The 109263-nt window shown below is 69.9% G+C and carries 87 protein-coding genes, 1 tRNA gene, 1 pseudogene and 3 riboswitches; of the genes and pseudogenes, 37 read left to right on the forward strand and 52 right to left on the reverse strand.

The genetic code is table 11. The annotated features are described in order from the left end of the window. The first annotated feature begins 26 nt into the window (after positions 1–26). Positions 27–710 carry a TetR/AcrR family transcriptional regulator gene (locus tag ACFO0C_RS12150; protein ID WP_378066668.1) on the forward strand — a complete coding sequence of 228 codons (684 nt, stop codon included), beginning with the start codon at positions 27–29 and terminating at the stop codon, positions 708–710. Here the strand turns inward: ACFO0C_RS12150 and ACFO0C_RS12155 are convergent. Then, entirely contained in the window at positions 700–1008 is a 309-nt protein-coding gene (locus ACFO0C_RS12155; RefSeq protein WP_378066669.1) for an MGMT family protein, read from the reverse strand. The genes ACFO0C_RS12150 and ACFO0C_RS12155 overlap by 11 nt on opposite strands. A gap of 62 nt (positions 1009–1070) precedes the next feature. Here ACFO0C_RS12155 and proB point away from each other — a divergent pair, with 62 nt between their 5' ends. Then, on the forward strand, positions 1071–2183 hold the full coding sequence (gene proB / locus ACFO0C_RS12160; protein ID WP_378066670.1) for a glutamate 5-kinase: 1113 nt from the start codon (positions 1071–1073) through the stop codon (positions 2181–2183). A 12-nt stretch (positions 2184–2195) separates the two neighbouring features. Then, positions 2196–3437, forward strand: coding sequence for a glutamate-5-semialdehyde dehydrogenase (locus ACFO0C_RS12165; protein WP_378066671.1), 1242 nt, complete (start codon positions 2196–2198; stop codon positions 3435–3437). Between the two features lie 6 nt (positions 3438–3443). Here the strand turns inward: ACFO0C_RS12165 and ACFO0C_RS12170 are convergent, their stop codons facing one another. From ACFO0C_RS12170 to ACFO0C_RS12195, 6 genes are all read right to left on the reverse strand, one after another. Further along, positions 3444–4250: a prenyltransferase/squalene oxidase repeat-containing protein gene (locus tag ACFO0C_RS12170; protein ID WP_378066672.1), complete on the reverse strand. Its 807-nt coding sequence runs from the start codon at positions 4248–4250 to the stop codon at positions 3444–3446. A gap of 88 nt (positions 4251–4338) precedes the next feature. Next, positions 4339–5520: an adenylyltransferase/sulfurtransferase MoeZ gene (moeZ, locus tag ACFO0C_RS12175; RefSeq protein ID WP_378066673.1), complete on the reverse strand. Its 1182-nt coding sequence runs from the start codon at positions 5518–5520 to the stop codon at positions 4339–4341. A 109-nt stretch (positions 5521–5629) separates the two neighbouring features. Then, positions 5630–7543: a DUF3152 domain-containing protein gene (locus ACFO0C_RS12180; RefSeq protein WP_378066674.1), complete on the reverse strand. Its 1914-nt coding sequence runs from the start codon at positions 7541–7543 to the stop codon at positions 5630–5632. A 69-nt stretch (positions 7544–7612) separates the two neighbouring features. Beyond that, positions 7613–8494 carry a DUF3152 domain-containing protein gene (locus tag ACFO0C_RS12185; protein ID WP_378066675.1) on the reverse strand — a complete coding sequence of 294 codons (882 nt, stop codon included), beginning with the start codon at positions 8492–8494 and terminating at the stop codon, positions 7613–7615. 99 nt (positions 8495–8593) lie between these two features. After that, positions 8594–9559 carry an alpha/beta hydrolase gene (locus ACFO0C_RS12190; RefSeq protein ID WP_378066676.1) on the reverse strand — a complete coding sequence of 322 codons (966 nt, stop codon included), beginning with the start codon at positions 9557–9559 and terminating at the stop codon, positions 8594–8596. After that, positions 9559–11217 carry a Daple gene (locus ACFO0C_RS12195; protein ID WP_378066677.1) on the reverse strand — a complete coding sequence of 553 codons (1659 nt, stop codon included), beginning with the start codon at positions 11215–11217 and terminating at the stop codon, positions 9559–9561. Before ACFO0C_RS12195 ends, ACFO0C_RS12190 begins: the two co-directional genes overlap by 1 nt. Positions 11218–11454: 237 nt before the next feature. On the opposite strand from ACFO0C_RS12195, the gene ACFO0C_RS12200 reads away from it, so the two are divergent. The 3 genes from ACFO0C_RS12200 to ACFO0C_RS12210 all read left to right on the forward strand — a co-directional run bounded on the left by ACFO0C_RS12200 (position 11455) and on the right by ACFO0C_RS12210 (position 14400). Further along, on the forward strand, positions 11455–12114 hold the full coding sequence (locus ACFO0C_RS12200; RefSeq protein ID WP_109598501.1) for a TetR/AcrR family transcriptional regulator: 660 nt from the start codon (positions 11455–11457) through the stop codon (positions 12112–12114). Between the two features lie 40 nt (positions 12115–12154). Beyond that, positions 12155–12379 carry a DUF3107 domain-containing protein gene (locus ACFO0C_RS12205; RefSeq protein WP_106315613.1) on the forward strand — a complete coding sequence of 75 codons (225 nt, stop codon included), beginning with the start codon at positions 12155–12157 and terminating at the stop codon, positions 12377–12379. Between the two features lie 236 nt (positions 12380–12615). Beyond that, positions 12616–14400 carry a DEAD/DEAH box helicase gene (locus tag ACFO0C_RS12210; RefSeq protein ID WP_378066678.1) on the forward strand — a complete coding sequence of 595 codons (1785 nt, stop codon included), beginning with the start codon at positions 12616–12618 and terminating at the stop codon, positions 14398–14400. A gap of 45 nt (positions 14401–14445) precedes the next feature. Here the strand turns inward: ACFO0C_RS12210 and ACFO0C_RS12215 are convergent, their stop codons facing one another. Beyond that, positions 14446–15114 carry a biliverdin-producing heme oxygenase gene (locus ACFO0C_RS12215; RefSeq protein WP_378066679.1) on the reverse strand — a complete coding sequence of 223 codons (669 nt, stop codon included), beginning with the start codon at positions 15112–15114 and terminating at the stop codon, positions 14446–14448. A 94-nt stretch (positions 15115–15208) separates the two neighbouring features. On the opposite strand from ACFO0C_RS12215, the gene ACFO0C_RS12220 reads away from it, so the two are divergent. After that, complete coding sequence (locus ACFO0C_RS12220; RefSeq protein WP_378066680.1) at positions 15209–16345, forward strand: class I SAM-dependent methyltransferase; 1137 nt, start codon at positions 15209–15211, stop codon at positions 16343–16345. Between the two features lies 1 nt (position 16346). Here ACFO0C_RS12220 and ACFO0C_RS12225 read toward each other — a convergent pair whose 3' ends face one another. Further along, positions 16347–17315 carry a hypothetical protein gene (locus ACFO0C_RS12225; RefSeq protein WP_378066681.1) on the reverse strand — a complete coding sequence of 323 codons (969 nt, stop codon included), beginning with the start codon at positions 17313–17315 and terminating at the stop codon, positions 16347–16349. Between the two features lie 86 nt (positions 17316–17401). Between ACFO0C_RS12225 and ACFO0C_RS12230 the strand changes: the two genes are divergently transcribed. From ACFO0C_RS12230 to ACFO0C_RS12240, 3 genes are all read left to right on the forward strand, one after another. Next, entirely contained in the window at positions 17402–17980 is a 579-nt protein-coding gene (locus ACFO0C_RS12230; RefSeq protein WP_378066682.1) for a hypothetical protein, read from the forward strand. Continuing rightward, positions 17977–19062 carry a nucleotidyl transferase AbiEii/AbiGii toxin family protein gene (locus ACFO0C_RS12235; protein WP_378066683.1) on the forward strand — a complete coding sequence of 362 codons (1086 nt, stop codon included), beginning with the start codon at positions 17977–17979 and terminating at the stop codon, positions 19060–19062. Before ACFO0C_RS12230 ends, ACFO0C_RS12235 begins: the two co-directional genes overlap by 4 nt. 242 nt (positions 19063–19304) lie before the next feature. Beyond that, on the forward strand, positions 19305–19766 hold the full coding sequence (locus ACFO0C_RS12240; protein WP_378066684.1) for a GNAT family N-acetyltransferase: 462 nt from the start codon (positions 19305–19307) through the stop codon (positions 19764–19766). 108 nt (positions 19767–19874) lie between these two features. Here the strand turns inward: ACFO0C_RS12240 and ACFO0C_RS12245 are convergent, their stop codons facing one another. After that, the gene (locus tag ACFO0C_RS12245; RefSeq protein ID WP_378066685.1) at positions 19875–22046 is read right to left on the reverse strand and encodes a RecQ family ATP-dependent DNA helicase; all 2172 of its coding nucleotides are present in this window, start codon (positions 22044–22046) and stop codon (positions 19875–19877) included. 555 nt (positions 22047–22601) lie between these two features. Here ACFO0C_RS12245 and ACFO0C_RS12250 point away from each other — a divergent pair. Next, positions 22602–23000 carry a hypothetical protein gene (locus ACFO0C_RS12250; RefSeq protein ID WP_378066686.1) on the forward strand — a complete coding sequence of 133 codons (399 nt, stop codon included), beginning with the start codon at positions 22602–22604 and terminating at the stop codon, positions 22998–23000. 111 nt (positions 23001–23111) lie between these two features. Here ACFO0C_RS12250 and ACFO0C_RS12255 read toward each other — a convergent pair whose 3' ends face one another. The 10 genes from ACFO0C_RS12255 to ACFO0C_RS12300 all read right to left on the reverse strand — a co-directional run bounded on the left by ACFO0C_RS12255 (position 23112) and on the right by ACFO0C_RS12300 (position 33650). Next, positions 23112–23837 carry an SDR family NAD(P)-dependent oxidoreductase gene (locus ACFO0C_RS12255; protein WP_378066687.1) on the reverse strand — a complete coding sequence of 242 codons (726 nt, stop codon included), beginning with the start codon at positions 23835–23837 and terminating at the stop codon, positions 23112–23114. 24 nt (positions 23838–23861) lie between these two features. Beyond that, a complete protein-coding gene (locus ACFO0C_RS12260; protein ID WP_378066688.1) occupies positions 23862–25664 on the reverse strand; it encodes a serine/threonine-protein kinase in 1803 nt (600 codons plus the stop codon). A 75-nt stretch (positions 25665–25739) separates the two neighbouring features. Beyond that, positions 25740–27233 carry a fused MFS/spermidine synthase gene (locus ACFO0C_RS12265; RefSeq protein WP_378066689.1) on the reverse strand — a complete coding sequence of 498 codons (1494 nt, stop codon included), beginning with the start codon at positions 27231–27233 and terminating at the stop codon, positions 25740–25742. Positions 27234–27275: 42 nt separating this feature from the next. Next, the gene (locus ACFO0C_RS12270) at positions 27276–28283 is read right to left on the reverse strand and encodes a coiled-coil domain-containing protein (protein WP_378066690.1); all 1008 of its coding nucleotides are present in this window, start codon (positions 28281–28283) and stop codon (positions 27276–27278) included. A 63-nt stretch (positions 28284–28346) separates the two neighbouring features. Next, a complete protein-coding gene (locus ACFO0C_RS12275) occupies positions 28347–29120 on the reverse strand; it encodes an SDR family NAD(P)-dependent oxidoreductase (RefSeq protein ID WP_378066691.1) in 774 nt (257 codons plus the stop codon). Positions 29121–29180: 60 nt separating this feature from the next. Then, complete coding sequence (locus ACFO0C_RS12280) at positions 29181–29993, reverse strand: inositol monophosphatase family protein (RefSeq protein ID WP_378066692.1); 813 nt, start codon at positions 29991–29993, stop codon at positions 29181–29183. Further along, positions 29986–30438 (reverse strand): response regulator, encoded by a 453-nt coding sequence (locus ACFO0C_RS12285; RefSeq protein ID WP_378066693.1) that lies wholly within the window; start codon positions 30436–30438, stop codon positions 29986–29988. Before ACFO0C_RS12285 ends, ACFO0C_RS12280 begins: the two co-directional genes overlap by 8 nt. Next, on the reverse strand, positions 30435–32039 hold the full coding sequence (locus ACFO0C_RS12290; protein WP_378066694.1) for a sensor histidine kinase: 1605 nt from the start codon (positions 32037–32039) through the stop codon (positions 30435–30437). The genes ACFO0C_RS12285 and ACFO0C_RS12290 overlap by 4 nt, the downstream gene beginning before the upstream one ends. Further along, positions 32036–33235 carry a PP2C family protein-serine/threonine phosphatase gene (locus tag ACFO0C_RS12295; protein WP_378066695.1) on the reverse strand — a complete coding sequence of 400 codons (1200 nt, stop codon included), beginning with the start codon at positions 33233–33235 and terminating at the stop codon, positions 32036–32038. Before ACFO0C_RS12295 ends, ACFO0C_RS12290 begins: the two co-directional genes overlap by 4 nt. A gap of 73 nt (positions 33236–33308) precedes the next feature. Next, positions 33309–33650, reverse strand: coding sequence for a hypothetical protein (locus tag ACFO0C_RS12300; RefSeq protein WP_378066696.1), 342 nt, complete (start codon positions 33648–33650; stop codon positions 33309–33311). Positions 33651–33725: 75 nt separating this feature from the next. Here ACFO0C_RS12300 and ACFO0C_RS12305 point away from each other — a divergent pair, with 75 nt between their 5' ends. Beyond that, complete coding sequence (locus tag ACFO0C_RS12305; RefSeq protein WP_378066697.1) at positions 33726–36038, forward strand: M28 family peptidase; 2313 nt, start codon at positions 33726–33728, stop codon at positions 36036–36038. A gap of 44 nt (positions 36039–36082) precedes the next feature. Further along, positions 36083–36634, forward strand: a complete 552-nt coding sequence (locus ACFO0C_RS12310) for a dihydrofolate reductase family protein (protein WP_378066698.1) — start codon at positions 36083–36085, stop codon at positions 36632–36634. Here ACFO0C_RS12310 and ACFO0C_RS12315 read toward each other — a convergent pair. Continuing rightward, entirely contained in the window at positions 36606–36890 is a 285-nt protein-coding gene (locus tag ACFO0C_RS12315; protein WP_317788834.1) for a Smr/MutS family protein, read from the reverse strand. The genes ACFO0C_RS12310 and ACFO0C_RS12315 overlap by 29 nt on opposite strands. Positions 36891–36900: 10 nt before the next feature. Further along, on the reverse strand, positions 36901–37272 hold the full coding sequence (locus ACFO0C_RS12320; protein WP_378066699.1) for a tetratricopeptide repeat protein: 372 nt from the start codon (positions 37270–37272) through the stop codon (positions 36901–36903). A gap of 271 nt (positions 37273–37543) precedes the next feature. On the opposite strand from ACFO0C_RS12320, the gene ACFO0C_RS12325 reads away from it, so the two are divergent. The 5 genes from ACFO0C_RS12325 to fxsT (ACFO0C_RS12345) all read left to right on the forward strand — a co-directional run bounded on the left by ACFO0C_RS12325 (position 37544) and on the right by fxsT (ACFO0C_RS12345) (position 46821). Continuing rightward, a complete protein-coding gene (locus tag ACFO0C_RS12325; RefSeq protein WP_378066700.1) occupies positions 37544–38281 on the forward strand; it encodes a response regulator transcription factor in 738 nt (245 codons plus the stop codon). Between the two features lie 92 nt (positions 38282–38373). Continuing rightward, on the forward strand, positions 38374–39873 hold the full coding sequence (locus ACFO0C_RS12330) for a HAMP domain-containing sensor histidine kinase (RefSeq protein ID WP_378066701.1): 1500 nt from the start codon (positions 38374–38376) through the stop codon (positions 39871–39873). Between the two features lie 201 nt (positions 39874–40074). After that, entirely contained in the window at positions 40075–41139 is a 1065-nt protein-coding gene (locus ACFO0C_RS12335) for a 3-deoxy-7-phosphoheptulonate synthase (protein WP_378066702.1), read from the forward strand. Positions 41140–41382: 243 nt separating this feature from the next. Next, positions 41383–43458: an ArnT family glycosyltransferase gene (locus tag ACFO0C_RS12340; RefSeq protein WP_378066703.1), complete on the forward strand. Its 2076-nt coding sequence runs from the start codon at positions 41383–41385 to the stop codon at positions 43456–43458. Between the two features lie 21 nt (positions 43459–43479). Beyond that, a complete protein-coding gene (gene fxsT / locus ACFO0C_RS12345) occupies positions 43480–46821 on the forward strand; it encodes an FxSxx-COOH system tetratricopeptide repeat protein (RefSeq protein WP_378066704.1) in 3342 nt (1113 codons plus the stop codon). Here the strand turns inward: fxsT (ACFO0C_RS12345) and ACFO0C_RS12350 are convergent. From ACFO0C_RS12350 to ACFO0C_RS12370, 5 genes are all read right to left on the reverse strand, one after another. After that, a complete protein-coding gene (locus tag ACFO0C_RS12350) occupies positions 46810–48093 on the reverse strand; it encodes an HEXXH motif domain-containing protein (protein WP_378066705.1) in 1284 nt (427 codons plus the stop codon). The genes fxsT (ACFO0C_RS12345) and ACFO0C_RS12350 overlap by 12 nt on opposite strands. Further along, positions 48090–49250: an FxsB family cyclophane-forming radical SAM/SPASM peptide maturase gene (locus ACFO0C_RS12355; RefSeq protein WP_378066706.1), complete on the reverse strand. Its 1161-nt coding sequence runs from the start codon at positions 49248–49250 to the stop codon at positions 48090–48092. The genes ACFO0C_RS12350 and ACFO0C_RS12355 overlap by 4 nt, the downstream gene beginning before the upstream one ends. Before the next feature lie 64 nt (positions 49251–49314). Beyond that, positions 49315–49524, reverse strand: coding sequence for a hypothetical protein (locus ACFO0C_RS12360; protein WP_378066707.1), 210 nt, complete (start codon positions 49522–49524; stop codon positions 49315–49317). 28 nt (positions 49525–49552) lie between these two features. Then, on the reverse strand, positions 49553–52273 hold the full coding sequence (gene fxsT / locus ACFO0C_RS12365) for an FxSxx-COOH system tetratricopeptide repeat protein (protein ID WP_378066708.1): 2721 nt from the start codon (positions 52271–52273) through the stop codon (positions 49553–49555). Positions 52274–52804: 531 nt separating this feature from the next. Further along, on the reverse strand, positions 52805–53032 hold the full coding sequence (locus ACFO0C_RS12370) for a hypothetical protein (RefSeq protein WP_378066709.1): 228 nt from the start codon (positions 53030–53032) through the stop codon (positions 52805–52807). 211 nt (positions 53033–53243) lie between these two features. Between ACFO0C_RS12370 and ACFO0C_RS12375 the strand changes: the two are divergent. After that, positions 53244–54041: pseudogene (locus ACFO0C_RS12375) on the forward strand (dolichyl-phosphate beta-glucosyltransferase); the annotation flags it as partial. A 198-nt stretch (positions 54042–54239) separates the two neighbouring features. Further along, on the forward strand, positions 54240–54536 hold the full coding sequence (locus ACFO0C_RS12380; RefSeq protein WP_378066710.1) for a DUF3040 domain-containing protein: 297 nt from the start codon (positions 54240–54242) through the stop codon (positions 54534–54536). Between the two features lie 17 nt (positions 54537–54553). Here the strand turns inward: ACFO0C_RS12380 and ACFO0C_RS12385 are convergent, their stop codons facing one another. Together ACFO0C_RS12385 and ACFO0C_RS12390 are read right to left on the reverse strand one after the other, a co-directional pair. After that, positions 54554–55246: a hypothetical protein gene (locus ACFO0C_RS12385; protein WP_378066711.1), complete on the reverse strand. Its 693-nt coding sequence runs from the start codon at positions 55244–55246 to the stop codon at positions 54554–54556. A 205-nt stretch (positions 55247–55451) separates the two neighbouring features. Then, positions 55452–60224, reverse strand: coding sequence for an ExeM/NucH family extracellular endonuclease (locus ACFO0C_RS12390; protein WP_378066712.1), 4773 nt, complete (start codon positions 60222–60224; stop codon positions 55452–55454). A gap of 566 nt (positions 60225–60790) precedes the next feature. Between ACFO0C_RS12390 and ACFO0C_RS12395 the strand changes: the two genes are divergently transcribed. Both ACFO0C_RS12395 and alr read left to right on the forward strand, forming a co-directional pair. After that, on the forward strand, positions 60791–61858 hold the full coding sequence (locus ACFO0C_RS12395; protein ID WP_378066713.1) for a D-alanine--D-alanine ligase family protein: 1068 nt from the start codon (positions 60791–60793) through the stop codon (positions 61856–61858). A gap of 11 nt (positions 61859–61869) precedes the next feature. After that, positions 61870–63045, forward strand: coding sequence for an alanine racemase (alr, locus tag ACFO0C_RS12400; RefSeq protein WP_378066714.1), 1176 nt, complete (start codon positions 61870–61872; stop codon positions 63043–63045). Here alr and ACFO0C_RS12405 read toward each other — a convergent pair. Both ACFO0C_RS12405 and ACFO0C_RS12410 read right to left on the reverse strand, forming a co-directional pair. Further along, positions 62964–64034, reverse strand: coding sequence for an ATP-binding protein (locus tag ACFO0C_RS12405; protein ID WP_378066715.1), 1071 nt, complete (start codon positions 64032–64034; stop codon positions 62964–62966). The genes alr and ACFO0C_RS12405 overlap by 82 nt on opposite strands. Then, positions 64031–64690, reverse strand: coding sequence for a response regulator transcription factor (locus ACFO0C_RS12410; RefSeq protein WP_378066716.1), 660 nt, complete (start codon positions 64688–64690; stop codon positions 64031–64033). Before ACFO0C_RS12410 ends, ACFO0C_RS12405 begins: the two co-directional genes overlap by 4 nt. Positions 64691–64892: 202 nt before the next feature. Between ACFO0C_RS12410 and katG the strand changes: the two genes are divergently transcribed. Together katG and ACFO0C_RS12420 are read left to right on the forward strand one after the other, a co-directional pair. Then, positions 64893–67088: a catalase/peroxidase HPI gene (katG, locus tag ACFO0C_RS12415; protein WP_378066717.1), complete on the forward strand. Its 2196-nt coding sequence runs from the start codon at positions 64893–64895 to the stop codon at positions 67086–67088. Between the two features lie 76 nt (positions 67089–67164). Further along, positions 67165–67237: transfer RNA gene (locus ACFO0C_RS12420), tRNA-Arg, on the forward strand. Positions 67238–67240: 3 nt separating this feature from the next. On the opposite strand, the gene ACFO0C_RS12425 is transcribed toward ACFO0C_RS12420, so the two are convergent. Beyond that, on the reverse strand, positions 67241–67768 hold the full coding sequence (locus tag ACFO0C_RS12425; RefSeq protein ID WP_378066718.1) for a transglycosylase family protein: 528 nt from the start codon (positions 67766–67768) through the stop codon (positions 67241–67243). Beyond that, positions 67768–67914, reverse strand: a riboswitch (cyclic di-AMP (ydaO/yuaA leader). Its footprint overlaps the gene before it by 1 nt. A gap of 207 nt (positions 67915–68121) precedes the next feature. Between ACFO0C_RS12425 and ACFO0C_RS12430 the strand changes: the two genes are divergently transcribed. Further along, positions 68122–69336 (forward strand): saccharopine dehydrogenase family protein, encoded by a 1215-nt coding sequence (locus tag ACFO0C_RS12430; protein WP_378066719.1) that lies wholly within the window; start codon positions 68122–68124, stop codon positions 69334–69336. A gap of 2 nt (positions 69337–69338) precedes the next feature. On the opposite strand, the gene ACFO0C_RS12435 is transcribed toward ACFO0C_RS12430, so the two are convergent. Then, positions 69339–69941, reverse strand: coding sequence for a class I SAM-dependent methyltransferase (locus ACFO0C_RS12435; RefSeq protein ID WP_378066720.1), 603 nt, complete (start codon positions 69939–69941; stop codon positions 69339–69341). Between the two features lie 123 nt (positions 69942–70064). Here ACFO0C_RS12435 and ACFO0C_RS12440 point away from each other — a divergent pair, with 123 nt between their 5' ends. Genes ACFO0C_RS12440 through ACFO0C_RS12450 form a run of 3 tightly spaced genes read left to right on the forward strand, consistent with a single transcriptional unit; the run spans position 70065 to position 72410 of the window. Next, on the forward strand, positions 70065–70670 hold the full coding sequence (locus ACFO0C_RS12440; RefSeq protein ID WP_378066721.1) for a GNAT family N-acetyltransferase: 606 nt from the start codon (positions 70065–70067) through the stop codon (positions 70668–70670). A gap of 10 nt (positions 70671–70680) precedes the next feature. Further along, complete coding sequence (locus ACFO0C_RS12445; protein ID WP_378066722.1) at positions 70681–71778, forward strand: DNA glycosylase AlkZ-like family protein; 1098 nt, start codon at positions 70681–70683, stop codon at positions 71776–71778. Next, a complete protein-coding gene (locus tag ACFO0C_RS12450; RefSeq protein WP_378066723.1) occupies positions 71775–72410 on the forward strand; it encodes an aspartate/glutamate racemase family protein in 636 nt (211 codons plus the stop codon). The genes ACFO0C_RS12445 and ACFO0C_RS12450 overlap by 4 nt, the downstream gene beginning before the upstream one ends. A 40-nt stretch (positions 72411–72450) precedes the next feature. On the opposite strand, the gene ACFO0C_RS12455 is transcribed toward ACFO0C_RS12450, so the two are convergent. Then, positions 72451–73659 (reverse strand): DUF3500 domain-containing protein, encoded by a 1209-nt coding sequence (locus tag ACFO0C_RS12455; RefSeq protein WP_378066724.1) that lies wholly within the window; start codon positions 73657–73659, stop codon positions 72451–72453. 329 nt (positions 73660–73988) lie between these two features. Between ACFO0C_RS12455 and ACFO0C_RS12460 the strand changes: the two genes are divergently transcribed. Continuing rightward, positions 73989–75629 carry a rhamnogalacturonan lyase B N-terminal domain-containing protein gene (locus ACFO0C_RS12460; protein ID WP_378066725.1) on the forward strand — a complete coding sequence of 547 codons (1641 nt, stop codon included), beginning with the start codon at positions 73989–73991 and terminating at the stop codon, positions 75627–75629. A gap of 68 nt (positions 75630–75697) precedes the next feature. Here ACFO0C_RS12460 and ACFO0C_RS12465 read toward each other — a convergent pair whose 3' ends face one another. After that, complete coding sequence (locus ACFO0C_RS12465) at positions 75698–77686, reverse strand: hypothetical protein (RefSeq protein WP_378066726.1); 1989 nt, start codon at positions 77684–77686, stop codon at positions 75698–75700. Between the two features lie 196 nt (positions 77687–77882). Here ACFO0C_RS12465 and ACFO0C_RS12470 point away from each other — a divergent pair, with 196 nt between their 5' ends. Further along, positions 77883–79373 (forward strand): glycosyltransferase family 39 protein, encoded by a 1491-nt coding sequence (locus ACFO0C_RS12470; protein ID WP_378066727.1) that lies wholly within the window; start codon positions 77883–77885, stop codon positions 79371–79373. Between the two features lie 7 nt (positions 79374–79380). Here the strand turns inward: ACFO0C_RS12470 and ACFO0C_RS12475 are convergent, their stop codons facing one another. Next, a complete protein-coding gene (locus ACFO0C_RS12475) occupies positions 79381–79593 on the reverse strand; it encodes a DUF397 domain-containing protein (protein ID WP_378066728.1) in 213 nt (70 codons plus the stop codon). A gap of 156 nt (positions 79594–79749) precedes the next feature. Beyond that, entirely contained in the window at positions 79750–81756 is a 2007-nt protein-coding gene (locus ACFO0C_RS12480) for a hypothetical protein (protein WP_378066729.1), read from the reverse strand. A gap of 167 nt (positions 81757–81923) precedes the next feature. Between ACFO0C_RS12480 and ACFO0C_RS12485 the strand changes: the two genes are divergently transcribed. After that, entirely contained in the window at positions 81924–83408 is a 1485-nt protein-coding gene (locus tag ACFO0C_RS12485; protein WP_378066730.1) for an MFS transporter, read from the forward strand. Positions 83409–83419: 11 nt separating this feature from the next. On the opposite strand, the gene ACFO0C_RS12490 is transcribed toward ACFO0C_RS12485, so the two are convergent. The 5 genes from ACFO0C_RS12490 to ACFO0C_RS12510 all read right to left on the reverse strand — a co-directional run bounded on the left by ACFO0C_RS12490 (position 83420) and on the right by ACFO0C_RS12510 (position 89817). After that, positions 83420–84046 (reverse strand): response regulator transcription factor, encoded by a 627-nt coding sequence (locus ACFO0C_RS12490; protein WP_378066731.1) that lies wholly within the window; start codon positions 84044–84046, stop codon positions 83420–83422. Positions 84047–84100: 54 nt separating this feature from the next. Continuing rightward, positions 84101–84988: an NAD-dependent epimerase/dehydratase family protein gene (locus ACFO0C_RS12495; protein WP_378066732.1), complete on the reverse strand. Its 888-nt coding sequence runs from the start codon at positions 84986–84988 to the stop codon at positions 84101–84103. A 134-nt stretch (positions 84989–85122) separates the two neighbouring features. After that, entirely contained in the window at positions 85123–87081 is a 1959-nt protein-coding gene (locus ACFO0C_RS12500; protein ID WP_378066733.1) for a glycosyl hydrolase family 28-related protein, read from the reverse strand. A gap of 116 nt (positions 87082–87197) precedes the next feature. Further along, positions 87198–88781, reverse strand: a complete 1584-nt coding sequence (locus tag ACFO0C_RS12505; RefSeq protein ID WP_378066734.1) for a methyl-accepting chemotaxis protein — start codon at positions 88779–88781, stop codon at positions 87198–87200. Between the two features lie 82 nt (positions 88782–88863). Further along, the gene (locus ACFO0C_RS12510; protein ID WP_378066735.1) at positions 88864–89817 is read right to left on the reverse strand and encodes a LacI family DNA-binding transcriptional regulator; all 954 of its coding nucleotides are present in this window, start codon (positions 89815–89817) and stop codon (positions 88864–88866) included. A gap of 97 nt (positions 89818–89914) precedes the next feature. Between ACFO0C_RS12510 and ACFO0C_RS12515 the strand changes: the two genes are divergently transcribed. The 5 genes from ACFO0C_RS12515 (at position 89915) to ACFO0C_RS12535 (ending at position 95714) form a co-directional block, all read left to right on the forward strand. Beyond that, positions 89915–90823, forward strand: coding sequence for a hypothetical protein (locus ACFO0C_RS12515; protein ID WP_378066736.1), 909 nt, complete (start codon positions 89915–89917; stop codon positions 90821–90823). 33 nt (positions 90824–90856) lie between these two features. Further along, positions 90857–90936: riboswitch (S-adenosyl-L-homocysteine riboswitch) on the forward strand. A gap of 18 nt (positions 90937–90954) precedes the next feature. Beyond that, positions 90955–92415: an adenosylhomocysteinase gene (ahcY, locus tag ACFO0C_RS12520; protein ID WP_378066737.1), complete on the forward strand. Its 1461-nt coding sequence runs from the start codon at positions 90955–90957 to the stop codon at positions 92413–92415. Positions 92416–92537: 122 nt separating this feature from the next. Then, positions 92538–93068 carry a DUF4142 domain-containing protein gene (locus tag ACFO0C_RS12525; protein ID WP_378066760.1) on the forward strand — a complete coding sequence of 177 codons (531 nt, stop codon included), beginning with the start codon at positions 92538–92540 and terminating at the stop codon, positions 93066–93068. 4 nt (positions 93069–93072) lie between these two features. Beyond that, on the forward strand, positions 93073–94716 hold the full coding sequence (locus ACFO0C_RS12530; protein ID WP_378066738.1) for a Na+/H+ antiporter: 1644 nt from the start codon (positions 93073–93075) through the stop codon (positions 94714–94716). Between the two features lie 23 nt (positions 94717–94739). Next, the gene (locus tag ACFO0C_RS12535; protein WP_378066739.1) at positions 94740–95714 is read left to right on the forward strand and encodes an ABC transporter substrate-binding protein; all 975 of its coding nucleotides are present in this window, start codon (positions 94740–94742) and stop codon (positions 95712–95714) included. On the opposite strand, the gene ACFO0C_RS12540 is transcribed toward ACFO0C_RS12535, so the two are convergent. The 10 genes from ACFO0C_RS12540 to ACFO0C_RS12585 all read right to left on the reverse strand — a co-directional run bounded on the left by ACFO0C_RS12540 (position 95711) and on the right by ACFO0C_RS12585 (position 108356). Beyond that, positions 95711–97717: a putative bifunctional diguanylate cyclase/phosphodiesterase gene (locus ACFO0C_RS12540; protein WP_378066740.1), complete on the reverse strand. Its 2007-nt coding sequence runs from the start codon at positions 97715–97717 to the stop codon at positions 95711–95713. The genes ACFO0C_RS12535 and ACFO0C_RS12540 overlap by 4 nt on opposite strands. Before the next feature lie 61 nt (positions 97718–97778). Next, positions 97779–99350, reverse strand: a complete 1572-nt coding sequence (locus ACFO0C_RS12545) for an ABC transporter permease (protein WP_378066741.1) — start codon at positions 99348–99350, stop codon at positions 97779–97781. Beyond that, the gene (locus ACFO0C_RS12550) at positions 99347–100249 is read right to left on the reverse strand and encodes an ABC transporter ATP-binding protein (RefSeq protein ID WP_378066742.1); all 903 of its coding nucleotides are present in this window, start codon (positions 100247–100249) and stop codon (positions 99347–99349) included. Before ACFO0C_RS12550 ends, ACFO0C_RS12545 begins: the two co-directional genes overlap by 4 nt. After that, positions 100219–100869, reverse strand: a complete 651-nt coding sequence (locus ACFO0C_RS12555; RefSeq protein ID WP_378066743.1) for a TetR family transcriptional regulator — start codon at positions 100867–100869, stop codon at positions 100219–100221. The genes ACFO0C_RS12550 and ACFO0C_RS12555 overlap by 31 nt, the downstream gene beginning before the upstream one ends. Before the next feature lie 42 nt (positions 100870–100911). Further along, positions 100912–101811 (reverse strand): ABC transporter substrate-binding protein, encoded by a 900-nt coding sequence (locus ACFO0C_RS12560; RefSeq protein WP_378066744.1) that lies wholly within the window; start codon positions 101809–101811, stop codon positions 100912–100914. Then, positions 101808–103790 (reverse strand): putative bifunctional diguanylate cyclase/phosphodiesterase, encoded by a 1983-nt coding sequence (locus ACFO0C_RS12565; RefSeq protein WP_378066745.1) that lies wholly within the window; start codon positions 103788–103790, stop codon positions 101808–101810. Before ACFO0C_RS12565 ends, ACFO0C_RS12560 begins: the two co-directional genes overlap by 4 nt. Before the next feature lie 67 nt (positions 103791–103857). Then, positions 103858–104628, reverse strand: a complete 771-nt coding sequence (locus ACFO0C_RS12570) for an ATP-binding cassette domain-containing protein (RefSeq protein ID WP_378066746.1) — start codon at positions 104626–104628, stop codon at positions 103858–103860. Further along, on the reverse strand, positions 104625–105635 hold the full coding sequence (locus ACFO0C_RS12575) for an ABC transporter permease (RefSeq protein ID WP_378066747.1): 1011 nt from the start codon (positions 105633–105635) through the stop codon (positions 104625–104627). The genes ACFO0C_RS12570 and ACFO0C_RS12575 overlap by 4 nt, the downstream gene beginning before the upstream one ends. Position 105636: 1 nt before the next feature. After that, positions 105637–106659 carry a substrate-binding domain-containing protein gene (locus tag ACFO0C_RS12580; protein ID WP_378066748.1) on the reverse strand — a complete coding sequence of 341 codons (1023 nt, stop codon included), beginning with the start codon at positions 106657–106659 and terminating at the stop codon, positions 105637–105639. Between the two features lie 272 nt (positions 106660–106931). Beyond that, on the reverse strand, positions 106932–108356 hold the full coding sequence (locus tag ACFO0C_RS12585) for a glycine hydroxymethyltransferase (RefSeq protein ID WP_378066749.1): 1425 nt from the start codon (positions 108354–108356) through the stop codon (positions 106932–106934). A 20-nt stretch (positions 108357–108376) separates the two neighbouring features. Continuing rightward, a riboswitch (ZMP/ZTP riboswitch) is annotated at positions 108377–108466 on the reverse strand. Positions 108467–108638: 172 nt separating this feature from the next. On the opposite strand from ACFO0C_RS12585, the gene ACFO0C_RS12590 reads away from it, so the two are divergent. Next, positions 108639–109085 (forward strand): hypothetical protein, encoded by a 447-nt coding sequence (locus tag ACFO0C_RS12590; RefSeq protein WP_378066750.1) that lies wholly within the window; start codon positions 108639–108641, stop codon positions 109083–109085. The last annotated feature ends 178 nt before the right edge of the window (positions 109086–109263 follow it).

A 109263-nucleotide genomic window follows, 5' to 3' on the forward strand; every position in this document is an offset into this window, starting at 1 on the left:
TGCTCTCTTTGTGGCACACTGGCCTCATGAGCGCCGCAAACCTGCGAGCCCGGGTCCGGGCCGAGATGACCGAAGAGATCAAGACGGTGGCGAAACGGCACCTGGCCACCGACGGGGCGAACCTGTCGCTGCGGGCCGTCGCCCGGGACCTCGGGATGGCCTCGTCCGCGGTGTACCGCTACTTCGCCAGCCGGGACGACCTGCTCACGGCGCTGATCATCGACGCCTACAACGCCGTCGGCGAGGCTGCCGAGCAGGCCGCGGCCTCGGCCGGCACACCGCTGGAGAAGTGGCTTGCGGCCGGGCACGCGGCACGGGAGTGGGCGCTGTCCGGCCCGCACGAGTGGGCGCTGATCTACGGGAGCCCGGTCCCGGGCTACCAGGCGCCGCAGGACACCGTCGTTCCGGCCACCCGTGTCCTGCTCCTGCTGGGTGCGACGCTGACGGAGGCGTACACCTCAGGGGTCCTGGTCTCTCGCGAACCGCTCGCCGGGCGTTTCGCGGAAGAACTCGCCCCGATCGCCGCCTCCGTGCTGCCGGACCTGCCGACCCGCCTGGTGGCCGACGCCATCGCCGCGTATTTCCAGATCTGCGGCGCGATCAGCGCGGAACTCTTCGGGCAGCTCAACAAGTCGGTCGAGGAGGACCGGCGGGGGTTCTTCGAGTATCAGCTGCGGGGTGCGGCCCGGCAGGCCGGGCTCACTGCGTAGGCATCCAGCCCGCCGACGCCATCAGCACCCGGTCGCCGCGCATCGGTACGCCCTCGGCCAGGAGCAGCGCCTTCGCCCGCGCCTCGTGACCGGGAGGGAGCCGGCCGCCACCGCTGCACACCCGGTGCCAGGGCACGCCGCCGCCGTGCAACGCCATGATCCGGCCGACCTGCCGGGGTGAGTTCCGGCCGGAGCGGTCGGCCAGGGCGTCGGCGATCGAACCGTACGACATCACCCGCCCCTCGGGGATGCTCTCCACCAGGGCCAGGACCTCTTCGACGTACTCCTGCGGTGTCACAACCCGCCACGATATGGGATCGGACGACGGTCGACAGCGCCCGGCCGAGCACAATGGGCCTGGTGCGGGAAGTGGTGACCGGTGCGCGCCGGATCGTGGTCAAAGTGGGCTCGTCCTCGCTGACCACCGCGACGGGCGGCATCGACGAGCAACGTGTCGACGCCCTGGTCGACGTGCTGGGCTCGCTGGCGACCGGCGGGCGTGAGGTGGTCCTGGTGTCCAGCGGCGCGATCGCCGCCGGGCTGGCCCCGCTCCAGCTACGCCGGCGGCCACGTGACCTGGCCACCCAGCAGGCCGCCGCCTCGGTCGGTCAGGGCCTGCTGATCGCGCGTTACACCGCCGGGTTCGCGCGGCACGGGCTCACCGTCGGGCAGGTGCTGCTCACCGTGGACGACGTGACGCGCCGGGCCCACTACCGGAACGCGTACCGGACCCTCCGCAAGCTGCTCGACCTGGGCGCCCTGCCGATCGTCAACGAGAACGACACGGTCGCCACCGAGGAGATCCGGTTCGGCGACAACGACCGGCTCGCCGCGCTGGTCGCCGCGCTCGCCGACGCCGACCTGCTGGTGCTGCTCTCCGACGTGGACGCGCTCTACACCGGCAACCCGGCCGACCCCGCGTCCCGGCGGATCCCGCTGGTGCGGGACGACAGCGACATCGAGGGCATCGCGATCGGCTCGGCCGGCAAGTCCGGCGTCGGCACCGGCGGCATGGTGACCAAGGTGGAGGCGGCCCGGATAGCGACCGGATTCGGCATCCCGGTCATCCTCACCGCGGCCCCGCTGGCCGGCCCCGCGCTCGCCGGCGACGAGGTCGGCACCCTCTTCGAGGCGGCCGCTCAACGGCCGGCCGCCCGCCTCTTCTGGCTGGCCCACGCGACGGCGCCGCGGGGGCGGCTGCACCTCGACGAGGGCGCGGTCGCGGCGGTCGTGGCACGGCGCAAATCGCTGCTGCCGGCCGGCATCACCGCGGTCGACGGTTCGTTCGCCGCCGGCGATCCGGTGGATCTGGTCGACGCCGGATCGGGTACGCCGGTAGCCCGCGGCCTGGTCAACTACGACGCGGTCGAGCTGCCGGCCCTGCTCGGGCGGTCCACCCCCGAGTTGGCCGCCGCACTCGGGCCGGGATATGAACGAGAGGTCGTCCACCGCGACGACCTGGTGCTGCTGTAGAGAGGCTTCCTGATGAGTGTGCTGGAGCAGGCCGCGGCCGCCCGCGTCGCGTCGTTCGACCTGGCCGCGGCCACCCGTGCGGAGAAGGACGCGGCCCTGCTGCTGATGGCCGACCGTCTGGTCGAGCGGACCGACGACATCGTGCACGCCAACGGCGTCGACGTGGCGAACGCGCGGGCGGCCGGCACGTCCGAGGCGATGATCGACCGGCTGCTCCTGACGCCGGAGCGGGTCGCCGCGATGGCCGACGGCCTGCGCCAGCTCGCCGCCCTGCCCGACCCGATCGGTGACGTGGTGCGCGGCTCGACCCTGGCCAACGGGCTGGAGCTGCGGCAGGTCCGGGTGCCGTTCGGGGTGGTCGGCATGATCTACGAGGGCCGGCCCAACGTGACGGCCGACGCCGCCGGCATCTGCCTCAAGTCGGGCAACGCGGCGCTGCTGCGCGGCTCCGGTTCGGCCTTCTCGTCGAACGCGGCGATCGTCTCGGTGCTGCGCAAGGCGGTCGCCGACGCCGGCCTGCCGGCCAACACGGTCCAGCTGCTCGACGCGACCACCCGTGACTCGGTGAAGGAGTTGATGCGGGCCCGCGGCCTGGTCGACGTCCTGATCCCGCGCGGCGGCGCCGACCTGATCAGGACGGTGGTCGAGCAGTCGACGGTGCCGGTGATCGAGACCGGGGTCGGCAACTGTCACGTCTACGTCGACGCGGCCGCCGATCTGGAGAAGGCGCTGGCCATCACGATCAACTCGAAGGCGCAGCGGCCGTCGGTGTGCAACGCGGCGGAGTCGCTGCTGGTGCACGCCGAGATCGCCGATACGTTCCTGCCGCTGGTGCTGTCGGCGCTGGCCGACGCCGGTGTCACCGTGCACGGCGACGCCCGGGTGGCCGGTTACAGCGACGCCGTGGTCCTGGCCACCGAGGAGGACTTCGGCACCGAGTTCCTGTCGCTGGACATCTCGGTCGCGGTCGTCGACGGGCTCGACGACGCTCTCGACCACATCCGGCGTTACGGGACGGGCCACACCGAGGCGATCGTCAGCGAGTCGGTCGCGGCGACCCGCCGGTTCGTCGCCGGGGTGGACTCGGCCGCGGTGATGGTGAACGCGTCGACCCGCTTCACGGACGGCGGCGAGTTCGGTTTCGGCGCGGAGATCGGCATCAGCACACAGAAACTGCACGCCCGCGGCCCGATGGGTCTGCCCGAGCTGACCTCCACCAAGTATGTGGTGACCGGCAACGGGCACACCCGCTGAGAGATCTCAGCCTCGGAAGGCCCGCAGCGCCGTCAGTGTCGTGTTGACGTCGAAGAGCGGGCCTTCGTTGCTGTCCCAGCCGCCGTCGGGGCGCTGGGTCTGCGTCAGACGCTTGCGGGCACTCTGCAACAACCAGTCGTCGGCGAGGTTGACCCGACGCAGGATGGTCGCCATCGACGCCACGTCAGCCGGCGACATGTCCGGCAGGCGGTCGCCGAGGACCTGCTGCACCCGAGCCGACTCGTAGTAGAACTGCTGCTGGTGCAGGAGCCCGGCGGCATGCCAGCCGGCGGCCAGGAACGACGGCCACGTGCCGTCCGGCCGGATCTGGGTGATCACCCAGCTCGCGGCCGACCTGAGCACCTCGTTCCACGGCGCCCGGGTCTGGTAGGGGTCGATGTCGGCGGCGGCCGCGGTGAGCCAGAAACCGGCCACCGAGGTCTGGTAGAGGGTCGCCTCCGGGTCGCCTGGCAGTGCCCAGGCCGGCGCCACATCGGCCAGCGCCTCGTGCTCCTGCCAGGTGCCGTCACCGCGCTGCGCGGCGGCCAGCCATTGCAGGGCCTGCACCCCGACCGGACTGTCCACCGCACCGATGCCGTCCAGCTCGGCCAGGCGGTAACAGGTGGCGTCGATCGAGGGGATGCCGCCCTCGGCCGAGGCGGGCCAGCCGCCCTCCGGCATCTGGCCGGCGGCGATCAGCTCCACGGCCTCGGGAGGTGCCGGATGCCCGGTCCTGAGGTGGGACAACCGCGCCCGCTCCACCGGATCACCATGGGCGACCACGTAGCCGATCGCGGCGTCTATATCGATCACAGTGACGACGGTACGCGCCGGATCTGTGAATCGCAGGCCTGTCCCATCCGGGGAGTCACCCGATGGTGACTCCCCTGACAGAGATCCGTCAGTACGACGGCAGTGACGGGTCGATCAGGTTGACCCACGACACGATGCCGCCCTGCACGTGCACGGCGTCCTTGAACCCGGCCGTCTTGAGCGCGGCGAGGGCCTCGGCCGAGCGCACGCCCGACTTGCAGTGCAGGACGATCTGCTTGTCCTGCGGGAACTTCGCGAGCGCCTCGCCGGAGAGGATCTCGCCCTTGGGGATCAGGGTCGCGCCCGGGATACGGTTGATCTCCCACTCGGCCGGCTCGCGGACGTCGACGAGGAAGATGTCCTTGCCGCTGTCCTGCCAGTCCTTCAGCTCACGGACCGAGATCGTGGAGCCGGTGATCGCCTCCTGCGCCTCCTCGGAGACCGCGCCGCAGAAGTCCTCGTAGTCCTCGAGCAGGTCGGTGACGGTCGGGTTGTCACCGCAGAGCGCGCAGTTCGGGTCCTTACGGACCTTGATCTTGCGGTACTCCATCTCCAGGGCGTCGTAGACCATCAGGCGCCCGACCAGCGGCTCACCGATACCGGTGATCAGCTTGATCGCCTCGTTGACCTGGATCGAGCCGATCGACGCGCAGAGCACACCGAGGACACCGCCCTCGGCGCAGCTCGGGACCATCCCGGGCGGCGGGGGCTCCGGGTAGAGGCAGCGGTAGCAGGGACCGTGCTCCTCCCAGAAGACCGACGCCTGGCCGTCGAAGCGGTAGATCGAGCCCCAGACGTACGGCTTGCCGAGCAGCACCGCGGCGTCGTTCACCATGTAGCGGGTGGCGAAGTTGTCGGTGCCGTCGACGATCAGGTCGTACTGGCTGAAGATCTCCTTGACGTTGTCACGGTCCAGCGCGGTGTTGTGAACGACCACGTTGACCAGCGGGTTGACCTCGGCGATGCTCCGGGCCGCGGACTCCGCCTTGGGCGTGCCGACGTCGGAGACACCGTGGATGATCTGGCGCTGGAGGTTGGACTCGTCGACCGTGTCGAAGTCGATGATGCCGAGCGTGCCCACACCGGCCGCGGCCAGGTAGAGCAACGTCGGCGAGCCGAGACCGCCCGCGCCGACCGCGAGGACCTTGGCGTTCTTCAGCCGCTTCTGCCCGTCCATCCCGACGTCGGGGATGATCAGGTGACGCGAATAGCGGCGGATCTCGTCGACGCTCAGCTCGGCGGCCGGCTCGACGAGCGGGGGCAGAGCCACATTCACTCCCCGGGTTCGGTGGTAAGGATCGCCGCCCATTGTTGCTCGATTCGCAGGCGCGGATCCATGACGTTGGCCACGGGCCCGACATGCGGGATCGCGGAATAATTCAGGCTATCGGCTTACCCGCGTAACGCTCGCCGTCCAGATAGGGCCACGGGTTCGGCGTGCAGCCCTTCAGGCCGAACGTCTGCTGCTGCATCACCGGGGCCTTCTCACCCTCACCGGGGCAGGCCTCGTGACCGTGCCCGAGCTCGTGACCGACCTCGTGGTTGATCGTGTAACGGCGGTAGGTGTCCAGCTTGCCGTCGTACTCGGGGACGGCGTCGGCCCACCGCTCGGCGTTGATGATGACCTGGCCGGGGACCCGGCACGAGGTGTATCCCTCGGTGTCCAGCCCGCCGGTCGCGCACATCTTCTCCGACGTCTTCGCCGAGGCCAGGTAGATGGTGAAGTCGGCGTCGTCGGCCTTCGGCACCCGGCGCAGGCGCAGGCGCCCGTCGTTGATCCAGCTCCGCTCGTCGCCGAGGGTCTCGTCGATGGCCTCGGCGAACCCGCTCGGCGACGCGATGGCGACGTTCTTCTCGACCGCGACCCGGAACCGGTACAGCCGGCCACCGTCGCCGAGCATCGGGCCGCGCTCCCGGGCGTACCCGAACTCTCCGGCCTTGCCCTTGGCGGCGGTCCCGCCGTCGCTCTTCGCCGGCACGTCCCCGGTCGCCTGCGGCACCGGGCCGGCCGCGGGCCCGACACCCTGTGGCTCCTCCGCCTGCTGCGCGGCGTCGCGTCCGGGCGCGAGTGGCCGCTCGTCGTCGCGCAGCTCATGACCGACGATCAAAATCACCACGACCACCAGGAGGTACGCCACCAGCACCGTCCTCCGGCGACGTCGGACGCGACGGGCGGCGGCCGTCTCGGTCACGGCGTGCCGTGCCGGTCCGGCGGTCCGCGAGTGGGCCGGTACGTAGTCGGTCTCCGGGTGCTCCAGCACCGAGGGCAGGAAGTCGGGTTCCGGCTCGGGGTGGATCTCGACCGTCGAGTGGCGGCGCTCCGGCGGGGCGACGTAGAGGTCCTCGTCGGCCACCATCTCCGGCGGTTCCGGCGCCTCCTCCTCCCACGGGTCCTCGACCCGTGGTGGCACCGCGGCCGGCACGTGGATGTTCTCGGCGAGGTTGCGCTCCAGCATCGAGCGCGGCGGCCACAGGTTGTCCGGCAGTTCGGCCGGCAGCCGCACGCTCGGCGGCAGACCCCGGTTCATGGTCCGCGGGTACTGGTCGACCGGCACGGCACCGATCGGCGGCACATCGACCGGATCGGGCCGCTCCACCTCGGGCGAACCCAGCCAGCCGTTGTCGGCGGACGGGACGACCTCGGGCGGGCGGGACCGGCTGGTACGGCGTACGCCGGTGGTCCGCGGGCGCACATGGGCGCCGGGCGCGGCGAGCGGATCGTCGTCAGCCGGGGCCGGCCGGTCGATCTCGGCCGGACGCGGCCGGGAGGCGGCCACCCGCTCCGCGGCGAGCTCCAGGATGCCCCGGGTGAGCGGGGGCGGCGGTGGCGGCGGTTCGTGGCTCTCCGGCTCGCTCAGGGCGGGCAGGGGACGTTCCAGTGCCGGCACCACGGGGACCGGCTGCGCTTTGGCAGTGCTCCGGCGGCGGGGTGGCGGCTTCTCCTCCGGTGCCGGCGGCTCGACCGGCGCCGTGGCGGTCTTGCGGGCCGGCGCACGACCGGTGGTGGTCTTCGACGAGGTCGACTTGACCGCTGCCGGTTTGACCGTGGACTCACCGGTCCGGCGGGCGGTCTCCCCGGTAGCGGACCGGCGGACGCTCTTACGCGCGGGCTCGGCCGGTGCTGTCACCGGCGCGCGGCCGGTGGTGGTCGCGGTGGCCGCCACGGCACGACGCCGGGCCGGCTTCACCTCAGGGGCCGGGGCCGCCTCGGCATCGGCTCGGGAGCGCGCGGCCCGGCCACGCCGGTCGGTGCCGGCGTCCGGGTCAACAGGACCATTTGTCGCGTTTGCCATAGCAAGCGCAAGCCTGCCACGACTCCTCGTCTGTCACAGGACTTTCGGATTTCCGTACCTGATGGGCTCTCACAGTCGGGGGCCGGCGAGGTCCCGGCCCTTGTCGCGAGGCCAGGACCAGGGGACACAGCCGCGAAGCGTCAGCGTCTGCTGGACCATCACCGGTGCCGGGCCGCCGGCTTTCGGGCAGCCCTCGTGCCGATGGCCGAGCTCGTGCCCGACCTCGTGATTGACCACATACTGCCGGTAGGCGGCGAGATCGACCTTCGCCTCCAGATAGGGCCGCGCCGACCGCCGCCAGCGGTCCAGGTTGATGATCGCCTTCCCCACGGCACGGCACGAGGTGTACGGCACCCCGCCGATCCGGATGCCGGTGCCGCCCAGCTCGCACATCCGGCCTGCCGTCTCGCGCGTGGCCAGGTAGACGGTGAAGTCCGCCCGGTCCGCCCCGGCCACCATCTGCAGCCGGACCGACCCGGAGCCGACCCAGCTCCGCTCGTCCTCCAGGATCGCCCGCACCTGCGCGGCGAACGCGGCGACGTCCTCACCGCTGCCCTGCTCCACGGCGACCTTGAAGCGGCGGACCGTCCCCCGGGTGCCGGCGACCGGGCCGCGCTCGTTCGCGTAGTCGAACTTGCCGGAACCCTTCACCGGCACGTCACCGTCGAGCGCCAGCACGCCGGCGGGCGGAAAGACCGAGGTCGGCGTCGGTGACGGCGATGGCGATGGCGACACCGGCGCCTTCACCTCGTCGGTGGGGATCGCGCTCGGGACGTGGACCGGCGTCACCGCCTCCGCCGGGTTACCCTGCGGCTGGTCCGGCGGCCGGCTGACCGCGACCACGGTGAGCAGCACCAACACGGCGGCGAGGATGACCAGCCAAGCCTGGCGCCACCGGTCTCCCGATGACAGGGATCGCGGCGCGGTGGCGACTTCGGGGGGTGTGGTCATGGGCGTCAAGACTCGCACGAAACCGGTCACGCCTCCCACCCCGGAAGGATCTTGTGCGCTTCACGACATCGGGCAACCGATCGACAGCGCCGATCGTCCCTAGCGCTCCGGTGAGGCCGCCCGGACGTCGTCGAGGAGGCCGACCACGGCCCGGGCCACCAGACGGGGGACCTCCATCTGAGCGACGTGGCCGACACCGGGAAGGATGAGCAGCCGCCCGTCCGGGACGAGACGGGCCACCTGCGCCGGAACCCGCGGGTCGATCAGCCGGTCGTTGAGACCGCCGATGACCAGCGTGGGCGCCTGGATGCGGGCGGCCAGCCGCCACTGCGAGTTGACGCCCGGCAGATAGGCCCGCAGGAAGCTGCTGACCAGACCGCGCAGGGTGCCGAGATAAGCCCTCGGATAGTGGGCGACGGTGTAGCGGAGCTGGATCTCCTCCATCGCCTCGGCCCGCCGCTGCGGATGCACCTTGGTGGTGTCACCGAAACACGCGGCCAGAACCTGCTCGGCCATCTCCTCCGCGGTGACCCGGGTCAGTGCCCACGCCATCAGGCGCTCGGCGCCGGGCATCGCGAGCAGCGGCAGGACCGGGCCCTGCGCCGTGCGCCGCGGGTCGAGGAACGGCATGGCCGGGGAGATCAGCGTGAGCGTGCGCACCAGATCGGGCCGCAGCGCCGCCACCCGCACCGAGATCGACCCACCCAGCGAATTGCCGATCAGGTGGACCGGGCCGCGACCGGAATGCTCGAGATAGTCGACGAGGGTGGCCGCGAACGACGCGATCGAATAGCGCGGGCTGGGATCGCTGTAACCGAAACCGGGCAGGTCGACAGCCTGACCGTCGAGACGGTCGGCGAGCAGGCCGGCCAGGTCGGTGAAATTCTGCGACGAGCCGCCGAGGCCGTGCACGTAGACCGCCGGCTCGGCCGCGGCGCTGGGGCTCGGGGTGTCCCGGACATGCATCATCGCCCCGCCGACCGTGACCCGGCGCGCGGGCCATGGCGGTGGAACCGCACCCTCCGGCAACAGCGCACTGTCGTCGGCCAGAATCGCGCCCTTCATCAAGCCAGGAGTGCCTCGAGCCGACGGTTCACCGCGGACAGTGTGGCGCGCACCATGGCGTGCCGATCGTCACCGGTGACCACCGCGGAACCGGCCAGCTGCTCGACCCAGCCGCCACCGCAGGACAGCAGCAGGACCACGACGGCGACCTGCATCTGCCCGAACGAGACCGAGGCCGCGTGCTCGACGAAGCACCGGGCCGGGCCGTCCTCGTGCTGCGAGGTGGAGAGCAGCTCGTCGACCGCGCCGGCGGTGGCCGAGGCGCACAGGCGCAGGAGGTAGCCGTCGACGGCCGGGCCGGTGGCCACGCCCGAGGCGCTGCGGCCACCGGCACGCAGCCGCACCTCGACGGTGGCGTCCGCCCCGAACGTGTTGACGTGCACGTTCTCGATGATCACGCGGGGGCCGGGGTTGTCACCCGGGTCCAGCGGCCGCGGCTTGGAGGAGTCCGCCGGGACCAGTGCGGCGCCGGCGTTGACCGCCGGCGTCCGCCGATCCAGCGGCGGGTGCGGCAGCGCCGACACGGGCGCCACGGAGACCGGCGCGGGGGCCGGCGACGAGGACACCGGGGCGACGACCGGGCTGGAGACCGGGGCGACCGGCACCGCGGCCCGGGCCGGCCGGGTGGGCTGGCTGGGCAGCAGCGGCGTGCTGCGCGGCGAGGAGACCGGGGCGCTGGCCGGCCGGAACGCCGACGGCCCGTCGCCGGGCATCGCCGCGTCCAGGCCCATCCGGTCCTGGAGCAGGCGGGCCACCTGGCGGCTCACCTCGGCGGCGTCGGCGCCGTCGGAGAGGTCGAGGCGGAGGCTGTGCGCACCGGCCGGAGTGGCCCGCAACGAGGCGTCGCGCACGCCCGGCACCTCACGGACCGCCGCCAGGATGTCCTGGACGTCGAAGCCCTCTTGGCGCTCCTGTGCTGGTACGACATCGCCGCGGCGCAGGTGCGTCGCGATGCGGGCCAATGCTGGCGCTTCGGCCGACGGTTCCACGGAGGGCGGCTCCGGAACTCTTGGGACGTCCGGCTGGGCCGGGACGCGCTGCGGGAGCGTCCCACGCTGGTCGCCGTCGTCGTCGGCGTCACCGGGCGGGACGTAGGTCGGTGTCACTTCAGGTGCCGCATCGTACGGCCGGCGCTGGAACCCCGGCGGGTCGAACGAGTCGGCCGGGCCGTCGAACTGCGGCAGCCCCTGCGCGAGGGTGTCGGTGACCAGCGCGTGCCGGGAGCGGCCGGGCTCGCCGGAGACCGGTGCGACCGGCGGCGGCCCCTTGACCGGCTCGGGCACCCAGTCGGGCCGTTGCTGCGGCATGGCGGCCCGCTGCTGATAGGTGTCGTCGAGGTCACCCTCATACGGAAAAGGCGGCGCGCTGCTCGGCGCGGGAGCCGTCGGCGGACGACGGTGATGGCCCAGGATGTCGGCGAGCCGGCTCCGTTCGGGGGACCATGATTCGGTGGACCCGGACGGGGGAATCTCGGAGCTCGCCGCCGCGGCGGGAATCCCGGACGCGGGCGCGGCCCCGAAGGGACGCTCCGCCGGGATCTGCTGGCGTCCGAAGGTGCGCCCGTCGGACGGTCGCCGCCATGGTGGCGTGTCCACTCCCTGCTCCAATGCCGCTCCCGTGTTGGACCACGAACTGTCGTCGGTCGCCCAGCCGTTCATCCTTGTGCGGTCATGCGAGTCGGCCCCGTTGCCACCCACTGAGGCTCCCGTGTCTCCGGAATGCCCTGATTCATCCACCGCGCGCTCCTCGCTCGCCCCCGCTGAGGCTACCGTGTCGTTGCAGTGGCGATAAGTTGCAGCGTCGCGACAATTGCCCGCACGACCGCGACATGCGCCGATCCGGGCAATCCGAGACGACAAACCGCGGGGACCCGACCCCCCTGGAGGTTCACAGAAATGACCGCTGCGTCCGGCGGGCCACAGACCGCACGACCCACCCGCCTGCCCCGTTCGGCGCGACGCAAGCAGTTGCTGGCCGCCGCGCAGCAGATCTTCGTCGCGCACGGCTATCACGCCGCCGCGATGGACGACATCGCGGAGCGGGCGGGCGTCTCGAAGCCCGTTCTCTACCAACACTTCCCCGGCAAGCTGGAGCTCTACCTGGCCCTGCTGGACACGCACTGCGACGCGATAATCGCCAAGGTGCGCGGGGCCATGCTGGCGTCCCCCGACAACAAGGACCGTGTGAAAGGCGCCGTCCGGGCGTACTTCGACTTCATGGACCACGAGAGTGAGGCGTTCCGGCTCGTCTTCGAGTCGGACCTGCGCAACGACCCCCAGGTCCGCCAGCGGGTGGAACGGGTCGAGCAGGGCTGCATCGCCGCTGTGACGGACACCATCATCTCCGACACGGGGCTCCGGCCGGATCAGGCCGAACTGCTCGCCTCCGGCCTCGCAGGGGCGGCCGGACAGGCCGCTCAGTTCTGGCTCGCCAACGGACGGCGTACGCCCAAAGCTGAAGCCGAAGCGCTCGTAGCTGCGCTGATCTGGCGTGGGATCGCCAGCTTCCCGCTCCAGGGCGGTTCAACGGCCGGTATGGCCCCCGAAATCGGATAGCCTTTCGAACGGGTAGACGGATCTTTTTAGGAGGGACTCCGTGGAGGTCAAGATCGGCGTGCAGCAGTCGCCGCGCGAGCTTGTGCTGGAGAGCGCTCAGACCCCGGCGGAGGTCGAGCAGGCCGTGACGGATGCTCTGGCCAAGGACGGCGTCCTGACGCTCACTGACGAGAAGGGCCGCAAGGTGATCATCCCGATCGCCAAGGTGGCCTACGTGGAGATCGCCGAGGCGTCGCACCGCCCCTTCGGCTTCACGACCCGCTGAGTTTCAGCCGGCTGAGTTTCATCAACGGGAGGGTGTCCTGGTCTCAGGGCTCCCTCCCGTAACTCTCTCTCGGTGCGTCTGCTACCAGGTCGGGTAGAGTGGCCTGCGTAGCCGTCGATCTGTCGAGTCGACGGCCCGCGTGTGGCCCGCTTTCGAGCGTGCGGCCCGCGCCTATACGAGACCGCGCCCAAAGACTCATCCACGGGCGCACCACGAGAGGGCACCCGTAAAACTTCATGACCGACAATGAGCAAGCTCTAGTCCCCGTCACCACCCGCGCACCGGTCCGCCCGGACAGCCCCACCTTCGCTGAGCTGGGCGTTCGCGCAGAGACCGTCGAGGCTCTGGCCAAGGCCGGCATCACTCACGCCTTCGCGATCCAGGAGTACGCGCTGCCCATCGCGCTGCGCGGCACCGACCTGATCGGCCAGGCCCCCACCGGTACCGGCAAGACCCTCGGCTTCGGCCTGCCCATGCTGGAGCGCGTCCTCGCCCCGTCCGAGGGCGCCGACGGCCAGCCCCAGGCCCTGATCGTCGTCCCCACCCGTGAGCTGGGCCTCCAGGTGGCCCGCGACCTCGCCGCGGCCGGCAGCACCCGGGGTGTCCGGGTCCTGCCGATCTACGGCGGCGTGGCCTACGAGCCGCAGGTCGAGGCCCTCAAGAAGGGCGTCGAGATCCTGGTCGGCACCCCCGGCCGCCTGCTCGACCTGTGCAAGCAGAAACAGCTCAAGCTGAGCTCGATCCGCGCCCTGGTGCTCGACGAGGCCGACCGGATGCTCGACCTGGGCTTCCTGGAGGACGTCGAGAAGATCCTGGCGATGATCCCGGAGCAGCGTCAGACGATGCTGTTCTCGGCGACCATGCCGGACCCGATCGTCGCCCTGTCGCGCCGGTTCCTGCGCAACCCGGTCACCATCCACGCCGGGCACACCACCGAGAGCGGCCCGTCCCCGCTGACCAAGCAGGTCGTCTACCGCACCCACCCGCTGAACAAGGTGGAGATGGTGGCGCGGATCCTGCAGGCCAAGGACCGCAGTCTCACGATGATCTTCACGCGTACGAAGCGGGCCGCCGACCGGGTCGCCGAGGACCTCGACTTCCGCGGTTTCGCGGTCGCGGCCGTGCACGGCGACCTGGGTCAGGGTGCTCGTGAGCGGGCGCTGCGGGCGTTCCGGAGCGGCAAGATCGACGTGTTGGTGGCGACCGACGTGGCGGCCCGTGGCCTCGACGTCTCGGGCGTCACCCACGTGATCAACTACGACTGCCCGGAGGACCCGGAGACGTACACGCACCGCATCGGCCGTACCGGCCGGGCCGGTGCCACCGGTGTCGCGGTCACCTTCGTGGACTGGGAGGACATGCCGCGCTGGGTGCTGATCGACAAGTCGCTCGGTCTCACCATGCCGGAGCCTCCGGAGACGTACCACACGTCCCCCGCGCTCTACGCGGACCTGGACATCCCGACCGACGTCTCGGGCACCCTGCCGACCGCTTCGCGCAGCCGGGCCGGGCTCTCCGCGGAGGTCGAGGAGGACCTCGGCACCGTCGGGCGGCGTGGCCGTGGCCGTGGTGACCGCGACCGTGACCGGGGTGGTCGTGGCCGGTCACGTGGTGGCGACTCCGGACCGTCGGCTGACGCCGCGCCCAGTTCCGGTTCCGGTTCCGGCGAGGCGACCGAGCGGCCCGCGCGTCAGCGTCGCCGCCGCCGGGTGACCGAGGACGGCGCCGTGGCACCGGTCTCCTCCGAGGCCCCCGCTTCCTCCGAGACCCCTGCCTCTTCCGAGGCGCTCGCCGCCTCCGAGGCACCGGCGACGGAAGATGCCGCACCCCGGGCCCGGACCAGGCGCCGCCGGACCGCCGCGACGGCGATGACCTTCTCCGACGGTGCCGCGGAGGCGCCGGTCGAGGCTGCTCCGGCCGCCGAGACCACGTCGGACGAGGGCGCGGCGGCCCCGCGCCGACGCCGGCGTCGCACCACCCGCCCGGCCGGGGCCGAACTGTCGGCCGGCCCCGAGGCCTGATCCGTCACGGAACGGGACCGGGTCGATCCCGGTCCCGTCGCCGTATCAGGTCCAGCCACGCCACAGTTCGGCCAGCAGGTCCATGTTGAGCCGGTAGGCGGCGGACACCTCGCGGAGGAACGCGTCCTGCTGGCGGCGGGCCCACGGCACGGCGTTGAGCCGTTCCCGGTAACGGGCCCGGAACACCGGCGGGTCGATCCCCTCGAAGACGAAGAACCGGAAACCCTCACGGCGGAATCCGTACGCCTCGACGACCGCCTGCCCCAGCCATTGCCCTCCGGCCAGATCGCCGAGGTAGCGGGTGCAGTGGTGTGCGACGTACTCGGTGGCCCGGCCGAAGGCGGCGCTGCGGATCCGTGAGCAGTAGGTGGTGGTCGCCGACAGCGCCGTGATCCGGCTCTGCCAGCGCGAACCGAAGAGGAACCGCAGGTCCGACTCGAGCGCCGGCAGGCGGAACAACTCCGGGTAGACGAAACGGCGGGCCACCGGATCGTCGGTCATCGCGGTAGCGGCGAGCTCCAGCGACTCGTAGATGAACCAGTACTGACTGAGTAACTCGGCGTAGGCGGCCAGGGGCAACTGACCGGATGCCAGGTGGGTGACGAACAGGCTCTGCCGCGACCCGGCGCTCTCCCTGAGGTTGATCTCCCGCAAACGGTCGGAGAGCAGTGTGGGCGCGGAGGAGTCGGCGAGGAAGGACATCGTGGGGGGCACCTCGTCTTCTTCTACGGCACCGATCAACTTAACCGCGTCGGACCAGGTACACAGCCCCACGGACGCCTCTGTCGCGAATAGCAGAATGGAAGTCATGCCAGAACCGCTCGAATCAGTCCTCGCCGAGGTGCGGGAGCTTCTCCTCGCCCCGGGCCTCACCCGGGCCGTCGCTGCCGGACGGCGTCGTGGGCACACACCCACGGTGACGCGGGCACAGCTACGCCCGGTGACGTTGAAGACCGGGCGGAGATTGCAGATCGTCACCGACGACGGCGCCCGGCCGTACACGCGCAACGTCGACGGGGCCGAGGCGGCCGCGGCGGTCGACGCGCTGCTGGCCGAGCCCTTCGGCAACTGGCACGTGGAGACCGACGCGGCGACGGTGCAGGTCCGGATCACGAAGAAGGGCGACGCCCAGGTGCACCGCTCGGCCACGGTCGCCGCGCCGCGTACCCCGGAGTCGCACGACCGGGCCAAGCAGTGGCTGCTCGACCCCGGTGACCCGCTGTTCTCCGTGGTCGGCGGCACGGCGGCGAAACGCCGTCAGATCGACGCCTTCCTGCGGGCGCTCGCCGCGACCCTCCCCGACGACCTGCCGACTCCGCTGCGCGTCGTCGACCTGGGCTGCGGAAATGCCTACCTCACCTTCGCCGCCTATCGATATCTGGCCGGGCGGGGCGTCGCGGTCCAGGTCGTCGGGGTCGACGTCCGCGAGGATCAGCGGGTACGGAACACCGCCGTCGCCGCCGAACTGGGCTGCTCCGACGACGTGACGTTCGTGGCCGGGACCATCGAGGACGCCGAACTGCCCGTCGCGCCGGACCTGGTGCTCGCGCTGCACGCCTGCGACACGGCCACCGATCAGGCGCTGGCCCGGGCGGTCGGCTGGGCGGCCAAGTGGGTGCTGGCCGCGCCGTGCTGCCACCACGACATCGCGGCACAGCTCAAGAAGGGCTCAGCGCCGGAGCCGTACGGGGAGATGATCCGCCACGCCATCCTGCGGGAGCGGTTCGCCGACGTGCTGACCGACTCACTGCGGGCCGCCCTGCTGCGGCTGCACGGTTACCGGGTGGACGTGGTCGAGTTCATCGACTCGGCGCACACCCCGCGCAACCTGATGCTGCGGGCCCGGCGGACCGGCGCCGCACCCACCCCCGAGCAGCGCGCCGAGTACGACTCGCTGACCGGCCAGTGGGGGGTCGACCCGGCCCTGGCGGGGATGATCGGCTGACTCAGCTGACGACGACGGTCCAGGATGCCGTGGACACCTTCCCGGCGACCTGGAAGTCGAGGAACATCCGATAGGTGCCCGGGCTCGGGGCGGCCAGCCAGAACTTGATCCTGCCGTCGACCAGCTGCGTCTCGGGGTGCACGTGGACGTAGCCGAGATCACCCTGCCGCAGCATGACCAGGTGGCCGTAGGCGCCCAGATACGGCTCCAGGGTCACCGGCTTGCCGGCGGCGTCGGCGACGGACATCAGCAGCGGCTGAGTCGACTCGGTGACGGGCGTTCCCTCGTACCCCACCTGGAAATCGTCGGTGGTCACGACCCGGACCGGATCGGGCGCGGTGAGCGGGATGTACTCCCCCGGGACCGTCAGGTCCGTGCCCAGGGTCGTGGCGACCCGCGCACCACCGACCTGTGCGGTGAAGTCGGCGAACATCCGGTACACACCGGGCTCGGCGAAGGCCAGGTCGACGCCCCACGTGCCGTCGGGGGCCATCACCGGATGCAGGTGCTGGAAGCCGGTGAGGTCGCGGCGGGCGACGATCAGGTGCAACGGCTTGTCGTGCACCACTGCGAAGGTGGTCACCGGGGCACCGCCCGGGCCGTTGATCGTGAACTCCAGCCGCTGTGCCGGCCCGGCCTCGAAGATCGTGGAGAACGGGGTCAGGGTGAGGCCGCTGCCGCTGAGCGAGAGGCCACTGACCGGCGCGCCGTTGCCGCTCCCGATGACCGGGCCGGTGTCGCCGTGCACATGCGGCTGGCTCTCGTCGAACGGACTCGCCGACGGCGTCACCGCGGGGGTCGCCGCGGCGGGGACGCCGCTGCCCGAGTTGAGCCGGCCCAGTCCGTAACCCGCGAAGAGCACCACGATCAGCAGCGCGCCAATGGCGGCGAACCGGAAACCGGGTGTCGCCTCACCCGCGCCTTTCGCCGAAAGCCCGAACTCGGGCTCGCCCTCGGGCTCGTCAGGCATCCCGGCCACAACAGGATCCCTCCAACCCCGGTCCGACTATTCGTGAAGCCTACCGGGATGTCATACCCCGCGGTTACCGTGCGCCGGTGAGGCGATATGAGATCCATCTGACGGTGGCCGCCGATGCGCTCGACGATCGGCTTCGATCATGGGCGGGCTCACACGGCGTCAAATACACCCGGATCCTGCTCGATCGCGGCGACCACGCCAGCCAGCCGATGCTGAGCTGGCTCTCCGACGGCACGCCGGCCTCCGCCGAGGCGGACGCCCGGCGGACGGCCGCCGCACTGCACGCCGAGGGCTTCCCGGTCGCCCGGCTCAAGGTCGAGGCCGCCGCGGCGGAGGCCGACACGCAGCCCGGGCTCTACTTCGAGCATCACGTCAAGGTCCTGGTTCCCGCCGGGACAGACCTCGAGGGGGTACGGGAGGTCGCCGTCGAGCACGACGCCCGGCTGTCCCGCAACGCCCGGCGGGTGCGCCCCGACGGCGTGCAGGAGCGGTTCGTCACCCAGCGCTGCTACGAGGTCGGGCTGCCGGTCGCCGCGTCGCGACTGTCCGCGCTGGTGGGCGCGCTGACCGGCGCCGGGTGGGAGGTCGCCGAGGTCGAGGAGGAGTGGGTGCTCGTCGACGACAACCCCGGCCTGGACTCCGGGTGGTTCGGGTGAGTTCCCACCACCGGTCCGCTCTCGATCATGTGCTGACGCTGATCGCCGGGTCGCACTGGGCGGACATCCTGGTGCTGCGCGGCAGCATGACCATGCCGGCCTGGGTGGGTGACGTGGCCCGGCCACCCGGCGACCTCGACTTCATGGTGTGGCAGCCGCCGGTCGTGCCCGACGACCTCGACCCGTATCCGTATGTCGACGCCCCCTCGTTCGTCCAGCAGTGGCCGGAGGCCGCACACCGGGCGATCCGCAACGAGATCTGGGAGTTCGAGGAGTTCGGCACCGGCGGCCACCATCCGCGGCTGCCACCCGAGGGCCTCCACTGGGTCGCCGCCGAGGACCTCGACACCGGCCCGTGGGAGGAGATCGAGGACGACTTCGCGAAGCTGCTCGCCGACAGTCCGTGGTCCGCCGACGGGATCGTGTTCGATCACAACTCGGTGGAGGTCTCGACAGATCTCGACTACGCCGACTACGAGCCGGGTGGGGCGACCGGCCGGATCCGGCTCACCGTCCCGTGGCGGGCCGAGGATTTCGAGGTCGGCAGTGTGCAGGTCGACCTGGCGTGGGGCGAGCGGCTGCCCGAGCCCGCGATCTGCACGGCCGTCCCGCGGGCCGGGGGTCTACCGCCGGTCGCGATGTGGACGGCGAGCCGCGAGCTGTCCCTGGCGTGGAAACTGCACTGGCTGGCCGCCGACCAGAAGACCAACGGCGTCTCCGCGATGAAGGACCTCTACGACGCGGTCCTGCTCGCCGAACTGGACGGCATGCACCTGCGCCCACGCCTGCGACGGCTGGCCCTCGGCGCCGAGTCCACCCTGCTCCGCTCGATGCTGGACCTCACACCGTCCTCGGAGTACACGACCGGGGTGCCGTCGTTCGCGCCGCCGCCGAAGGTCCTGGCCGTGGTGGGCCCCGCCCCTCTTGCCGGGCCCTGCCCTGCCGAGCCCGATCTGCCGTTCGCGCGGGTGCTGGCCCCGGAGACCATCCCCACCTGGAGGGTCCTGGGCACTCCGCCACCCGACAGCTCCCCCACCACATGGCTGACCCGCCTGGCCACAGCCGTCACCCATCTGCTGTGAGACACCCGCTGTCCTCGCGGCCACCCACCTACCTTCACGGCGCCACCCACCCGTCCTCGCGGCCACCCACCTGCCCTCGCCGCCACCCACCTGTTTCTCGCAGCCCACCTGTCCTCGCGGCCGGCTGGCTGCTTCGCCGGTTGTCCGCCTTCTGTGACACGCGTGCCTCGCCGACCGCGTGGATCGGCCGCTGTGACACCATGCGACCGGCCCCTTGCGGAAACGTGACGAAGGAGGAGCTGATGGAGGAACTGACACGCGACGGGTATGTCCTGTCAGCAGACCCGAAACGCGTCGACTTCAGCCGGGTGCACCGGTGGCTCACCGAGGAGTCCTACTGGGCGGCCGGCCGGTCCTACGATCTGGTGGCCCGATCCATCGACGGTTCACTTCCCTATTCGGTCTTCACCGCCGACGGTACCGAGCAGGTCGCCTTCGCCCGGGCGGTGACCGACGGCGCCACGTTCGCCTGGATCTGCGACGTCTTCGTCGACGAGCCGCACCGGGGTCACGGCCTCGGCCAGTGGATCATCGACACGATCGTTGCGGACCTATCCGAGCGGGGCATCCTCCGTTTCCTTCTCGCCACCCGGGACGCGCACGAGGTCTACCGCAGGGCCGGCTTCGAGGAACTGGCCGGCGCACATCGCTTCATGGAGATCGACCGCCGCCCCACCCGAAACGCCATCCTCGGCAACCCCTGACTCCCCCGTCGGAGAAGCCGGCAAGGCCTTCCCACCTCGATGGGTACCGGTGAAGTTATCCACAGGCGGGACGACGGGGTGCGACTCGGGAACGAGCGGCTATGGCGGTCAGCCCGCTATCGCGAGGGTCAGCGGCAGGACTCCTGGAGCTCCCGCTCTACGGAGTGCCCGACCGGCCAGCGCCAGCGTCCAGCCGGAGTCGGTCAAGTCGTCCACCAAGAGCACTGGACCGGATAGTTCTTGCAGCTCAGAGCTAATACGGGCAGGAACTTCGAAGGCATCGTGCAGGGCTCGCACACGCTGGGCACTGTTGCCTCGACAGGCACCCGGCTCACCGATACGACCGAGGGGGTTCGCGGACTCCAGCGTGCCGAGCATCGGAAGGCGGCCCACCGTGGCGATGTGCTCGGCGAGGCTGTGGATAAGTTGTGGATGACGCTGTGAATAAACCGCCACGACGGCGGCCGGGCGCTGTTTCCAGGCGTCGTCTCCCCTGGCCCAGGCCTTGAGCACCTCGATCACCGCACCGGCCAGGTCGGTGGGGATCGGGGCGTCAGGTGACTCCGGGGCGACGGCCGCACGCAACCGGCTCCCCCACCCGAGATCGGAGAGGCGGCCGACGGCACGGCCCGGTTCGCTCTGTTCGCCGGGCGCGATCCGGCCTTTGAGTGAGATGCCGACCGCGGCCAGACCGGTGGGCCACATCTTCTTCGGGGCGATCTCGGTGCCGGGACGGCCCAGGAAGGCGTCGGCCGCCGCCAGCGAGGCCGACGACACCTCGGCGTCGAACAGCGGGCCGGCACAGTTGTCACAGCGACCGCACGGGACCGCTTCCGGATCGTCGAGACACCGACGGAGGAACTCCATGCGGCAGGTGGTCGTCACGGCATACTCGATCATGGTCTTCTGCTCGGTCTCGCGGGCCTCGGCGACGCGCCTGAGTCGTGCCTCGTCATAGATCCACGGCTCACCGGTGGCGAGCCAGCCGCCCCGGGTGCGGCGGACCGCTCCGTCCACGTCGAGAACCTTGAGCATCAGCTCCAGCCTGGTACGCCGGAGATCGACCAGCGGCTCCAGCGCCTGGGTGGACATCGGCTGGTCCGGGGAGAGCTGGGACAGCACCGCCCGCACCTGGTCCTCCGGCGGGAACGCCAGCGAGGCGAAGTAGCGCCAGATCGCGGTGTCCTCCGGGCCCGGCAGCAGCACCACCTCGGCGTGCTCGACGGCGCGGCCGGCCCGGCCGACCTGCTGGTAGTAGGCGATCGGCGACGGGGGTGCTCCGAGGTGGACCACGAACCCCAGGTCGGGTTTGTCGAAACCCATGCCCAGCGCGGACGTCGCGACCAGCGCCTTGATCTTGTTGGTCAGCAGGTCCTGCTCGGCGGCACGACGCTCGGTGTCCTCGACCTGACCGGTGTAGGACGCCACCTCGAAGCCACGGGACCGCAGGAAGTCGGCGGTCTCGGTGGCCGCCGCGACGGTCAGCGTGTAGACGATGCCGGAGCCCGGCAGCCGCTCCAGGTGATCGGCGAGCCAGGCCAGGCGGTGTGCCGGGTTCTCCAGGCGCAGCGCGGCCAGGCGCAGCGAGTCACGCTCGAGCGGACCGCGCAGGACCAGCGCGTCACCGAGCTGGTCGGCGACGTCGGCGGTCACCCGGGCGTTGGCGGTGGCGGTGGTGGCCAGCACCGGCGTACGCCCTGGAAGCCCCGCCAGGAACGTCCGCAACCGCCGGTAGTCCGGCCGGAAGTCATGCCCCCAGTCGGAGACGCAGTGCGCTTCGTCGACCACCAGCAGACCGGTGCTTCCGGCCAGACCGGGCAGCACGTTGTCACGGAAGTCGGGGTTGTTCAGCCGCTCGGGACTGATCAGCAGCACGTCGACCTCGCCGGCCCGGATCTCCTGCTCGATCAGTGACCACTCGTCGAGGTTGGCCGAGTTGATCGTGCGCGCGGTGATGCCGGCCCGGGCGGCGGACTCGACCTGGTTGCGCATGAGGGCGAGCAGTGGCGACACGATGACTGTCGGACCAGCCGGAAGGTCGCCTGGCAAGGCCGCCACCCCGGACCGGAGCAGCGCCGTGGCCACGAAATAGACCGCCGACTTGCCCCATCCGGTGCGCTGCACGCAGAGCACGCGCCGCCGATCCACGGTGAGGGCCTCGATCGCCCGCCACTGGTCCTCCCGAAGGACGGCGTGCTCCCCGGCGAGGCGCCGGAGCACCTCCTCGGCCCGCTCCCGCACCACCGCCCGCTCGGCTGCCGTCCGCGTCGTATCAGTCACCCGGCATGTCTATCAGCCCGCAAGGACCGGCCCGGAGTTATCCACACTCGGGAGTTGTCCACAGTCTGCCCAGCGCTGCCCTCGCGAACCGGCAATGCTCGCTCCGTCCAGCGGGATCGGCGTTCAGGAGGGTCGGCATGCAGGCTTCACGCAGGGGGACGGCTCGGCGGACCGGGCAGCGGATCGCGGGCAGGCGACCTGTCCGCGTTGTTCCGGCACGCAGCGGGGTCCGGCCCGCGGAGGCCGGGCCTCGACCACCACCAGGGCGGGCCGGTCAGTGACCGGCCCGCGCCCCCGGATCGGTGGCACCCCGGTCCGGTTACGGTCGCCATCCGGACGGGTGGCAGCCGGGCGGGTGCCACCCCGGACGGGCGGCAACCCGGACACCGGGGTGGCACTCCGGACAGCCCCGCGACATGAGCGGCCCCCGACATGAGCGGCCCCACGACACGGGCAGTGCCGCGACATGGGCGGCCCACTACTTGGGCGGCCCCGACGTGGGAAGCCTTCACCGAAGCCGGACAACGATCCCTGTACGAATGGAAGCCTCAGGACATGACCAAGACGATCGCCGAGAAGCTGATGATCAAGCCGAACTCCACCGTGTGGCTGAACGAGCCGGCCCGGCTCCCGCTGCTCACCCCGATGCCCGAGGGCGTCCGGGAGAGCGGGGCCCTGGCCACTGCGAGCACCGCGGTGCTGTTCGTCGAGGACGCCGCCGGTGTGCGGGACCAGTTGGAGCAGCACCGCGCCGACCTGGACAAGCCGGGTGTGTTCTGGATCGCCTATCCGAAGGGCAACAAGGCCGATATCAACCGGGACTCACTGTGGCCGATCGTGGCCGATTTCGACATGCGCCCGTGCGGGCAGATCGCCATCGACGAACGATGGTCGGGGCTACGTTTCCGCACCAACCGGCCGGGAGAGGGCCGATTCAGTGGCGGCGCGGAATGAGGCGGCAACCCGTAATGAGGCGGCAGCCCGGTAAAGGCAACGGGGTACGGAGCGGGAACGCCAGGACGACCGGAAACCTCCGGACGGGCCGGAGGAGACCGTCCGGACGGGTCAGCGGCCCAGCACGGAGCCGCCGTTGACGTTGATGATCTGACCGGTGACGAAGCCGCCGCCCGGGCCGACGAGCCAGCGCACCGTCTCGGCGATGTCGTCGGGCGTGCCGGCCCGCTTGAGCACGCTGGCCTCGACACGGGTCCGGTGACCCTCCGGGGTCATCCGGCCGTCGAAGAACTCGCTGTCGGTGACGTAGCCGGGTGCGACCACGTTCGCCGTGATGCCGTCGGCGCCGAGCGAGGTGGCCAGGTCCAGCCCGTACCCGTGCAGGGCCGCCTTGGCCGCCGAGTAGGGACCACCGCCGCCACGCTGGGCGGCGATGGAGCTGGTCAGGATGATCTTGCCGCCCGGGCGGCGCAGAAGCGGAAGGAGCGCGGTCGTCATGAGGACGGCGGAGAGCACGTTCGAGTCGAGGTTCGCCCGCCAGCGGGCGGCCACCCCCTCCAGGGTGGTGTCGTCGCCCCCGATGTACGCCCCCGCGTTGTTGACCAGCACGTCGAGCGGACGCCCGGCGACGGCCTCGACCACCGCGGGCACCTGGGCCGGGTCGGAGGCATCGGCGGTGACGGCAACGGCCTGCGGCCCGATCCACTTCACCGCGTCGGCGAGCACCTCGGCACGACGGCCGACGATGATCACGTCGAAGCCCTCACCGGCGAGCATGCCGGCCGTGGCCCTGCCGATCCCGGTGCCGCCTCCGGTCACCACTGCGAGTCTTGTCATGTCCTCGACCCTATCGACGACGGGTCACAGGGCCAGGGAGAAGCCGCCCGAGCCTTTGACGACGGGTTCGGGGACGCGCTCGGGCGGGGGCGTGTTGCGACGGGACGTCCCGCTCCGGCGGCCGGGTGAACGTCGCCGGTCACCGGCCGGGGTGTCGTCGATCGGGGCTGCCTTGACCGCGTCCCCACCGGACGAGGCGCTTCCGCCGTCGAGCGAGCCCCTGGAGGATTCGCCGGTGGTGCCACCCAGGACTTCGGCGCGGCACGGCAGCCCGTTCAGCGCGAAGGAGAGGGGCAACGGGTTGTGGTCGCGATAACCGCCCTGGAGGATGACCGCGCGCGAGCGTCCCTGACCGTTCACCACCACCCGGCGGCCGTGCTGCGCGACCGCCTTGGGGGTGGCGGCGAGCCGTTGCGTACCGGGATAGGCGAACTCCACCCGCCAGTCCGCGGTCTCCGACGTGACCACGCTGAGCCGTGCCTCGAAGTAGGAGCCGGAGTCGCGGCGCACCTGGTAACGGACCTTGCAGCGGACCCGGTCCGGCCCCGCGGCGGCCGGTGCGCCGGCACCCGCGGCGGTGGGGTGAGCGGGACCGCTGTCCTCGGTTCCGCGCCGGGTGGACCAGCTGACCGCGCTGGCGGCGAGCAGGCTCAGTGTGGCGAGGACGGCGATCGCGGGCATCCGGCGACGACGGCCGTGCAGGCTGCGGGTGTGGAGGCTACGGGTGTGGTGCAGGTGACGCCTGCCGATGAACAGTCCGCCTCCGAGTGGCCGCACCCGGCCGAGGCGGAGCGCGGATCCGAGGAGGAGTCCGGCCCGCAGACGTACGGTCGTGACGGCACCCGCGCGCCGGCCGAGGCAGGCGCGGAGCATACGGCGTACCCCCGATCCGGCTCGTGGCACCGGGACCGCCGCGACCGCCCTGGCCGCCGGTGTCTCGTGCCGCTCGCCCGGTCGCAGCGGCGGGATGACGGCCCGCACCCCCACGGTTGCGGCCAGGGCCCGGGCGACCTCGGCGGCGGCGGGACGGTCGGCCGGGTTCTTGGCGAGGCACCGCAGGCACAGCTCGGCGACACCGGCCGGCATTCCGGCGAGTTCCGGGATCGGGTCGGGGTCGGCGTAAAGGTGGGCGCGCAGTGCTTCGGCGGTGTTGCCGGCAGGCCACGGCATCCGCCCGGTGAGCGCACGGTAGAGCAGGAGCCCGAGGGCGTAGACGTCGGTGGCCGGCAGGACCGCGGCACCTCCGAGGCGTTCCGGGGCGAGGTAGGCGGGGGTGCCGAGCAGGCTGCCGTCGGCGGCGGCGTCGCGCTGGCCGATGACGGCGGAGATCCCGAAGTCGACGATCTTGGCACCGGCTCCGGTCAGCATCACGTTGGCCGGGGTGACGTCGCGGTGCACGAGACCGCGGGCGTGTGCGGTGGCGAGCGCCGACGCGACCTCGGCGCTGATCATGACGGCTTCCCGCCAGTCGAGGGAGCCCTGCCGGCCGATCCGGGCACCGACCGACTCGCCGTCGTTGAGTTCCATCACCACGTAGGGGACGGTCAGGTGTTCGGAGATCGGCGCCTCGCCGAAGTCGTGGATGCCGGTGATGTGCGGATGGCAGAGCCGGGCGGCGGCCAGCGCCTCCTGCCGCAGCCGGTCACGGAAGGCACGGTCGTCGGCCAGTCGTGGCGAGAGCACCTTGACGGCGATGTCACGGCCGAGGATCTCGTCGTATCCGCGCCAGACCACCGACATGCCGCCGGTGCCGAGTTTCTCGATCAGGCGGTACCGGCCGGCGAGACGAAGCGAACCAGTCTGACCGTTTCGCTCCGTACGCACCATGCGCCGATTCTCGCCCGATTGACCGAGGGTCCGGTGCCGCACGCCGAAAACCAGCCGGAAACCGCGGCGATCGGGTCAGCCGGCCAGGAGCTGGTCCACCGGGGCGTAGTCGTCGGTGAGCACCCGGGCGCCGTCGACGAAGGCGTCCAGCTCCGGGCCGGTGAGCACGGTCACCGGCTCCTCGATGGCGGCCAGCCGGGGCCACATCGCGTTCACCGGCAACGGGCTGTGCGAGGCCAGGATGACGAAGTTGGAGCCGCGATCGCCGGCGATCGACGCGGGCGGGGCGATCAAAGCGACGTTCGGGAAGGCCGCCGCGACGGTGGCCACCTCGGCGCGGATGAAGCGGTTCGGCGGATAGTCGATCACATTCTGGGCGTAGACGCCGCCCGGGCGCAGCACACGGGCCACCTCGTCGGCCATCTCCCTGGTGGCCAGGTGCCACGGGACCACCAGGTGACCGAAGGCGTCGCCCACCACGAGGTCGTAGGCGGCGTCCGGGCGCGCGGCCAGGCCGACCCGGGCATCGCCGACCTGGACACGCAGGTCGGGGCCGGGCCTCAGACCGAGGTCCCGCTCGTCGAGGTCGACCAGGCCGCCATCGAGTTCGAGGACGAGCTGGTCACTGCCGGGGCGGGTGGCGCGCACGTAGTTGGGGACGGTGAATCCGCCACCGCCGAGGTGCAGGGCGTCGATCCGGGTACCGGCCGGAGCGAGCACGTCGGTGACCGCTCCGATCCACTTGACGTACTCGAACTCCAGATAGGTCGGGTCGTCGAGGTCGACGTACGAGTGCCGCGCCGAGTTGAGGAGCAGGGTGCGGCCCCCCTCGCGGGCCGGATCCTCGACGACGCTGGCGCAGTGGTAGGCGGTCTCCACGTCACAGGGGGTCGGTGCGGCCGCTCCGAGCCCGGCACCGACGAGCCCGACCGCGGCCAGCGAGGCACGGATCCGGGGTGTGCCGGGCAGGTCACGGCGCAGCCACCAGCCCAGCGCGAAGCCGGAGGCGGCCAGCACCACGGCCAGACTCATGACGATCACGCTGCTGGGCATCGCCGCGACGAAGACGAAACCGGTGACCAGGGTCGCGGTGATCGCGCCGAGGGTGCCGATGCTGGACAGCCGGCCGACCACGGTGCCGGCCTGGCTCAGGTCGGCGAGCTGGAGTTTGACGACCATCGGCGGGATCGTCGAAAGCACCAGGGCGGGCAGGAAGATGGCGCAGGCGGCGAGCAGGAGCACGGCCGGAGCGGCACCGCCACGCAGCAGCTCGCCACCCCAGCGGACCAGCGGCAGGGTGACCGCCGAACCGATGGCGCCGAGGATCAGGGCGGGTGCGAGCAGCGTACGCGGGTCGAAGCGGTCGGCGAGTCGCCCGCCGATCCACGCGCCGTAGGCGATGGCGGCCAGTGCCACGCCGATGACCGAGCTGCTGACCTGAAGGGTGACGCCGACATAGGGCCCGACCAGGCGCAACGCGACGATCTCGAGGACGAGGACGGCCCCGCTGGCCCCGAAGGCCAGAGCGGTGGCCAGGGCCGAGGGCAGGGCGCGCGGCTTGGTCTCCACGCCGGGATGTTACCGGCGTGGAGATTCGGGGCTGCGGAGCACCTAGAGCATGGAGAGGTGCACGTGGTTCGTGTGCACCGCGGCCGGTCCCCCGCTGGCGCTGTAGGCGCGCCAGCCGGTGCTCGGCATCCAGATCTGGCGGTACCAGATCACATACATCACGCCGAGCTCGTCCGCGTTCTTGACGTAGAAGGCGGCGAGCCGGTCGCCATACGTCTTGTCGCCCCCGGTGGCCGCGGAGTTCTCGAAGCCGCCGGCCGCCGCCGAGTGGTCGCAGGCGCGGCCCTTCGGGTGCTCGCCGGAGGAGCGCTCACTGAAACACACCGTGTACCGCTTGAAGCCGGCGGCCTGCGCCTCCTGGTAGGCGTGCAGGGTGCGTGGCGTGATGCAGCCGCTGGAGGTGGGGTCCTTGACGGTGCACGACTCCTTCGGCCACGAGCCGTCGGAGTTGCGGGGCGCGGGCTTGGCCGCTGCCGAGTTGGGGTCGACGAAGCCTCCAGCCGAGCCGCCACCGACCTCGGCGAGGGCCACCTCGGCCTCCCGCTTCCTCTTCGCCATCACGTTGACCTGGCGCTGCTGCTCGATGACCTCGGCGTCCAGCGCGGTCTTGGCCTTCTTCGCGGTGTCGATCTCGTTGCGGTACCCGGCGAGGGTGCCGCTGTCCATCTGGGCCAGCGCGTCGAGACTCTGCAGCCGCTCCATGAAGTTGTTCGGCGAGCCGCTGCCGAGGAGCAGACTGACCGTGTTGACCCGGCCCATCTGGTAGACGCGGGTAGCGACGGCGTTGACCTGCGAGGTCAGGGCCGTCGCGTTCGTCTCCGACCGTTTGAGCGCCTCGGTGAGCTGCTTCTGCCGGTTCTTCGAGTTGGCCAGCTTGGTCTTCGCCGCGTCGTATCCCTTCGCGGCGGTCTCGAGCGCGGCGCGCAGCTTCTTGGTGCCGCCCTCGGGGTCGGCGGAGGCCGGCGACGCGGGTGCGACGAGCACCAGTGCCACGGCTGCGGCGAAGAGCGCGAGCAGGGCGGTGCACCGGCGCGGGAGACTGGCCGCCACAGATACCTCCAAGTCGTGAGCGCCGGTACTTTACCGTGTCGGACCAGGCTTGAGGGAGATCGATCAGGTCGCCGAGTATCCACCGTCGACGAAGAGTGTCTGCCCCGTGACCGCCTGAGCCGCATTGCTCGCCAGAAAAACGACACAACCGGCGAAATCGTCGGGGATGCCGTTGCGACCGATCATCGTACGGCCGGCGTGCGCCGACACCTTCGTGGGATCGGCGAAAACGGCCTCGGTGAGTGGCGTGTGCACCACCCCCGGGGCGATCGCGTTGCAGCAGACGCCGCCGGAGGACCACGCCTCGGCCTGCGAGCGGGTCAGCCCGACCAGCCCGGCTTTGGCCGCACCGTAGGCACCACTGTTGCCGTAGGCACGGAACGCCTGCTGGGAGACCACGTTGATGATCCGGCCCCAGCCACGTCGCGCCATCGCCGGGGCGAACGCCTGACCGAGCAGGAACGGAGCGGTCAGATTGGCGGAAACGGTCAGGTCCCACACCTCGTCGGAGAGCTCGGCCAGTGGTGGGCGCAGGTTGACGGCTGCCGAGTTGACCAGGATGTCGGGGTCACCGTACCCCTCGGTGATCTTGGTGATGGCGACCTTGACGGCCTCCCGGTCGGCGAGGTCGGCGGAGATCGCGTCCGCCTCCACGCCGTGGCCGCGCAGCTCGGTGACCACCTCGGTCATCGGCGCGGCACGCCGGGCCACCACCACGATCCGCGCGCCGGACCGGCCGAGGGCGAGGGCCATCGCGCGGCCGATGCCTGAGCTGCCTCCGGTGACGACCGCGAGCCGGCCGTTCAGTCCGAAGAGCTCATCGAGGTACGACGCCATGCCCGCACCCTAGATCCACGAACGGCCCCCGCGCGGTCCCATCCCGATGTGACCGCACTCTCACCCGATCGAGAGCCCGGATGGGAAGAGTGTCCTGTGCACGGTGTGCCAGATGTCCTCGTTCGCCGCGACGAGCAGACCGCGCTGGTGGCCGGTCGGCCGGTGCTCGGTGCCGTCCAGGTGGCGGACCACCCCGCCGGCCTCGCGGACGATCAGCGCGCCGGGCACGTGGTCCCAAGGCAGGATCCGCCAGAACATCGCGAACTGCTGCTCGTCGATGGCGACCGCGGGGTACTCGTAGCCCGCGCAGTGCCGCCCGCCGGTGTAACCGCCCAGCCCCGCGGCGTTGGTGAGGATCTCGGTCCGCAGCTCGTCGGGGAAGTACTTGCCGGCGATCACGCCGTTCAGGGCGGCCGCGCCGGGATCGTCGGTACGCGCCTTGATCCGCTGGCCGTCGCGGTAGACGCCGGCGCCCAGTTCGGCGACGGTCAGGTGGTCGGCGATCACGTCGAGGATCCAGGCAGCGGCGGTCTCGCCGTCGCGGACCAGGGCGACCATCACACAGAACGGGGTCCGCCCGGCGGCGAAGTTGTTGGTGCCGTCGACCGGGTCGACGACCCAGACCGAGCCGCTGCCGCCGAGCCGGTCGCGGACGGACGGGTCGGCGGAGACGGCCTCCTCGCCGACGACGACCGAGCCGGGCAACAGGGCGGTCAGCCCGCGGGTCAGCGCCCGCTCGGACTCCTGGTCGGCGATGGTGACCAGGTCACCGGGCGACTTCTGCTGCACCTCGTCGGCGGACAGTCGCTGAAAGCGTGGCAGCACGACGGTGTGCGCGACCTCACGGACGAGGTCAGCGACCTGATCAAGCACGCGGCGGCAACTTCACGACACTGACGAAGAACTCGTCGATCTGCCGGATCACCGCGATGAACCGCTCGAAGTCGACCGGCTTGGTGACGTACGCGTTCGCGTGCAGCTGGTAACTGCGCAGGATGTCCTCGTCGGCCGAGGAGGTGGTGAGCACGACGACCGGGATGCGGCCCAGGTCGTCGTCTTTCTTGATCTCGGCGAGCACCTCGCGGCCGTCGCGGCGGGGCAGGTTCAGGTCGAGGAGGATGAGGTCGGGGCGGACCGCGTTCGCATACTGCCCCTCGCGCCGGAGGTAGGCGAGCGCCTCGGCCCCGTCGGAGACGACGTTGAGCCGGTTGCGGACCTTGTGCTCCTCGAACGCCTCCTGGGTCATCAGCACGTCGCCGGGGTCGTCCTCGACGAGCAACACCTCGATCGGTGTGCCGTTCTCACGCTCCACGCTCATGCCGTGCCCTCCTGAGAAGAGACCTCTTGCAACGCCGGAACCGGCGCCGAACCCGGCATGACCGGAAGCGTGAACCAGATCGATGCTCCCGGAGAGACGTCGACGTCCAGCCAGATCCGTCCGCCATGGTATTCGACGATCTTCTTGACGATCGCCAATCCGATGCCGGTCCCCTCGTAAGCGTCGCGCGCGTGCAGCCGCTGGAAGATCACGAAGACCTTGTCGGCGAACTCGGCCTCGATCCCGATGCCGTTGTCGCGGACGTTGATCCGCCATTCCTTGTCGTCCAGGGAGGCGCTGATCGTGATGACCGGCGGCACGTCGGGGGTACGGAACTTGAGGGAGTTACCGACCAGGTTCACGAAGAGCGTGGTGAGCAGCGGCTCCTCACCCTCCACGATGGGCAGTCCGGACCAGGTGATCTCGGCGTCCTCGCCGGCCCGTCCCTCGAGCTGCGATTTCACGTCGTCGAGCACCCGGTTCAGGTCGACCTCGGTGAATCCGCTGGTGAGCCGGCCGATCCGGGAGAAGGCGAGCAGGTCGTTGATCAGGCGTTGCATGCGCTGGGCGCCGTCGACGGCGAAGGCGATGTACTGGTCGGCGCGGTCGTCGAGCTGACCGGAGTAGCGGCGTTGCAGCAGCTGGCAGAAGCTGGCCACCTTGCGCAGCGGCTCCTGCAGGTCGTGCGAGGCGACGTAGGCGAACTGCTCCAGATCGCGATTGGACCGGGTGAGTTCCTCGGCCTGTGACTGGAGCTGCTGGTTGATCCACTCGACCTGCTGGCGGGCGAGACGGACCTCACTCAACTCGCTGGCGATCTGCTGGCGCATCCGGTCCACGTCCTCGGCGAGCGCGACGAGGTCGGGTGAGCCGTAGTCGCTCTCGATGTGCCGCTCGTAGTCGCCGGCCGCGACCTTGCGCACCTGACCGGCGAGGTCGAGGATCGGGCGGCTGACCAGCCGGTCCAGCAGGACGAGCAGCAGCACTCCGGTGACCAGGATGACAATGGCGGCGGCGATCTCGACGGCGACCAGGTTGCTGCTGGAGCTGCGGGCCGCCGCCGCGGTCCGTTCCCGCATCGTCAGAATGTCCGCCTGCAGCTTGTCGACCGCGCCGCGGAGCTGATCGAAGTCTCTGGTGTCGGTCGCCTCGATGCGCTGCTGAGCGGCCTCGGCGCCCTGGGTCCGAACCGTCTCGATGAGTGGTACGGCCACCTCGGCGCGCCATTTGGCGGCGAGCCGCTCCACCTGTTCCAGGGAGGCCCTGATCTCCCGGTCCCCGGGCTCCAGCAGCCTTCGGATCTCGGCGACCCGCTCCTGTTCGGCGGCGACGCCGTTGTCGTACGGCTCCAGGTTCTTCGGCAGCCCGGTGATCGCGTAACCACGGATGCCGGTCTCCTGGTCGACAAGCGTCGTACCCAGGTTCTGCCCGGCGACCCGCAGCGGGCCGGCCCGGTCGAGAACGACGTCGACGGCGTGGTTCGCCGTGGCGGCGGCGATGGCGGCGGCCACGCCGAGGCCGCCGAGCAGCACGCCGGCGGCGAGGCAGAGCGCGAAGATCCGCCCGCGGAGTGTCCATCCTCGAATGCTGAGCAGGCTCACCGGCCGCCGCCCCGGGAGATCAGCAGCATCGCCACGTCGTCGGTGAGCGGGCCGCCGTTGTCCTCGTCGGCGCGGGACACCAGCCATTGCGGCAGCACCGGCAACGGCAGGTGATGGGCGTCCGGCTCGCCGAGCAGTTTGCACAGGCCGCCGACGTCGAGGCGCTCGTTGCCCGCGCCGGTCCGGCCCTCGATCAGTCCGTCGGTGTACATCAGCATCGACCAGTCATGTCCCTCGAACTCCAGCTCGGTCGCGGGGGTGGGTGCTGGACGTACCCCGAGGACGATCCCCCTACGCACGTCGACCGGGGCGGCCCGGCCACCGGACAGGACGACGGGTGGCGGGTGGCCGGCGACCCGGACGGTCGCCTTGTTCCCCGGCAGGTCGATGACCGCCGACGCGACGGTCGCGAACACCTCGCGGGCCCGACGCTCGGACATCAGCACCTGCTCCAGCGAGGGCAGCACCTGCTCCTCCGGCACCCCGGCCAGCACCAGCGCCCGCCAGGCGACCCGCAGCTCGACGCCGAGGGCGGCCTCGTCGACGCCGTGCCCGCAGACGTCGCCGACGATGACGTGCAGCCGGTCGTCGCCGACCTGGATCACGTCGTAGAAGTCGCCGCCGAGCAGGCCCATGGCCCGCCCGGAGCGGTAGAACGGCTCGACCGCGAGCCCGAAGTCGTCGCGTTTGAGTGGTTTCGGCAGCAGGCCGCGTTCGAGGCGGGCCGATTCGGCCTCGCGCAGCTCGGCCTCGCGGAGCCGGCGCGCGTTCTCGTCGGCGCGCTTGCGCTCGACCGCATAGCGCAGCGACCGGATCAGCAGGACGCCGTCGACCTGACCCTTGACCAGGTAGTCCTGGGCTCCCTCGGCGACCGCCTGGACGCCGAGGTGCTCGTCGGAGCGGCCGGTCAGCACACAGACCGCGGCGCCCTCGGCGACGGCGAGGAGTTTGCGCAGCCCGTCGATGCCCTCGGCGTCCGGCAGGCCCAGGTCGAGGAGCACGCACTCGACGCCGACGAGCAGGCCGCGGGCCTCACGCAGGCTGCTGGCGATGGTCAGATCGAACGGCGCACCGGCCTCGGTGAGCAGCTCACGAACGAGGAAGGCGTCACCCTCGTCGTCCTCGACGAGCAGGATCCGCAACCGTTCCAGCTGCTCGGTCGCGTATGTGCGGGGCGCGAGCGACCGCTCCGTCATTCCGATTCCCCACTCGACGCATAGGTGACCCGCAAATCGTGTACCACTCTGCCGCGCTGCACAACTTCGGACATCAAGCGGAGTCTTCGCCGGAGGCGGCGACTCGTCGCGCATGCTCGGCCATCACCTGACCGAGGATGCCGTGCAGCTGTCCGCAGTCCCGGCAGTGCAGGTTCTCGTCGAGGTGGCGGCCGCCGCAGTTGCTGCAGTCACCACGGTCCAGCGGGTCTCGATAGGACTCCAGGGCCCGGCACATCGCACGGATCACGTGATCGCTGAGAGTGAATACATCCTCACCGAAACCGGTGCGCAGGCCGACGACGGCCACGGGCGCCGCGTCCGGGTGCGGGTTGTACGGCGACACCCGGTCGATGAACGCGGCGATGACGGCGGCTGGGTCGAGCGGGGTACTCACCCGGACCACGCTATTGCACGCGCCAATGGATCTCCGGGGTACCCGCCGGGCGTACCCGGACTGTTAGATGTCCCCATGCGTGACTCCGCTCTCACCCGGCCGGCTCGCCGTGGTCTCGCCGCGGCGGCGGTCCTGGCCGTTCTCGTCCTGGCCGGGCTCGCCGCGCTCCGGTCTGTTCAACCCCCCGCGGCGCGGGCGACGACGGACCCGGCGGGCGACTTCAGCGCGGAGCGTGCTTTTCAGACGGTACGGACGATCGCCTCCACCCCGCACCCCGCCGGAAGTCCCGCCAACGACCGGGTACGCGAGCACCTGATCGCGGCGCTGTCCGCCCTGGGCCTGTCGCCGGAGGTGCAGGACACGATCTCCGAGCAAGGCGCCGGCCTCTCCTCGTCAGCGGGCGGTACCGGCCTGGCCCGGGTTCGCAACGTGGTCACGGTGATCCCCGGCACGGCGTCGACCGGCCGGGTGTTCCTGATCGCGCACTACGACTCGGCACAGATCGCACCCGGCGCGAACGACGACGGCGCGGGCACGTCGACGATCCTGGAGACGGCACGGGCGCTGACGTCCGGTGAGCGGCCGCGCAACGACGTGGTGCTGGTGCTGACCGACGCCGAGGAGGCGTGTCTCTGCGGCGCCAAGGCGTTCGTGGAGCAGCATCCGCTGGCCCGGGACGGCGGCATCGCGCTGAACCTGGAGGCGCGGGGCAGCAGCGGTCCGGCGATCATGTTCGAGACGTCGGCGGGCAACCGGCGCCTGGTGGAGGCGTATGCGCGGACGCCGTACCCGGTCGGCACGTCGTTCGCCGTGGAGATCTACCGGCTGCTGCCGAACGACACCGACTTCACCCCGTTCCGGGAGTCGCCGAAGTTCCAGGGCCTGAACACCGCCTACATCGACGGCGCGGCGGTCTATCACGCGCCGACCGACAAGCCGGAGGCGATGGATCGGGACAGCCTGCAGCACCACGGCGACAACGCGCTGGCCCTGGCCCGCGAGTTCGGCGCCCTGGACCTGACCGACCTGACGAGTGGCGGCGACGCCACCTACTTCCCGGTGCCGGGCCTGCTGGTGCGCTATCCCGGCGAGCTGGTGTGGCCGCTGGCGGTGCTGGCCCTGGTGGCGGTGCTGGCGCTGGGCTGGGTGGTGCGCCGCCGCCTGTTCGCCGCGCTCGGGCTGGCCCTGCTGCCGATCATCGTGGCGCCGGTGCTGGCCCAGGGGCTGTGGGCGCTGCTGGTGCTGGTCCGCCCGGAGTACGGCGGGATGCCGATCGACCCGTACCGTCCGATGTGGTATCGCCTGGCGGTTATCGCCCTTTCCGCGCTGGTCGCCCTGGTCTGGTATGCCCTGCTGCGCCGCCGGATCGGCCCGGCGACCCTGGCCGTCGGCGGCCTGACCTGGCTCGCCGTCCTCGGTGTCGTCCTGGCCGCACTGGCGCCGGGCGGCTCCTACCTGGCCGCGCTGCCGGCCCTGTCGGTCGCGGTGTCCGCCCTGATCGCGACCCGGCTGGGCGCGAAGGGTGCCGTCCCGGTGCTGATCGCCGGCGCGCTGGTTCCGGTCGTCATCCTGCTGCCGACCGTGGTGATGCTCTTTCCGGCGCTCGGCATGCCGATGGCCGGGGTCGGCGCGTTCCTCACCGTACTGCTCGGCCTGGCGCTGCTGCCGGTGCTCGACCTGATCCATCCGGCGCCGGACGGTGCCCGCGGCATGGAGGCGCTGAAGGCCCGCCGACTCGGCGCTCTGCCGGCGCTCGCCGCGGCGATGGCGGCGATCGTGTGCACCGCGACCGGCCTGGTCGTCGACCGGTTCGACGAGGAGCACCCGTCGCTCACCCATCTCATGTACGCGCTGGACGCCGACAACGGCACGGCCCGCTGGCTGAGCGAGGAGACCACACCGCAGGCGTGGACCGCGCAGTACGTGACGGGTGAGCCGGCGACGGTCACCGACACCCTTCCGGCCTTCGGCGCGGAGGAACTGCGCTCCGGTCCGGCGCCGGCCGCGACGCTGCCCGCGCCGGCGCTGACCCTCCTCTCCGAGGAGAGGTCGGGCGATCAGCGGACCATGAAACTGCTGCTCGACCCGCAGCGCGCGGTGCGTTTCACCACGTTGCACGTGTCGGCCGAGGTGGTCTCGGCGAGCATCGGTGGCCGTACCCTCGCGGGTGGTCCTTCGGGTTGGGGTTTCGTCTTCCATGCGCCGGCCGAGACCGGCGTCGAGATCGCCCTCACGGTCCGGGCGTCCGGCCCGGTCACCTTCCGGGCCATGGACGGCAGCGACGATCTGCCGTCGATTCCGGGCTTTCAGCCCAGGCCCGCGGGGGTCGGCGTGCTCGGTTCGCACAGCAGCGAGCTGGTCGCGGTCGCCAAGACCTACACCCTTTGAGGGGTACGGGCTACGCGCGGCCGATTCGGGTAAAAGGCGGAGTCATGGCGAAAACCCTGTACTCGGTGACCATGTCACTCGACGGCTTCATCGCCGGACCGGGTGGCGACATGTCGTGGCTGACCCCGTTCCTCGGCCCGAACCCGATGGCCGAGGCGCTCGTCCCGCGGATCGGCGCGATGCTCGTCGGCAACCGCACGTTCGGCGGCGACGACCCGAACCGTGGCACCGACAAGGAGGGCGCGATGTCGGGCGAGTGGCACGGCCCGGTGTTCGTGCTGACCCACCACCCGCCGGCCCAGTCGTCGCCGGACATCACGTTCGTCGCGGATCTGCACGAGGGTGTCGCCGCCGCGCGGGAGGCGGCGGGTGACCGTTACGTCAACGTGCTCGGCGCCGACGTGGCCCGGCAGGCGCTGGGCGCCGGGCTGCTCGACGAGATCCTGGTCTTCATCGCCCCGGTGCTGCTCGGCGACGGCACCCGGCTCTACGACCTGCCCGGTGGCGGCGAGGTGACCCTGGAGCGACTCACCAGCGATGAGTCGCCCCTGGCCAACGCCCTGTGGTTCAGCGTCCGCGGCCGCGACGACCGGTAGGGGCGTCGTGGCGGAAGTGCACGAACAGCCGCCCCCAGTTGTCGCCGTCCTTCTCGACCCGGTGATAGAGCTGCTTGATCTCTTTCTGGTCGAGGAAGCGGATGACCTTCTTCTTCAGGGCACCGCTGCCCTTGCCGGGGATGATCTCGACCATGGCCGCCTTCTTCTGGATGGCCTCGTCGATGATCCCCCGCAGGGCGCGGTCGATCTCGTGACCCTTGTTGAAGATGTCGTGCAGGTCCAGCTTCAGCTTCACGATCGAGACCCTACGCCGCCGTGGACTTGCCGAGCCATGTCTCGACCCGGCGCACCGCCTCCTGGTAATCGGTCTGCGTCTTCATCGCGGCGGCCAGTCGCAGGTGCGGTAAGGCCTCACGGAAACGGCCGGCCCTCTCCAGGGTCCGGCCGAGCACGTGGTGCGCGTAGTGATCCGAAGGATCATGCTCGACCAGCACTCTGAGCTGGGCCTCCGCCCCGTTCAGCTGGGCCGAGTTGAAGTAGGCCCGGGCCAGCAGCTGCCGGACCGCGGTGTTGTGCGGCTCCGCCTCGACTATCGGCTCCAGCAGTCTGGCGGCACCGAGCGGGTCGCCGGACTCGAAGAAGAAAGTGGCCCTGCGGTAGTCCTCGAGAAGATCCATCGTGCAACTCCTCACGCTCGCGCCGCGCTTTGACCAACGCTCGCACAACATCGCCCCAACATCGAGTGTTCCCCCGATACGAGGTTGTCAACAACCCTGGCCGGGGAGCGGCGGCGCCCGGATCCTCATACATTCGATTCGTCGTGCCGAAAACCATGACGGACCCATATGTGTACGGACTGTGCGGCTCGCGTGAGGCGGCTGTCAGAGACACAGCTGGCACACAGGAAACGGAAAGCCGGCGCTGAGCGTCAGGCACCACAGTAGGGGCATGACGATGGCGAACACTGAACCCAGCACCGAGCTCCGCCGGCCCGACGGGACCCCGGTGCGGGTGCTCGTGGTCGATGACGAACCGACCCTGGCCGAGCTGCTCTCGATGGCCCTGCGCTACGAGGGCTGGGATGTGAAGAGTGCCGGCGACGGCATGACCGCCGTCCGGACCGCCCGTGACTTCCGCCCCGACGCCGTCGTCCTCGACATGATGCTCCCCGACATCGACGGCCTCGAGGTGCTGCGCCGGCTGCGGGGCGAGTCCCCCGAGGTGCCGGTGCTCTTCCTCACCGCCAAGGACTCGGTGGAGGACCGGATCACCGGTCTCACCGCCGGCGGCGACGACTACGTGACCAAGCCGTTCAGCCTCGAAGAAGTGGTGGCCCGGCTGCGCGGCCTGATGCGGCGGATGGGGCACGCCCCGATGCGCACGGAGTCGCAACTGGTCGTCGGTGACCTCACACTGGATGAGGACTCGCACGAGGTGCGCCGCGGCGGCGACCTGATCACGCTGACCGCGACCGAGTTCGAACTGCTGCGCTACCTCATGCGTAACCCGCGTCGGGTGCTGAGCAAGCCGCAGATCCTCGACCGGGTCTGGAACTACGACTTCGGAGGGCAGGCGAACGTGGTCGAGCTCTACATCTCCTACCTGCGGAAGAAGATCGACGCCGGTCGCGCCCCGATGATCCACACGATGCGCGGCGCGGGCTACGTCCTGAAGCCGGCCGACTGACCATGCGCCCCGCCGCCCCGACCCGAGCCCAACGCCCCGCCCGCTGGCGCGATCCCGCGAGCTGGCCGTTGCGCACCCGGATCGTCGCCATCATGATCAGCCTGCTCACGGTGCTGGGCCTGGTCGTCGGCGGCACTGCCGAGTTGTACCTCTACACCTCGCTGCACAAGCAGATCGACTCCGAGCTCGACGACCTCACCAAGCGGATCGGCTTCCGGCCGCCTCCGGGTGGCAAGTTCAACAAGCCGAACTCGACGAAGGACCAAACCCCCTCGCCCAACGACGACGGCAACAACAACTTCGGCGGCATACCGAACGAAGCGATCGTCCTGGAGTTGCTCTCCGGGAACACGCTCGACGGCGGCAAGATCGACCTTTCCTACACCGAGACCCCTGACCAGGTCATCCCGCTCGACGCCGAGGCTCAGTCCGCCGTCCTGACGGACGTGCCCGACAGCGGCGAGAAGGTCGACGTGGACCTCGGCGGCAGCCTGCCGCAGTACCGGATGACCAGGGTCGTCAAGTCGGACGGCAGCGTCTACTACATCGGGATCTCACTGGAGCAGGTCAACGGCACGCTGCTCACCGTCGCCGCGTTCACCGGGTGCGTCATCGCCGGGTCGCTGCTGATCGCGGGCTGGGGTGGGGCGCTCATCGTCCGCCGTACCCTCAAGCCTCTCGATCGTGTCGCGGCGACCGCGACGCGCGTGTCGGAATTGCGGCTGGACCGCGGTGAGGTGCGCCTCGCGCAGCGGGTGCCCGAGACCGACACCGACCCGCGCACCGAGGTCGGCCAGGTCGGCGCCGCCCTGAACCGGATGCTCGACCACGTCGGCAACGCCCTGGAGGCGCGGCACGCCTCCGAGATGCAGGTCCGCCAGTTCGTCGCGGACGCCAGCCACGAGCTGCGCACACCGCTGGCCGCCATCCGGGGGTACGCGGAGCTCAGCCGCCGCAGCCGCCAGGTCGTCCCGGACGAGATCTCGCACGTGCTGAACCGGGTCGAGTCCGAGGCCAAACGGATGACCGCCCTGGTCGAGGACCTGCTGCTGCTGGCCCGCCTGGATGCCGGCCGCCCGCTCGCCCAGGACCCGGTCGACCTGACCATGCTGGCCGTCGACGCGACGAGTGACGCGCACGCCGCCGGCCCGGCCCACTACTGGCAGCTGGATCTGCCGGACGAGCCGGTCACCGTGATCGGCGACGGCGCCCGCCTGCATCAGGTGGTGGCGAACCTGCTGGCCAACGCGCGCACCCACACGCCGGAGGGCTCGACCGTCACGGTGAAGGTCGGTGCGGTGCCGAACGCCGCCGTGGTCCAGGTCATCGACAACGGCCCGGGCATCCAGCCGGACGTGGTGCCACGCATCTTCGAGCGGTTCGCACGTGGTGACAGCTCCCGATCGAGGGCGGCCGGCAGCACCGGTCTGGGCCTGTCGATCGTGCATGCCGTGGTCACGTCGCACCGGGGCAAGGTGGGCGTGCAGAGTCGTCCCGGTCAGACCGTTTTCACCGTGATGCTCCCGCTCGGGCCGCCGCCTGTCGTCCCAACAGCTGAACAGCGGACCCAGATGCTGCATTCGGTCGGCTGAAGTGGCTATGCTGGCGGGCATGTCTCGCACGTGGTCGTTCTATTGGTTTACGAGGCCGGCTCAAGCCGGTGCCTCGGCCATGACCGCATGACCTGAGACACCCGCCAGAGCCGGCTGAGGCAGCGACGATGTCGCTGCCTTTTTGTTTGCCCCGAGCAAACCGGCTCTGACCCCAGGGCCGGTCTAAGGAGAGAGACCACCATGACCGCCCCTGAGGTGCAGCGCGTCCGTGACCAGCGGATCGAGAAGGTCGTCCCGCTGATGAGCCCGGCGCTCCTGCACCACGAGCTGCCGCTGACCACCGAGTTGCACGACACCGTGCTGGCCGGCCGTAAGCAGGTCGAGGACGTGCTCAATGGCCGAGATCAGCGCCTGATCGTGGTCGTCGGCCCGTGTTCGGTGCACGATCCGAAGGCCGCAGGCGAATACGCCGACCGCCTGAAACTCGAGGCCGAACGGCTCAGCGAGGACCTGCTCATCGTGATGCGGGTGTACTTCGAGAAGCCGCGTTCCACGGTCGGCTGGAAGGGTCTGATCATGGACCCGGCGCTGGACGGTTCGGGTGACGTCGGCACCGGTCTGCGGATCGCCCGCAAGCTGCTGCTCGAGGTCGTGGCCCGGGGCCTGCCGGTGGCGGTGGAGTTCCTCGACCCGATCACCCCGCAGTACATCGCCGACACCGTGGCCTGGGGTGCGATCGGCGCCCGGACCGTCGAGTCGCAGGTGCACCGCCAGCTGTCGTCCGGCCTGTCGATGCCGATCGGCATGAAGAACCGCCCCGACGGCAGTGTCTCGACCGCTGTCGACGCGATCCAGGCGGCCGAGGCGACGCACGTCTTCCCCGGCATCGACTACTCGGGCACCCCGGCGATCCTGCACACCACCGGCAACCCGGACTGTCACCTGGTGCTGCGCGGCGGCGGCGGCAAGCCGAACTACAGCGCCGAGGACGTCGAGTCGTCGCTCGCGCTGCTGCGCAAGGCGGGCCTGCCCGAGCGTCTGGTGATCGACTGCTCGCACGGCAACAGCAACAAGGACCACAAGCGGCAGCCGATCGTGGCCGAGGACATCGCCCAGCAGATGGAGGCCGGCAACCGCGCGATCAGCGGCGTCATGCTGGAGAGCTTCCTGGAGCCCGGCCGGCAGGACCTGGGCGGCGAGCTGACCTACGGCCAGTCGGTCACCGACGCCTGCATGGGCTGGGACTCGACGGTGAGTGTTCTGGAGCGCCTGGCCGCGGCCGCCGCGAAGCGCCGCGCCCTCTGACCCGGACCTCGATCACTCTGCCTGCTCGCTCAAGGCCCGAGCAGGCAGAGTGGGACGACCGCGATTCCGTCGGCGCGGCGGTAAGCCTCGGTCCCGGTGGTGATGACCGCCGCATCCAGACGTTCACACCGCAGTGGCTGGGTCAGGGCTGCTCACAGGGTTCACACAGAAGGGGCACACGGGCGCGACAGCGCGCCGCGGCAGATTCACGAGGTACGAGTCCGCCAGCTCTGGAGTACCCCGATGACCCTGCTGTTGCCGGAGGCGCCCGCCGAGGAACCGGCGGCGCCCGTGACCGGGCCGCCCCGTGATCGCACCGGAGCCGCCCGCTATCTGCTCGGCCGCACCGACCCGGCCTGGATCCGTCCGTCTCTCTACGCCCTCCTGCTGCTGACCGGGGTCCTCTACATCTGGGGGCTCGGCGAGTCGGGCTGGGCCAACGCGTTCTACTCGGCCGCCGTGCAGGCCGGGTCGGAGAGCTGGAAGGCGTTCTTCTTCGGCTCGTCCGACGCGTCCAACTCGATCACCGTCGACAAGACACCCGCCGCGCTCTGGATCATGGCGCTCTCGGTGCGGGTCTTCGGGCTCAGCTCGTGGAGCATCCTGGTGCCGCAGGCGCTGCTGGGTGTGGCCACGACCGGTCTGCTCTACGCGACGGTGCGGCGTGGGTTCGGCCCGGCCGCCGGGCTGCTCGCCGGCCTGGTCTCGGCGCTGACCCCGGTCGCTGTGCTGATGTTCCGGTTCAACAATCCGGACGCGCTGCTGGTCCTGTTGATGGTGGCCGGGGCGTACACGATGCTGCGCGCGGTCGAGACCGGTGCGACGAAGTGGGTGATCCTGACCGGCTCACTCGTCGGGTTCGCCTTCCTGGCCAAGCAGTTGCAGGCACTCCTGGTCGTTCCGGCGTTCGGTCTCGCGTACCTCGTCGCCGGTCCTCCAAAGATCTTGAAGAGGCTCGTCCAGCTGCTGCTGGCACTGGTCGCGATGGTCGTGTCGGCCGGGTGGTACATCGCGATCGTCGACCTGGTCCCGGCGTCGGCGCGGCCGTTCATCGGCGGATCGCAGAACAACAGCCTGCTCGAACTCACTCTCGGCTACAACGGGCTGGGCCGGCTCAACGGCGAGGAGACCGGCAGTGTCGGCAACGCGGCCGGTCGCTGGGGCGAGATCGGCTGGGACCGGCTGTTCAACAGCGCGCAGGGCGGTCAGATCTCCTGGCTGCTGCCGGCCGCGCTGATCCTGCTCGCCGCCGGTCTGGTGATCACCGCCCGGCGGGCGCGCACCGATCTCCAGCGGGCCGGTCTCGTCGTCTGGGGCACGTGGCTGCTGGTCACCGGTCTGATCTTCAGCTTCATGCAGGGGATCTTCCACGCGTACTACACGGTGGCGCTGGCTCCGGCGATCGGCGCGGTGACCGGCATGGGCGTGGCCCTGCTCTGGGAGCGCCGCAGGAGTCTCCTCGCGACGGGCACACTCGCGGCGGTGATCGCGGTGACGGCCTGGTGGTCGTACACGTTGCTGGGCCGGACCACCGACTTCGTTCCGTGGCTGCGGTGGCCGGTGCTGATCGCGGGTCTGCTGGCGGCGGCCGCGGTGGTCGCCTCGGTCCGGCTCACGACGCGGCTGGCCCTGGTCGCCGCGACGGTCGCGGCGGTCGCGGGACTGGCCGGGCCGGCGGCGTACGCGGTGGAGACCGCCTCCCAGCCGCACACCGGATCGATCCCGACGGCGGGGCCCGCGACGTCCGGCGGCCGGGGCGGTACGCCCGGCGGTGGTGGTGTGCCCGGCGGTGGCCGTCGTGGCAACGGCGGCGGTTTCCCGGGCGGCGGGCCGAACGGCACCGCACAGGACGGTGGTACGCAGAACGGCGGTGCACGGAACGGCGGCGGGATGACGCGGCCGGGCGGCGGGAACCAGAGTGCCCGTGGTGGCGGCATGGGTGGGCTGCTCAACGCCAGTTCGGTCAGCGCCGAGGTGAAGGCGCTGCTGGAACAGGACGCCGACGGGTACACCTGGGTGGCGGCGGCGATCGGGTCGCAGAACGCGTCCGGTTATCAGCTGGCCACCGAGGAGCCGGTGATGGCGATCGGCGGTTTCAACGGCACCGATCCGTCGCCGACGCTCGCCCAGTTCCAGCAGTACGTCGCCGACGGGAGGATCCACTACTTCATCGGCGGCGGCGGCTTCGCCCGCAACGGCGGCAACGGTGGCAGCAACGAGAGCGGCCAGATCTCCGAGTGGGTGACCGCCAACTACACCGCCGAAACCGTCGGTGGCACCACGTTGTACGACCTCACGTCACCGACCAGCGCCGGCTAGCCCAGACGATCATGAACGTCAATGCCAAAATGTCATGAGCCGGGAAAATTACATGGCATTCTCGGGCACTCCGGGGTCCCGTACGATAAAAATTCGCCGACCGCGAATGAGGGCCGCGACGTGCATGATCGGCAAATCCCCTTGGAAGACCGGCAGCGATTGCTGGATGCCCTGCTCGATATTCGCAGCATGAGGGACCGGGTCGAGCGTGATCGTTATGTGGCGGAGCTGGAGGCCCGGATCGGCCGGCCGTTGCGGGCCTCCCGGCACTCGGACGCGCGCCATGACGTCTGGTCGTTGCTGGGCGCCATGCTGGCCCGGTCCGGCGCCCTGCGCACGTTTGTCCGTACGGTCTTCGACCTGCACGGGGAGGATCCGGCGATCCGCGAGCTGGAGCGGCTCGTCGACGAGATCGAGCGCGACGTCCTGCTGGCCCCCACCGACCGGGATTCGCTGCTGACCCTGCTCGCCGGTGTGGAGTCGCACCACCTGATCCGGGCGGCCGAGGTGGCCGGGCCACGCGCCCGGGAGATCAGCGCGCTGGCCGGCAATCCGACAGCTCTGGTGCGGCGGCTGGAGAGCATCCCCGGTTCGGCCGGCGGCGCACCGCTGCTCTTCTCGTTCGTCGACCGGGTGGCCCATCTGATCGGCGCGACGCAGGCGCTCGATCTGCACCGCTGGATCGACCTCGTGGCCGGCGGCATCGGCCTGAGTCAGGCAACCGTCCGTGACCTGTGCATCGCGAGCCGACGCGACCAGGAGGGTGGTGAGCAGGGCGTGGAGCCGGCCGCCCCGGTCGCCGTCGTGACCCGGAGCGAGCCCGGACCGGATCGGCCGATTCTGCCGCCGCCAGAGGACGCCGACGCCGAGCCACGCGACCGGCGCCCGATCTGGGGTGGTGTCCCGGCGCAGAACCCGAACTTCACCGGACGTGAGTCGATGCTCCGCAGCCTCAACGAGGCGCTGATCACCAAATCGCAGATCTCGGTGCTACCCCAGACGCTGCACGGCCTGGGCGGTGTCGGCAAGACCCAACTCGCGGTGGAGTACGTCTACCGGTTCCAGTCCGCGTACGACCTGATCTGGTGGATTCCCGCCGAGCAGCCGACCACGGTCCTCGCGTCGCTGGCCGAGCTGGCCAAACGTCTGGAGCTCCCGGAGAGCACCAACCTCCAGCAGACCACCACCACGGTCATCGACGCGCTCGCCTCGACATCGCTGCGGTGGCTGCTCGTCTACGACAACGCCAACCAGCCGGACGAGCTGGCCCGCTTCGTCCCGGTGGCCGGCGGGCACGTCGTCATCACCTCCCGCAACCAGGAGTGGACCAGGCTCGGCGACTCGGTTGAGGTCGACGTCTTCGAGCGCCGGGAGAGCATCGAGCTGATCCGGAAACGGGCCGGCCACATCTCCCTGGAGGAGGCCGACGAGCTGGCCGACAAGCTCGGCGACCTGCCGCTCGCCCTGGAGCAGGCGGCGACCTGGCACGTCGGGACCCGGATGCCGATCTCCGAGTACCTTCAGCTGTTCGACGAGCACGTGCGGGAGCTGCTCTCCGAGGGCAAGCCCACCAACTATCCGACCACGGTGGCCGCGTTCCTCGCTCTCGCTGTGGAGCGCCTGCGAACGGCCAGCGCCGGGACCGCCCAGATGTTCGAGCTGTTCGCCTACCTGGGCGCCGAGCCCCTCTCCCAGGAACTGTTGCGCACCGCCCGGGACGCGCCGCTCTCCGAGCCGCTGCGCAGCACGGTGCGCGAGCCGATCCGGCTCGGCCGGGCGATCCGTGACCTGCGCCGGTTCGGGCTGGCCCGGGTCGACCTGGACAACAAGATCCAGGTGCACCGCCTGATGCAGCTGGTGCTCCGGGAGAGCCTGGACCAGGAGCAACGTGCACGGAGCCTGCGCAACGTGCAGCTCATCCTCGCCTACGCCAACCCCAACGACCCGGACAGTCAGTTGTCCTGGCCGATCTACGCCGAGATCGGCCCGCACATCCTGCCCGCGCATCTGGTGACCGCCGACCTTCCGGAGGCCCGGTCGGTGGTGCTCGACCAGATGCGCTACCTATGGGTGGTCGGTGACTACGAGAACAGCAACCGGCTCGCCGAGATGGCGATCCCGGTGTGGCAGGAGGGCACCGAGGCGGACGTCGGACCGGTCGGCGCCCGTACCCTGCTGGCCATCCGGCACCGGTCCAACGCGCTGCGCTCGCTCGGCGAGAGCAAACGGGCCCGGGAACTGACCCAGCAGGCGTATGCGGGGTTGCGGGACAGCCCCGAGTTCGGCGTGGACCACGAGTACACGCTGGTGACGGCGAACAGTGTGGCGCTGGACCTGCGGATCCTCGGCGACTACCGGGCCGCGCTCGCGGTCGATCAGGAGAACCTGGAGCGGCACCGCCAGGTCTTCGGCGAGGACGATCTCTACACGCTGCGGGTGCTCGCCAACGTGGCGGTCAATCTCCGCATGCTCGGGGACGTGGAGCAGGCGTACGAGATCGACCTCGACCTGGTCCAGCAGTGGAGCCGGACCGGACCGGACCGCTACCAGACCCTGCAATGCCGCGCCAACGTCGCCCGGGACCTGCTGGCTATGGGCCGCCACCAGGAAGCCCTCGACATGATCAACGAGGTGGTGCGACTTCTGTCGGAGTTCGACCCCAGGCGGATGGATGTGCTGCTCGCCTCGCGGACGCAGGCGATCGCCCTGCTCCGGCTGGGCCGGTTCACCGAGGCGCTGGATCACGCCCAGTCCTGCTACGAGGGCACCCGGGCCCGGCTGGGTCCGCACCACGAGCACACCCTCGCCTCGGCCATGACCCTGGTCAACGCGTTGCGCACGATCGGTGACGTGGGCCGCGCCCAGGACCTCGCCGTGACGTCACTGGACCTGTACCGGCGCGACTTCGGCGACAGCCACCCGTTCACCCTGGCCGCCGAGGTGAACACGGCACTGCTCCTGCGGGCTGTCGGCGAGCACTCCCGAGCGCAGGAACTGGACGAGAGCGCGGCCGCCGGGTTCCGGACCGCGTTCGGTCCGGGGCACACCTACACGCTGCGGGCCACCAGCAACCTCTCGAACGATCTGGCGCTACGCGGTGAGGCCGCGGCCGCCCGGGAACTGTCCGAGAGCACTCTGGCCGAACTGGTCCGGCAGCGGGGTGACGAGCATCCGCACACCCTGGCCTGCGCCGGCAACGTCGCGTTCGACCGGATGGCCACCGGCGACACCGAGTCGGGCCGACAGTTGCTGGCGCGCACCCTGGAGCTGATGGCACAGGTCCTCGGGCCTGATCACCCCGACACGGTGGACCGGGCGCGAGGCCGGCGTGCCGAGTGCGACCTGGAACCGTCACCCACGTAGGGCGCCGGCGTGGCGCTGCTGCCAGACGGTGTGTGCGCCGTGCAATGCCTCCTCCGCACGCCGTACCACCGCGGTGGGGAGCCCTCGGCCGGCGAGGGCCTCGAAGGCCGATCGCATCCCGGCGGTGAACCGCTGCCCGGCGGGCAGCAGCGCCGCCGATGCCTCCAGGCTCCGCAGCCCCCATCGCACCTGTTCGCGGCTGAGAGCGAACTCCTCCTCGGCGGTTTCGGTCAGTTCCGGCACATCGAGCAGCCGGAGCCAGAACTGGGCGATGCCGAGGAAGGCGTAGACGCCCTGGATCAGGCCGCCGACCGGGCGCGGGTCGATCCGCCACGGCGCGAAATGGAGTCCGGTGTCGGCCGGGTCGGTGAGCGGCTGGATGTCCAGCACCCCGGAGAGTTTCGAGTGCTGGAACTCGTGGATCAGCATGACCGCGAAGTCGGCCGGGTTTCCAGGGCGGGTCAGCCCGAAGGCACCGAACGCGTCCCGGATGGTGGCGCTGCGGGCCGAGTGCGCGTCGAGTCGCGCGAGCGGGACCAGGGTGCGCAGGCCGGCGCTGAGTTCGCCGGCGCGCACCGGGTCGTGGTCGGCGATCAACTGCCAGCCCGCGGCGAAACCGTCCTGCCAGCGTTGCACCTCGCCCGGGTCCAGGCGATCGGTCGGCGGCGCGTGGTGCCCACCCCGGTACGGGTCCAGGTCGTCCAGGCCGACCCGTAGCTCCCGGCCCGCAGCCACCGCCGTGAGCTGCCGCAACGGCTGCCAGCCGGTCTGCCCGCCGACTGTCGCCCGGCCGTCCCTGACCCGTACCGTCACCGGAGTGTGATCGGGGATCCCGGTCAGCGCCCGGCCGAGGCCGGGCAGGGTGACGCCGCCGCCGGAGACGTGCACTGTCAGGTCGGCGTCCAACCCGGCGCGGGCTGCCACGGCGGCGGCCACCGCGGACAGGTGATTGCAGTCGACGTCAAGCGGCACGCCGGACCGGGTCACGCCCCGCAGCCGCCGGGTGGTCACCGCCGTCCATGCCCCGACCAGTGGCTCGGTCAGCACCTCGGCGAATCGGTCCTGGTCGGCGCGCTGGGCCCGGACCAGGACGGCCAGTGCGGCGTCGCGGTGGGCCCGGTCGCCGCTCCAGGTGTCGGCGATGAACTTGATCAGCAGCAGGTGCTTGCTGAGCTGCGCGCGGGTCAGCGCGGCGACCGCCCGGTCCCCGCCGTACCCACCGGCCAGGCCGGCGAACTGGATGGGGCTGAGGTCGTGCCATCTGATCGTCACTGCCGGGCCCCGGTCAGTCGGGCCAGATCGGTGGCGACCCGGCGGTGGACATGGGTGATGAGCCTGGTGAGATCGGCGCAGTAGACCGAGGGGTTACGGAAGCCATCCCCCCGTCGGTAGCGGTGCGCGTAGTGCCCGGCGCCGCAGACCCGGTGCAGCTCACATGACCGGCAGGAGTCGGCGAGGGCCTGCACGCCGATCTGCCTCGCCACGATCCCCGGGTGCAGCAGAACCGCGTCCAGGTCGTCCGTCAGCACGTTGGCCCCGGTCACGCACGCGCCGGCGTACGCCGACTTCAGCGAGTCCTCCTGCTCGACGGCGCCGTCGGTCTCGATCACGGCGACCGCCACCGGGCTCAGGCCGACCTGTTCGCTACGGCTGCCACCGCCCAGGATCAGGTTGATCACGGCCTCGAAGAGCCGGATCCGTACCTCCTTGCGCTCAGCGCCGTACCACTCGTCGAAGATCGCGATCAGCCAGTCGGCGTACGGGGTCTCCCGCGCACCGTATCGTCGTGGCGGTTCCTCCCAGTTCGCATGCGGGAGAAGGAAATCGATCGCGGGTGGCTGATAGTCCAGCAGAGTCCGGTAACAGCCGATCGGGTCGGTGCCCGGGTCGACGGTGCAGAGCAGACCGGCGTAGCGGTCACGGAAGCCGGGCTGGTTGAGCAGCCGCAACGCCCGGTCCACGGCCGCGAAGCTGCCCCGGCCGTCGGCATGCCTGCGATGGCGGTCGTTGTCGGCGGCCGCGCCGTCCAGGCTGACCCCGACGGAGACCCCCAGCGACCGGAGTCCGGTCAGCATCGCCTCGTCGAGGAGCACGCCGTTGGTCTGCAACCCGAAGTCGGCCGCGCAGACACCGTCCAGCGCCGAGCGCAGGATGTCGACGATGCGCCGCAATCCCGCCCGGCCGGCCAGCAACGGTTCGCCGCCGTGCAGGATCAGGCGCACATGGCTCAGGCCGTGTGCCCGGGCGTGGTCACGGATCCGATCGCCCGCCGCCCGCACCGTCTCGTCCGGCATGATCGCCGGCCGGGTCCGCCAGCTCTGGTCGGCCATCGTGTACATGTAGCAGTAGTCGCAGGCCAGGTTGCACCGCTGATGCACCTTGATCACGAAGTCCCGGAAGGCCCGTGGGGACCACCCATCGGCGACCAACTGCCGAACATTCAGGGTCCGGTGCGGCCAGTTCGGCTCGGCGACGCCGGAAAGCAGTAGCGGCTCAGACCGGCTGGGGATCATCGGCGGCGAAGTTCATGAAAGCCGCGAGGGTCTCCCGGCTCCCACTCATCTCGGCGACCAGAGCCGACAACGAGTTCGCCAGCACCGAATCGGTCGAGGGAAGCAACTGATCCAGCGGTATGCCGGTGACGTCGACCAGCGCGGACGGCGCCGCGTCTCCGTCGTCGAGCAATCCGCGATCCGCGGCCATCCCTCGCCTCCTCGCCCCACCCCGATCCCTAATTCGGCGGCGGCTCGATATCGCACTCCGCGCGAAGCCCCAGGGCAGCATTGACAGTGCTCGGATGATGTGGACCGAGCACTCGCCGGAGGGTGCCCAGTGTAGTGTCAAGCAACGCTTGAGCGCTGCCCAACTCACCCAGATTCCGCAACTCGATCACCAGGTTGACTGCACAGCCGAGCGAATCCGGATGCTCCTCACCGCGGACTCTCTCCGATTTCTCCAGCGTACGTTTCAGCAGGTCCCGTGCGTCCCCGAATTGCTGGTCCAGGGAGAGCCCGGTGGCGAAGTTGGCCGCCGCGCACAGGGTGTACGGATGCTCGTCACCGAGCCGGTCCTGTAATTCCGACAGGGTCATCCGATCCATGTCGAGTGCCCGCTGATCACCCAGCGCGCGCAGGATGATCGCATGATTGACCTCGGCGGCGAGGGTGACCGGATTGTCCCGCCCGAAGATCCGCCGGTACCGTGCCACCGCCAGCTTGGCCAGTTCCAGCGGCTCGTCCGGAGCGTGGTTGTCGGCTACCGCGGCGGCCCGGCCGACGTTGGCGAGGCTCATCATCGCCGCCAGCGTGTGCTCGTGGTCCGGGCCGAGCTGAACCAGGCTGATCTCGTAGTTCTCCCGCGCCAACCGCATGGCCTCGGCGTACTGGCCGAGTTTGCGTAGAGCAACGACGACGGTACGAACGCTCATCAGCACCTGCTGGTGCCGGGCGCCGAGCCGCTCCCGGAACGCCTGTAGAGCGCCCTGTTGCAGCTCGTACGCCTGCTGGAAGTGTCCTAACCCGATGTGGTCGCGGGCCAGGTTGGCGACCGAGATCAGGGTCCGGCCGTCCCGCTCGCCGTACAGTTCCCGACGGCGCCGCAGCACCTCCTCGTCCAGTTGGAACGCCTGCCAGAAGTCCCCGAGCAGGCGCCGGTTCACGCCCACGTTGTTCATCTGCCGCAGCACACGTTCGTCGTCGCGTGGTTCGGCTGCCCGGACGTGCTCCAGCGTCTCCAGGTCGATCTCCAGCGCTCGCCGGTAGGCCCCGTTGATCCGGTGGTGCGCGGCGACTGTGCGGGCGGCCCGGAGCGTGAACTCGTGCCGGGCGCCGTAGCCGGGACTCTCCCGGAGCCGGTTCCAGGAGACGATGCTCAGCTCCCGCGAGTCGTCGTACCGGCCGAGCGCCCGCAGCGTCTCGGCCCGTTCGAACGTCGCCTGCATCGCCAGTTCCTCGACCGGCTGGGCCGGTACGTCGTCCCCGGCCGGGCTCCAGGTGGCGATTGCCAGATCCGCGAGGCGCAGGCTACCGGCGTAGTCGCCGGCCCGGCTCTGGAACCGGATCTGGTCGACGACCAGCTGCCGGGCCGGCGGGTGGGTGGAGCCGACCAGTCCGGCCGAGATCACGTGCGGGGCGATCTCCTTGTAGAGATCCCAGGTCCGCATGTCCTCCGGTGCCCCCGGGTTGGCCGCAGCCAGCAGGAGTTCCAGGTTGTGGCGCCCCCGGACGCGGGCCGGCTCGTCGAGGGCCTCCCGCAGCGCGACCTGGACGAGGCGGTGCACGGTGATCTGCCGGGTCTGCTGGTCGACCTGGGCCAGGCCGTACTCCCGCAACGCCCGGATGGTGAGCGCCATCTCGATCGGATCCCGCAGCGCTCGCGCCAACGGGCCGGTGACCAGCGCGTCCTGTCCGCTGCGTAGCAGCGTCACAGAGACCGGCTCGGGGCTGAGGTGGGCGAAGAGCTCCAGCACCTGGGCGGCGCTCGGCGACTTGCTGCGCAGGCTGTCCACGGCGATCCGGACGAAAGCCACCACCGTGTTGGTGTAGTGCTGCGGGCGGCCGGTGGCCAGCAGTTCCTGCATGTGCTCGTCGAAGAGGAGCATCAGGTCACGGACCGGCATGCCGGCGGCCGCCTGCACCGCCGCGACCTGCTCCAGTGCGAGCGGGAAGTCGCCCAGCCGGTCGGCCAGCCGGGCCGCGTCGGCCCCGTCGATGCCGCTGCCGCGCCGGCGCAGGAACTGGATGCTCTCCGCCCGGTCGAACGGCGGCACCTCGATCGCGGTGCCGATGTTCGCCCAGTTCGGGTTGCGGGAGGTGACCAGGACCCGGCCCCGGGCCGAGGATGGAAGCAGGGCGAGCAGTTCGTCGGAGAGCCCGGCGTTGTCGAAGACCAGGTGCCAGGAGAGCCGGCCGCGCTCGAGTTCACTGATCACCGAGCGCACGGTCTGCTGGAGGTCCCGGGTGGCCGGCAGCTGCAACCGCTCCGCCAGCGCGGCGAGAGAGTTGCGGGCGAGTATTGGGTCCTGGGCCGGCACCCACCAGACCAGGTCGTGCTCGGCCACCGCCCAGCGATACAGGTACTCGACGGCCACCTGGGTCTTCCCGGTGCCGCCGAGGCCATGCAGGATGACCGGAAGCGACCGGCCCTCGCCCAGCTTGCGCCGAACCTCGTCGAGGAGCAGATCGCGGCCGGTGAAGTCGCTGTTGCGCTCGGGCAGGCCGCGCTGCCGGATCGCGTTGGTGGACTCCTCGGCCACCGGGGCGGTGACCGCGCCCTCGGCCGGGCCCTCCAGGTCCGGCACAGCGGAGTCGGAGTCGTCCGAGGCCCGGAGCCAGAGTTGGAGGAAGTGCCGCACGACCTCCTGGGGATCCCGGCGCTCCACCGACCGGGCGGCGAGCACCCGAACCACGCACTCCAGTTTCACCCATTTGGGGAGACCGTCGCCACGGAGCATGGAGCTGACCGTCTCATGGCTGACGGTGTCAACGAGATCGCCACGAATTCTGACATCGTTGCTGATCATTCTGACGCCGGGTTTACCAGCGTTTCGGTACAACTCGTGCAGGGCTAGAACGAGATCGCGGAGAGGACCTGGCTCTAATTGATCCGGTCCGGGCACCTGAACCGCCACGAGGCACGCTCCTGACGCTGCCAAGAATCGTCAAGTTGTGTCAGAAAGGATTTCATGCGAGTCGGGTGTACGCCAACCGTCAAGTTGTGGCGATGAATGCCAGGTTGCGTTCTCCGACATTCCGGGACCTCGAAAATTGGATCAGACGGACCGATCGCCGAGGAGGACGGGGAATGCGAGACCGACGACGGACCAGAGTGGATCAGATCGTGCACGGGCTGGCTTTGGCCGCGATGGTCGCGACGATCCTGATCCTGGTATTCACCGGAGATCTGAGCGGCGATGCGACGTTGCAGGCGATCGCATGCCTGGCTGCCGCCGCGGGGCCATGGCGCAGGCCACGGCCGGACAACACTATTCGGCGGCCTCGCCGGTCGGTTCGGCGGCCGGCGAGTCGGGTGGATCACCGGCGTAGTTGTCGAAGGCGGAAAGAACTTCTCGGCCCCGGTCGAACTCGATCAACAAAGCGGTCACGGCGTTCGACAGGACGGTGTCGCCGTCCGCGATCAGGCGGTCCAGAGGAAGATCCGTGACGTCGATCAACCGTGACGCGCCCGGCAAGCCCTGGTCGGCGCCGCCCATGCCGTCCTCCACCTGATAAGGGCCGGGTTCTGGTAAACCCGGCCCAACGTGCTCACGATAGCTTCTCACAAGGTCATCCGACGGGCGTTCGCGGGCCGCCGTACGGAAAGGACACGGAACCGGCCCGAATTCGGATCAAGATCACCACTTCACAGTGCCGGCACAGTTTCACCACACATCGGGCCAAGCCACCTGACGAAAAGTTGCCCGTATGAGTCTTTCGACGCTGGCCTCGCGGGACGAGGGGACGAGCCGGGTCGTCGCGCCGGTGCTCGATGTGGTGGTCCCGGTCCACAACGAGGAGATCGATCTGGAGCCGAGCGTCCGCCGGCTGCACGGATATCTCGCGGCGGGTTTCCCCTACCGGTTCCGGATCACCATCGCCGACAACGCGAGCACCGACGGCACATCGGCCGTGGCGCAGCGGCTGACCGGAATGTTCGCCGAGGTCAGGGTAGTGCGCCTGGCCGAGAAGGGCCGGGGCCGGGCGCTCCGCGAGGTGTGGGCGCGGTCCGACGCGGCGGTTCTCGCCTACATGGACGTTGATCTCTCGACCGACCTGCGGGCGGTGTTCCCGCTGGTGGCGCCGCTGCTTTCCGGGCATTCCGACCTGGCGATCGGCTCGCGGCTGGCGCGGGGCGCGCGGGTGGTGCGCGGCCCGAAGCGGGAGGTCATCTCGCGGATCTACAACCTGATCCTACGAGTGACGCTACGTGCTCGCTTCAGCGACGCACAGTGTGGATTCAAGGCGATCCGTGCCGACGTCGCCCACCGCCTGGTGCCACTGGTCGAGGACACCTCGTGGTTCTTCGACACCGAGCTGCTGGTCCTGGCCGAGCGGGCCGGTCTGCGGATCCACGAGGTGCCGGTCGACTGGGTGGACGATCCGGACAGTCGTGTCGACATCGTGCCGACGGCGCTGGACGATCTGCGAGGTATCGCGCGATTGATCCGCTCCTTGATCACGCGGCGCATCCCTCTCGGCGCGCTGCGGGCACAGTTCGGCCGCGACCACTGATCAACCGAACCGTTGTACCCGAAGTCGTGGGATTTCTACAGGTCCTGCTGTCCGGAACGGAACGGACCGAAAATTCGGCACATGGAGACGTATCACAACGGCAACCCACAGGTAACAATGGGCTCCAGATCGAGATCGCCCCACCTCGATCCATGCTTCACCGGCGCGGCAGACCGGAAGGTAGCGGACATGCTCAGCAAAGAGGACACCCGGCGACTGGCTCAGCTCGAACGTCAACTTCAGCGCGACGATCCTGAGTTCTGTGCCCGGATGGGCGGCGGAAACTTCAGCGTGTCGTCAACAAGTCGCTCTCCGCTACCGCTGTTCATCCTGGCCGCCGTGATCACCGTGGCCGCCGTCGTCCTCGGCGTGGTCGGCTGGTGGATCGCCGCGTCGATCGTCAGCACCTGGGCGGTCATCACCCTCTCCGCCGCCGCCTACCGGTGGCGCCGCAGGCGCTCCGACACCGCCTACCGGCAGGCCTGACCGATCGGCCGCCACCCTCAGGAACTGGCCGCGGCCCGCGCCTCGAAGCGGTGGACGATCTCGGCCAGCGCCCGGACCTGCCGCAGGACGCTGTCCGGCTCGGTCGAACGATGCTGCTCACGGCCGATGTCGACGATCGCGTCAGCGCGGACGCCGACCATGTGGAGCGGCCGCCGGTACAACGGCTGCTGGGCCGTCGCCCAGTCCACGAACGTCCGCGACGGGTGCGGCAGGTAGACGATCCATGCCGTACCGGCCTGACCGGTATCGGGACGGCGGAAGTCGAAGACCACGAACTCCAGGTCGTCGTGGGAGCCGTGGAGCACCGCATAGGCCGGCTGACCCGCGTCGAAGTCCGGGTTGTCGGCCCACTCGGTGAGCAGCTCATGGTCGATGTCGGCGAACCGCCAGCCGTGCCGGCGGGCCAGCTCGATACGGTCACCGACGCCGGTGACCGGCCGGACCGACCGATCGGCGAAAAAGACTAGCCAGACGCCGGCGGCGGCCATCAGGCCACCGAGACCGAGAGTGAGCGGTGCGGCGGGATGCCCCTCGGCGGCGGCTTCATCGATGGTACGGGTGACGCCATCACCGTAAGTGATGCACTGGTTGCCCGCCCGCACCTCAGCGGAAGCGTCGCAACTCGCGTCGCCACCCAGCGAGAGTCCAATGCCGACGACAAGAACCGCAAGTCCACCGACAAGAATCATCCATGACGATCGAACTGTACGAGAACTCATCCGCCACCTCACCTCCAACCAGTGATCAAGATACCGGTTACTGGAGGTGATACGGCCCGCGTGGGGGCACCGGCCCAATGCGTGGCGAAAGCGTTATCCACCGGCTACGGACACACCACTGGCTACGGACACGAAGAGGCCCCCGCCTCGCGACGGGGGCCTCCACTACGAACTGTTACTTGGTGATCCGGACCGTGTAGTACGCGGCCGCGGAACTGTTACCGGCCTTGTCACCGGCCCAGTAGGTGATCTGGAGCGTGCCACGGTCGACACCGCTGATCGCCGTCCGCCAGTTGCCCTTGGCATCCGGGGTGACGACCAGGACCGCCGCCTTGGACGAGGCGACCTGCTTCGAGGAGGCCTTGGTCCACTTGCCGGCGGAGTAGTAGTACCACTTGCCGCCGGAACGCTGCTGGATCAGCTTCACCTTCACGGCCGCGACGCCGAGACCCTTGTCGCTGACCGTTCCGCCGACGCTCTTCCAGGACGAACGCCACTCCTTGTACCACGGCGTGCTGAGCTTCACGGTGGGCTTGTAGACGTCCTTGACGACCTCGACCACGCCGGCCGGGAACGTCTGGCCCGGGCCGGCGACGTTCGCCGGGACGACCGTGACGGTGAACTTGCCCGCCTTGGTGTACGCGTGCGACACCTTGGTGTTGTTCGCCGAGGTCTTCGTCGTGGTGCCGTCGCCCCAGCTGATCGAGTACTCGGTCGCGCCGGCGACGCCGCCCGCGGTCAGGGTGACCGACTGCGACACCCAGATCGACTTCGTGTTCAGGCTGAACGAGCCGGTCGGCTTGGTGACCGCCACCGTGGACGTACCGGTGAACGTCGCCGCACCGCTGTTGCCGGCCTCGTCGGTCAGCGTGACGGTGACCTGGTAGCTGCCCGCCGCGGCGTAGGTGTGCGTCGCGGTGGTGCTGCCGGCCGCCAGGGTCTCGGCCGCGCTGCCGTCGCCCCAGTTGACCACCCGGGTGACCTTCGCGTTGTCGCTGACGTCGTCGTCGAGCGCGGTCTCGGTCAGGGTCACCTTCTGGCCGGTCCAGATCGCCGCGGTGTTCAGGGCGTAGGTGCCGGTCGGGGCGGTGCTGTCCAGGACACCCGGGGTCGCACGGAACACGGTGTCCGCGGTGATCGGGGTGTTCTGGGCGAAGTAGTTCACCAGCATCGTCAGGTCGTTGTCACCGGTGGTGACCACGCCGACCTTGCTGATCAGCGACGGGAAGTTGTCGCCGCCGCCCGCGAGGAACGAGTTCGTCGTCACCCGGTAGTCGCCGTTCGGGTCGATGGTGACCCCGTTCAGCTTGATCGACGAGGGGATGATCCGCTTGCCCTGCGGCTGGCTCGCGTCGAAGGAGTAGGTGAAGCCCTTCGAGACACCCAGGTGCAGGTACGGGCGAGCCGCACCGGCCGGCTGCCACTGCTCCTCCAGCGCCGCCTTGATCGCCGAGCCCTTGAGGGTCCGGGTCACCACGTCGTTGGAGAACGGCTGCACAGCGAAGGCCTGCGAGTAGGTGACCGTGCCGTCGGTGCCGTACTTGATGTCGGCCCGCAGACCACCCGGGTTCATGAAGGCGATCTGCGCGCCACCACGTCCGGCGTCCTTGGTCTGGTCCAGCTGCACGTCGGCGATGAAGTTGCCGAGGACCGACTCGGCGCCACGGTTCTCGGCGCCGGTGCTGGTGTAGGCCCGGAGGATGTCCCCGGAGATCTTGCCCAGCTCGGCCTTGCCCAGCTCGGTGGCGTTCGTCTTGGCCGCGGCGACGATGCCGGCGACCGCGGTGTTGGACGGGTAGCCGGCCACCGTGATCAGCTCGGACGTCGAGGCGGTGACCTCACCCACGGCGGGGTCGTAGGTCAGGACGATCTTGCCGAGCTTTTCGCCGTAGTCCTCCGCCTGGACGACCGGGCGGGTCTTGCCGGGCACACCGGGAACCGGGACCTGGAAGGCGTACGGCTGGTGGGTGTGACCGCTGACGATGGCGTCGATCTCGGCGCTCACCTTGGTGAACGGCCCGAAGACCGGGTCTGCCTGCAGGGTCTCGGCCGAGGTGATGTTGTCGCTCGCGGCGCCCTCGTGGGCGAGGAGCACCAGGACGTCGGCCTCACCGTTGGCCTCGTCGCCGTCGGAGAGCTGCGCGGCCAGGGTGTTCGCCTCGGCGATCGGGTCGTGGAACTTGATGCCCTTGATGCCGTCCGGGTTGACCAGCGAGCCGGTCTGCTCGGTGACGACACCGATGTAGCCGACCCGCACGCCGCCCACGTTCTGGACGTCGTAGGCCTGCAGGACGCGCTTGCCGTCCTCGGTGTAGACGTTCGCACCCAGCAGCGGGAAGTTCGCCCGGTCGCTGACCCGGCCGGTCAGGTCGGCGATGCCCTGGTCGAACTCGTGGTTGCCGACCGCGGAGACGGCGAGGCCGCCCGCGTTCAGCGCGTCGATCGTCGGGTTGTCCTTGTCGATCGCCGAGATGAACGTGGAGGCGCCGATGTTGTCACCGGCCGAGATCCACGCGGTGTTCGGGTTCGCGGCCCGCAGCTGGTCGATCAGCCCGACGAGCTGAGCGGCGCCACCGACGGCCTGGCCGTTGACGGTGGACGGCGACTCGAGCCGGCCGTGGAAGTCGTTGATGTTGAGCAGCTGCAGGTTCACCGGACCGGTCAGGCCGGTCTCCAGGCCGACGACGACCGGGTCGTGGTCGCTGGATCGGAACGGGCCGTTCTCGTAGAACGGCGCGTAGCCGTCGTACTCGAAGGCGAACGACTCGACCGAGTTGATGTTCCAGATGTCGACGCCGGTGATCCGCTTCGCGAACTCGCCGGTGACCAGCGCGTGGTCCAGCGAACCGGACTCGCCGCCGAAGACGTACGAGGACTTGTCCGGGGCGTGCGTGGCGTGCGCGTCGCTGTAGCCCTTGTCGTACAGAACCTGGAGGGGGTCCTCCTGGCCGTACGAGTTGAAGTCGCCGAGCAGGATCACCTTGTCGGTGCCCAGGCCCTCGACGAAGGTGGCCAGCGAGGCCGCCTGACGCTTCCGGTCACCGTTGTACGCGCCCTGCCCGTCACCGGTGTCGACGTTGTCACCGGTCGGCGTGACCGAGGCGCTCTTCGACTTGAAGTGGTTCGACACCACGGTGAAGTCGATGGTGCCGGAGTGGAAGGTCTGCGCGATCGGCTCGCGGGCGTTGCCCCAGACCGTCTCATCGTTGATCGACTTCGACGCGCCCTTCGGCGTGACCTTGGCCGGCTTGTAGATGATCGCGCTGGTGATCACGTCCTGCTCGGCCGGCGTCGGCAGCTCAGCCGGCGACCGGACGTAGTCCCAGGTGCCCGCGCCGTCGACCGCGTTGAGCTCGCCGACCAGCGTCTTGAGCGCCAGCTGGGTCTCGACGGTCTCGAAGCGGACCGAGTTCTCGATCTCCATGAGCGCGACGACGTCGGCGTCCAGGGCGCTGATCGCCGCGACGATCTTCGCTTCCTGCTTCTCCTTGGCCGCCTCGTCGGTCGCGCCGCGCGCCTCGCCACCGAAGTGGACGAAGTAGTTCAGCACGTTGAAGCTGGCCACCCGGATGTCGCCGCCGACCTCCGCCGGCGCGCTGGTGCGCGGGTTGGAGGCCTTGAAGGTGGTCCGGGAGATCGCCGGGGTGGCCGAGTCGACCGGCGTGGCCGGCTGGAGACGCCACTCGCTGAAGCCGTAGCTCAGAACGCTGGAGCCGAACTTCTCGACCGTGTCGCCGACGCGCAGCGGCTGGTCCTTGGTGATGTACGTCGGGGGCAGGCCCGCCGACGCGAGGTTGGTCGTCTTGGCGTCGTCGACCAGGATCCGGCCGGCCTTGTTGGCGGCTTTCTGCGCGTTCGCGGCGTCGCTGCCGGGACGGGCGATGTCGGTCGGGATCCGGGCCGGGACACTGCCGGCCGCGAGGATGACCTCGCCGTACCGGTTGGTGTTGTAGACGTCCGAGACGGTGTACGCGCCGACCGGCGCGACCAGCATGCCCTCGGCGGACTCGCGGGCCTCGTCGCTCAGCGGCAGGGCCAGCGGGACCGGGGCGGGCAGGGTGGCTCCGCTGGAGCAGACCTGCACGTCGGTCTTCGCGCCGATGGTGATCTGGGTGAGCGCGTTGTACTCGCTGACCGTGCCGGTCACCCGGACCACGTCACCGATCGCCACCGTCGGGTGGTTGGCGGCGGTCGCGGTCAGGTAGACGAAGATGCCGTCCGAGGCGGCCCCCGCGACGACCGGGCGGTCACCGCCGCTGCCGGCGGTCTGGATGTAGATGCCGTTGTAACCACCGGTGCGGTGGTCGGCGGTCACGACACCCTCGACGGTCACGACGGAGCCGGCCAGACCGGTCGCCGTGCCGGTGCCCTGCACCTGCGCGATCGTGTGGGTGACCGTGGCGGCGCAGCCGGTGCCCGGCTCCTCGGGGTCCGGCTCCTCCGGCGTCGACGCGGTGTTGAGCGCGCCGAACGTGCTCGTCGCCGCGGCCTTCCACACGCCGTCGATCTTCTGGAGCGACTGACCGGCCAGTGTGGCCTCGGACTCCGACACTCCGATGTCGACGCTGGTCTGGCCGTTGGCCGGACCGCCGACGCCGGTGACGACGCCCTCGTAGCTGAGGAACTCGGCGACCGTGCCGTCCGGCTTCACCAGGGCGATCGCGTCGGGCGCGCCGTTCTGGATGCCGTTGGCCGGGTAGGTCTGCACGACCACGCCCGACGCCGGGACGACCCCGGCGAGCGTGTAGGTCGGCGTGTAGACCGCGCCATTGTTGCCGTTGTACAGGTACAGCTGCCATCCACTCAGGTCGTAACCGACCGGGGCCTCGATCTCAACGGCCTCACCGCTGTCGGCGCCCGCGTTGTCGTAGTGGATCTCGCTGATGAACGGCACATCGGTGGCCGCGGAAACCGGGCCGGTAAGGCTGAGACCAAGCGCAGTCGCCATGACGGCAGCACCCAGCGCACGGAACCCGGCAGGGCTCGGCACTGGGAGAGACCATCCGGCGGTACCCACGCTGCGTATATAGGAACGCATCGAGGTTGACCCTCCGAACGAAGTAGATCCGCCGGAGCGTAGGTATCGATGGTGACGAAAAAAGCTCGGGAAGGTAACGGAAAGGTCATGGACGACCCTATTGATCAAGGGTTTTCCGGCCGTTCATTGTTCGCATTTGTACAGTCGCCGAATCGTAGACCCCGCGACATGTCCCGGAAAACCGGCCCAGCCCACGGCATCGAACGTCGTCTACCAGGGCATTCGGCTGCGACGGGACGGGATAGGTCCGTTCTGTCGCCCAAAACACGGAAGCGCGGGATCGCCGGGATTGCGGGGCTACCGGCGATGTTTCGAGGAGATTTCACAGGTATCGATGAACGAGATCTACAGCACATCGAATACCGATATCGGGACCTCACCCTTAGTGACCGTTAAATGTCCGCTATGCCCGTTATAAAGAAACCGTAAGGACATCGCTGACGATCACCGGACGCCCCGGAACCGAGGATGTCCGGATGCAGAGTTCCAAGGTACGGGCCGCGGTGATCTTCGGAGGCCGGAGCGCGGAGCATGAGGTCTCCTGCCGCTCGGCCGCTTCGGTGTTCCGCTTCCTGGACCGGTCACGCTACGAGGTCACACCGATCCGGATCGCCCGCGACGGCCGCTGGCAGGTCGGCGTGGACACCGGCCCGGAGACCGCCGACACGATCGTCTCCGGCGCCTCGCACCCGGACGACGGCCGCTCCCCGCTCGGCAGCATCACCGACGCCATGGAGGCTCTGAAGGCGGTCGACGTCGCCTTCCCCGTTCTGCACGGGCCCTACGGCGAGGACGGCACCGTTCAGGCACTGCTCGAGCTGGCCGGCGTGCCGTACGTGGGCAGTGGCGTGCTGGCCAGTGCCGCGTCGATGGACAAGGAGTTCACCAAGAAGATCGTCGCGGCCGAGGGCATCGCCGTGGCCGACGGTGTGGTGCTACGCGAGAACGACGGCGACGACATCGGCCCCGAGGACCGGGCGCGGCTCGGCCTGCCGGTCTTCGTGAAACCGTCCCGCAGCGGCTCGAGCGTCGGCGTCTCCCGCGTCGACGACTGGGCGGACCTGCCTCGGGCCGTCCGTCACGCCCGCGAGCACGACACGAAGGTGCTGGTGGAGGTGGCGGTCGTGGGCCGCGAGGTGGACCTCGCGGTGCTCCAGAGCCCGGACGGCTCGGTCGAGGTCGGCCCGGCCCTGGAGATCAACCTGAAGTCCGAGGAGGGCTTCTTCGACTTCGACGCGAAGTACACCTCCGGGCTGGTGGAGTTCCGCATCCCGGCCGAGCTCGATCCCGCGCACCTGGAGCTGCTCTCCGACGCGGCCCGCCGGTCGTTCGAGGCGCTGGGCTGTGCCGGTCTGCTGCGCGTCGACTTCTTCCTGGCCGAGGTCGACGGCCAGGCGGTGCCGGTGCTCAACGAGGTCAACACGCTGCCCGGGTTCACCGAGCTGTCGCAGTTCCCGCAGATGTGGCGGGCGGCCGGTGTCGAGTACCCGGAGTTGCTCGACCGGCTGTTCACCACCGCGCTCGCGAGCGCACGCCCATCGTGACCGGCGCGGCCATGACCCGGGCGCTGATCGACCTCGACGCGATCGCGCACAACACCCGGCTTCTGGCCCGCTCCGCGAACGGATCGGGAGTGATGGCCGTGGTCAAGGCGGACGGGTTCGGCCACGGCGCGGTCGAAGTGTCCCGGACGGCGCTCGCCCACGGCGCCTCCTGGCTCGGCGTCACGTCCCTGCGCGAGGCCCTGGAACTACGGTCCGGCGGCATCACGTCGCCGATCCTGATGTGGCTGTACGCCCCGTTCGAGACACTGGACGAGGCGCTGATCAACGACATCGACGTGTCGGTCGCGTCGGTCACCGCGCTGGAGACCCTGGCCCGTGCCGCGGAACGCACCGGCCGAACCGCGGGAGTGCACCTGAAGGCCGACACCGGGCTGTCCCGTAGCGGCGCCGTCGAGGCGGAGTGGCCGGACCTGCTGACCACGGCGGTCAAGCTCCGCGACGCCGGGTTGATCGAGATCCGCGCCGTCTGGTCCCATCTGGCACACGCCGAGGATCCCGCCGATCCCGGGCTGCGGCGGCAGCTGGCGGCCTTCGACCGGGTGCGGGCCGCGGCCCGCACCGCGGGCGTCGAGGCACCGCTGACGCACCTGGCCAACTCTGCGGCGGTGCTGCAGCTTCCGGAGACCCATTTCGATCTGGTACGCCCGGGCATCGCCCTCTACGGCGCCGAGCCGATCCCCGGCCGGGCGTTCGGTCTGCGTCCCGCCATGACGCTGGAGTCGACGGTCATCCTGACCAAGCGGGTCGGACCGGGCACCGGGGTGTCCTACGGCCCCGAGTTCGTGACCGACCGGGAGACGACACTGGCACTGGTGCCGGCCGGCTACGCCGACGGGGTGCCCCGCATCACCGGCAACCGGGCCTCGGTCGCGATCGGCGGGGTGCGCTGCCCGATCGTCGGCCGGGTGGCGATGGACCAGGTGGTGGTCGACGCCGGGGACAGCCCGGTGGTGGCCGGCGACCGCGTGGTGATCTTCGGCAACGGCGAGAACGGGGAGCCCACGGTCAGCGAGTGGGCCGCGTGGGCGGGCACGAACGCGCACGAGATCCTCACCGGCATCGGGACGCGGGTACCCCGGGTGCACTACTCGGTGGAGTCGCCGAACGAGACCTCGACCCGGAGCCCGTCACGCCCGGTGGAGTGCGCGGAGATGACCCCGTCGTGAGCGCGGACGATCGCCCGCACGATGGCGAGGCCGAGGCCGGCTCCGCCACTGTGGTCGATCCGCGTGCCGGACAGCCGGCGGAACGGCTCGAAGAGACCGACCACGGCGTCCGGCGGGACGTCGTCGCCGGTGTTGGCGATCGACAGGGCCGGCCGTACGCCGACCTCGACGGTGATCGTGCCGCCCGGCCGGTTGTACTTGATCGCGTTCTGCACCAGATTGTTGACGAGCCGTTCGAGCAGCACCCGTTCGCCACGGACGGTCCGCTCGGCGAGTGTCCGGGTGATCGCCACCCCGGCCTCGGCGGCCCGCGTCTCGTAGTCGTCGAGGACCGTGCCGACGACCGTGTCCAGGCGCACCGGCACCCGGGCGGCCAGACCGCGGTCGCACTCGCTGAGGACGAGCAGGCCCTCGATGAGACGCTCGTTGCGCTCGTTGGTGGCCAGCAACTGTGTCGCGAGCAGGTCCAGTTTGTCCGGTGTGGTGGCTCGGCCGAGCCCCACCTCGATCAGCGTGCGCTGCACCGCGAGCGGGGTACGCAACTCGTGCGCCGCGTTGGCCGCGAAGTGCCGCTGCGCCTCGTAACCCATCACGATCCGGTCCATCATCGCGTCGATGGCCCGGGCCACCTCGGTGATCTCCTCCGGCCCGTCGCCGGCGTTGATGCGGTAACCGAGGTTCTGCGGTCCGACCCGCGCGATGGCCGGGACCAGGCGGCGGAACGGGTCGAGGATCCAGCGGGCCCCGACGCGTGCGACCACCAGCAGGCCGGCCAGGGTGACCGTGAGCGCCAGCAGCACCTGCCAGCCCTCGTGCTCGGCGATCGACCGGCAGATCGCGCCACGCTGGGCGGCCGCACCGCAGATCGCCGTGCCGGCCAGCCGCAGCCACAGGTGCAGCAGTTCGAGCAGGGTGGTCGCGGCGACTCCGGCCAGGAAGGCGAACCCGCTGACGATCAGGGCACGCCGGCCCGGCGCGAGCGCCGTCATCGCCCCAACCGGTATCCCACCCGTGGCACCGTGTGGATGACCGGCGGCTCGCCCAGCTTCTTGCGCAACGTCATGATCGTCACGCGTACCGAGTTGGTGAACGGGTCGGCGTTTTCGTCCCAGGCCTGTTCGAGGAGGTCCTCGGCGCTGACGACCTGGCCGCCGGCACGCAGGAGCACCCGCAGGACGGCGAACTCCTTCGGCGTCAGGTTGAGAGTCAGCCCGTCCCGGGACGCGAAGTGCCGGATCGTGTCGAGCACGACGCCGTCCTGTTCGAGGACCGGTTTGAGCCGGGCCGCCGAGCGCCGGGCCAGCGCCTGCACCCGGGCGACCAGTTCAGCGAAGGCGAACGGCTTGGTCATGTAGTCGTCGGCGCCGAGCCCGAGGCCCTCCACCCGGTCCCGGATCCCGGCCGCGGCGGTGAGCAGCAGCAACCGGGTGTCGAGCCCCGAGTCCACGACCCGCGTGCACACCTCGTCGCCGGTGATGCCCGGCATGTCCCGATCCAGGATCGCCACGTCGTATCGGTGCAGGCTGATTTTCTCCAACGCGCTGTCACCGTCATAGACGACGTCGACCGCCATGGCGAACTGACGCAAGCCGTCGGCCACCGTGTCCGCGAGTATTCGTTCGTCGTCAGCCACCAGTACGCGCACGCTCTGTTACCTCCCCCGCCTATCGTCGCCGATCCGGCAGCCACGATAACTTCACGGAGGAAACCCGGCAGAATTTCCGCCCGCGGGCGCCGCGCCGCAGGGTGTCGAACACCCCTCCCCCTTTTCTTGACTCATTCCAGAAAAGCAGGGCAGACTGCGAGCCGAACTCGACAGATCACACGCTCGCTACCCGGAGGACTTCGTGGCAGACGAACTCGCCGCAGCTCAAGGAAAGTGCCCCGTCGCGCACGGCGGCTCCGGCTCGCACGGTGGCCGGGCCAACCGGGACTGGTGGCCCAACCAGCTCGACCTCAGCGTGCTGCACGCCAACTCCCCGGCCGGCAACCCGAACGGCGGCGACTTCGACTACGCCGCGGCCTTCAACAGCCTCGACCTGGCCGCCGTGAAGGCGGACATCAACGCGCTGATGACCGACTCGCAGGACTGGTGGCCGGCCGACTTCGGCCACTACGGCCCGCTGTTCATCCGGATGGCGTGGCACAGCGCCGGCACCTACCGGACCTTCGACGGTCGCGGCGGTGGCGGCTCCGGCCAGCAGCGCTTCGCACCGCTGAACAGCTGGCCGGACAACGGCAACCTGGACAAGGCGCGGCTGCTGCTCTGGCCGGTGAAGAAGAAGTACGGCAAGAACATCTCGTGGGCCGACCTGATGATCCTGGCCGGCAACGTGGCCCTGGAGAGCATGGGCTTCGAGACCTTCGGTTTCGGCGGCGGCCGCCCCGACGTCTGGGAGCCCGAGGAGGTCAACTGGGGCACCGAGGACACCTGGCTGGACGACCGGCGTTACAGCGGCGACCGTGAGCTGGCCAAGCCGCTCGGCGCCGTGCAGATGGGTCTCATCTACGTCAACCCGGAGGGCCCGAACGGCAACCCGGACCCGCTGGCCTCGGCCCGGGACATCCGGGACACGTTCGGCCGGATGGGCATGAACGACGAGGAGACCGTGGCACTGATCGCCGGCGGTCACACCTTCGGCAAGACCCACGGCGCCGGCCCGGCCGAGAACGTCGGCCCCGAGCCCGAGGCCGCCCCGATCGAGGCGCAGGGTCAGGGCTGGAAGAGCACCTTCGGCACCGGTGTCGGCGCCGACGCGATCACCAGTGGTCTGGAGGTCACCTGGACCTACCACCCGACCCGCTGGGACAACGAGTTCTTCCACATCCTCTTCGCGTACGACTGGGAGCTCACCCAGTCGCCGGCCGGCGCGCACCAGTGGCGTCCGAAGAACGGTGCCGGCTCCGACCTGGTGCCCCATGCGTTCGACGCGTCGAAGCGGCAGGAGCCGCGGATGCTGACCTCGGACCTGGCGCTGCGTTTCGACCCGATCTACGGGCCGATCTCGAAGCGGTTCCACGACGACCCGGAGGAGTTCGGCAAGGCCTTCGCCAAGGCGTGGTTCAAGCTGACCCACCGTGACATGGGCCCGATCGCTCGCTACCTCGGCCCGGAGGTCCCGTCCGAGCCGCTGATCTGGCAGGACCCGCTGCCCGCGGTCGACCACGAGCTGGTCGGCGCCGCGGACGTCGCGGCCCTCAAGGCCACCGTCCTGGCCTCCGGCCTGTCGGTCTCCGAGCTGGTGGCGACCGCGTGGGCGTCGGCCTCGACGTTCCGCGGCACCGACAAGCGCGGTGGCGCGAACGGCGCCCGCATCCGGTTCGCCCCGCAGAACCAGTGGGAGGCCAACGACCCGGCCCAGCTCGCCAGGGTGCTCGGCGTACTGGAGGGTGTGAAGGCCGAGTTCGACGCGGCCGGTGGCGCGAAGATCTCCCTCGCCGACCTGATCGTGCTGGCCGGCGCGGCCGCCGTGGAGAAGGCCGCGAAGGACGCCGGTTTCGACGTCGAGGTGCCGTTCACCCCGGGTCGTACCGACGCCACCGAGGAGCAGACCGACGCCGACTCGTTCGCGGTGCTGGAGCCCACCCACGACGGCTTCCGCAACTACCTCGCCAAGGGCCACAACCGCCCCACCGAGGCGCTGCTGGTCGACCGCGCTCAGCTGCTCACCCTCACCGCGCCGGAGCTGACCGTGCTGGTCGGCGGCCTGCGGGTGCTGGGCGCCAACACCGCCGGTTCGCCGCACGGTGTCTTCACCGAGACCCCGGGCGTGCTGACCAACGACTTCTTCGTCAACCTGCTCGACTTCGGCACCACCTGGTCGGCCACCGACTCCGACGGCGAGGCCTTCGAGGGCCGCGACCGCCGGACCGGCGAGGTCAAGTGGACCGCGACCCGGGCCGACCTGATCTTCGGGTCGAACTCGGTGCTGCGCGCCCAGGCCGAGGTCTACGGCAGCGACGACGCCAAGGAGAAGCTGATCACCGACTTCGTCAAGGCGTGGGTCAAGGTCGCGAACCTGGACCGCTTCGACCTGGCCTGATCAACGAGTGGTTCTCGCCGGGCCCGGGTCGGCCGTACCGACCCGGGCTCCGCCTGCTGGTACCCTCAGCAACGTCGGGCTCGTAGCTCAGTGGATAGAGCAACCGCCTCCTAAGCGGTAGGTCGCGCGTTCAAGTCGCGCCGGGCCCACTCTCAGATCTTCAATCGCTGTCCCACCCGCAGCCGGTGCGGGCTGCTCAGCACGTCCGAGTTCGCGCGGTAAAGCGCTCGCCACCCGCCCCTGACGTCGTGCCGGGCCGCGATCCGCGCCAGCGTGTCACCCGGCCGGACCACGTAGTTCCCGGTCGACCGGTGCGCCTTTCGCACAGCGCCGCGTGACGCCGCCGTGTAGGCGTGCCGCCGGCCGCACGTCGGCCAGGCGCCGATGCCCTGCCCGCGCACCACCCGTTCGGCGATGCGGATCTGCTCCGACTTCGAAGCCCGGTTCGCGGTGTCCGCGTACTTTCCGCCGCCGTAGGCGCGCCACGTGCTCCGGCTGAACTGGAGTCCCCCGTAGTAGCCGTTTCCGGTGTTGATGCTCCAGTTGCCCCCGGATTCGCAGTGCGCGATCGCCTCCCAGTTGATGTCGGCGTGCGCGGGCCCCGCTAGGGCCACACTTCCGGCGAGTCCGGCGGCCAGCATGCCGACCGCGCGATGGAGTTGTCTTCCGATCTGAGCCATGAGCTTGTCCTCCACGCCTACGAGGTCAGCTGTCGGGTTCGGGCAGAGGTGCCCGGCCGCGTTCGCGGCTTCACCCCGAGGCGCCGTAGCGCCGAGGAACCTATGGGTCCCCCGCTCCATGCCTTGGGTTTGGTCGAACCGTGGTCGGCGGCTGGACTCGGCGTTCCGCCCACGGTGCCCGCATTGTTGCGGACTGCCGAAATGCCGCGTTGCTGGTTGGTTATGCGAGACGCGGCAATGGAGTTGTAGGTCACAAATTAGCCGCTTTGATCTTCCTTTGTGTGGCTAACGTGCCTAATTCGGCGTGGCGCAACAGGTGCGGACACTCCACCGAGGGTGCACAATCTCCGACCATGAGCGATCAACAGCGCGAGTTCGACGTGATCGTCTACGGCGCTTCGGGTTTCGTCGGTGTGCTGGTGGCGCGTTATCTCGCCGAGCACGCCCCCGAGGGCGCACGGCTCGCGCTGGGCGGTCGCTCGGCGGCGAAACTGGAGGGTCTCGGTCTGGACTGGCCCGTCGTCATCGCCGACGCGGGTGACGCGGACGCCCTGACCACGATGGCCGGCCGCACCCGTGTCGTGGTGACCACCGTCGGGCCGTATGCGAAGTACGGCAAGCCACTCGCCCGTGCGTGCGCCGAAAGTGGTACCGACTACGTGGACCTCACCGGTGAGGTGCTCTTCGCCCGGGACAGCATCGACGAGAACCACGAGACCGCACAGCGCACCGGCGCACGGATCGTGCACTCCTGCGGCTTCGACTCGATTCCGTCCGATATCGGCGTTCACGTCCTGCATGAACAGGTCACCCGGGACGGCGCCGGTGAGCTCACCGACACGACCCTCGTGGTGACCAGCATGCGCGGCGGTGTCAGCGGCGGCACCATCGATTCGATGCGCCACCAGGTCGACGTGATGAAGAAGGACACCCGGCTGCGTAAGGTCGGCGCCAGCCCGTACTCGTTGAGCCCGGACCGGCACACCGAACCGGACCTCGGCCGCCAGCCCGACATGCTCACCCTGCCGGGGTCCGACGTGGACCCCAGCGTCCGCGGCCACCTCGCGCCGTTCGTGATGGCGTCCTACAACACCCGGGTGGTGCGGCGCAGCAACGCGTTGCGCGGCTGGGCCTACGGCCGGACCTTCCGGTACCGCGAGGTCATGCGGGTGAAGAGCAAGATCGCCGCCACGCTCGTCAAGAGTGGGATGAACGCCCTGGTCATCGGCTTCGCCGTGCCGCCGTTGCGGTTCGTCCTGGACCGCTTCCTGCCCGCGCCCGGCGCCGGTCCCAGTGAGGACACCCAGCGCAACGGGCACTTCACGATGGATCTCTTCACCACCACCACGACGGGGGCGCGCTATCGCGCGAGGGTCAAGGCCAAGGGCGATCCGGGGTACGCCGCAACGGCCGTCATGCTCGGCGAATCCGCTCTCGCGCTGGCCTTCGACACCGAGGAGCTGCCGAAGTCCGGGGGCGGTGTGCTGACCCCGGCGACAGCGATCGGTGACGCCCTGGTCGGACGGCTGCGCGACGCCGGATTCGAGATCACCGTCCAGCGCCTCTGAGGTCAGCGACGCTGCGCGATCACGTGGTGGACGTGCCAGTGCTTCGGTCCGCTGAAAGCCCGGCCCGGCTCGTCCTCCACCGCCCAGTGCTCGATGGTCAGGCCGTCGAAGAGAGCCCGCGCCTCGGGCTCGGTGAGGCATGTCAGATCGGGCTGGCCGGCCCAGCTGTCCCGATCACCGAACAGGTCGGCGACGATCCGGCCGCCGGGGCGAAGCGCGGCCCGGATCAGCGTCCACAGGCGATCGAAGCCTGCCCTCGTCTGGAACGGGAGCGAGTAGCCGGCGTAGACGAGATCGGCGGCGGGTAGGTCGTACAACTCCTGGAATCTGCTCGTCCTGATCGTCAACGCCGGATGCCGGCCGCCGATCGTGCGCAACAGCCTCGCCTCGGTGCCCGGCTCGCCGTCGACGGCCAGCACCCGCCAGCCCGCGTCGAGGAACGCCCTGGTCTCGCGGCCGGCGCCGCAGCCTAGGTCGACGGCCGTCCGGCCGGCGCCCGGACCGGCGATCGCCATTGCCCGCACGCACGACTCCCGGACCGGCCGCGCGGCCTGACGCGAGTTGTAGGCCGCCCAGTGCTCATCGGTGCGCATCGGTGTGGACATGGTGCGATTTTGCACCCCGAAAGTATGTCCGTGATCCGACCGGTGGACGGTAAGGAATCCTGCACGCCTTTCATATCGATCGCCACTAGCACCAAAGCTGGTCTTACCGGCACGATTGGACAGGTGACCGTCAGCCCGCTGCCCTACCCGCTGAGGTTGACGGGGACCGGCGTCATCCTGCGGGAATGGCGGTGGGAGGACCTCGACGACCTCGTCGCCCTTCTGGACGAACCGGGCATCGCCCGCTGGACGCTGATGCCGTCGCCGTTCGACGTCGAGGCCGGTCTCGCCTACCTGCGCCGGGCCCAGCAGGGCCGCATCGGCGGCAGCCGGATCCAGCTGGCGATCACCGCCGACGGGGGTCCGCCACTCGGCGAGGTGCTGCTCTTCAACGTCCACTCCGAGGGGCACGAGGCCGAGCTGGGCTATCTGGTCGGCCTGCCCTTTCGGCGGCGCGGCCTCGCCACCGCGGCACTGTCGCTGCTCACCGGCTACGCGTTCGACGCGCTCGGGCTCCGGCGGCTGCTGCTGCGCATCGACCGGGGCAACACCGCCAGCACATCGGTGGCACGCCGCTGCGGCTACCGGCCCGCCGCCGAACCACCCATCCAGCAGGACGGGCCGTACGGGCCTGCCACCCTGGACACCTGGGAGTACCTGGAGAATCGCTCCGGGCCGCAGGACGATCGCCGGAAGAACGTCGCGGCCCGGCGGTACGGTCGGCGCTGAGGGGGTGCTGATGATCGACGTGGATCGCGAGCGCGTCATGACGTACCGGATCGCTGCTCAGGGCCTGGCCGACCGCTCCGGCGACCGGCCCGCCGACCTGCCCGTGCTCGACCTCGGCGTCCAGGAGTACACACCTGACTCGACCCGGGTCGCCCTCGCCGCCCGTACCGGCGCCGAGCCGGCCGACGACCGTCTGGTCACCGTGTGGGCCGCCCGTGGCGCACCGCACCTGCATCGCCGCGCCGACCTGCCCGATCTGGTCGAGCAGCTGTGGCCGGTCGGCGACGACGATGCCGCGGCCCGGATCAAGAGCGGGCAGATCCCCGACGCCGGGCGGCTGGGGGTGGAAGCGTTCACGGTGACGGCCACGGCCTTCCGGGAGGTGCTGACCGGGCCGATCCCGCGCGGTGAGGCCAGCACCGAGGTCAGCCGACGGGTTCCGGCCGAGCTGACCTATGAGTGCCGGGCCTGCGGAGCCCGCCATATCGCCGGCAACGTGTGGCAGCACGCCGGGCTGGCCGGTGGCGTCGAGGTGGTCTCCCGCGGCAGGGACGCGATGCTCGGCCCGCTTCCGGACGCGCCGCCGGTCCCGGCCGCCAACCGGGGTGTCGAGCACCTGATCGGGACCTACCTGCGGTTCCTCGGCCCGGCCGGGCCGAGTGAGGTGGCGAGATATCTGGGCACCACGACCACGGCGATCAAGGCGGTGTGGCCGTCCGCCGGTCTGACCGAGGTGCGGGTGGAGGGCCGGCGCGCCTGGCTGCCGGAGTCGGCCACCGCGCTCCTGGAGTCCGCGCCCGCCCCTCGTGGGGTGCGCTGGCTGCCCCCGATGGACCCGCTGCTCCAGGCCCGCGACCGTGATCTGCTGGTGCCCGGCCGGGAGCGGCAGAAAGAGGTGTGGCGCGTTCTCGGCAACCCGGGTGCGCTGCTGGTCGACGGCGAGATCGCCGGCGTGTGGCGGGCCAGGATGGCCGGGCGGAGACGGGTCGACCTCACGGTGACCACGTTCGGGAAGCTGACCGGTGCCCGGATCGGGCAGATCGAGGAGGAGGCGGCGCAGGTGGCACGGGCACGTGGCGCCGACGAGGCGAGGGTGATCCACGAGTGACCACGATCGGGTTCCTGCATACGGCCGAGGTGCACGTCGCGACGTTCCGGGGGCTCTTCGCCGAGCTGGCCCCACCGGATCTGGACGAGTTGCACCTGGTGGACGCGGAGTTGCTCGCCGACGCCCGCCGCACCGGGTCGGCGCCGGGGCTGGCCGGCCGGCTCGCCGAGCTGGCCGCGGCCGGTGCGGACCTCATCGTCTGCACCTGCTCGACGATCGGTGCCGACGCGGAGGCCGCCTCGTCAGGGGTGCCGGTCATGCGACTGGACCGGCCGATGGCCGAGGCCGCGGTCGCCGCCGGCGGCCGGATCACCGTGGTCGCCACCGTCGAGTCCACCGTGGAGCCGACGATGGCGCTGCTCCGGGCGACCGCCGAGCGGGCCGGCCGGCCGGTCGTCCTGACCGCGTCGCCGTGCCTCGCGGCGTGGCGGCACTTCGAGGCCGGTGACATCGCCGCCTACGACGAGGAGATCGCCGCCCACGTCCGGGTGGTCGCCGCGGACGCCGACGTGATCGTGCTCGCCCAGGCCGGCATGGCCGGGGCCGCCGCGCTGCTGCCGGGCCTGGCAGTGCTGACCAGTCCCCGCACCGCGGTCGAGGCGGCCGTCAGGGCCGGTGCCGCTCCGGCATGAGCGGCACCGGCCCCGGTCCTCGGACCCGCCGGGCGACGGGTCAGAAGTCGAACTCGCCGCCGTAGTCGCGGGTGTGGTCGCGGTAGACGGTGTGGTAGTGGATCTGGTCGGAGTAGACGACCCCGGTCTGGCAGATGAACTCGACCCACACACTGGGGCCGTCGATCCGGACGTAGTCACCGTGCGTGTCGAGTGCGGTCCCACCCGACAGCGCCACGAAGGTCTGGTCCAGCTCCTTCTCGTAGATCTTCAGCAGCTGCTGGGTGGTGGCGTCGTCGGCGTTGGCCACCCACGGCCGGATCGCGGCCAGCACCAGCTTCTTCTGCTTCGGGGTCAGGGTCCGCACCGCGATGCCGACCTTGGTGTCCGGGAACTGGCCGTCCTCCCCCGGCCCGACCAGCACGTCACCGAACGACTGCTCCAATGTGGCCGTTGCCAGCTGCTTCTCGGTGAGGCTGGCGGTCAGGGCGGCCATCGCGGTCTTCTGCGCCCGCATCGACTCGACGGTGGCACCGGAGTCGTCGGTGTAGGAGATGGGCTCGACACCGATGAAGAACGGGCTGGCGCTGACCGCCCTCCCCTTCGTGTAGGTGAGGTGGGTGGCCAGGTGGTGGCCGCCGAAATCGAGCTGCCAGGTGCCGTCGACCGACGGGGTGCCGAGGAACGCGAGATAGTAGTAACCACTACCGTAAGTGAGCGTCATGCCGCCTCCGCCGGTGCCGTCGCCGGGCGGCGCACCCGCGGAACCGGACGGTGCCGGCGCGGCCGAGGCATCGGCGGGCGGCGCACCACCGCCGATGCTGCCGCTGGAGTCGGCGGCCAGGATGTCGTCGGCGGCGACGATGTCCTGCAGCTGGTCGAAGCCGGTGCCCTTACCGGTGCCGGCCGCCGCTTTCAGCACGGCGTCGGCCGCGGCCAGTTGCTCCTCGCTGAGGCTTCCGAGCTCGATGCCGGGCCGGCATGTCCCGGCGCACGGCAGGTTGGACCAGGCGGTCGCGTTCTCCTCGGTGAAGTCGAGCAGCACCTCCGCCTTCTGATCGTCGCTGAGCGTCGCCAGGAAGGCGTTCGCGGCGTTGACCAGGCCGGGAAGTCCGGTCCGGCCGCCGGTCGGATCCTTGACCGCCGTCGCGCGGGCCGGTCCGGCGCCCTTGTCGGCGGTGCTCGCGTTCGCCGTGGCGATGCCCGCGCCGACCAGCGCGACAGCCGCTGTGACGGTGGCGACCCCGCGCCACCGGATCTTCAGTTTCACGCACTTCTCCCTTGCGATGAGGCCCCCGCCGATTCGCAACAGGATTGTTGACAACCTCGCGAGCAACGCACAAGGGATGGCGAGGACATCAAAGGAGATCGACAGGCTCCTCAGGCCGGGCACACAAAGAGGGGCCGCGGCATGGCCACCGCGACCCCTCTCCTTACCCCCCCGGAGAAAGAACCCGGCAGTCAAGAGCCGTCAATTTAGGAGCGCTCCCAACCCGTGTCAAACCTCCGGTCCGAAAAATTCTTCCGGACCCCGAGCAACCTTCTGGCGCCCGAAGATCACCTATGCGTTGTCCCCCGACGACTCGCATAGGTGGTCGCATGTCCATCCCCTCACACCGCCGCCCCGCTTCCCGCAAGCGCCGCAAGGCCCTGGCGGCCGGCCTCGCCTCGGTGGCGGTCCTGGCCGGAGCCGGCCTTCTGGGAGTCGGCCAGCCCTGGGCGAACGCGGCGGCGAACGTCAGCTTCGACACCGGCACCGGCCTGGCGTTCACGATCAACGGCACCAACGGCAACATGACGTCGCTGAAGCACAACGGCACCGAGATGACCGCGTCCGGTTTCGCCGCCGGCCAGTTCGAGTCCGGTTTCTCGACCGCCACCGTGACCAGCAAGACGTTCAACAACGGCAGCTCGATCCTGGTGAGCGTGGCGAGCGCGTCGACCGGTGTCACGCAGTACTACTTCGCCCGCAAGAACGACAACACCGTCTACATGGCGACGAACATCAGCAAGGCGCTCAACCCGGGTGAGGCCCGCTTCATCGCCCGTCTCAAGCCGTCACTGCTGACCACCTCGCCGGTCGCCGCGAAGACCGGCGGGTTCGGCACCACCGTCGAGGGTTCGGACGTCTTCGCCGACACGGCCGGGCGGACCGCGTCGAAGTTCTACAGTTCGCAGCGCCTCGTCGCGCAGAAGCCGTTCGGCGCCAGCGGCACCGGGCACGGCGCGTTCATCCTCCCCGCGTACACCGACATGACCTCGGGCGGCCCGTTCTTCCGGGACATCGAGGTCAACGACACCGGCAGCGCGGTCAACATCACGCACTACATGTACAGCGGGCACCAGCAGACCGAGGCGCTGCGGCTGGGCCTGCACGGGCCGTACGCCCTCGCCCTCACCAACGGCGAGGCACCGACCGCCCGCAGCATGGACTTCCTGTCGGCGTTCATCCCCGGAATGCTCTCCAACGCGCAGCGTGGCGGGGTCAGCGGCACCGCGTCCGGCACCTGGAACGGCCTGACCGCGACGGTCGCGCTGGCCGGGGCGAACGGGCAGTACTGGGGTCAGGTCAAGGCCGGTAAGTTCGTCATCGGCCACATCAAGCCGGGCACCTACACGGCCACCCTCTACGCCGGTGAGCTGGCCGTCGGCAGTACCAAGACGATCACCGTGACCGCCGGCGCGACCACCGCCCTGACGATGACCGGCAGTGTCCCGGCTGCGGGCACGCTCTTCCAGCTCGGCACGTTCGACGGCACGCCGGCCGGGTTCCTCAATGCTGACAAGATCGAGACGATGCACCCGTCGGACTCGCGGATGTCGGCGTGGAAGTCGAGTTCCTACTCCGTCAGCGGTGGTGCGGCGAAGTTCCCGATGGCCGAGTTCAAGTCGGTCAACTCGCCGGCCGCGCTGGGCTTCACCCTCGCGTCGGTGCCGGCGAACGGCGTCAAGCTGCGCATCGCCACCACGTCGAGCTTCGCCGGTGGCCGTCCGGCCGTCGCGATCGGCGGTTTCACCTCGCCGGCATCGGCCTCACCGGCCCCGGCCAACCTGAACTCGCGCAACGTCACCCGGGGCACGTGGCGCGGCATCAACACCACCTACACCTTCACGATCCCGGCGAGCGCCCTGAAGACCGGCACCAACACCCTGTCGATCTCGGTGGTCAGCGGTAGCAGCGGAGAGACGTTCCTCAGCCCGAACTTCATCTTCGACGCGCTGGCCCTCGACCCGGCGTGACGCCGGCGTGAAGACCCCGGATCGGCCGCGCCGTCCCGCCAGGCGGCACGGCCGATCCGGTTCACCGGTCACTTGATGAACGTCAGGTACACCCAGGTGCCGTTGGTCGGGTAGTTGTTGTTCTCGCCGTACGTCCGCTTGATGTAGTCCGGCCGCATCCGCAGCTTGGCGCCGGCCTTCCACTTGCCGCTCAGGAAGAGCCTGGTCGAGCCGTCGTTGTCGGCCGGCATGAGCTGCGCCTGCACCGTCTTCCACTTGCCGCCGGAGTACTGCTGCAGGGTCACCCGGAACATCCGGCTCGGATGCCGGGTCATCGTGACGTCGAAGTTCCGGCTCCGCTTGGCCGAGTTCTTGAAGACGTAGTACTTGTTGGCGCCGATCTTCTTGGTCTTGACGTGACCCGAGACCTTCGTGGCGATGGTGACCCGGGTGTAGGCCACGATGCTGTCGACCCGCGCGTTGTTGCGGGCGTCGCCGGCGAACTTGGCCAGGATGTCGGTGTTACGGGTCAGCTTCAGGGTCGTCGAGAGATTCCCCTTGCTGTCCACCGCCGCCTTCTTGAGCAGCTTGTTCGGCTGGGAGTCCCACGGGTCGGCCCAGATCTCGACGACCCGGTTGCTGTACGTGGCACCCAGCTTCGCGGTGATCGTGATCGTGGTCCCGTAGTTGTAGACCGAGCCGTTCTTGGGGCTGAGCGTCAGCGACGGCGTCGGCAGGTAGACCGTGACCTGCGCCGAGCCGGAGGCCGCGGCGTACTCGCCGGCGGCGTGGCTCACCGTGTAGGTGGTGTCGCCGGCCACGCCCGGGGTGTCGGCCAGGCTGAACGACCCGTCAGCGGCGGTCTTGACGGTCCCGACCGTGGTACCGGCCGACCCGGTCGGCGAGCCCGGCTCGATCCGGCTGACGGTCAGTTCGGTGCCCGCCGGGACAAGGGTGATCCGGCCCGTGACGGTGAGCGGCTTGAAGGCCACGGCGTACTGCGGCGCGGTGACCGTCACGGCCGGGTAGCCCTTGACCGGGGTGCTGGTCGACACACTCGGCGACGGGCTCGGAGCCGGCTCGGTGATCGAGTGCAGGTTGAACTCGGTGACACGGCCGTCCCAGTACTGCGTCACGGCGAAGAGCCGGTCGGCGCCGGGCTCCCAGACCAGGCCGTTACGGGCCGGGCCGCTGGGCAGGTCGACGGTCCACTCCGGAGTGGACGAGCCCGGCTCGTAGACCTGGACCGTGTCACCGGCCAGCGCGAGACGGCCGTCGGCGGCGACGTCGAGCGTGGTGCCGAGGTAGTCCGGCAGGTTCTGCGTGAAGGCCAGGTCGCTGATCGGGGCGGTCCACACGCCGCCGCCGAGCCGGATCAGCTGGGTACCGTCGGGGCTGAACGCGAAGTCCCAGTTGTCGGTTCCGTGCACCGCACCGGTCGCGGTACGGACCTCGTCACCACCCGACACGTCGTAGGCCTTGGCCTTGCCCGAGCTGATGCCCTCCTCGCCCAGGATCAGCACACCTGGCGCGGCCGGAGTGGAGTGCATGCTCGGCGGGTTGTGGTAGAACTCGTTCGTCTCCAGCTGGTGCAGGTGCACCGTGCCGGTGGACTCCTCCACCGAGCCGAAGTTGCCGTCGATGTAGTCGGTGTTCGCGTCGTAGCCGAACCAGAGCCGGCCGCCCGCGACGGTCACGTCACCGGGATGGACCGCGTCGCCGAGCGGAAGGCGTTTCGTCTCCGTCAGCGTCGAGGTGGAGAAGGTGACGATCGCACGGGAACCGTACACCGCCGCGTAGAGGGTGTTCGAGTCGTCGGAGAGCGCGAGACCGCGGACTCCCGGCAGGTCGGTGAAACGGCCGAGCTCGTTGCCCTCGTAGTCGGTGGCGAGAATCGTGCCAGCCGTCTGATCGCTGATGAACAGCCGATCGTGGGTGCCGTCGACGACCATGTCGGCCAGCGAGGTGAGAGCGAGCGAACGACTGGCGGCCGAGGCGGTGCCGATCGATCCGCCGATCGCCACAGCGGTGGCGCCGATCAGGACCGCGGCCGCGAGCGCGGGCCGGGAGTAGCGCATGGGATCCCCGTATCGATCATGACGACTGGCTTTTGCGCGCAGAATACGTGGCCGGAGGGCCGCTGTTGATCATCCGAACGGGCGAGCCGGGACCGGAGCGTCGTAACGGCCTGGTACCGCCGCGCGCCGATAGCGCGACCGGTCGACGTCTGCTGTGGTTCACCAGCGGTTCAACGTGGTCGCCTATAAACAGCCGGTGACCGCCGTCGTCGACCTACCGTCCCCCGCGGCGCCCGCCGCCACGCCGCGCCCGTCCCGCCGTCTCCGGCCGGACCGGTTCTTCTGGCTGTGGCCCGCGCTGACGGCCGGAGTGATCGGCGGATACCAGCTCCCGAAAGCACAGCTGTGGCGGGACGAACTGGCCACACTGACCGCGGCCGGCCGATCGCCCGGCGACATGACCCGGCTGGCCGAGCACATCGACGCGGTCCTGACCCCCTACTACTGGCTGATGCACGTCTGGATCAGCGTCTTCGGCGACTCGGTACGCGCCCTGCGGTCACCGTCCCTGCTGGCCGTGGCCGCCACCGCGGCGCTGGTGTCGCTCCTCGGGGCACGCCTGTTCACGGTCCGGGCCGGGGTGCTGGGTGGCCTTCTCTTCGCGGTCCTCCCGTCGGTGACCCGGTACGGGCAGGAGGCTCGGCCGTACGCCCTGGCCGCCCTGGCCGCGACCGCCGCGACGCTGATGCTGGTGGAGGCCCTGCGGCACGGCCGGTGGTGGCGCTGGACGCTGTACGCCCTGGCCGTCCTCGCCCTCGGCGGCCTGCACCTGGTCGCCGTGACACTGCTGACCGGGCACGCCGTGATCGTCGCCTACCGGGCCGCCCGCACCCGGTCGTGGCGTCCATTGCCGCCGGCCGCCCTCGCGGTCACCGCCGCCGTCGTCGCGCTGATCCCCCTGGCGCTGCGCGGCCGTGAACAGGTGACCACCCAGCTCGGCACGAAACCGCACCCACCCAGTTGGGAAGGCGTGCTGCACATCGTCGAGCACGTCAGCGGCTCCACCTCGATCGGCGGCCTGCTGCTCGGCCTGTGCCTGCTGGGGGTGGCGGCGGACCGTCGTGGCCGGGTCGCCGCCGCCGCGATCATGGTCCCGATCGCCGCCATGGTCACGGTGTCGACCGTGACGCCGATCTGGCATCCGCGGTACCTGTTCTTCCTCGTACCGCTGATATGTGTGCTCGCCGGCGCCGCGCTCGCGCGGACGCCGTGGCCGGCCGGACTCGTGCTGGTCCTGGTCGTCGCCCTGCTCGGGCTTCCGGACCAGCGCGTTGCCCGGACGTCACACGAGAGCCGCGCGAGCCGCCTGATCGACTACCGCGCCGCGGCCCGGATCATCGACCGGCACCGGGAGCCCGGCGACGCGATCGTCTACAAGCGGGACGGCTGGCAGTTCGCCGACATCGCCGTCGAGTACTACCTGGGCCCGGACACCCCGCGCGACGCGCTGGCCGTGCGGGATCGCGACGCGGCGGGCAGTTTCTGGACGCCGGAGCGCACCGACGTGGCGGCCGCGCTCGCCCGGGACACCCGCGTGTGGGTCCTCGTCCCCGACGATGTCACCGGCCGCCGGGCGACCCTGCCGCAACCCACGACGACCGCGCTGACGCGCGATTTCACGATCTCCGGCAAGTGGCGGGTCTCCGGTTTCGACATTCAGCTTCTGGTACGCCGTCAGGCGCGCTGAGCCACGGTCAGAGGTCGAACTCCCCGTCGTTGACGCCGCCGGTGAACGCGTCCCACTCCGCCTTGGTGAAGAACAGGATCGTCGCCGGATCATTGGAGTTCCGCATCGCCGCGCCCCCGTCGGGCAGGCGGGAGATCTCCACATACTCCCCGCCGTCCCCGGAGCGCAGCCACTCGGCGGCCTGCGCATCGAACGACGCGGCGTAGGTCTTCTCGCTCACAACGTCCCCCTCCCGACCGGTCACCTCCCAGCAAACAGCAGCCTCCCTCATCGAGGGAGGCCGCGTTCAGGTGACGTGCTGCTCACGCTATCGAGGAGGTCACCTACCCGACGAGTGTCGTGACATGTTCCAGATAGTCGGAACGATCGATCGCACTCACTTGGTGTAGGTGAAGTACTTCCACGCCCCCTGGGTGCCGTAGTTGAGGCTGTCGCCGGCCTTCCCGGGGATGTACTCGGCCCGGACCCGGAACTTCCGGCCGACCCGGACCCCGGTGACGAACGTGAACGAGGCCTTGCCGGTCGTGCTGAGCCTGGTCTCCCGCCCGGACCACAGCCGCCACTTGCCACCCGAGTAGTACTCGATGATCGTGCGCACCTTGCGCCCCGGGTGGGGGGTCATGGTCTGGGTGATCAGCGGGTCCTTCGACTTCCGGAAGAACTGGTACGTCGTCTTGCCGATCTTGGCGGTCTTGTAGTGGCGGGACAGCGCGGTGCTCGCGTTGACCCTGGTCAGCAGGGTGAATCCGACGGAGGTGGGCAGGTAACCCGGATCGCCGGTGAACCGGGCGCTCACCGCGGTGGTGCGGGTCGGCTTGATCGTCGCGGTGGCCCGGCCGGCGGCGTCGACGGTGACCCGCTTGAGCAGGCGGGCGGGCTGGTCGGCGCCGTACGGGTCGGCCCAGAACTCCACGGACCGGTTCTTGTAGGTCGCACCGAGCTTGGCACTCAGGGTGACCGTTGAGCCGTAGGTGTAGACGGCCGGCTGCGGGGAGCGGGCCAGGGTCAGCGACGTCTTGCCCCGCGAGACCTCCACGGTCCAGTCGCCCGTCATCGGGGCGAAGCGCGTACTGCCGGCGTAGGCGAAGGTGTAGCGGACCGCACCGCCGGAGGTCGGCGTGTCGGCCACCGGGAACATCCCGTCGGCATCGGTCCTGACCGTGCCGAGTGATCTGCCCGCCGGCGATTCCATGTCGGTCCGCGTGACGGTCAGCTCGGATCCGGCCGGCAGCGGGATGTTCCCCGCGGCCAGGATGAAGCCGCTGAAGGTGAGGGGCACATTCCGGGGAGCGGTGAGCGGTGCACCGATGAAGTTCATGTGCAGTTCGAGTGGAGGCCCGGACGGGGTGTCGTCGGGCGAGCTGGTCGGGTCGTTCAGCACGTGCAGGCGGAAGTCACCGGAGTCGCTCACGGCGAAGAGGATGGATCCGCCCGGCTCCCAGGCCAGTCCGTGGTCGGCGATGTCGCGCAGGCCGAGCGAGAAGGTCTTCTCCGCGGTGGCGGCGCCGTCCTGGTAGACGTGGACGTCGGCGGCATCCGTCGTGTTGTGCACGCCGACCGCGATCCGGCCGTCGTGAGCGACGTCGGCCGCCCCGAAGAATCGCAGGTCGTTGAAAATCCGCTGCTGGGCGCCGTCCGCCAGGTCGATGCTCCGGACGCCGTTGTAGGTCACCGGCAGCAGCCGCGTGCCCTCGCCGGTGAGATCCAGGTCCAGGACGGCCTCGTTGAGCCAGTCCGTCTTCAGCTTCAGCGTCTCGGCACCCGACGAGATGTCGTAGACCGCGCTGTTGCCGGCCGACATGGCGGTCTCCGCCAGCACCAGGAGCCCGGGCGCCGACGTCCCGGTGAAGAGCCGGGCACCGGCGGAGAAGCTGATGCCGTCGACCGCGTTGTCGTGCACCTGTACCGCGCGGGTGGCCAGATCGATCGATCCGAAACCGCCGGTGAGTACCGCGACCTCCCCGGAGAACCAGAGCTTCCCGTTCACCGGCGCGGCGACGTCGGTGAGCCGGACGGAGGCGCCCAGCTCGTAGCTGTCCGACGCCGTCACGGTCGTGGTCGACACCGCGACGACTTTGTTGGCGCCACGGACCGCGGCGTAGAGGAGGTTCGAGTCGGCGGAGAGCGCCAGCCCGTCGACACCGGTCAGGCCGCCCAGCTCGCCGACCGAGCGCCCGCGGAAGTCGGTCGCGACGATCTTGCCGGTGGTCGGGTCACTGACGAAGACTCGCTTGTGGACGCCGTCGACGGCGATGTCGCCGAAGGACTTGATCGGCAGAGCGGCGAAGGTGTCGGCGGAGGCGGTGCCGATCGAGACGCCGAAGCCGATGGCGGTGGCACCGGCCAGGACCGCGGCCGCGAGAGCGACCCGGGATGTACGCATGGGATCCCCGTGTTGATCAGGGCGAATGGACTTCGCCCGGAGATCGTAGACGCGGCATAGCCAGAAGTGGATCAACCGAAAGTACGGTGCCGTAACGACGCTGCGCAACCAGCCGATGACCTTGAATATCGAGGTCTAGCTGTGAGCTTGCTGGGTATCCCGTCTCCATGGCGCAAACCGTCCCGGCCTCCGGATCGGAGACCATTCGCAGTCTCATCCCGGCGCGCATCGACCGGCTCAACTGGTCACCGCTGCACACCCGGATCGTCATGGCGCTGGGCACCGCCTGGGTTCTCGACGGTCTCGAGATCACCGTGGCGAGTTCGCTGGGGCCGGTCCTGGCCGAGCAGGAGACCCTCGGTCTGAGCAGCACACAGGTCGGCCTGATCGCGACGATCTACCTGCTCGGTGAGGTGTTCGGCGCGCTCTTCTTCGGCCGGCTGTCCGACGCGCTGGGCCGGCGGAACCTGTTCATCGTCACTCTGGCCGTCTATCTCACCGGCAACGCCCTGACCGCCCTCACCTGGGGCAACAGTGCGGCCGCGCTGGTCTTCCTGTATCTGACCCGGTTCATTGCCGGCGCCGGCATCGGTGGCGAGTACGCAGCGATCAACTCGGCGATCGACGAGATGATGCCGGCGAAATACCGGGGCCGGGTCGACATCGGGGTGAACGGTACCTACTGGGGCGGCGCCATCATCGGCACGCTCGGAACGTACATCCTGCTCAACAACGTGGAACTGAACTGGGCGTGGCGGATCGGCTTCCTGCTCGGCCCGATCATCGGCCTGGCGATCTGGGGCCTGCGCCGGCATCTGCCGGAGAGCCCTCGCTGGCTGGTGATGCACGGCCGGGAGGCGGAGGCCGAGGAGAACATCGCCCGGATCGAACAGGCGGCGGAGGCCTCGGGGCAGACGCTGGCGCCGGTCGACGAGTCGAAGGCGATCGACATCCGGCCGACCGAACCGCACGGTTATCTGTCGCTGCTGCGGGTGCTGTTCCGGGTGTACCCGGCCCGGGCCACGCTCGGCGCCACCCTGATGATCACGCAGTCGTTCCTGTACAACGCGATCTTCTTCACTTACACGCTGGTGCTGACCACGTTCTACGGCGTGGACGAGAAGGCCGCGCCGCTGTACATGGTGGCGTTCGCGATCGGCAACCTGATCGGCCCGCTGACCATCGGGCGGCTGTTCGACACGATCGGACGGCGGAAGATGATCTCCGGCACCTATCTGCTGTCCGGGCTGCTACTGGCGATCACCGCGTTCCTGTTCGACGCGGGGGCGCTGAACGCCACGACACAGACGATCGCGTGGAGCGTGATCTTCTTCTTCGCGTCGGCGGGGGCCAGTTCGGCGTACCTGACGGTCAGTGAGATCTTCCCGCTGGAGATCCGCGCCCAGGCGATCGCCGTGTTCTTCGCGATCGCCCAGTGCTTCGGCGCGATCGGGCCGGTCTTCTACGGCGCCCTGATCGGCGAGGGTGAGGACCCGGGCCGGTTGTTCCTGGGGTTCCTGATCGGCGCCGCGGTGATGGCCGTCGGGGGCATCGTCGAGGCGGTCATCGGCATCGACGCCGAGGGGAAGTCGCTGGAGGAGGTGGCCACGCCGCTGTCGGCGGTCACGACGCGGCCACGCGCCACCGGATGATCCGTCAGCTGTCACACGAGGCCGGCGCTGCCCGCGACAGCGGCGGCCTCGGTGCGGCTGGAGACGTGCAGTTTCCGCAGCAGGGCCGCGGTCAGCCGCTTGACGGTCCGGTCCGAGACGTGCAGTACACCGGCGATCTCACTGGTCGACGACCCGGTCGCGATCAGGCGCAGCAGCTTCTGATCGCTCTCGTCCAACTGGGCCGCCGCGGAGATGGCGACCTGACGGCCCGGCCCGTCGACGAGCGACGCCAGCAGTGGCGCCGGCACGACCGCCCAGCCCTCCAACGCCGCGAGCAGTGGTGGGATGACCTCCTCGCCGCGCGGCACGATGCCGGACGCCCCGGCGCGCAGGGCCTCCAGCTCGTCACCCGGGTCACCATTGCCGGTCATGGCCAGGATGCGGGCCTTCGGCGCGGCGGCTCGGGCGGCCGCGACGGCGGCGACCCCGGCTGGTGGCAGCAGGTCGACGAGAATCAGATCGGGTACGGGTTCCCGCACGACCCCGGCCACATCCGAGCCGTCACCCGTCACCGCGACGGCGGCCCGCCCCCCGGTCTTCTCGGGGATTGACTGCTCCAGTGCGCGCACCATGGACGCGTGTCCGGAGACGATAACGATCCTGATCCCGTTCCGCATGGCCCCCGCATGCCCAGCCGACGCGGAATTATGCCTCCGGATCGAGATCTCTGATCAGCGCGGATGGGCCGCCGTGAAATCGGCGATGTACTCATCGAGACGCTTCTCCGCGTACCAGCCCAGACCGTTGGCCTTGGTGGTGTCGGCCTGACCCCGCACCCGCTCGCCGCGCCGCTCCGGGATCAGCGTGAACTCGGAGCCGAACAGCTCGGCGACCTTGGCCATCGGCCACTCACAGCCGGTGCCGAGGAGGTAGCCGTCACCGGAACCACCGCGGGCCACCAGCACCAGGCCACGGACGATGTCGTCGATGTGGGTGAAGTCACGCGTCTGCGTGCCCGGGGAGACCACGGTCAGCGGCTCGCCGGCGAGGAACTGCCGCTCGAAGATGCCGATCACCGTCGCATACTTGCCCTGCATGATCTGGCCGGGACCGTAGACGTTGTAGAAGTAGGCGATCGCGTAGTCCAGCCCGTACCAGTTCGAGTAGTTCTTGATGTACTCGATGTTCTTGGCCTTGGTCCACGCATACGGGTTGAGGTTCTCGTCCTCGCCGTCGTTGCCGAATTTCGAGCTGGAGCCGGCGTAGATCAGTTTCGCCCCGTGCCCGGCCGTGAACTTGACCACCTCCTTGGTGCCGAGGAGGTTGAAGTCCCAGGTGAGGTCGTGGTCCTCGAACGACTGGGGAATCCGCGAATACTCACCGAGGTGGAAGACCAGCTCCGGCCCCGGGAGACCCCGGTCGGCCCAGATCTTGGCGATGTCGGTGGTCGACCCGTCGATGTAGGTGACGCGCGGGTCGTGGACGTGGTTCTCCGGGGTCCCGGTGAAGTAGTTGTCCAGCGAGACCACGGTCGCGTCGGGGAAGTCGTTCAGCAGCGACCTGATCAAGGAGCTACCGACGAATCCGGCACCACCGGTGACCAACAGGGTTCGGCTCAACGTACTTCCCATCTTCCGGTCCGCGCAGCGCCGACCAGGCTACCTGTGCTGGGTGCCCGGAAACCAACCGCTCGCACCGGTATTACCCGGAGCGGCCATGGCGACACTCTGTGGTCGCCATGGCCGGGCTCAGTTCACCATTCCGAGGGAGCCGGGGGTGCCACCACCGGCGGACGGTCGTCACACGTGATGGTGTTCGGCAGGTACGGCGCGAGCCAGCCGCCGTCGTTGCCGCCGAGGTCGGTGAGGCCGAACTCGGAGCCGGTCGCGGGGAACCCGAACCGGCCGCAGTTGTTGACGCCGGCCGCCCCCACGTTGCGGGCGTCGACGTTCTCGAAGGACGCGGAACCGCCGGCCCGTGCGCTCAGGACGCTGGTGCCCGTACCGTCGATCCGGATGTCCTTGAACCTGATGCCGTCGATCGAGTAGAGATCCTTCACCCCCCACTCGGCGACCAGCATGATCGCGTTGTAGGTGCTGTCCAGGTAGTGGTCGCCGGTCACCCGGACGTCCGCGTCGAAGCTGCCCTGCAAGCTGTAGAACCAGATCGCCCCGAGGCCGATCCGCCAGTTCAGCTCGAACGTACCGGAGCGTGCCGTGGTGTTGTTCGTGAACCGCAGGAAGCCGGTGAACGGCTCGGCGCCGAACCTGGTGCCCGCGTGCAGCGCGCTGCCCTCCCGGACCGGGTCGGCGACCAGGTTGTTCGACACCGTGGCGTCCCGGCCGCCGTAGATCGCGATGCCGTTGGCCAGCGTCGGCGACTGCACCGTGTTGCGGTCGAAGGTGTTGCCCGCGTTGGTGTGCTTCTCCGCCCACATGGCCAGCGCGTCGTCACCGGTGTTGCGCACGAAGTTGTTGCGGACCAGCGAGTTCGTGACGCCGGTGTGGAAGTTGAGGCCGTCGGCGATCTGGTCGACGATGATGTTGTTCGTGACCTCGACGTTCGACATCGGGCCGTCGAACCAGAGACCGACCTTGGTGTGCTGGATGTGCAGGCCGTCGATGGTCGAGTCGCTCATCGCCCCGCCGACCCCGTTGACCTGGTCGGTGTCGATCCGCTCGCGGACGTCGCCCTGGATGGCGAAACCGGACAGGTGCACGTTGCGGCTGCCACCCTCGGCGGCGTCCCGGCCGTAGAAGCCGACGCCGGTGTGCACCGAACCGTCCGGTGCCGGCTCGGTCAGAGCGACCTCGCGGCCCCTGAGGATCGTGTACCAGTTGCCGGCGCCGGCGATCGTCACGTCGTCGACGACGATGTGCCGGTTCACCTGGAAGACGCCCGGCGGCAGGTAGACCGTGCGCTTGATCTTCTTGGCGTACGCGATCGCCCGCTCGATGGCCGCCGCGGAGTCCTTGCGCCCGGTCGGGTCGGCGCCGAAGAGCACCGGGTTGACCCCGGTCAGGTCGACCTTCGGCAGGGCGACGAGCTCGGAGTCGAGCAGGTCGACGGTGGTCGGCACGGAACGCGCGGTGAGGCGGATCCGGTCGCCGGCCCGGTAGGTGTGACCTAGGAGCAGCCGCTGCTCGTCGTAGAAGTGGGCCGGCCGGAACGGCTTGGTGATCACCGGCGCCGGGGTGGTGGCGGCCGGCACGCACTGGCACTCGGTGATCCACCAGTCCGGGTGCAGGAGGTCCGCCCGCGGGTCGTTGGTGAACGGGTACTGGTTGTAGAGCCAGGAGTACTGCGAGGTGAGGGTCATGGTGCGGGTGCCGTGCTTCGTCCCGACGGTCAGCGGCGCGGTGATCCCGCCACCGTCCGGGGCGTCCGGGATGCTGTACCGCACGGTGATCGCGTTGGCCGCCCTGGGCAGGGTGAACTCCACCCACTCGCCCGGGTCGAGGGTGACGGCGGAGCGGCCGGACGCCTCGGCGGGCAGTGTGTAGGCGGTGCGGTCCGGGCCGATCACGGTGCCGTTGGTGGCGGCGCCCTCGGCCTCCTGCTCCGTGAAGGCGACGGTCGCGCCGCGCCCGGCGACCAGTGCCGGGTCGAGCGCGGCGCGGGTGACCTCGGTGGCGGCGGGAGCGGCCTGGGCGGTGGGTGGGAGGCCGGTGGCGCCGAGCATCACACCGAGCAGAAGGACGGACCAACGCATCGAAGGCTCTTTTCGTTGAGGAAGGTGAGCCGACGATAGATGTACGGAGATCTACCTCACAATAAGCAGTCGCTTAGTTTCGAGTTTCTGCTTACTTCTTGCAGTCTCTCGCAAAATCACAGCTTGAATCGGTCCACGATCCGGCGCAGGTCCCCGGACATCCCGGCCAGGTCCGCCGCGGCCCGGTCGGTCTCGGCCACACCGGAGGTGGTCTGCTGCACCGACACGGCGACCGCGTTGATGGTGTCGGAGACCCGGGCACCGGCATCCGCGGCCTCGGTGACGTTGCGGCTCATCTCGTTCGTGGTGACGGTCTGCTCCTCCACCGCGGAGGCGATCGTGGTCTGGAAGTCGTTGATCCGCGCGATGATCTCGCTGATCTCCGCGATCGCCGCGACCGCGCCCGCGGTGTCGGCCTGGATCGCGGACACCCGCTGGCCGATGTCCTCGGTCGCCCGGGCGGTCTCCTGCGACAGCTCCTTGACCTCGCTGGCCACCACGGCGAAGCCCTTGCCCAGCTCGCCGGCGCGGGCCGCCTCGATCGTCGCGTTCAGCGCGAGCAGGTTCGTCTGCTCGGCGATGGCGGTGATCGTCTTCACCACGCTGTCGATCTCCGACGACGACTCACCGAGCTTGGCCATCACGGTGCTGGTGTTCGCGGTGACGTCCACCGCCCGCGACGCCACCTGCGCGGCCTGGGTGGCACTCTCGCTGATCTCCCGGATCGAGGCGCCCATCTCCTCGGCGCCGGCGGCGACCGTGTGGATGTTCGACGACATGACGGCGGCCGAGTCGGCGACCTCGGAGGCCTGCCGGGCGCCACGGTCGGCGCTGGTCGCGCTGCTGCGGCTGGTCCGGGCGAGGCTGTCGGACTCCTCGGCGAGCTTCTGCGAGTGCGCGGTCAGGTCGGTGACGGTCTGCCGCAGTGTCTGGCTCGCCCGGCGCAGCGCGTTCGCCATCTGCCCGACCTCGTCACGCTGTTCCACCGAGGGATCGCCGGAGAGGTCACCGGCGGCCACCCGGTCGAGCACGTGGCCGACCCGGCGAAGCGGCTGCACGATCAGCCGGGACACGTAGAGGGCGGCGACGACCGCGATCAGCAGCACCACCACCAGTCCGATCATGATCGTGGTCCGGGTCTTCTCCGCACCGGCGTCGAACTCCCGGCCTTGGAGCAGGGCGGTGTCCGCGTAGGCGATCTCCTCGCCGAGCAGGCCCTCATACGTCTTGCGCAGGTCACGGTTCGCGCCGAGAGCGAGGTCGATCGCCGCCTGGGGCCGCGTCTGATAAAGCGTGAACTCGGACTCCAGTGCGGTGAACCACGTGTCGACCGCGGCCTGGATGGCGTCGACCCGGGCCGCCGACTCGCTGGAGTCGGCGACCGCCCGGGCCGCCGAGAGTGCGGCGTCGATCTTCTCCTTACGACCGAGCGCCTCGTCGCTGAAGTCGGCGTTGCCCTTCAGCAGGAAGCCGCGCTCGTCGTTGGCGGCGGCCTTCGCGGTCACCGCCACGTTGTTGAGGTTCGTGCTGTACGGCAGCCTCGACGCGACCTCGTTGTTCCGGTCGGTCTGCAGCTGGTTGATGCCGACGATGCTCAGCACGCCGATCACTGCGGTTCCGGCGATCGCCACACCGGCGACCGCGAGCACCTTGGTGGAAACCTTGCGGTCACGGCACCACTGCCCAAGCCCACCGGCCATTGTCGTTCCTTCTCTCGTTTTTCCTGGTACCGGTCAATCGGTGCCGCGGAGAAGGGAATTAGTTACGAGAAAGTGAACAGTCTCAGAACGCCGCGGGCGGGACGTTGAACGGGGTGATGACGTGCACCGCCGACGGGTGGGAACGGATCGGGCCGGGCAGCACCCCCTGGGCGCGCAGGATCGCCCGGCAGGCGTGCCGGACGTCGGTCCGCAGGTCCTGGTGCAGCACCGCGGAGATCCGGTGCTCGCGCAGCAGGGTGGCGTTCTCCCGGTCCAGCCCGTGCGCCACGAAGACGTCATAGTTGCGCCGCTCGGCCGCGAACGCCGCCACCACCGCCGCGTTCCCGCTGGTCCCGGCGGAGTAGACGGCCCGGACCGAGGGGTTCGCGGCGAGGACTGCCCGCAGCGGAGCGCCGTTCGCCCCCGCCACGGTGTGCAGACGGCGTGACGGCAGCACCGAACGGAACCCCTCCTCCCGCTCGCCCCGCCCGTTGATCAGCAACACGTCACCGGCCCGGTCCGCGAGCAGCCGCTCGACCAGGTACGCCGCCGTCGCCCCGGAGTCGAAGCCGTCCACCCCGACGTGCGCGATGCGTTTGCCGGCCGGCAGGTCGTGGTTGAGGGTGACCACCGGGACGCTCAGGCGGGCCACCGCGTCGGCGACCTCGGGCGCCGGCGGGGCCAGCACGATCAGCCCGTACGAGCGGGACCGGCCGATGCGCTCCAGCATGGTGACCGGGTCGTCGGTGAGGTGGGTCCGGATCCGCAGGGCGACCGGGGCGAACTCCGGCGCCTCCGCGTCGAGGGCGGCCCGGACCGCGGCGCTGAACCGGCGGGACGTCCGCAGCACCACGTCGATCACGAACGGGCGGCCGGACTGAGCCTGCTCCTGCCGGTCCAGGTCGGCGATCGCCTGGTGGACGACGCGGACGGTGCTCTCCCGTACCCCGCCGCGGTGGTGCAGCACGCGATCCACGGTGGCGTGGCTCAGCCCGGCGCGCGCGGCTATCTCCCGGATCCGGTACGGGTGCTTCACGCCGTACAGAATGATGGTTTTCTGAGGTTCTATGGAAGGTTCTTGATGTTTTCTCGCCCCTTCGCGTGACGCTTTGAACCCGCGTTAGGCTGCCCGCGTGCGCGTCATCTCCCGCAAGAACGGTCAGGGCGTCGAGGTCTACGACGCCGAGCTGAAGCTGGTCCGGACCTTCCCGGTCCCGCCGCGAAGCACCTTCAAGGAGCCGGGCAGTGAGGGGCACGCCGTTCCCGCCTCGCGCGACCGGCTGTTCTACGCGACTGACACGGCCGTGCTGAAGGTCGATCCGGAGGGCCGCGAGGAGTGGCGTTTCGAACTCGGCGCCCGTGGCCCGAAATGCGGGGTCTCCTACACGGATGTCGCGCTCTCCGCCGACGACACGGTGCTCTGGGTCTATGCGCCGAACGCGATGGCCGACCGCGGCCGCGACGACGAGTGGATCGCGCTGGACGCCGCGACCGGCGAAGTGCGTGCACGGTACGAGCTGCCCACCGTCGGGCATGGCGGCGACCACTTCACGCTGCGTGACGGTCGGATGCTGCTGGAGGTGGGCGAGGGTCAGGACGGGATCCAGATCTACCTCGCCGATCCGGGCACGGCGCCGCACGACTACGGGTGGGGCGACCGCTCCCTGCACGGCGTCTCGCCGGACGAGACCCGGTTCGTGACCGTCGGGCACGACAGCGACGACCTGATCGTGCACGAGTTCCCCAGCGGGGACACGCTCTTCCAGGTCACGCTGCCGGATTTCGGTTTCGGCGAGGACGAGGAGGACCTCTTCCTGGAGTGGAGTCCCGGCTTCCTGGACGACGACACCGTGATCGCGGTCGTCCTCGGTGTCGACGAGGAGGAGGACACCGACTGGTGGCAGCATTTCCGGGTGGACGGGCGTACCGGCGAGGTCCTCGGCGAACTCGAGATCACCACGATCAACCAATACGATCTGGATGTGCTCGGTGACGGAACGTATGTGATTACGGACACCGACGGAACACTCCGGCGGATGTGATCTTGCCGGGCGGGCGTTAGAGTGGTTCCCGGCTCTGCCGAGAGGCGCTGCAACGGACTCCTGGGGTCCGCCACGCTCGGCCGGGTTTCTTGACGCAAGGGCGCCTCCTGAGAGGGAGGAGCCCTCTTTTCATGAGCGACAAACTTCGATCGGTCAACGGTCTCGACTTCGCGGTCGCCGATCTGTCGCTGGCCGAGGCCGGCCGCCACCAGCTGCGTCTCGCCGAGCACGAGATGCCCGGCCTGATGTCGCTGCGCACCGAGTTCGGTGACAGCAAGCCGCTGCGCGGCGCCCGGATCGCCGGCTCGCTGCACATGACCGTGCAGACCGCCGTCCTGATCGAGACCCTGGTCGCGCTCGGCGCCGAGGTCCGCTGGGTGTCCTGCAACATCTTCTCCACCCAGGACGACGCGGCGGCGGCGGTCGTCGTCGGTCCGAACGGGACGGTCGACGCCCCCTCCGGCGTGCCGGTCTTCGCCTGGAAGGGCGAGACGCTGGAGGAGTACTGGTGGGCGACCATGCGGCTGTTCGAGTTCAGCGACGGCCAGGGCCCGAACATGATCCTCGACGACGGCGGTGACGCCACCCTGCTCGTGCACAAGGGTGTCGAGTTCGAGGGCGCGGGCGCGGTCCCGGCCACCACGGCCGACGACAACCACGAGTACTCGATCATCCTGGAGACGCTGCGCGGCAGCCTCGCCGCCGACAACCAGCGGTTCACGAAGATCGCGGCCGAGATCAAGGGCGTCACCGAGGAGACCACCACCGGTGTGGCCCGCCTCTACAAGCTGGCCAAGGAGGGCACGCTCCTCTTCCCGGCGATCAACGTCAACGACGCGGTCACCAAGAGCAAGTTCGACAACAAGTACGGCATCCGCCACTCGCTGGTCGACGGCCTCAACCGCGCGACCGACGTGATGCTGGGCGGCAAGCTGGCCGTGGTCTGCGGTTACGGCGACGTCGGCAAGGGCTCCGCCGAGACGCTGCGCGGCCAGGGCGCCCGCGTCGTCGTGACCGAGGTCGACCCGATCTGCGCGCTGCAGGCCGCGATGGACGGCATGCAGGTCGTCCGGATCGAGGACGTGGTCGGTGAGGCCGACATCTTCATCACCACCACCGGCGGCACCGACATCATCACCGTCGAGCACCTGTCGGCGATGAAGCACAACGCGATCGTCGGCAACGTCGGCCACTTCGACGACGAGATCGACATGGCCGGGCTGGCCAAGGTCGCCGGCATCGAGAAGGTCGAGATCAAGCCGCAGGTGCACGAGTGGCGCTTCCCGGACGGCCACTCGGTGATCGTCCTCTCCGAGGGCCGCCTGATGAACCTGGGCAACGCGACCGGTCACCCGAGCTTCGTGATGTCCAACTCGTTCACCAACCAGGTGATGGCCCAGATCGAGCTCTGGACCAAGCCGGAGGCGTACGAGAAGCAGGTCTACGTGCTGCCGAAGCACCTGGACGAGAAGGTGGCCCGGCTGCACCTGGACGCGCTCGGTGTCCGGCTGACCACCCTCACCAAGAAGCAGGCGGAGTACCTGGGCGTGGACGTCGAGGGTCCGTACAAGCCGGAGCACTACCGCTACTGATACAACCCGCACCACGACGCGCCCGACCATCGACTGATGACCGGGCGCGTCCCTTTTAGCCCCCTTATGCTGCACTTATGTCATTCCGTCACAAGATTTTTACGTTCGGTGCCGTGGCTCTGATGGGTCTCTCCGCGAGCCCCGCGACAGCCGCGCCGGCTCGTGCGGAGGCGGGCCGCCACCCTGTCGCGACGGGCCGTCCGGTCAGCCCGGAGGCCGAGTTCCTGATCGCCGCGCACCAGGGCAACCTGGCCCAGATCGCGGCCGGCAAGCTGGCCGTCCGCAAGAGCGAGAACCCGGCCGTCCGCAAACTCGGCAAGCGGTTCGCGTCGTACCACAAGAAGCTGGATGCCCAGGTCAAGCAGGCTGCCGAAGCTCTCGACGTGCGTCTGCCGAAGGAGCCGAACTCGGAGCAGCTCGGCCTCGCGGAGCAGTACCGGAACGCGGCCGCGGCCGACTTCGACAAGCTCTTCATCGACACGCAGCTGACCGCTTACGAGCACGCGGCCAAGCTGGCCCGGATCGTGCTGGCGGTCAGCAGCGACCCGTCGATCACGGAAATCGTCACGGCCGCCGGCCCGGTGATCGAGAAGAACCGTGTCGCGCTGACCGCAGCCCGCGACGAACTCGCCGGAGAGCAGCCGCGACAATGATCGAATGAGCTACGAGGAGATCCTGCTGTTCGCGTTGGGGGCGGTGGCGGTGATCATCGTGGTCCACTGGGTCACGGAGAAAACCGGTCTTCCCGCCGCTGTGTTGCTGACGCTGGTCGGCATTGCCTACTCATACCTGCCCGGGGAAAATCTGCCGCTGGACAAGGACATCATCCTGATGTTCATCCTGCCGCCGCTGCTCTACAACGCGGCACTGGATTCCTCGCTACTCGACATACGACGCAACATGCGCACGGTGATCAGCCTCTCGGTCGTCCTGGTGCTGATCACCGCCCTCGTCATCGGCTACGGCTTCTCCTACTGGGTCGCCGGGGCCACGCTCGCCACCGGTGTCGCCATGGGCGCGGTGGTGGCCCCGCCCGACCCGGTCGCGGCGCTCGCCGTCGGGCGCAAGGCCGGCCTGCCGGGCAAGCTGATCACCCTGATCCAGGGCGAAGGGCTGCTCAACGACGCGACCGCGCTGACGCTGCTCACCGTGGCCATCGCCGCGCAGAACAACGGGAACTTCTCGATCGACAACGCGGTCGGACGGTTCGTCGTCTCCGCCGCCGGTGGCGTGCTCATCGGTATCGCCGTAGCCTACGTCGTCCGGTTCGTCAAGCCGTTCCGGGCCGATCCGCTGAGCGCCAACGCCCTGTCGATCATCACGCCGCTCGCCGCCTTCACCCTGGCCGAGCACTACCACCTCTCCGGCGTGCTCGCGGTCGTGGTGGCCGGCCTGATGGTCGGCCACGACACCCCGCGATACACCACCGGCGCGAGCCGCCTGCAGACCGCCGCGGTCTGGCGGCTGATCGACTTCCTCCTGGAGGGCGCGGTCTTCCTGCTGATCGGCATGCAGGTCCGCCGCACTCTGGAAGGGATGGGCGAGTACTCCTGGACCCAGATCACCATCGCCGTGGTCGTCACTCTCGGCGCGGTGCTGCTGATCCGCCCGCTCTGGCTGGTGATCACCCAGCTCCTGCCGCGCCAGCTGCACCTGCGCCTCGGCGGCCAGCAGGACGACGACATGGACGCGCCCGACGGCAAGACGAAGGAGGCGCCGCTCTCCGGCCGGGAGGTGACCGCCCTGAGCTGGGCCGGCACCCGTGGCGTGATCACGCTGGCGGCGGTCTTCATCATCCCGGACACCTTCCCCAACCATGACCTGATGGTGTTCTGCGCGCTCGTGGTCGTGCTGGTCACCCTGGTCGGCCAGGGCCTCACCTTCGCGCCGCTGGTCCGCTGGCTGGGCCTGCGCGCCAACCAGAAGGACAAGGCCCGGCTGCGCAACGAGGCCCGCTCGGCGGCGGTCCAGGCCGCACTGCACCGGCTGGACGACATCCAGGAGGAGCGGCACGACAACGTCGAGGACGAGGCGATCGAGACGATGCGCCGGCAGCTCGAGGTCCGGATGGACCGTTACCGGCGCCGGCTCGACCTGCTGGATCAGGTGGAGTCGCAGGAGGTGCCGAAGTCGCCGCAGTACGAGGCGGCCCTCATGGTCCGTCAGGCGGTCATCGACGCCGAGCGTGAGGAGCTGCTGCGCTGGCGTGATGCCGGGCGTCTGGCCGACGACAACCTCCGGGTGCTGAACCGGGAACTGGACCACGAGGAGCTGGTCCTCCCGAAGAGACCAAAAGAGTGATACATCCGTAATAGGTTGAAAAAATGCGGAGAACGCCGATCATCCTGGCCGCAGTGGCGGCCGGTCTGCTGACGGCGTGCGGGGGCGGCGAGAGTGCCGCCCCCGAGAAGGCCGGCCAGGCGTCGATCCGTCTCGGCTTCTCCCAGGTCGGTGAGGAGAGCGCCTGGCGTCTGGCGAACACCACGTCGATCGAGCACGCCGCCACGAACGCCGGCGTGCAGCTGGATCTCCGGGTCGCCGACGGCAAGCAGGAGAACCAGACGGCCGCCATCCGCCAGTTCATCAACGACAAGGTCGACGTCATCGCCTTCTCCCCGGTCGTGGAGTCCGGCTGGGACGAGCTCCTCCAGGAGGCCAAGGACGCCGGCATCCCGGTGATCGTGACCGACCGGATGGTGGACACCACCGACACGTCGCTGTTCGTCACCATGCTGGGCTCCGACTTCACCGCCGAGGGCCGCAAGGCCGGCGAGTGGCTCGTCGAGCACTACCGGGACTACAACGGGACGGTCCGGATCGTCGAGATCGAAGGCACCACCGGTTCGGCGCCGGCCAACCAGCGCCGGTCCGGTTTCGCCGAGGCGATCGAGGCCGACCCCGATCTCCAGGTGATCGCCTCACGGGACGGCAACTTCACCCGAGAGGGCGGTGAGCAGGTGATGGCCGGCTTCCTGAAGGAGCACCCCAAGATCGACGTGGTCTTCGCGCACAACGACGACGAGGGCCTCGGCGCGATCGAGGCTATCGAGGCCGACGGCAAACGGCCCGGGGTGGACCTGAAGATCATCACCGTGGACGCCAGCCGGGACGGGCTGACCGCGCTGGCCGAGGGCCGCCTCAACTATGTGATCGAGTGCAATCCGCTGCTCGGCCCGCAGCTGATGGAGCTGGTCGGCAAGGTGAGGACGGGGCAGAGCATCCCCCGGCGGGTGGTCGTGGACGAGACCGCGTTCGACCGCGAGGCCGCGAAGGCCGTACTCCCGAACCGGCAGTACTAGCGGCCCGCACTGTTCGCCATTCCGGACCCGGCGCCGGCCCCGGCAAGCCACGCGGTCAGGTCGGCGGCCGGCAGCGGGCGGCTGATGTGGTAACCCTGCGCCTCGTGGCAGCCCAGATCGTCTAGCGCCTGCAGCGCCGACTCGGTCTCCACTCCCTCGGCGACGACCCGTAGCCGCAGGTTCCGGGCCAGGTCGACGACCGCCCGCACGATGGTCTCGTCCCGGCTGTTCTCGCACATCTTCATGACGAAACTCCGGTCGATCTTGAGCTCGTGCGGCGGCATGTCCCGCAGGTGCGCGATCGAGGAGTAACCGGTGCCGAAGTCGTCGATCGAGATGTTGACGCCCTGTTCGCGCAGCTCGCCCAGCACCTCGCCGGCGCGCATCATGTCGGCGATCACGGCACTCTCGGTGATCTCCAAAGTGAGCAGTTCCGGGCGTACCCCATGGCGTTGGAGGGCGGTGGCGACCGTCGCCGGGAACGTGTCGTCGGTCAGCGACCGGGCCGGGATGTTGACCGAGACCGGGAGCGGGTGGTCGAGCTCCGCCCAGCGGGCGATCTGGGCCAGCGCCTGGTCCAGCACCTCGATGGTGATCAGGTCGATCAGGCCGGTGTCCTCGGCTAGGGGGATGAACGAGTCCGGGGCGAGCAGGCCGCGGGCCGGGTGCTGCCAGCGGACCAGGGCCTCGGCGCCGCACGGCATCCGGGTGGCCACGTCCACCTTGGGCTGGTAGAACACGACCAGCTCGCCGCGCTCGATGCCCTGCCGGAGTTCGCTCTGCAGACTCAACCGGCTCGCGTCGCCCTCGTCCAGTGACGCGTCGTAACCGGCGACCCCGCCGTGCCGGCGCTTCGCCGCGTACATCGCGACGTCGGCGTGCTGGAGCAGCTCGGCGGCGTCCGCACCGTCGCGGGGGTAGACGGCCACACCGATGCTGGCGTCGATGTCCACGGTCAGGCCGCTCAGCTGGATCGGCCGGCGCAGCACCTCCAGGATGCGGTGGCCGGCCTCCACCGCCTCCGGCTGATCCGGTGTGGTCGGCATGATCAGCGCGAACTCGTCGCCGCCGAGGCGTACCACGACGTCGTCGCCCCGGCAGCCGTCGTCGAGCCGCTGCGCCACCTCGACCAGCAGCTCGTCGCCGGTGTGGTGGCCGAGCGTGTCGTTGATCTCCTTGAACCGGTCGAGGTCGATGAGCAGCAGGCTGAACGGCTCGCCGGTCTCGTAGCCGTGGCGGACCGCGGTGTCGAGCTGGTCGTGCAGCATGGCCCGGTTGCCGAGTCCGGTCAGCGGGTCGTGGGTGGCCTCGTGCAGGCGGCGGGCGGTCTGCCGTTCGGCCCGGCGCTGGTAGCCGACGAGCACGAGCGCGCACACGGCGAAGAGCACGGCCACGATCAGGATGGTCACCTCGGCCACCGTCTGCAGCATGTCGGCCCGCCGGTCGACGTCGGCCAGGTAGCCGGCCAGCGCCTCCTGATTGCGGCGCACGTTGCCGAGCACCTCGTCCCGCAGCGGCGCGAAGGCCGGGGCGGCCAGCTCGGTGTAGCCCTGAACCTTCGCGCCCCTCTCGGTCTGCGCCATGATCTCGACGACGATCCGGCTGTAGTCGGCGTAGGCGCCACGGATGGCGTCCAGCTCGACCCGGTCCACCGCGTCGTGCTGCTGGAGCCAGTCGAGGCCGGAGCGGGCCGAGTCGAGGGTCGCGGCCAGCTGCTCACCGCGGTACTCGGTGCCACCCGTCGCCAGGTACTCCCGCAACGCCGCGTCCTGCGTGTTGACCTGGACCGAGATGTCGTTCAGCACCTGGGTGACCGCCTGGGCGCGACGGACCTCCTGGGTCGCCTCGGCGGTGCCGCTGGCGGCGAGCACGGCCGAGACGCCCAGGGTAAGGATGCCGACGGCGGTGCCCGCGATGGCGGACCGGGCGGTGGCCCGGCGGGCCAGCAGGCGGCCCCACCTCGTTCGTGGACCGGTCCGGCCGATCGATGCGCTCGCGTTCACGCAATCATCAGTCGGTTTCCCCGGCAACGACCTGACCTTTCGGCCAGGCCGCACCGGATTGCTACACAGGCAGGTCGCGGCGACGCAGGGCGATCAGTCCGGCGCCACCGAGGCCGGCCGCGATCAAGGTCAGATTCAGCAGGGGTACGACGGTGAAGTCCGCACCCGGCAGGTGCGGGACATGCGTGAACGGGGAGAGGTCGAGCACCCACTGGTCGGCCTGCACCAGTGGTCCCACGATCAGGATCAGGAACGCCGTGGCCACCACCGCCCAGGCGGCAGACGCCAGTTTCGGCACCACCCCGATCAGCAGCATCGCGACCCCGGCCAGCACCCAGACGGCCGGGAGCTGGGCCAGTGCCGATGCCACCACCGGGCCGGGATCACCGTGCACGACGCCGGCGACCACACCCTCGGCGAGCAGCGCCACGGCCGGGCCGAGCAGGGCGAAGACCAGGTGGCTCGCCGCCCACGCCCCCCGGCTCACGGCGGTGCTGAGCACCGCCTCGGCGTGGCCGGTCTGCTCCTCGTCACGGATCCGCAGCGCGGCCTGCACCGCGTAACAGGCGATGATCACCGCACAGGTCTGCGCGATGGACGCGAAGTACGCATCCATGATCATGTCGGTCCCGCCGAGCTGGCTGAAGATCTTGCCCATCGAGTCGGAGTCCTCGGCGAGCTGGGCCACGCTGGTGCTCACCCCACCGAAGACCAGGCCCAGCGCCGCGAACCCAGCGGTCCAGCTGAACAGCAGGCCGCGGTGCAGCCGCCAGGCCAGCGTGATCGGCGATCGCAGGGACGCGGCCGCCGTCGCCGGTCCGAGCCGTCCGGCGAGCAGGCCGCCGCCGAGGTCACGGCGGGTCAGCAGGTACGCCGAGACGCCCACCGTGGCCAGCGTGGTGACGACGACGAGCACCGCCGGCCACCAGTCGTCCGCCCCGAACGGGAAGACCCGGTGCACCCAGCCGATCGGCGACAGCCAGGACATCCAGTCCAGCCGGCCACCGCCGAGTGCCGAGATGTCCCCGCCCATGCGCAGCACATAGGACACTCCGAGGACCAGCACCGCCATGGCACGGGCCTGGCGGCCGCTGTCAGCGATCTGCGCGGTGATCGCGCCGACACCGGCGAAGAGCCAGCCACTGACCGCATAGGACACCGCCAGCGTGGTCGAGCCCTCGGCCGGCAGCCCCTGGCCGATCAGGGTGGCCGCCACGATCACGCCCATCACGGTGCAGGCCAGCACGGTGGCCAGCACCGCGGCGGCCAGTGGGGCGAACCGGCCGACCACACCGGCCCGGATCAGCTCGGTGCGCCCGGCCTCCTCGTCGGCCCGGGTGTGCCGGATGACGGTGAGCAGGGCGGCCAGGCCGATCATCACCGGCAGGAACCCGCCCCGCCAGACGGTCAGCTCACCGAGGCTGTCGCCGTGCAGCGGGCCGTAGAGGCCGACGAACCCGGCGTTGGCCGCGCTGATCTGCGCGTAGTGGATCCGCTCCTGCGCGGTGGCGAACAGCGTCTCGAAGCCGGTCACGTAGACGTACGGCAGGATGCCCAGCACGAGCACCCAGAGCGGCATGATGATCCGGTCGCGGCGCAGCACCAGCCGGAGCAGGCCGGCCGTCCCGGTCATCGGGCGGTCTCCGAGTCACGGGTGTAATGGCGCAGGAACAGCTCCTCCAGCGAGGGCGGCTGGCTGACCAGGCTGCGCACCCCGGCCTCGACCAGCGATTTCAGCGCCGGCTCCAGTGCCTCGGCGTCGACGTCGAAGGCGACCCGCCCGTCCTCGGTGATCAGGTCGTGCACCCCGGCGATGGCGGCCAGCCCGTTCACCGGGCCGGTCAGCTCGGCACGGATCGTCGTCCGGGTCAGGTGCCGCAGGTCGGCCAGGGTGCCGGTCTCCACGGCCCGGCCGGCCCGGATGATGGTCAGCCGGTCACAGAGCGCCTCGACCTCGGAGAGGATGTGGCTGGACAACAGCACCGTCCGGTCGCCGCGCCGCTTCTCCTCCAGGATCACCTCCCGGAAGACCTCCTCCATCAGCGGGTCGAGCCCGGAGGTCGGCTCGTCGAGCAGCAGAAGCTCCACATCGGAGGCGAGCGCCGCCACCAGTGCCACCTTCTGCCGGTTGCCCTTGGAGTAGGCCCGGCCTTTCTTACGCGGATCGAGCTCGAACCGCTCGACGAGGTCGTCGCGACGCTTGCGGTCGACGCCGCCGCGCAGCCGGCCGAGCAGGTCGATCACCTCGCCGCCGGTCAGGTTGGGCCAGAACGTGACGTCACCCGGCACGTAGGCGAGCCGCCGGTGCAGCGTCGTCGCCTCGGCCCAGGGGTCGCCACCGAGCAGTCGCGCCGAGCCGCCGTCGGCGCGCATCAGCCCGAGCAGCACCCGGATGGCGGTGGTCTTGCCCGCCCCGTTCGGACCGAGGAAGCCGTGCACCTCGCCGGTCGCGACCCGCAGGTCGAGCCCGTCCAGCGCGGTGACCGCCCCGAACCGTTTGATCAGTCCTTCGACATCGATGGCATCTGCCATGACCCCTTCTCTCCCATCCAGGAATCGCCGAGCCGATCCACGGCTTTCATCGCCTGTTCGGCCTGCTCAGGAGTGAGGAGTGGCTGCGAGAAGATCTCCAGGGACGCCCGGATCATGCGCAGATAGCCCGGCATCGACCCGACGTCCTCGCCGAGCACGGCGGTCAGCTGGTCGCGCATCAGGAACATGCCCATCTTCATGGCGCCGAGGAGCGCCACGTAGGCGCGCGCGTCGGACGTCTCCAGACCGGTCGAGGCCAGCCACTGCTCGCCGCGCTGGACGGTCTGCTCGAACATGGCCGCGCCCCGGGGCGATCCGTCCATCAGGGACCGCACCAGATATTGCTGGAGGGCCATGGCGTCGGGGGCGATGGCCCCACCGATCGTGCCGGACTCGGTGAACGCCATCTGGAGCTGCGCGATCCGGCCCATCGCCCACTCGTCGCAGGCGTCGCGGAGGCCCTCCTTGGACCCGAAGTGGTGCCGGAGAAGGCCGGAGGACACGCCGGCGGCCTGGGCGATGTCGCGGATCGTGGCGCCCGCGATGCCGCGCTCGGTGAAGAGCGCGATCGCGGCGTCCCGGATCCGGGCTCGTGCGGTCAGGTCGCTGTCACTACTCACGCGTGTAGCGTACTACTCAAGCGTGTAGCAAGCTACGCCCGTCTATCCCGCGTTGATGGTGGCCGCCTTCACGCCACTCGCGGACAGCTCCCACCGCGCCAGCAGGTCGTTGTAGACCCCGGAGTCGATCAGTCGCTGCAGCGCGTCGCGCAGGCAGTCCCGCAGCTCGTCGTTGTCCCGGTCCACGGCCAGGCCGAAAAGGCCCGGCTCGTACTGCTCGTCCGAGGCGAGCTGGTAGAACGCACTGGTCCGCTGGTCGGTGGTGACGAACGCGGCCGGCGGATAGTCCTGCAGCACCGCGGCCACCCGGCCGCCACGCAGTTCCACCATGGCATCGGCGTTGGTCGGCAGGCTGTGCACGGTCAGCTTCCGGTCACCGCACTCGTCCCGGAGCCTGATCAGCATCTCCTCGTGGAAGGTGCCCTTCTCGGTGGCGGCCGCGTGGCCACAGAGATCCTCGAGACCACCGATCTTCTGCGGGTTGCCGCGCTGCACCAGGATCGACGAGCCGGTGGAGAAGTAGTTGATGAAGTCCACCCGCTCCCGCCGCTCGACGGTGTCGGTCATCGAGGAGAGCACGCCGTCGTAGGTGCCGGCGTTGACCTCGTCCACAGCCGTGCTGAAGGTGCCCACCACCATCTCGACCTCGATGCCGAGTACCTGGCCGAGCGCGGCGGCCAGGTCCGGCTCGAAGCCGATGATGGTGCGCCCGTCCGCCGCGAAGTACTCCATCGGCGCATAACTGGCGTCGGTCACCAGCCGGATGAAACCGCGTGCCTTGATCTCGTCGGGCAGCAGGTTGTGCAGCGCGTCGTCGCGGGTGACGGCGGCGACCTCGTCCAGCTGACCGGCCTCGGTGACCGCCACCTCCGGAGAGCATCCGCCCACCCCGAGGAGTGCGGCGATCCCGAGGACGGCGATGCCTTTGCGCAGAAGCCTCATCGGGCAACCTCTTCTGAGTCGATCACGGGTGCGAGGTCGATCACGGGTACGAGAAAGTCCGGTGACACCTGCGGCCACGGAACCGGACGGCCGATCAGGTAGCCCTGTGCCTCGTCACAGCCCGCGTCGATCAGCCAGCGGTACACCTCGGCCGTCTCCACGCCCTCGGCCGTGACCCGGCTGCCCAGGCCGTGCGCCAGCGCGATCACCGAGCGGACGATCGCCCGGCTCTGCGGGTCGTGCGTCACGTCCTTGACGAAAGCCCGGTCGATCTTGATTTCGGCGGCCGGGAACCCACGCAGGTGCGCGAGGCTGGTGTAGCCGGCCCCGAAGTCGTCGACCGAGATGCCGACCCCCAGAGCTGTCAGCTCACTGATCGACTTCACCAGGGTCTCCGCGTCGCCGGCCAGTGCCGTCTCGGTGACCTCCAGCATCAACCGGTCCGGTGCGGTGCCGTGCTCGGCGAGCAGTGCGGCGACCAGATCCGCGAAACCGGCCACTTCCAGATTGCGGGCCGACACGTTGACCGAGACCGCCCACGGCTGCCCGGACGCGGTCCAGCCGAGCTGATCGGCCAGGGCCCGGCGCAGCACCCACTCGGTGAGCGGGACGATCAGCCCGGAGTGCTCGGCGGCCGGCAGGAAGTCGCCCGGCGGCACCAGGCCCCGCTGCGGGTGCTGCCAGCGGACCAGCGCCTCCAGGGCGCGGACCGTGCCGTCGTGCACGCCAACCTTCGGCTGGTAGTGCAGGATCAACTCGTCGCGCTCCAGGGCGTGCCGCAACTCGGCCTGGACGACCAGCCACTGGTGCGGCTGGGCGGCCTGCTCGCCGGAGTAGACGACGATGTCCATCGTGCCGCGCTTGCCCTGATACATGGCGACGTCCGCCCGCTGCTTCAACTCTTCGAGCTGGTGCCCGTGCTCGGGGTAGAGCGCGATGCCGAAACTCGCCTCGATGCTGAGCGGCACACCGTCGAGCACCATCTCCTCGGTGAGCCGGTCCCGGGCCTGCTCCAGCAGGGCCACCGCCTCGGCGCGGTCCCGGCCGGGCATCAGCAGCGCGAACTCGTCGCCGCCCAGCCGGGCCAGGATGTCGTCCGGGCCGAGCGCCGCCCGGAATCGGGCCGACACCTCCCGCAGCAGCTCGTCGCCGGCGTGGTGGCCCAGAGTGTCGTTGACCTCCTTGAACCGGTTGAGGTCGACGAGCACCATGGCCCCGTAGCCGCCGTCCCGGACGGCCTGGTCCAGCCGTTCCTGGCCCCAGACGCGGAACGCGGTCCGGTTCGGCAGGCCGGTCAGCGCGTCGTGCAGGGCGTTGTACCGCTGGTCGGCCGCATAGCGACGCAACGATCGGGTGGTCAGCCAGGCCAGCGTCGCCAGCACCACGTAGAGGAGGGCGAGGCCGCCGCCGATCCGCCACCAGGTGGTCTCGATCTGCTGCTGCAACCGGTCGGCGATCTTCTGGTACGGCAGGTACACCTCGACCACACCGACCGACTGCCCGGTGGCCCCGGCGATCATCGGCTGCATCACCCGGATCGTCTGGGTGCGGCCGGTGATCACCCGCGCGCGCCGCTCACCGTTCGCGGCGGCCTGGAAATCCGGATCCGAGACGGGTACGCCGGAGCTGCTCGACCCGTCGTCGGAGAAGATCACCCGGCCGCTGAAGCCACGCAGCCGCAGGTGCTGGACCGACCCGTTGTAGACGGCCAGCCGGGTCGCCTCCCGCATCCGGTCGTGCTGCTCGGCGCTGAGGCCCCGGCGGCTCAGGTCGTCACCGCCCGTGACCGAGGACTCACCGCTGTTCAGAGCCGGCGCGACCACCATCTGAGCGATCACCTCGGCCTGCGACAGCCCCTGGGCGCGGCCCTGTTCGGCCGCGTCCCGGCTGTAGTCCTGGAGCACCACGGCACCCAGCGCGACCACGGGGACGAGACTCGCCACCGCGAACGTCGCGAACAGGCGGCCGGTGCTGCGCACTCGCGGCCTTGCGCGACGTTTCCACATGGGGGCCTGATCGGCCGTGCCCCGGGACCGGTTGAGGAAATCAGGTCGCCTCCGGCGGCGGCGCGGCTCCCGTCATGATCGCCACCGCGTCGGACATCGAGTGGGAACCCGGCTTGATCACCGCGATCCGGCGGCCCAGGCGCTGGATGTGGATGCGGTCCGCGATCTCGAAGACGTGCGGCATGTTGTGGCTGATCAGGATCACCGGCAGTCCCCGGTCCCGGACATCGCGGATCAGCTGGAGGACCCGGTTGCCCTCCTTCACGCCCAACGCCGCGGTCGGCTCGTCGAGGATCACCACCTTGCTGCCGAAGGCCGCCGACCGGGCCACCGCGACCGCCTGCCGCTGGCCACCGGAGAGCGACTCCACCGCCTGGCCGATGTTCTGCAGGGTGGCCACGCCGAGTTCGCTCATGTGCCGGGCCGCCTCCTCGCGCATCCGCTTGCGGTCCAGCATCCGGAAGACCGAACCGAGTGCCCCGGGCCGCCGCTCCTCCCGCCCGAGGAACAGGTTGTCGGCGATGTCCAGGCCGGGCGCGACCGCGAGAGTCTGGTAGACCGTCTCGATCCCGGCGGAACGGGCGTCCATCGGACTGCGGAAGTGCACCGGCTCGCCGTCCAGCAGGATCTCGCCGCTGTCCGGCACCAGCGCACCGGACAGCGCCTTGATCAGGCTCGACTTGCCGGCCCCGTTGTCACCGATCACCGCGAGGATCTCGCCCGGGAGCAACTCGAGGTCACTGCCGTCGATCGCGACGACACGGCCGTACCTCTTGGTCAGGCCTTTCGCTTGCAGAACCGGAGTCGTCACGAGCGCACCTTCCTGATCCACTGGTCGAGCGAGACCGCGATCAGCACCAGCAGGCCGATCGCAAAGCCCTGCCAAACCACCTCGACGCCGGCCAGTTGCAGGCCGTTACGGAAGACACCGACGATCAGCGCACCGATCAGCGTGCCGATCACCCCGCCACGGCCGCCGAAGAGGCTGGTGCCGCCGAGCACGACAGCGGTGATCGAGTCCAGGTTGTACTCGGTGCCGACGTTCGGGCTGGCCGAGGCGAGCCGCCCGATCAGGATCCAGCCGGCGACCGCATAGAGCAGGCCCGCCGTGGTGTAGACCGAGAACAGCACCCGCCCGGTCCGGATGCCGGCGAGCCGGGCCGCCTCCGGATCGTCACCGGTCGCGTAGACGTGTCTGCCCCACGCCGTCCAGCTCAGCGCATAGGCGAAGAACCCGAACAGCAGCAGCATGATGATCGACCCGTAGCTGAGCCGGAAGTCCCCGATCGGGATCGACTCCCCGGTCCACGTCATCAGGCCCGGCATGTCGGCGCCACGGATCGTCTCACTGTTGCTTACCACCGAGTTCAGCGAGAAGAAGATGGTCAGCGTGCCGAGCGTGACGATGAACGGCGGCAGTTTGATCCGGGTCACCAGGAACCCGTTGATCGCGCCCATCGCCGTGCCGCAGGCGAACCCGAGCAGCAGCGCGATCGGCGCCGGCACCCCCGCGTCGGTGGCGAAGAGCGCCATCAGGATCGACGAGAAGACCGCGATCGCACCGGCGGACAGGTCGATGCCGGCGGTCAGGATGATCAGTGTCTGCCCGAGCGCCAACGTCGCGATGACCGTGACCTGCAGCAGCACCAGCGACAGGTTGGCCGCGGAGAAGAACCGGGCGTTGACGATCGAGAACGCCACGATCGCCACGACCAGCACGGCGAGCGGCCCGAGGACCGGATTGCCGTGCAGCCGGTGTTGCAGTCGCAGCCCGAACGAGTCGTGCCGCCGTACCTCGAAATCAGTCGTGGCGGTCATCTCACCCCCAGCAGTTCTGTTTGCCCCACGCGGAGTCCTTCGCCTCCACGCCGGCCTGCGGTTGGTCGGTGATCAGTTGCACGCCGGTGTCGACGAAGTCCTTTCCGGCGGTGTTCTGCGGCTTGGCGCCGGTCTTCGCGTACTCCGCGATCGCCGCGACGCCCAGCTCTGCCATCTTGATCGGGAACTGCATCGACGTCGCGCCGATGACCCCGTTGGTGACGTTGTCGACGCCGGGACAGCCGCCGTCGACCGAGACGATCGTGACCTCGCGCTCCCGGCCGGCGGCCTTCAGCGCCTCGTACGCCCCGGCTGCCGCGGGCTCGTTGATGGTGTAGACCAGGTTGATCGACGGATCCTTCTGGAGCAGGTTCTCCATGGCGGTCCGGCCGCCCTCCTCGTTGCCGTCGGTGACGTCGTGCCCGGCGATCCGCGGGTCGCTCTCATCACCGATGCGCGCCGGATCGGCGACATCGACCCCGAAACCCTCAAGAAAACCCTGATCACGCTGTACGTCCACCGACACCTGATTCGCGTTGAGGTCGAGCATCGCGATCCGTGCCTCTTTACCCTCGGTGGTGAACTTCGCCTTCGCCCACTCCCCGATCAGACGCCCGGCCTCGTAGTTGTCGGTGGCGAACGTGGCGTCCGCCGCGTCGGCCGGCTCGACCGGTGTGTCGAGGGCGATGACCAGCATCCCGGCCTCGTGCGCCCGGTCGATGGCGGGCACGATCGCCTTGGAGTCGTTCGGGGTGATCAGGAAGCCCTTGGCCCCGAAGGAGATCAGGTTCTCGATCGCCAGCACCTGGGCCTCGTTGTCGCCGTCCACCTTTCCGGCGAAGGTCTGCAGGTCGACGCCCTGCTGCCCGGCAGCCCGCTCGGCGCCGTCGCGCATCGTCACGAAGAACGGGTTGGTGTCGGTCTTGGTGATCAGACCGACGACCGGCTCGCCGGTGCCGCGATTGCACGCGGCACCTGCGAGGACCATCATCAGACCACTCGCGGCCACGACTAACCTGCGCATTCCTCCTCCAATACATCGAGAGGAACCGTTGCCTTGGAGTAGACGCTCAGGTCACCGGCCTGTCAACCGCTCGTTACGGAAAGTCGACGACGTAGGACAGAACGGTCGCGGTGCCCTAGCGGCCCTCGCCGCGGGCAACGTCCAGCCGGGCCCGCACTTCGGCGAGCGAGCGGATCGGACCACACATCACCACGCGGGGTCGGTGAAAAAGGCGAACGCCGCCTCCACCGGGTGGATCCGGTGGGGCGGCGTCCGGATGGTGCGGGTTTACGTCAGCCCAGGGAGACCGACGGGTAGAGCGGGAACGGCGCCAGCAGCTCGGTGGCCTGCTTGCTGACCCGCTCGGCGATGGCCGGGTCGAGGTCGAACTTCGCCTTCGAACCCTCGGCCGGAGTCGTCGCCGCGAGGACGGTGTGGATCAGGCCGGCGATCGAGTCCATCTCGGCGACGCCCAGGCCGCGGCTCGTCAGGGCCGGGGTGCCGACACGGATGCCGGACGTATACCAGGCGCCGTTCGGGTCGTTGGGGATCGCGTTGCGGTTGGTCACGATGCCGCTGTCGAGCAGCGCCTGCTCGGCCTGACGGCCGGTGATGCCGAACGGGTGCACGTCGAGCAGCACCAGGTGGTTGTCGGTGCCACCGGAGACCAGCTGCACGCCCCGCTTCAGCAGGCCCTCGGCCAGCGCCTGGCTGTTCGTCACGATCTGCTGGGCGTAGGTCGAGAACTCCGGCCGGCGCGCCTCGGCGAACGCGATCGCCTTGGCGGCCATCACGTGCGGCAGCGGGCCACCCAGCACCATCGGGCAGCCCCGGTCCACCTGGGAGGCCAGCTCCGGCTGGCAGAGGACGGCACCCCCACGCGGGCCACGCAGGCTCTTGTGGGTGGTGGTGGTGACGATGTGCGCGTGCGGGATCGGGTTGTAGTCGCCGGTGAACACGCCACCCGCGACCAGGCCGGCGAAGTGCGCCATGTCGACCATGAAGGTCGCACCCACCTCGTCGGCGATCTCGCGCATCTTCGCGAAGTTCACCTTCCGCGGGTACGCCGAGTAGCCGCCCACGATCACCGCGGGCTTGAACTCCTTGGCACTCTCCAGCAGTGCCTTGTAATCGATCTGGCCGGTTGCCGGGTCCACGCCGTACGAGCGCTGGTCGAACATCTTTCCGGAGATGTTCGGCCGGAAACCGTGGGTCAGGTGACCACCGGCGTCCAGCGACATGCCGAGCAGCCGCTGGTTGCCGAACGCCTGCCGCAGCTCGGCCCACTCGGCGTCGGTCAGGTCGTTGATCTGCCGCTTCTCGAACTTCTGCAGATACGGCACCTCGACCCGGTCGGCGAGGATGGCCCAGTAGGCAACCAGGTTGGCGTCGATACCGGAGTGCGGCTGAACGTACGCGTAAGGCGCACCGAACAGGGCCTTGGCATGCTCGGCCGCGACCGACTCGACGATGTCGACGTTCTGGCAGCCGGCGTAGAACCGGCGGCCGACGGTGCCCTCCGCATACTTGTCGGAGAGCCAGTTACCCATGGCGAGCAGGACCGCCGGGGAAGCGTAGTTCTCACTCGCGATCAGCTTCAGCGACTCACGCTGGTCGGTCAGCTCCTGCGCGATCGCGTCGGCGATGCGTGGCTCGACGGACCGGACCACATCGAGGGCGGAGCGGAAAGCGATGGACTCGGCGTTCAACTCAGGCATGGGACCTCCCTATCACGTAGCGAAGAGGCCCAGGCGCACGGCATACGTCATCTCGACGGAGCCGCTCCCCGATGGTCAGCCATCCGAACGCGCCAGTCACGGCCCTCCGGAAGCATACCGCCCGGGAGGGGCCCGCCGATAACGGCGAGCCGAACCCGCCACACGCCATCGACCAGGTACTTCGTCACACGAACCGAGCGGGACCACACCGAGCGACATTTGTTGATATCTTGGGCTGCCGCCGCATATCGACGTCGGTAACAGCAAGAACGGGGAAATTCAGTGCTCGAAAACTCTCCGCAGGAGAAGACTGCGCCGTCCCGGTCGGTCACGAAGCGTGTCGCCACCGGTGTGGCAGTCCTGGGTGCGGCCGCGGCCGTCACCATCGGCTGGACGCAGACCGCGCAGGCCGAGAGCGCCGCAACGCCGATCGGCACCATCACCGCCGTGCAGTACAACGGCAACTACTGCGACGACTTCGGTGCTCACGTCCGGGTCACCATCGCCAAGGGCACCGCCTCCACGCAGTACACGCTGTGGGGTACCGGGTTCATGCAGACGTCGGCCAAGGTGACGACCACCGCCGCCGGCGCCGCCACCATCGACCTGCACAACATCGGGATCCCGGCCGGCGGGCGTGTCGGCGTGGCGACCGTCCTGGTCTCGACGAGCTACTACACGACGTCGATTCCGGTCACGGTCAAGTGCTCGAGCGGTGAGGGCGGCTGACCCTCCAAGACTCGACCGGCCCGCATCGATCATGGTGCGGGCCGGCCCATTTTTCGGCGGGCTTCCCAAAACATCCCGAACCCCAATGCTCCGGCCTGTTTCCGGGCGCCTTCACCCGAGCGTTTCCGGGCAAAAGAAAAGGCCCACCCGATTGCCCGGGTGGGCCTTTCCATACGTT

The sequence above is a fragment of the Actinoplanes subglobosus genome (assembly GCF_042650585.1).
GTDB lineage: Bacteria > Actinomycetota > Actinomycetes > Mycobacteriales > Micromonosporaceae > Actinoplanes > Actinoplanes subglobosus.

Bases quoted from the DNA above. Each gene is read 5' to 3' on its own strand.
- ACFO0C_RS12150 (WP_378066668.1), top strand. From the start codon at position 27: ATGAGCGCCGCAAACCTGCGAGCCCGGGTCCGGGCCGAGATGACCGAA.
- ACFO0C_RS12165 (WP_378066671.1), top strand. From the start codon at position 2,196: ATGAGTGTGCTGGAGCAGGCCGCGGCCGCCCGCGTCGCGTCGTTCGAC.
- ACFO0C_RS12180 (WP_378066674.1), bottom strand. From the start codon at position 7,543: ATGGCAAACGCGACAAATGGTCCTGTTGACCCGGACGCCGGCACCGAC.
- ACFO0C_RS12185 (WP_378066675.1), bottom strand. From the start codon at position 8,494: ATGACCACACCCCCCGAAGTCGCCACCGCGCCGCGATCCCTGTCATCG.
- ACFO0C_RS12190 (WP_378066676.1), bottom strand. From the start codon at position 9,559: ATGAAGGGCGCGATTCTGGCCGACGACAGTGCGCTGTTGCCGGAGGGT.
- ACFO0C_RS12195 (WP_378066677.1), bottom strand. From the start codon at position 11,217: ATGAACGGCTGGGCGACCGACGACAGTTCGTGGTCCAACACGGGAGCG.
- ACFO0C_RS12200 (WP_109598501.1), top strand. From the start codon at position 11,455: ATGACCGCTGCGTCCGGCGGGCCACAGACCGCACGACCCACCCGCCTG.
- ACFO0C_RS12210 (WP_378066678.1), top strand. From the start codon at position 12,616: ATGACCGACAATGAGCAAGCTCTAGTCCCCGTCACCACCCGCGCACCG.
- ACFO0C_RS12220 (WP_378066680.1), top strand. From the start codon at position 15,209: ATGCCAGAACCGCTCGAATCAGTCCTCGCCGAGGTGCGGGAGCTTCTC.
- ACFO0C_RS12225 (WP_378066681.1), bottom strand. From the start codon at position 17,315: ATGCCTGACGAGCCCGAGGGCGAGCCCGAGTTCGGGCTTTCGGCGAAA.
- ACFO0C_RS12240 (WP_378066684.1), top strand. From the start codon at position 19,305: ATGGAGGAACTGACACGCGACGGGTATGTCCTGTCAGCAGACCCGAAA.
- ACFO0C_RS12250 (WP_378066686.1), top strand. From the start codon at position 22,602: ATGACCAAGACGATCGCCGAGAAGCTGATGATCAAGCCGAACTCCACC.
- ACFO0C_RS12255 (WP_378066687.1), bottom strand. From the start codon at position 23,837: ATGACAAGACTCGCAGTGGTGACCGGAGGCGGCACCGGGATCGGCAGG.
- ACFO0C_RS12260 (WP_378066688.1), bottom strand. From the start codon at position 25,664: ATGGTGCGTACGGAGCGAAACGGTCAGACTGGTTCGCTTCGTCTCGCC.
- ACFO0C_RS12275 (WP_378066691.1), bottom strand. From the start codon at position 29,120: ATGGCGTCGTACCTCGATGAGCTCTTCGGACTGAACGGCCGGCTCGCG.
- ACFO0C_RS12285 (WP_378066693.1), bottom strand. From the start codon at position 30,438: ATGAGCGTGGAGCGTGAGAACGGCACACCGATCGAGGTGTTGCTCGTC.
- ACFO0C_RS12295 (WP_378066695.1), bottom strand. From the start codon at position 33,235: ATGACGGAGCGGTCGCTCGCGCCCCGCACATACGCGACCGAGCAGCTG.
- ACFO0C_RS12305 (WP_378066697.1), top strand. From the start codon at position 33,726: ATGCGTGACTCCGCTCTCACCCGGCCGGCTCGCCGTGGTCTCGCCGCG.
- ACFO0C_RS12310 (WP_378066698.1), top strand. From the start codon at position 36,083: ATGGCGAAAACCCTGTACTCGGTGACCATGTCACTCGACGGCTTCATC.
- ACFO0C_RS12320 (WP_378066699.1), bottom strand. From the start codon at position 37,272: ATGGATCTTCTCGAGGACTACCGCAGGGCCACTTTCTTCTTCGAGTCC.
- ACFO0C_RS12325 (WP_378066700.1), top strand. From the start codon at position 37,544: ATGACGATGGCGAACACTGAACCCAGCACCGAGCTCCGCCGGCCCGAC.
- ACFO0C_RS12330 (WP_378066701.1), top strand. From the start codon at position 38,374: ATGATCAGCCTGCTCACGGTGCTGGGCCTGGTCGTCGGCGGCACTGCC.
- ACFO0C_RS12335 (WP_378066702.1), top strand. From the start codon at position 40,075: ATGACCGCCCCTGAGGTGCAGCGCGTCCGTGACCAGCGGATCGAGAAG.
- ACFO0C_RS12340 (WP_378066703.1), top strand. From the start codon at position 41,383: ATGACCCTGCTGTTGCCGGAGGCGCCCGCCGAGGAACCGGCGGCGCCC.
- fxsT (WP_378066704.1), top strand. From the start codon at position 43,480: ATGCCAAAATGTCATGAGCCGGGAAAATTACATGGCATTCTCGGGCAC.
- ACFO0C_RS12360 (WP_378066707.1), bottom strand. From the start codon at position 49,524: ATGGCCGCGGATCGCGGATTGCTCGACGACGGAGACGCGGCGCCGTCC.
- fxsT (WP_378066708.1), bottom strand. From the start codon at position 52,273: ATGCTCCGTGGCGACGGTCTCCCCAAATGGGTGAAACTGGAGTGCGTG.
- ACFO0C_RS12370 (WP_378066709.1), bottom strand. From the start codon at position 53,032: ATGGGCGGCGCCGACCAGGGCTTGCCGGGCGCGTCACGGTTGATCGAC.
- ACFO0C_RS12380 (WP_378066710.1), top strand. From the start codon at position 54,240: ATGCTCAGCAAAGAGGACACCCGGCGACTGGCTCAGCTCGAACGTCAA.
- ACFO0C_RS12385 (WP_378066711.1), bottom strand. From the start codon at position 55,246: ATGATTCTTGTCGGTGGACTTGCGGTTCTTGTCGTCGGCATTGGACTC.
- ACFO0C_RS12390 (WP_378066712.1), bottom strand. From the start codon at position 60,224: ATGGCGACTGCGCTTGGTCTCAGCCTTACCGGCCCGGTTTCCGCGGCC.
- ACFO0C_RS12395 (WP_378066713.1), top strand. From the start codon at position 60,791: ATGCAGAGTTCCAAGGTACGGGCCGCGGTGATCTTCGGAGGCCGGAGC.
- alr (WP_378066714.1), top strand. From the start codon at position 61,870: ATGACCCGGGCGCTGATCGACCTCGACGCGATCGCGCACAACACCCGG.
- ACFO0C_RS12405 (WP_378066715.1), bottom strand. From the start codon at position 64,034: ATGACGGCGCTCGCGCCGGGCCGGCGTGCCCTGATCGTCAGCGGGTTC.
- ACFO0C_RS12425 (WP_378066718.1), bottom strand. From the start codon at position 67,768: ATGGCTCAGATCGGAAGACAACTCCATCGCGCGGTCGGCATGCTGGCC.
- ACFO0C_RS12430 (WP_378066719.1), top strand. From the start codon at position 68,122: ATGAGCGATCAACAGCGCGAGTTCGACGTGATCGTCTACGGCGCTTCG.
- ACFO0C_RS12435 (WP_378066720.1), bottom strand. From the start codon at position 69,941: ATGTCCACACCGATGCGCACCGATGAGCACTGGGCGGCCTACAACTCG.
- ACFO0C_RS12445 (WP_378066722.1), top strand. From the start codon at position 70,681: ATGATCGACGTGGATCGCGAGCGCGTCATGACGTACCGGATCGCTGCT.
- ACFO0C_RS12460 (WP_378066725.1), top strand. From the start codon at position 73,989: ATGTCCATCCCCTCACACCGCCGCCCCGCTTCCCGCAAGCGCCGCAAG.
- ACFO0C_RS12465 (WP_378066726.1), bottom strand. From the start codon at position 77,686: ATGCGCTACTCCCGGCCCGCGCTCGCGGCCGCGGTCCTGATCGGCGCC.
- ACFO0C_RS12480 (WP_378066729.1), bottom strand. From the start codon at position 81,756: ATGCGTACATCCCGGGTCGCTCTCGCGGCCGCGGTCCTGGCCGGTGCC.
- ACFO0C_RS12485 (WP_378066730.1), top strand. From the start codon at position 81,924: ATGGCGCAAACCGTCCCGGCCTCCGGATCGGAGACCATTCGCAGTCTC.
- ACFO0C_RS12490 (WP_378066731.1), bottom strand. From the start codon at position 84,046: ATGCGGAACGGGATCAGGATCGTTATCGTCTCCGGACACGCGTCCATG.
- ACFO0C_RS12500 (WP_378066733.1), bottom strand. From the start codon at position 87,081: ATGCGTTGGTCCGTCCTTCTGCTCGGTGTGATGCTCGGCGCCACCGGC.
- ACFO0C_RS12505 (WP_378066734.1), bottom strand. From the start codon at position 88,781: ATGGCCGGTGGGCTTGGGCAGTGGTGCCGTGACCGCAAGGTTTCCACC.
- ahcY (WP_378066737.1), top strand. From the start codon at position 90,955: ATGAGCGACAAACTTCGATCGGTCAACGGTCTCGACTTCGCGGTCGCC.
- ACFO0C_RS12525 (WP_378066760.1), top strand. From the start codon at position 92,538: ATGGGTCTCTCCGCGAGCCCCGCGACAGCCGCGCCGGCTCGTGCGGAG.
- ACFO0C_RS12530 (WP_378066738.1), top strand. From the start codon at position 93,073: ATGAGCTACGAGGAGATCCTGCTGTTCGCGTTGGGGGCGGTGGCGGTG.
- ACFO0C_RS12535 (WP_378066739.1), top strand. From the start codon at position 94,740: ATGCGGAGAACGCCGATCATCCTGGCCGCAGTGGCGGCCGGTCTGCTG.
- ACFO0C_RS12545 (WP_378066741.1), bottom strand. From the start codon at position 99,350: ATGACCGGGACGGCCGGCCTGCTCCGGCTGGTGCTGCGCCGCGACCGG.
- ACFO0C_RS12550 (WP_378066742.1), bottom strand. From the start codon at position 100,249: ATGGCAGATGCCATCGATGTCGAAGGACTGATCAAACGGTTCGGGGCG.
- ACFO0C_RS12560 (WP_378066744.1), bottom strand. From the start codon at position 101,811: ATGAGGCTTCTGCGCAAAGGCATCGCCGTCCTCGGGATCGCCGCACTC.
- ACFO0C_RS12575 (WP_378066747.1), bottom strand. From the start codon at position 105,635: ATGACCGCCACGACTGATTTCGAGGTACGGCGGCACGACTCGTTCGGG.
- ACFO0C_RS12580 (WP_378066748.1), bottom strand. From the start codon at position 106,659: ATGCGCAGGTTAGTCGTGGCCGCGAGTGGTCTGATGATGGTCCTCGCA.
- ACFO0C_RS12585 (WP_378066749.1), bottom strand. From the start codon at position 108,356: ATGCCTGAGTTGAACGCCGAGTCCATCGCTTTCCGCTCCGCCCTCGAT.